Origin of the sequence: Streptomyces guryensis (genome assembly GCF_021261325.1) — a bacterium.
GTDB classification, from domain to species: Bacteria; Actinomycetota; Actinomycetes; order Streptomycetales; family Streptomycetaceae; genus Streptomyces; species Streptomyces guryensis.
In genome coordinates this window covers 1-113,749 of the sequence record NZ_JAJSBI010000004.1, presented here as the reverse complement: position 1 = coordinate 113,749, position 113,749 = coordinate 1, and the positions used below count along the sequence as shown (strand labels likewise).

The 113,749-nt window shown below is 70.3% G+C and carries 104 protein-coding genes and 2 pseudogenes (1 of these 106 cut by a window edge); 64 read left to right on the top strand and 42 right to left on the bottom strand.

The window, feature by feature from the left end; all coding sequences use genetic code 11:
* Positions 1-736, top strand: partial view of an FUSC family protein gene (locus tag LJ657_RS10030; protein WP_232648073.1) — the 3' portion only. 1,163 nt of this gene lie to the left of the window's left edge; 736 of the gene's 1,899 nt are visible here — the last part of the coding sequence; its start codon lies off the left edge, out of view; the stop codon is at positions 734-736.
* 118 nt (positions 737-854) lie between these two features.
* Positions 855-1,820, top strand: a complete 966-nt coding sequence (locus LJ657_RS10025; RefSeq protein ID WP_232648415.1) for an SMP-30/gluconolactonase/LRE family protein — start codon at positions 855-857, stop codon at positions 1,818-1,820.
* 48 nt (positions 1,821-1,868) lie between these two features.
* Here LJ657_RS10025 and LJ657_RS10020 read toward each other — a convergent pair whose 3' ends face one another.
* A complete protein-coding gene (locus LJ657_RS10020) occupies positions 1,869-2,822 on the bottom strand; it encodes an endonuclease/exonuclease/phosphatase family protein (protein ID WP_232648072.1) in 954 nt (317 codons plus the stop codon).
* A 137-nt stretch (positions 2,823-2,959) separates the two neighbouring features.
* Between LJ657_RS10020 and LJ657_RS10015 the strand changes: the two are divergent.
* The 3 genes and pseudogenes from LJ657_RS10015 (at position 2,960) to LJ657_RS10005 (ending at position 5,073) form a co-directional block, all read left to right on the top strand.
* A pseudogene (locus tag LJ657_RS10015) lies at positions 2,960-4,323 on the top strand (amidohydrolase).
* Between the two features lie 112 nt (positions 4,324-4,435).
* Positions 4,436-4,651 carry a hypothetical protein gene (locus LJ657_RS10010; protein WP_232648071.1) on the top strand — a complete coding sequence of 72 codons (216 nt, stop codon included), beginning with the start codon at positions 4,436-4,438 and terminating at the stop codon, positions 4,649-4,651.
* A gap of 236 nt (positions 4,652-4,887) precedes the next feature.
* Positions 4,888-5,073, top strand: coding sequence for a DUF8839 family protein (locus LJ657_RS10005; RefSeq protein WP_232648070.1), 186 nt, complete (start codon positions 4,888-4,890; stop codon positions 5,071-5,073).
* 21 nt (positions 5,074-5,094) lie between these two features.
* Here the strand turns inward: LJ657_RS10005 and LJ657_RS10000 are convergent, their stop codons facing one another.
* The 3 genes from LJ657_RS10000 to LJ657_RS09990 form a co-directional block, all read right to left on the bottom strand.
* Complete coding sequence (locus LJ657_RS10000; RefSeq protein ID WP_372487902.1) at positions 5,095-6,951, bottom strand: ABC transporter ATP-binding protein; 1,857 nt, start codon at positions 6,949-6,951, stop codon at positions 5,095-5,097.
* A 273-nt stretch (positions 6,952-7,224) separates the two neighbouring features.
* On the bottom strand, positions 7,225-7,665 hold the full coding sequence (locus tag LJ657_RS09995; protein ID WP_232648069.1) for a hypothetical protein: 441 nt from the start codon (positions 7,663-7,665) through the stop codon (positions 7,225-7,227).
* The gene (locus tag LJ657_RS09990; protein WP_232648068.1) at positions 7,656-8,294 is read right to left on the bottom strand and encodes an ATP-binding protein; all 639 of its coding nucleotides are present in this window, start codon (positions 8,292-8,294) and stop codon (positions 7,656-7,658) included. The genes LJ657_RS09995 and LJ657_RS09990 overlap by 10 nt, the downstream gene beginning before the upstream one ends.
* 227 nt (positions 8,295-8,521) lie before the next feature.
* On the opposite strand from LJ657_RS09990, the gene LJ657_RS09985 reads away from it, so the two are divergent.
* Positions 8,522-9,382, top strand: coding sequence for a Sco1979 family transcriptional regulator (locus LJ657_RS09985; RefSeq protein WP_232648067.1), 861 nt, complete (start codon positions 8,522-8,524; stop codon positions 9,380-9,382).
* Complete coding sequence (locus tag LJ657_RS09980; protein WP_030933216.1) at positions 9,383-9,637, top strand: DUF397 domain-containing protein; 255 nt, start codon at positions 9,383-9,385, stop codon at positions 9,635-9,637.
* A gap of 129 nt (positions 9,638-9,766) precedes the next feature.
* Here LJ657_RS09980 and pdxR read toward each other — a convergent pair whose 3' ends face one another.
* The gene (gene pdxR / locus LJ657_RS09975) at positions 9,767-11,188 is read right to left on the bottom strand and encodes a MocR-like pyridoxine biosynthesis transcription factor PdxR (protein ID WP_232648066.1); all 1,422 of its coding nucleotides are present in this window, start codon (positions 11,186-11,188) and stop codon (positions 9,767-9,769) included.
* A 47-nt stretch (positions 11,189-11,235) separates the two neighbouring features.
* On the opposite strand from pdxR, the gene LJ657_RS09970 reads away from it, so the two are divergent.
* Entirely contained in the window at positions 11,236-11,748 is a 513-nt protein-coding gene (locus LJ657_RS09970; protein ID WP_232648065.1) for a carboxymuconolactone decarboxylase family protein, read from the top strand.
* A gap of 15 nt (positions 11,749-11,763) precedes the next feature.
* Here the strand turns inward: LJ657_RS09970 and LJ657_RS09965 are convergent, their stop codons facing one another.
* The 3 genes from LJ657_RS09965 to LJ657_RS09955 all read right to left on the bottom strand — a co-directional run bounded on the left by LJ657_RS09965 (position 11,764) and on the right by LJ657_RS09955 (position 15,370).
* Positions 11,764-13,251: a glutamate synthase subunit beta gene (locus LJ657_RS09965; RefSeq protein WP_232648064.1), complete on the bottom strand. Its 1,488-nt coding sequence runs from the start codon at positions 13,249-13,251 to the stop codon at positions 11,764-11,766.
* Between the two features lie 203 nt (positions 13,252-13,454).
* A complete protein-coding gene (locus LJ657_RS09960) occupies positions 13,455-13,934 on the bottom strand; it encodes an anthrone oxygenase family protein (RefSeq protein WP_232648063.1) in 480 nt (159 codons plus the stop codon).
* A gap of 740 nt (positions 13,935-14,674) precedes the next feature.
* Positions 14,675-15,370: a DUF2293 domain-containing protein gene (locus LJ657_RS09955; RefSeq protein ID WP_232648062.1), complete on the bottom strand. Its 696-nt coding sequence runs from the start codon at positions 15,368-15,370 to the stop codon at positions 14,675-14,677.
* Between the two features lie 132 nt (positions 15,371-15,502).
* On the opposite strand from LJ657_RS09955, the gene LJ657_RS09950 reads away from it, so the two are divergent.
* The 3 genes from LJ657_RS09950 to LJ657_RS09940 all read left to right on the top strand — a co-directional run bounded on the left by LJ657_RS09950 (position 15,503) and on the right by LJ657_RS09940 (position 17,197).
* Positions 15,503-16,144 (top strand): nucleoside/nucleotide kinase family protein, encoded by a 642-nt coding sequence (locus LJ657_RS09950; RefSeq protein WP_232648061.1) that lies wholly within the window; start codon positions 15,503-15,505, stop codon positions 16,142-16,144.
* Positions 16,145-16,202: 58 nt separating this feature from the next.
* Positions 16,203-16,616, top strand: coding sequence for a PPOX class F420-dependent oxidoreductase (locus LJ657_RS09945; RefSeq protein ID WP_232648060.1), 414 nt, complete (start codon positions 16,203-16,205; stop codon positions 16,614-16,616).
* A gap of 152 nt (positions 16,617-16,768) precedes the next feature.
* Positions 16,769-17,197: a CBS domain-containing protein gene (locus LJ657_RS09940; protein WP_232648059.1), complete on the top strand. Its 429-nt coding sequence runs from the start codon at positions 16,769-16,771 to the stop codon at positions 17,195-17,197.
* Positions 17,198-17,215: 18 nt separating this feature from the next.
* Here LJ657_RS09940 and LJ657_RS09935 read toward each other — a convergent pair whose 3' ends face one another.
* Positions 17,216-18,343: a magnesium and cobalt transport protein CorA gene (locus LJ657_RS09935; protein ID WP_232648058.1), complete on the bottom strand. Its 1,128-nt coding sequence runs from the start codon at positions 18,341-18,343 to the stop codon at positions 17,216-17,218.
* A 253-nt stretch (positions 18,344-18,596) separates the two neighbouring features.
* Between LJ657_RS09935 and LJ657_RS09930 the strand changes: the two genes are divergently transcribed.
* A complete protein-coding gene (locus LJ657_RS09930) occupies positions 18,597-19,391 on the top strand; it encodes a methyltransferase (RefSeq protein WP_232648057.1) in 795 nt (264 codons plus the stop codon).
* A 66-nt stretch (positions 19,392-19,457) separates the two neighbouring features.
* The gene (locus LJ657_RS09925) at positions 19,458-19,883 is read left to right on the top strand and encodes a VOC family protein (protein WP_232648056.1); all 426 of its coding nucleotides are present in this window, start codon (positions 19,458-19,460) and stop codon (positions 19,881-19,883) included.
* Between the two features lie 150 nt (positions 19,884-20,033).
* Here the strand turns inward: LJ657_RS09925 and LJ657_RS09920 are convergent, their stop codons facing one another.
* Both LJ657_RS09920 and LJ657_RS09915 read right to left on the bottom strand, forming a co-directional pair.
* A complete protein-coding gene (locus tag LJ657_RS09920) occupies positions 20,034-20,588 on the bottom strand; it encodes a methylated-DNA--[protein]-cysteine S-methyltransferase (protein ID WP_232648055.1) in 555 nt (184 codons plus the stop codon).
* A gap of 45 nt (positions 20,589-20,633) precedes the next feature.
* The gene (locus LJ657_RS09915; RefSeq protein ID WP_232648054.1) at positions 20,634-21,509 is read right to left on the bottom strand and encodes a glycerophosphodiester phosphodiesterase; all 876 of its coding nucleotides are present in this window, start codon (positions 21,507-21,509) and stop codon (positions 20,634-20,636) included.
* A gap of 280 nt (positions 21,510-21,789) precedes the next feature.
* On the opposite strand from LJ657_RS09915, the gene LJ657_RS48075 reads away from it, so the two are divergent.
* The 7 genes from LJ657_RS48075 to LJ657_RS09875 all read left to right on the top strand — a co-directional run bounded on the left by LJ657_RS48075 (position 21,790) and on the right by LJ657_RS09875 (position 30,506).
* A complete protein-coding gene (locus LJ657_RS48075) occupies positions 21,790-22,656 on the top strand; it encodes an MHYT domain-containing protein (RefSeq protein ID WP_269786283.1) in 867 nt (288 codons plus the stop codon).
* A 40-nt stretch (positions 22,657-22,696) separates the two neighbouring features.
* Entirely contained in the window at positions 22,697-24,835 is a 2,139-nt protein-coding gene (gene uvrB / locus LJ657_RS09900; protein WP_269786282.1) for an excinuclease ABC subunit UvrB, read from the top strand.
* A gap of 158 nt (positions 24,836-24,993) precedes the next feature.
* On the top strand, positions 24,994-25,572 hold the full coding sequence (locus LJ657_RS09895) for a TerD family protein (RefSeq protein WP_232648053.1): 579 nt from the start codon (positions 24,994-24,996) through the stop codon (positions 25,570-25,572).
* Between the two features lie 99 nt (positions 25,573-25,671).
* Positions 25,672-27,672 carry a TerD family protein gene (locus tag LJ657_RS09890; RefSeq protein WP_232648052.1) on the top strand — a complete coding sequence of 667 codons (2,001 nt, stop codon included), beginning with the start codon at positions 25,672-25,674 and terminating at the stop codon, positions 27,670-27,672.
* A 226-nt stretch (positions 27,673-27,898) separates the two neighbouring features.
* Complete coding sequence (locus LJ657_RS09885; RefSeq protein ID WP_232648051.1) at positions 27,899-28,900, top strand: TerC/Alx family metal homeostasis membrane protein; 1,002 nt, start codon at positions 27,899-27,901, stop codon at positions 28,898-28,900.
* 131 nt (positions 28,901-29,031) lie between these two features.
* Positions 29,032-29,334, top strand: coding sequence for a hypothetical protein (locus tag LJ657_RS09880; protein ID WP_232648050.1), 303 nt, complete (start codon positions 29,032-29,034; stop codon positions 29,332-29,334).
* 71 nt (positions 29,335-29,405) lie between these two features.
* A complete protein-coding gene (locus LJ657_RS09875; protein WP_232648049.1) occupies positions 29,406-30,506 on the top strand; it encodes a calcium:cation antiporter in 1,101 nt (366 codons plus the stop codon).
* Here the strand turns inward: LJ657_RS09875 and LJ657_RS09870 are convergent.
* Positions 30,496-31,800 carry an MFS transporter gene (locus LJ657_RS09870; protein WP_232648048.1) on the bottom strand — a complete coding sequence of 435 codons (1,305 nt, stop codon included), beginning with the start codon at positions 31,798-31,800 and terminating at the stop codon, positions 30,496-30,498. The genes LJ657_RS09875 and LJ657_RS09870 overlap by 11 nt on opposite strands.
* A 194-nt stretch (positions 31,801-31,994) precedes the next feature.
* On the opposite strand from LJ657_RS09870, the gene aroQ reads away from it, so the two are divergent.
* A complete protein-coding gene (aroQ, locus tag LJ657_RS09865; RefSeq protein WP_232648047.1) occupies positions 31,995-32,468 on the top strand; it encodes a type II 3-dehydroquinate dehydratase in 474 nt (157 codons plus the stop codon).
* Positions 32,469-32,494: 26 nt separating this feature from the next.
* On the opposite strand, the gene LJ657_RS09860 is transcribed toward aroQ, so the two are convergent.
* The 5 genes from LJ657_RS09860 to LJ657_RS09840 all read right to left on the bottom strand — a co-directional run bounded on the left by LJ657_RS09860 (position 32,495) and on the right by LJ657_RS09840 (position 36,950).
* Entirely contained in the window at positions 32,495-33,247 is a 753-nt protein-coding gene (locus tag LJ657_RS09860) for an amino acid ABC transporter ATP-binding protein (RefSeq protein WP_232648046.1), read from the bottom strand.
* Positions 33,244-34,161, bottom strand: coding sequence for an amino acid ABC transporter permease (locus LJ657_RS09855; RefSeq protein WP_232648045.1), 918 nt, complete (start codon positions 34,159-34,161; stop codon positions 33,244-33,246). Before LJ657_RS09855 ends, LJ657_RS09860 begins: the two co-directional genes overlap by 4 nt.
* A complete protein-coding gene (locus LJ657_RS09850) occupies positions 34,158-35,042 on the bottom strand; it encodes an ABC transporter substrate-binding protein (RefSeq protein WP_232648044.1) in 885 nt (294 codons plus the stop codon). Before LJ657_RS09850 ends, LJ657_RS09855 begins: the two co-directional genes overlap by 4 nt.
* A gap of 508 nt (positions 35,043-35,550) precedes the next feature.
* Positions 35,551-36,207, bottom strand: a complete 657-nt coding sequence (locus LJ657_RS09845; protein ID WP_232648043.1) for an MBL fold metallo-hydrolase — start codon at positions 36,205-36,207, stop codon at positions 35,551-35,553.
* 56 nt (positions 36,208-36,263) lie between these two features.
* Positions 36,264-36,950: a maleylpyruvate isomerase family mycothiol-dependent enzyme gene (locus tag LJ657_RS09840; protein ID WP_232648042.1), complete on the bottom strand. Its 687-nt coding sequence runs from the start codon at positions 36,948-36,950 to the stop codon at positions 36,264-36,266.
* 229 nt (positions 36,951-37,179) lie between these two features.
* Here LJ657_RS09840 and uvrA point away from each other — a divergent pair, with 229 nt between their 5' ends.
* Positions 37,180-40,209, top strand: coding sequence for an excinuclease ABC subunit UvrA (gene uvrA / locus LJ657_RS09835; RefSeq protein ID WP_232648041.1), 3,030 nt, complete (start codon positions 37,180-37,182; stop codon positions 40,207-40,209).
* Between the two features lie 101 nt (positions 40,210-40,310).
* On the opposite strand, the gene LJ657_RS09830 is transcribed toward uvrA, so the two are convergent.
* The 3 genes from LJ657_RS09830 to LJ657_RS09820 all read right to left on the bottom strand — a co-directional run bounded on the left by LJ657_RS09830 (position 40,311) and on the right by LJ657_RS09820 (position 43,437).
* Complete coding sequence (locus LJ657_RS09830) at positions 40,311-41,222, bottom strand: carbohydrate kinase family protein (RefSeq protein WP_232648040.1); 912 nt, start codon at positions 41,220-41,222, stop codon at positions 40,311-40,313.
* On the bottom strand, positions 41,219-42,322 hold the full coding sequence (locus tag LJ657_RS09825) for a LacI family DNA-binding transcriptional regulator (protein WP_232648039.1): 1,104 nt from the start codon (positions 42,320-42,322) through the stop codon (positions 41,219-41,221). The genes LJ657_RS09830 and LJ657_RS09825 overlap by 4 nt, the downstream gene beginning before the upstream one ends.
* Positions 42,323-42,480: 158 nt before the next feature.
* Positions 42,481-43,437, bottom strand: coding sequence for a hypothetical protein (locus tag LJ657_RS09820; protein ID WP_232648038.1), 957 nt, complete (start codon positions 43,435-43,437; stop codon positions 42,481-42,483).
* A 732-nt stretch (positions 43,438-44,169) separates the two neighbouring features.
* Here LJ657_RS09820 and uvrC point away from each other — a divergent pair.
* From uvrC to pgi, 12 genes are all read left to right on the top strand, one after another.
* Positions 44,170-46,200: an excinuclease ABC subunit UvrC gene (gene uvrC / locus LJ657_RS09815; RefSeq protein WP_232648037.1), complete on the top strand. Its 2,031-nt coding sequence runs from the start codon at positions 44,170-44,172 to the stop codon at positions 46,198-46,200.
* Positions 46,197-47,153, top strand: coding sequence for an RNase adapter RapZ (rapZ, locus tag LJ657_RS09810; RefSeq protein WP_232648036.1), 957 nt, complete (start codon positions 46,197-46,199; stop codon positions 47,151-47,153). Before uvrC ends, rapZ begins: the two co-directional genes overlap by 4 nt.
* On the top strand, positions 47,150-48,217 hold the full coding sequence (locus LJ657_RS09805) for a gluconeogenesis factor YvcK family protein (RefSeq protein WP_232648035.1): 1,068 nt from the start codon (positions 47,150-47,152) through the stop codon (positions 48,215-48,217). The genes rapZ and LJ657_RS09805 overlap by 4 nt, the downstream gene beginning before the upstream one ends.
* The gene (gene whiA / locus LJ657_RS09800; protein ID WP_232648034.1) at positions 48,208-49,197 is read left to right on the top strand and encodes a DNA-binding protein WhiA; all 990 of its coding nucleotides are present in this window, start codon (positions 48,208-48,210) and stop codon (positions 49,195-49,197) included. Before LJ657_RS09805 ends, whiA begins: the two co-directional genes overlap by 10 nt.
* A gap of 149 nt (positions 49,198-49,346) precedes the next feature.
* A complete protein-coding gene (locus LJ657_RS09795) occupies positions 49,347-52,301 on the top strand; it encodes a M14 family metallopeptidase (protein WP_232648033.1) in 2,955 nt (984 codons plus the stop codon).
* 228 nt (positions 52,302-52,529) lie between these two features.
* Positions 52,530-53,540, top strand: a complete 1,011-nt coding sequence (gene gap / locus LJ657_RS09790) for a type I glyceraldehyde-3-phosphate dehydrogenase (protein WP_057618359.1) — start codon at positions 52,530-52,532, stop codon at positions 53,538-53,540.
* Between the two features lie 129 nt (positions 53,541-53,669).
* The gene (locus LJ657_RS09785; RefSeq protein WP_232648032.1) at positions 53,670-54,881 is read left to right on the top strand and encodes a phosphoglycerate kinase; all 1,212 of its coding nucleotides are present in this window, start codon (positions 53,670-53,672) and stop codon (positions 54,879-54,881) included.
* Positions 54,882-54,887: 6 nt separating this feature from the next.
* Positions 54,888-55,664: a triose-phosphate isomerase gene (gene tpiA / locus LJ657_RS09780; protein WP_232648031.1), complete on the top strand. Its 777-nt coding sequence runs from the start codon at positions 54,888-54,890 to the stop codon at positions 55,662-55,664.
* A 108-nt stretch (positions 55,665-55,772) separates the two neighbouring features.
* Positions 55,773-56,009, top strand: a complete 237-nt coding sequence (secG, locus tag LJ657_RS09775; RefSeq protein WP_232648030.1) for a preprotein translocase subunit SecG — start codon at positions 55,773-55,775, stop codon at positions 56,007-56,009.
* A gap of 211 nt (positions 56,010-56,220) precedes the next feature.
* On the top strand, positions 56,221-56,556 hold the full coding sequence (locus LJ657_RS09770) for an RNA polymerase-binding protein RbpA (RefSeq protein ID WP_003976875.1): 336 nt from the start codon (positions 56,221-56,223) through the stop codon (positions 56,554-56,556).
* 132 nt (positions 56,557-56,688) lie between these two features.
* Positions 56,689-57,957, top strand: a complete 1,269-nt coding sequence (locus tag LJ657_RS09765) for an MFS transporter (protein ID WP_232648029.1) — start codon at positions 56,689-56,691, stop codon at positions 57,955-57,957.
* A 56-nt stretch (positions 57,958-58,013) separates the two neighbouring features.
* A complete protein-coding gene (gene pgi, locus LJ657_RS09760; protein ID WP_232648028.1) occupies positions 58,014-59,693 on the top strand; it encodes a glucose-6-phosphate isomerase in 1,680 nt (559 codons plus the stop codon).
* A gap of 105 nt (positions 59,694-59,798) precedes the next feature.
* Here pgi and LJ657_RS09755 read toward each other — a convergent pair whose 3' ends face one another.
* From LJ657_RS09755 to LJ657_RS09745, 3 genes and pseudogenes are all read right to left on the bottom strand, one after another.
* Positions 59,799-62,441: an ABC transporter permease gene (locus tag LJ657_RS09755; protein ID WP_232648027.1), complete on the bottom strand. Its 2,643-nt coding sequence runs from the start codon at positions 62,439-62,441 to the stop codon at positions 59,799-59,801.
* 39 nt (positions 62,442-62,480) lie between these two features.
* Positions 62,481-63,137: pseudogene (locus LJ657_RS09750) on the bottom strand (ABC transporter ATP-binding protein); the annotation flags it as partial.
* A gap of 92 nt (positions 63,138-63,229) precedes the next feature.
* Positions 63,230-63,745, bottom strand: a complete 516-nt coding sequence (locus LJ657_RS09745; protein ID WP_232648025.1) for a PadR family transcriptional regulator — start codon at positions 63,743-63,745, stop codon at positions 63,230-63,232.
* Between the two features lie 121 nt (positions 63,746-63,866).
* Here LJ657_RS09745 and LJ657_RS09740 point away from each other — a divergent pair, with 121 nt between their 5' ends.
* The 5 genes from LJ657_RS09740 (at position 63,867) to LJ657_RS09720 (ending at position 70,505) form a co-directional block, all read left to right on the top strand.
* Positions 63,867-65,138, top strand: a complete 1,272-nt coding sequence (locus LJ657_RS09740) for an ABC transporter substrate-binding protein (RefSeq protein WP_232648024.1) — start codon at positions 63,867-63,869, stop codon at positions 65,136-65,138.
* Between the two features lie 135 nt (positions 65,139-65,273).
* Entirely contained in the window at positions 65,274-66,899 is a 1,626-nt protein-coding gene (locus tag LJ657_RS09735; RefSeq protein WP_232648023.1) for a glycoside hydrolase family 13 protein, read from the top strand.
* A gap of 61 nt (positions 66,900-66,960) precedes the next feature.
* The gene (locus tag LJ657_RS09730; protein WP_232648022.1) at positions 66,961-68,289 is read left to right on the top strand and encodes an ABC transporter substrate-binding protein; all 1,329 of its coding nucleotides are present in this window, start codon (positions 66,961-66,963) and stop codon (positions 68,287-68,289) included.
* Between the two features lie 6 nt (positions 68,290-68,295).
* Entirely contained in the window at positions 68,296-69,657 is a 1,362-nt protein-coding gene (locus LJ657_RS09725; protein ID WP_232648021.1) for a carbohydrate ABC transporter permease, read from the top strand.
* Between the two features lie 8 nt (positions 69,658-69,665).
* Positions 69,666-70,505: a carbohydrate ABC transporter permease gene (locus LJ657_RS09720; RefSeq protein WP_232648411.1), complete on the top strand. Its 840-nt coding sequence runs from the start codon at positions 69,666-69,668 to the stop codon at positions 70,503-70,505.
* A gap of 217 nt (positions 70,506-70,722) precedes the next feature.
* On the opposite strand, the gene pgl is transcribed toward LJ657_RS09720, so the two are convergent.
* The 5 genes from pgl to tkt are packed head-to-tail and all read right to left on the bottom strand — an operon-like array spanning position 70,723 to position 77,357.
* On the bottom strand, positions 70,723-71,505 hold the full coding sequence (gene pgl / locus LJ657_RS09715; protein ID WP_232648020.1) for a 6-phosphogluconolactonase: 783 nt from the start codon (positions 71,503-71,505) through the stop codon (positions 70,723-70,725).
* Positions 71,502-72,575 carry a glucose-6-phosphate dehydrogenase assembly protein OpcA gene (gene opcA / locus LJ657_RS09710; RefSeq protein WP_232648019.1) on the bottom strand — a complete coding sequence of 358 codons (1,074 nt, stop codon included), beginning with the start codon at positions 72,573-72,575 and terminating at the stop codon, positions 71,502-71,504. The genes pgl and opcA overlap by 4 nt, the downstream gene beginning before the upstream one ends.
* Positions 72,572-74,095, bottom strand: a complete 1,524-nt coding sequence (gene zwf, locus LJ657_RS09705; RefSeq protein WP_232648018.1) for a glucose-6-phosphate dehydrogenase — start codon at positions 74,093-74,095, stop codon at positions 72,572-72,574. Before zwf ends, opcA begins: the two co-directional genes overlap by 4 nt.
* A 4-nt stretch (positions 74,096-74,099) precedes the next feature.
* On the bottom strand, positions 74,100-75,218 hold the full coding sequence (gene tal, locus LJ657_RS09700) for a transaldolase (RefSeq protein WP_232648017.1): 1,119 nt from the start codon (positions 75,216-75,218) through the stop codon (positions 74,100-74,102).
* A gap of 33 nt (positions 75,219-75,251) precedes the next feature.
* A complete protein-coding gene (tkt, locus tag LJ657_RS09695; RefSeq protein WP_232648016.1) occupies positions 75,252-77,357 on the bottom strand; it encodes a transketolase in 2,106 nt (701 codons plus the stop codon).
* Between the two features lie 379 nt (positions 77,358-77,736).
* Between tkt and LJ657_RS09690 the strand changes: the two genes are divergently transcribed.
* From LJ657_RS09690 to LJ657_RS09680, 3 genes are all read left to right on the top strand, one after another.
* Entirely contained in the window at positions 77,737-78,690 is a 954-nt protein-coding gene (locus LJ657_RS09690) for a heme o synthase (protein WP_232648015.1), read from the top strand.
* Between the two features lie 84 nt (positions 78,691-78,774).
* Positions 78,775-79,107 (top strand): hypothetical protein, encoded by a 333-nt coding sequence (locus LJ657_RS09685; protein ID WP_181922503.1) that lies wholly within the window; start codon positions 78,775-78,777, stop codon positions 79,105-79,107.
* A gap of 60 nt (positions 79,108-79,167) precedes the next feature.
* Positions 79,168-80,274 (top strand): amidohydrolase family protein, encoded by a 1,107-nt coding sequence (locus tag LJ657_RS09680; protein ID WP_232648014.1) that lies wholly within the window; start codon positions 79,168-79,170, stop codon positions 80,272-80,274.
* Positions 80,275-80,460: 186 nt separating this feature from the next.
* Here LJ657_RS09680 and LJ657_RS09675 read toward each other — a convergent pair whose 3' ends face one another.
* From LJ657_RS09675 to LJ657_RS09660, 4 genes are all read right to left on the bottom strand, one after another.
* Positions 80,461-81,471 carry a COX15/CtaA family protein gene (locus tag LJ657_RS09675; RefSeq protein WP_232648013.1) on the bottom strand — a complete coding sequence of 337 codons (1,011 nt, stop codon included), beginning with the start codon at positions 81,469-81,471 and terminating at the stop codon, positions 80,461-80,463.
* A 68-nt stretch (positions 81,472-81,539) separates the two neighbouring features.
* Complete coding sequence (locus LJ657_RS09670; protein ID WP_232648410.1) at positions 81,540-82,256, bottom strand: ABC transporter permease; 717 nt, start codon at positions 82,254-82,256, stop codon at positions 81,540-81,542.
* A gap of 142 nt (positions 82,257-82,398) precedes the next feature.
* Entirely contained in the window at positions 82,399-83,322 is a 924-nt protein-coding gene (locus tag LJ657_RS09665) for an ABC transporter ATP-binding protein (RefSeq protein WP_232648012.1), read from the bottom strand.
* Positions 83,323-83,332: 10 nt separating this feature from the next.
* The gene (locus tag LJ657_RS09660) at positions 83,333-84,193 is read right to left on the bottom strand and encodes an AAC(3) family N-acetyltransferase (RefSeq protein WP_232648011.1); all 861 of its coding nucleotides are present in this window, start codon (positions 84,191-84,193) and stop codon (positions 83,333-83,335) included.
* Positions 84,194-84,365: 172 nt separating this feature from the next.
* Between LJ657_RS09660 and LJ657_RS09655 the strand changes: the two genes are divergently transcribed.
* From LJ657_RS09655 to LJ657_RS09620, 8 genes are read left to right on the top strand one after another with little or no spacing between them, the layout of a single operon-like run.
* Positions 84,366-85,118 carry a helix-turn-helix transcriptional regulator gene (locus LJ657_RS09655; RefSeq protein ID WP_232648010.1) on the top strand — a complete coding sequence of 251 codons (753 nt, stop codon included), beginning with the start codon at positions 84,366-84,368 and terminating at the stop codon, positions 85,116-85,118.
* Complete coding sequence (sufB, locus tag LJ657_RS09650; protein ID WP_125190079.1) at positions 85,115-86,536, top strand: Fe-S cluster assembly protein SufB; 1,422 nt, start codon at positions 85,115-85,117, stop codon at positions 86,534-86,536. Before LJ657_RS09655 ends, sufB begins: the two co-directional genes overlap by 4 nt.
* 54 nt (positions 86,537-86,590) lie before the next feature.
* Entirely contained in the window at positions 86,591-87,772 is a 1,182-nt protein-coding gene (gene sufD, locus LJ657_RS09645; protein ID WP_232648009.1) for a Fe-S cluster assembly protein SufD, read from the top strand.
* The gene (locus LJ657_RS09640; protein ID WP_232648008.1) at positions 87,772-88,089 is read left to right on the top strand and encodes a bifunctional 3-phenylpropionate/cinnamic acid dioxygenase ferredoxin subunit; all 318 of its coding nucleotides are present in this window, start codon (positions 87,772-87,774) and stop codon (positions 88,087-88,089) included. The genes sufD and LJ657_RS09640 overlap by 1 nt, the downstream gene beginning before the upstream one ends.
* 8 nt (positions 88,090-88,097) lie before the next feature.
* Entirely contained in the window at positions 88,098-88,862 is a 765-nt protein-coding gene (gene sufC, locus LJ657_RS09635; RefSeq protein WP_232648007.1) for a Fe-S cluster assembly ATPase SufC, read from the top strand.
* The gene (locus LJ657_RS09630; RefSeq protein WP_232648006.1) at positions 88,859-90,115 is read left to right on the top strand and encodes a cysteine desulfurase; all 1,257 of its coding nucleotides are present in this window, start codon (positions 88,859-88,861) and stop codon (positions 90,113-90,115) included. Before sufC ends, LJ657_RS09630 begins: the two co-directional genes overlap by 4 nt.
* 18 nt (positions 90,116-90,133) lie before the next feature.
* Complete coding sequence (sufU, locus tag LJ657_RS09625) at positions 90,134-90,601, top strand: Fe-S cluster assembly sulfur transfer protein SufU (protein ID WP_030933411.1); 468 nt, start codon at positions 90,134-90,136, stop codon at positions 90,599-90,601.
* Positions 90,598-90,930, top strand: coding sequence for a metal-sulfur cluster assembly factor (locus LJ657_RS09620; RefSeq protein WP_028809645.1), 333 nt, complete (start codon positions 90,598-90,600; stop codon positions 90,928-90,930). The genes sufU and LJ657_RS09620 overlap by 4 nt, the downstream gene beginning before the upstream one ends.
* Positions 90,931-90,990: 60 nt before the next feature.
* Here the strand turns inward: LJ657_RS09620 and LJ657_RS09615 are convergent, their stop codons facing one another.
* Positions 90,991-91,830 (bottom strand): AbfB domain-containing protein, encoded by an 840-nt coding sequence (locus tag LJ657_RS09615; protein WP_232648005.1) that lies wholly within the window; start codon positions 91,828-91,830, stop codon positions 90,991-90,993.
* 224 nt (positions 91,831-92,054) lie between these two features.
* Between LJ657_RS09615 and LJ657_RS09610 the strand changes: the two genes are divergently transcribed.
* Complete coding sequence (locus LJ657_RS09610) at positions 92,055-92,375, top strand: DMT family transporter (RefSeq protein WP_232648004.1); 321 nt, start codon at positions 92,055-92,057, stop codon at positions 92,373-92,375.
* The gene (locus LJ657_RS09605; protein ID WP_232648003.1) at positions 92,375-92,923 is read left to right on the top strand and encodes a TetR/AcrR family transcriptional regulator; all 549 of its coding nucleotides are present in this window, start codon (positions 92,375-92,377) and stop codon (positions 92,921-92,923) included. Before LJ657_RS09610 ends, LJ657_RS09605 begins: the two co-directional genes overlap by 1 nt.
* Positions 92,924-93,467: 544 nt before the next feature.
* Here LJ657_RS09605 and LJ657_RS09600 read toward each other — a convergent pair.
* The gene (locus LJ657_RS09600; RefSeq protein WP_232648002.1) at positions 93,468-94,355 is read right to left on the bottom strand and encodes a winged helix-turn-helix transcriptional regulator; all 888 of its coding nucleotides are present in this window, start codon (positions 94,353-94,355) and stop codon (positions 93,468-93,470) included.
* Between the two features lie 92 nt (positions 94,356-94,447).
* On the opposite strand from LJ657_RS09600, the gene LJ657_RS09595 reads away from it, so the two are divergent.
* Together LJ657_RS09595 and dapD are read left to right on the top strand one after the other, a co-directional pair.
* On the top strand, positions 94,448-95,740 hold the full coding sequence (locus LJ657_RS09595) for an MFS transporter (protein WP_232648001.1): 1,293 nt from the start codon (positions 94,448-94,450) through the stop codon (positions 95,738-95,740).
* A gap of 213 nt (positions 95,741-95,953) precedes the next feature.
* The gene (gene dapD / locus LJ657_RS09590; protein WP_232648000.1) at positions 95,954-96,943 is read left to right on the top strand and encodes a 2,3,4,5-tetrahydropyridine-2,6-dicarboxylate N-succinyltransferase; all 990 of its coding nucleotides are present in this window, start codon (positions 95,954-95,956) and stop codon (positions 96,941-96,943) included.
* A gap of 51 nt (positions 96,944-96,994) precedes the next feature.
* On the opposite strand, the gene LJ657_RS09585 is transcribed toward dapD, so the two are convergent.
* The gene (locus LJ657_RS09585) at positions 96,995-97,498 is read right to left on the bottom strand and encodes a hypothetical protein (RefSeq protein WP_232647999.1); all 504 of its coding nucleotides are present in this window, start codon (positions 97,496-97,498) and stop codon (positions 96,995-96,997) included.
* Between the two features lie 116 nt (positions 97,499-97,614).
* Between LJ657_RS09585 and LJ657_RS09580 the strand changes: the two genes are divergently transcribed.
* Positions 97,615-98,184, top strand: a complete 570-nt coding sequence (locus LJ657_RS09580; protein WP_232647998.1) for a SigE family RNA polymerase sigma factor — start codon at positions 97,615-97,617, stop codon at positions 98,182-98,184.
* Positions 98,181-99,401 carry an SMP-30/gluconolactonase/LRE family protein gene (locus LJ657_RS09575; RefSeq protein WP_232647997.1) on the top strand — a complete coding sequence of 407 codons (1,221 nt, stop codon included), beginning with the start codon at positions 98,181-98,183 and terminating at the stop codon, positions 99,399-99,401. Before LJ657_RS09580 ends, LJ657_RS09575 begins: the two co-directional genes overlap by 4 nt.
* 31 nt (positions 99,402-99,432) lie before the next feature.
* On the opposite strand, the gene dapA is transcribed toward LJ657_RS09575, so the two are convergent.
* Positions 99,433-100,323, bottom strand: coding sequence for a 4-hydroxy-tetrahydrodipicolinate synthase (gene dapA / locus LJ657_RS09570; protein ID WP_232647996.1), 891 nt, complete (start codon positions 100,321-100,323; stop codon positions 99,433-99,435).
* A gap of 160 nt (positions 100,324-100,483) precedes the next feature.
* Between dapA and LJ657_RS09565 the strand changes: the two genes are divergently transcribed.
* The 6 genes from LJ657_RS09565 (at position 100,484) to LJ657_RS09540 (ending at position 103,905) form a co-directional block, all read left to right on the top strand.
* A complete protein-coding gene (locus tag LJ657_RS09565; protein ID WP_232647995.1) occupies positions 100,484-100,630 on the top strand; it encodes a hypothetical protein in 147 nt (48 codons plus the stop codon).
* Positions 100,627-101,319 carry a hypothetical protein gene (locus LJ657_RS09560; protein ID WP_232647994.1) on the top strand — a complete coding sequence of 231 codons (693 nt, stop codon included), beginning with the start codon at positions 100,627-100,629 and terminating at the stop codon, positions 101,317-101,319. Before LJ657_RS09565 ends, LJ657_RS09560 begins: the two co-directional genes overlap by 4 nt.
* A 73-nt stretch (positions 101,320-101,392) precedes the next feature.
* On the top strand, positions 101,393-101,812 hold the full coding sequence (locus tag LJ657_RS09555) for a phage holin family protein (RefSeq protein ID WP_232647993.1): 420 nt from the start codon (positions 101,393-101,395) through the stop codon (positions 101,810-101,812).
* Positions 101,809-102,366, top strand: coding sequence for a DUF3618 domain-containing protein (locus LJ657_RS09550; protein WP_232647992.1), 558 nt, complete (start codon positions 101,809-101,811; stop codon positions 102,364-102,366). The genes LJ657_RS09555 and LJ657_RS09550 overlap by 4 nt, the downstream gene beginning before the upstream one ends.
* Before the next feature lie 194 nt (positions 102,367-102,560).
* Entirely contained in the window at positions 102,561-103,157 is a 597-nt protein-coding gene (locus LJ657_RS09545; RefSeq protein WP_232647991.1) for an ArsR/SmtB family transcription factor, read from the top strand.
* A 13-nt stretch (positions 103,158-103,170) separates the two neighbouring features.
* Positions 103,171-103,905, top strand: coding sequence for an SRPBCC family protein (locus LJ657_RS09540; protein WP_232647990.1), 735 nt, complete (start codon positions 103,171-103,173; stop codon positions 103,903-103,905).
* A 14-nt stretch (positions 103,906-103,919) separates the two neighbouring features.
* Here LJ657_RS09540 and LJ657_RS09535 read toward each other — a convergent pair whose 3' ends face one another.
* Positions 103,920-105,746, bottom strand: a complete 1,827-nt coding sequence (locus LJ657_RS09535; RefSeq protein ID WP_232647989.1) for a DUF8508 domain-containing protein — start codon at positions 105,744-105,746, stop codon at positions 103,920-103,922.
* Positions 105,747-106,024: 278 nt separating this feature from the next.
* Here LJ657_RS09535 and LJ657_RS09530 point away from each other — a divergent pair, with 278 nt between their 5' ends.
* On the top strand, positions 106,025-107,470 hold the full coding sequence (locus tag LJ657_RS09530; protein WP_232647988.1) for a hypothetical protein: 1,446 nt from the start codon (positions 106,025-106,027) through the stop codon (positions 107,468-107,470).
* Between the two features lie 105 nt (positions 107,471-107,575).
* On the opposite strand, the gene LJ657_RS09525 is transcribed toward LJ657_RS09530, so the two are convergent.
* The 3 genes from LJ657_RS09525 to LJ657_RS09515 are packed head-to-tail and all read right to left on the bottom strand — an operon-like array spanning position 107,576 to position 109,508.
* Positions 107,576-108,016, bottom strand: coding sequence for a hypothetical protein (locus tag LJ657_RS09525; protein ID WP_232647987.1), 441 nt, complete (start codon positions 108,014-108,016; stop codon positions 107,576-107,578).
* Positions 108,017-108,053: 37 nt separating this feature from the next.
* Entirely contained in the window at positions 108,054-109,220 is a 1,167-nt protein-coding gene (locus tag LJ657_RS09520) for a chymotrypsin family serine protease (protein ID WP_232647986.1), read from the bottom strand.
* Between the two features lie 57 nt (positions 109,221-109,277).
* A complete protein-coding gene (locus LJ657_RS09515; RefSeq protein ID WP_232647985.1) occupies positions 109,278-109,508 on the bottom strand; it encodes a hypothetical protein in 231 nt (76 codons plus the stop codon).
* A gap of 314 nt (positions 109,509-109,822) precedes the next feature.
* Here LJ657_RS09515 and LJ657_RS09510 point away from each other — a divergent pair, with 314 nt between their 5' ends.
* Positions 109,823-111,268 (top strand): alkaline phosphatase PhoX, encoded by a 1,446-nt coding sequence (locus LJ657_RS09510; RefSeq protein ID WP_232647984.1) that lies wholly within the window; start codon positions 109,823-109,825, stop codon positions 111,266-111,268.
* Between the two features lie 317 nt (positions 111,269-111,585).
* Here LJ657_RS09510 and LJ657_RS09505 read toward each other — a convergent pair whose 3' ends face one another.
* On the bottom strand, positions 111,586-113,142 hold the full coding sequence (locus LJ657_RS09505; protein WP_232647983.1) for an alpha-L-arabinofuranosidase B: 1,557 nt from the start codon (positions 113,140-113,142) through the stop codon (positions 111,586-111,588).
* A gap of 162 nt (positions 113,143-113,304) precedes the next feature.
* Positions 113,305-113,749: AbfB domain-containing protein (locus LJ657_RS09500; RefSeq protein WP_232647982.1), on the bottom strand; the 445-nt coding region annotated here is incomplete at its 5' end.

Here is a 113,749-nt window from a genome sequence, read left to right as displayed (position 1 = left end):
CGTCTTCCTCGTCAAGCCCGACCTCGGGCCGCTCGCGTCCAGGGTGCTGAACCGTGCGGCGGGCACCGTCCTGGGGGCCGTCGTCTTCGCCGGGTTCGCCGCCCTGTTGCCCCGGCCCGAGGGACTCATCGCACTCGTGGCCGTCAGCGGGGCCCTCATCCCCGTCGCCACCCGGCACTTCGCCGCGCAGACCGCCGTCGTCACCGTGCTCGTGCTCGCCCTGGTGATGGTCGGCGGAGAGCCGCAGGCCTCCGTCAGCCGGATCGGTGAGACCCTGCTGGCCTGCGCGATCGTCCTCCTCGTCGGGCATCTGCCGATGCCTGGGCAGCGGGGCGGGACGGTGCGGGCCCGGCTCGTCGCGGCAGGCGGCGCCGCGCACGCCTACCTCGCCCATGTCCTTGATGAGGCCCGCGACCCGATGGCCGGCCCAGACTCCCGCGCCACCCGCTGGACCCTCCGCCGCGAGGCCTACCGCACGCTCGCCGAAGCCCACACCGCCATCGCCCTCGCCGCCGCCGAACTCCCCGCGCTCGCCCGGCACTCGGAGGGTGCGGACGACGTCGTCGCCATCCTCGAACGGCTCGTCGACACGACCACCGCCTGCGCCGTTCAGCTCGACGACTCGGGACGTCTGTCCGCCCACCAGCGGAGGCAACTGGCCGAGCTGGTCGGGCAGTTCGAGAAGGGACGCGAGCGGACGGGGCTACGGCTGCCCGAGCTGCCCCTCGCCGTCTGACCGCGGGGTGAACTCCCGGGCGACGCAAGGAAATTCGTACGACAGTTCCCGTCCCGCGTCGCACACTGGTGCCTTCGCGCCCCATTCCCAGGAGAGGTTCATGTCCAAGCAGAGGTTCATGCCCAGACTCCCGCACCTGGTCGGTACCACCACGGCCGCCGTCGCGCTGGCGGTGCTCGCGACCGCTCCCGCGTCCGCGGACGAACTGACCGTGTCCCAGCCCCGCGTCGTCGCCCACTTCGACCTCGCCGCGGGGCAGACGCCGGAGAACATCGCCGTCGAGCCCGACGGCTCCGCCGATCTGACCTTCGCCTCCGCCCGGCAGGTCGCCCACGTCACCCGGGACGGGAACGCGTCGATCCGCGCGACCCTGCCCGAGGAGCCGAACCCGAACACCCCCGTACTGAAGGCCGCGACCGTCTTCGGCATCGCCCGCGCCCACGACGGCACGCTCTACGTCGACTACGCCACCGGCACCGACAAGACCGGCATCTGGCGCATCGCCCCCGACGGCAGCGCGCCCCGGCAGATCGCGCAACTGCCGACGACCGCACTGCCCAACGGACTCGCCCTCGACGAGCGCCACGGCGTGCTCTACGCGGCCGACTCGGCGCAGGGCATCGTGTGGCGGGTCCCGCGCGCCGGCGGCACGCCGACCGTGTGGGCCAAGGACACCGCCCTCGACCCGGTCCCGGTCACGGGCGCCGGTTTCGGTGCGAACGGTGTCAAGGTCCACGGCGGAGCCGTATGGGTGTCCAACAGCGACCGGGGCACGCTGCTGCGCATTCCCGTACGGCCGAACGGCTCCGCGGGTGCGGTCGAGACCCGGGCGACCGGGCTCACCAACGTCGACGACTTCACCTTCCCCGGACCGCACGACGACACCGTTCTCGCCGCCCTGATCGGCGTCAGCGAGCTCGTCGAGGTACGCCCGGACGGCACCCACTCCGTCGTCCTCACGCAGGCGGACGGGCTGTCCAACCCGACCTCCGTGGCCGTGCGCGGCTGCACGCTCTACGTCAACAGCGCCGCGTACTTCACCCAGCAGGACCCGAACCTGCTCGTCGCCCATCTGGACCGCTAGCAAGCCCAGTCGCGGGGCGTGCCACTCCGGCCCGCCCCGCCGAGCGGATCACTGCCCGACCCGCACCCACACCGGCGCATGGTCCGACCCCGGCTTCCCCCGCCGGTCCGCCGGATCCGGCCCCACCGACGGCAGCCGCAGCGTCCCGTCACCCGGCAGGCCCGTCCCCGCCGCCGTCACCCGCCGGACCAGGCGGTGGCTGACCAGGATGTGGTCGATCAGCTCGCGGCGCCCGGAGTTGACACGGGAGTAGCGCTGCTCGGCGGGGATCAGCGGGGCCACGTCCCACAGCCGTTCCGCGTCGCCCTGGTCGGGCTGGTCATAGCCAGGTGTGCCGATCTCGGAGCCGGGCGGGCCGAGCAGGACCTGCGTGGTCGCGGCCTGGACCTCGTCGTTCATGTCGCCCAGTACGGCGATGTCCCGTTCGCGTCCGTCTCCGGCCAGCAGGGTGTCGGCCAGCGCGCGCAGGGCCGTCGCCTCGGCGGCCCGCCGGTAGAGGGCGTAGGCGCCGTAGCGGGCCCGTTCGCCCTCGTCATGGGGGAAGAAACGGTTTCCCGGATAGGTCAGCAGCTTCGACTTGAGGTGGGCCACGGCCACCCGCAGCGGGCCGGTGTCCGTCGCGACCTCGACCGCCAGGAAGCCGCGCCCCGCCGCCGACACCTGCGCACCGGAGTCGTCCTCCTGCACGGGCCGCAGCTTCGCCGGGAACGCGTTCGTGTCGGCCACCACCTCCACCTCCGTACGGCTGAGGAAACCGACCCGGATGCCCCGGCCGTCCGGCTGCCCCGACAGCGCGACATGCCAGTCGCCGTCCAGCATGCCGACCAGGTCGTCCAGCGCCTCGGGCTCGCCGACCTCCTGCACGCCGAGCAGTGCCGGGTCGAGCTCCGTGATCACGGCGGCGAGGGAGGCGAGTTTCGTCTCGTAGGCGGCCTTGTCCTTGGGCCCGAAGGGGCTGCCGGGCCGGTACAGGTTCTCCAGGTTCCAGGTGCCGAGGAGCATGCCGGGCCCCTTCCAGAAGCCGTGCGGCGAGCTGTGGTGAGGACAGGGTCCCCGAGACCGGCCGTTTCCGCGACCGGGCGGGACAGCATGCGCGGTTCGGCTCACGCCACCCGACGACCACGCCGTACGTCGGCGGGATGACCGACTCTCCCGCCGACCTCGTCATCACCGGGTGCACCGTCCTCGTACACGACGAGCAGGAAGGGATCGGGTTCGAGGAGGACGCCGCCGTCGTCGTACGGGACGGGGGCGTCGAGTCGGTGACGGCGCCTCCGCGGTACGGCACCTCGCCGCGGCCGAGCGCATCGACGGACGCGGCCAGGTCGCGATGCCCGGCCTGATCAACTGCCACACGCACGCGCCGATGGTCGCGCTGCGCGGCGTCGCCGAGGACCTGCCCATCGAGGAGTGGTTCAACGACGTCGTCTGGCCCGTCGAGTCCAACCTCACCGGAAGAGATGTGGAGTTGGGGGCGCGGCTCGCCTGCGCCGAGATGATCCGCGGCGGCGTCACCTGCTTCGCCGACCACTACTTCGCCATGGACGCGGTCGCCGCCGTGGTCGAGGAGTGCGGGATCCGGGCCCACCTGGGGGAGGCGTACTTCTCCTCCCAGGGACCCCGAGGCCGGGAGAGGTCACTGGAGTTCGCGCTACGGCACCGGGGTGGCGCCGGGGGCCGCATCACCACCGCCCTCGCCCCGCACGCGCCGTACACCGTCGACGACGCCGACCTCACCGCCACCGCCGAACTCGCCCGCACCCACGGCCTGCCCGTCCACCTGCACGCCGCCGAGAACCGCGACCAGACCGACGTCAGCCTCGACCGCCACGGCGTCACCCCGATCGAGGTCCTTCGGCGCACCGGCCTCCTCGACACCGATGTGCTGATCGCCCACGGCACCGGCATCGTCGAGCGCGACCTGGCCGTTCTCGAAGGCGCCACCGGCCGGGTGGCCGTCGCCACCGCGCCCCGCGGCTACCTCAGGTTCGCCTGGCCCACCACCACTCCGATCCGCGCCCTCAACGACATCGGCGTCCCCGTCGGACTCGCCACGGACGGTGCGGCCTCCAACAACTCCCTCGACGTGTGGGAGTCGATGGCGCTCACCGCCCTGATCCAGAAGCAGACCACCGGCGACCCGCGCTGGCTGACGTCCCGTCAAGCCCTGCACCACGCAACCCTCCAGAGCGCCCGGGCCGTCGGCCTCGGCGGCACCCTCGGTGCCCTCGCCCCCGGCCGCCGCGCGGACCTCGTCCTCGTCGACCTCACCGGCCCGCACACCCAGCCCGTCCACGACCTCGCCGCCACCCTCGTGCACAGCGCCCGCTCCTGCGACGTAACGACGACGATCGTCGACGGACGGGTGCTGATGCGGGACCGGGAGCTTCTCACCCTCGATGTCCCGGCGGTGGTACGGGAGTTGGGGGAGCGGATGCCCGCACTGCTCGACCGCGGCCACGGCCGCCGGATCCAGGATTACAAGACCGGGAAACCGGCCTAGGAGAAGCGCTTTGCCGCCAACCGACGGTGACCGTGCGGTCGCGCCAAGTGGTTTCACGCTACACAGGAAGGCCGGAACGTACGGCGGCATTCGTCTGAGGGGAGACCGGCCGGTGGAGCTCACGATCGATGTGGGGGTGCTGCTCGCTGTCGTCATCTTCGTGCGAGCACGGCGCAAGCCTCTGGCCCGCAGCCGTTCCGACGCATGGCTGACCGTCTTTCTCGCCCTCGCCTTCGGCGTGCTGATCGCCCCGACCACCTTCGGCCAGGGCGTCTTCCATGTCGTCGGCCAACTCGCCCAGGGCATAACGCAGAGCACCGGTCGCTGAGCTCCGCCCCCTGCGCCGAACCCCATGGATCCCGCCGGCGGGGTGGGTGTCACCACGAGTACGAGGAATGAAGCAGAAAGTAGTCGATATGTGGCCGGGATCTTCACTAAGTGACCGGATCCTCACGCTCCGCGGTGAACGAGTGTCAACTACGTCTCAGTCCGGCAACTGAGCGAGGCGTTCGGCCCCTGGAAGGCGTTAACTCCTACAAGTACGACGCTTTCTGGAGGTGCAGGATGGTGAACGGGCGAACAGTGCTCGAACGCTTTCCCGCGGGCGGGCCGCGGGGATCGTGGCCGGCCGAGGAGTTCGCGCATGCGCGGCGCCTGGAAGGGCTGGCCGCAGAAGTCGTCATGGACCTTGCGACGGACACGTTTCTCGTGGTCGTGCGCAGCGAGGCGGCCGCAGACGCGGTCGCGTGACCGCTCCGCATCGGCGCCGGCTCAGCCGGCCTTCGGCACCGGCGCCGTGTACTGCTCGGCCTGGAGCGAGTACAGCTCGGCGTAGATACCGCCGCTGGCCAGCAACTCGTCCGGGGTGCCGGACTCCGCGAGGCGGCCCTGGTCGAGGACGTGCACCAGGTCCGCATGGCGCACCGACGCCAGCCGGTGGGTGATCAGGACTACGGTCTGCCCGGCCGAGGCCAGCGCGCGGATCTTCTCGAAGACCTCCAGCTCGGCCCGCGCGTCCAGGGCCGCCGTCGGCTCGTCCACGACCAGGATCCGGCCGCGCCGGTAGGCGGCCCGTGCGACGCCGAGCCGCTGCCACTGGCCGCCGGACAGCTCGTGGCCGCCGTTGAACTGGCGGGCCAGCAGGGTGTCCAGGCCGCGCGGCAGATCGGCCACCACGTCCTCCGCGCCGGCCTCGGCGAGCGACGTGGTCATGCGCTCCTCGGTCAGGGGCGCGGAGGAGCGGCCGATGGCCACGTTGACGCGGGCCGTGAACGGCCAGCGCTTGAAGTCCTGGGCCACCATCGCGACCCGTTCGGCGAGCTGGTGCCGGTCCGCGGTCGCCGTGTCGACGCCGTCCCACAGGATCCGGCCGCCGTCCGGCTTGTACAGGCCCGCGAGCAGCTTGATCAAGGTGGTCTTGCCGGAGCCGTTCTCACCGACCAGCGCCACGATCCGGCCCAGCGGGAGGGTGAGCGTGACGTCGTCGAGGGCGGGGCGGGCGGACTCGCCGGGGTAGCTGAACGTGACGTTCTCGAAGCGGATCTCCCGCGGATCCTCGGGCAGCGGGTCGCCGCCCACCGGGATCGCCCGCTCGGCCGCCTCGACGTACAGCTTCTGCAGATCGCCCACGAACAGGGCGTCCTCATGGAGCGAGTTGACCGCCACGACCAGGTTGTCCAGGCTCGACGAGCCCGTGCGGATCGCGATCACCGCCGTACCGGCCACGGACAAGGCCATCGCCCCGGCGAGCAGCAGTCCGCCGAGCGTCGCATACGTCGCCACGTTCGCCAGGCCCGTCCAGGCCGCGGCGATCAGCCCGGTGCGCGCCGCCAGGCGGGCCAGCCGCGCCTGCTCGGCCTCCGCCGTCTCCGACATGGCGTGATAGTGCCGCAGGAGGAAGGGACCGACCCCGTGCACCCGGATCTCGGGAGCCGCGGCCGGTTCGGTGAGCAGCCCGCTGAGCAGATAGCCGGCCCGGGCATGCTGCACCCAGGTGTGCCAGGACTCGTAGCGCCGGCGGGCGTTCGTCAGCGCGCTCCACGCGGTCGGCAGCGTCATCGTCGCAAGCAGCGGAAGCAGCACGGGGTGCAGCACGGTCAGCACGCCCGCCGCCGCGGTCAACGAGATCAGCGCGCTCACCACACGCGTGGAGTACGAGATCATCCGCCGCGCCGAGCCGGCGCCGTACTGCGCGGTGTCCAGCAGCTTGTGGAAGGCGTGGTCCTCGATCGCCGCCAGCTCCACGGCCGCCGCACGCTCCAGATACAGCTCGGTCGCGACCCGCTCCACCTTGGGTTCCAGGCGCCCGGTCGCATAGGTCGACGCACCCCGCAGCAGCGCTCCGAGCAGGGCCACGGCGGCCATCGCGGCCAGCACCGGCACGGCGTCGCGCAGCCGGTCCCCGATCGCGCCACCGCCGATCAGCCGCCCCAGCACGCTGTTCATGGCGAGCAGGCCCACCGCCTGTGCCGCGCCCCGGCCCGCCTCGGCCGCCAGCACGATCCGTGCCGCCCGCCGGTCGGCCTGCCAGGCGAGCCGGAAACTGGATCCCAGCAGGGCCGGCAGGCGCGTCACCATGGCCCGGAAGTTCAGTTCGAGGAACGCGTCACGGTGCTGGTTCCAGCCCAGGTCGTAGCGCAACGGCCCGCCGAAGAGCAGCTGCTCCGACTCGGAGACCTCGGGCGTGCCCCCGTCACGCCTGTTCTCCCGCCCGCCCGCGCCCCGTGTCTTTCCGCGCCCACCCGAGCCCTGTGATTCCGCCACCGTCGGCCTCCCCCGATCCACGTCGACGAACGGCCACTATCGCGGGACCGGGTCCTTCGGGGGAGAGCGTGTGTCGCAGCGGGACGAGCGCGCGGGCGTACGCCCTGCAAGGAAGCGATGTTTACGCAACCACGAGGGTCATGCGACCGCCGGCCGGGACCACGTCGGCGTCGTCCCCGTCACCCGGCACAGCGCCAGGTACAGCGGGATCGGCGGGGTGTAGGGGAGTGTGCCGCTCGGCCGGTGGATGAGGTCGGGGACCGCCGGGGCGTCCGGAACTAGCGCCCCGGCGGCGTACTGCGCGGGCGTCGGCCACTCCAGGGCGTAGTCGGAGTCGGACGGGACGAGCCACCACCAGTGCGCGGCGTCGGCGTAGACGCACCCCACGCGCGGCAGCCGGGACAGCACCAGCGGGCCGAAGCGGGCGGGCACCTCCACCGCGTCGCAGCCCATCGGGGCCGTCATGCCGTCCGGCACGGGCAGCCGCCGGGGCGTGCTCGGCGTGCGCACTCCGCGCCCGAGGCGGACCAGCGTGTCCAGGCTGAGCACCCGGCCGCCGGAGGCAGCGCTCACCGCCATGCGGCCCCCGTCCCGTGCTGCCCGTGGTGTGCGTCCCCACCGTGGGGTGCGGTCGCCTCGTCCTCGTCGCCCGAACCGCCGGCCGGGCCCGGTTTGGGGCGGGCTCCCCACCCCAGGTCGTTGCAGGGCCCGCAGTCGTGGCGGGGCGTGTCGGCCTTGCGCGGCAGCTCCGCCCAGACCAGCAGCCCCGGACCGTGCTCATGGGCGCCCCATGCGTCGCACAGCGCGTCGATGAGGAGCAGCCCCCTCCCGTGCTCCTCCTCGGGCCGCGCCCGCGACGCACGGGGCGCACCCGGGGAGCAGCCCTCGTCACCCACGGCTATGCGCACCAGCTCGTCGCCGTCGTGCAGCTCGCAGACGATGTGGCTGCTCGCCGTGTGCACCAGCGCGTTGGTGACCAGCTCGGAGATGACCAGAGCCGCGGTGTCGCAGGTGTCCTCGCACACCGACCAGACGTTCAGCCGGGCCCTCGTCAGGCGTCTGGCCTGCGCGGGAGAAGCCGGGTGCGCGGCCAGCTCGAAGCGGAACCGGCGCTCGGCGGCGGCCCCCTCGTGGCGTGCACCGAGGCTGTGGGGGTGGCCTTCGGCGGCGTCTGTTCCTAAGGGCGCGGACGGAATCACGCTTGCCACTATCGCCCCGGCGTGAACACTTGGCAAGTGTCACTCTGAAAATTGCAGAGTGCCTGTGACGGTGTGGAAGGCCGTGGCACACTGCTCGCAACAGCACCTCACGCGGCGCCAGTTGGGATCGACGGAGACCCGTACGAAACCGTACAGATCTTCGAATAGGTCTTCGAATGGCGCCGTATGGCTGTCAGCATGCTTTTTGGACTCTCAGCGGCCACGGGAGGTGGAGGGTGAGCGAACCGCGGTCCGCACCGACGGTCGGTCAAGTCGTCCTCGGTCGCCGTCTGTTGGACCTGCGGGAGCACGCCGGCCTCAAGCGTGAGGAGGCCGCCCGCATCCTCCGTGTCGCCCCCACCACCGTCCGCCGCATGGAGATGGCCGAGGTCGCCCTCAAAATCCCGTACCTCCAGCTGCTCCTGAAGTCCTACGGCGTCTGCGAGGAGGAGGCCGAGGTCTTCGTGCGGCTGGCCGAGGAGGCCAACAGACCCGGCTGGTGGCAGCGGTTCCACGACATCCTGCCCGGCTGGTTCTCCATGTACGTCAGCCTCGAGGGCGCCGCGAGCCTCATCCGCTCATACGACCCCCACTTCGTCCCCGGCCTGTTGCAGACCGAGGAGTACGTGCGCGGCGTCCTGCGGTCGGGCGCGATCGGCCAGACCAGCCCCGAGGACATCGAACGCCATGTCGCCCTGCGCATGAAACGCCAGGAGCTGCTCACCCGTCAGGACGCGCCGCGCTTCTGGGCCGTCATGGACGAGACCGCGCTGCGCCGCCCGGTCGGCGGCCCGGAGGTGATGCGTGCCCAGATCGACCGACTGCTCGAGGCCACGAAGCTGCCCAACGTGACCGTGCAGGTCGCGCCCTTCGCGGGCGGGCCGCACCCCGGTACGTACGGGCCTTTCGTGCTGTTCCGATTTGCCATGTCAGAACTGCCGGACATGGTCTACAGCGAGTACCTGACCGGCGCCGTCTATCTCGACGCGCGTGCCGAGGTGGCGACCCACCTCGAGGTCATGGACCGCATGGCGGCACAGGCCGCTACGGCACATCGCACGAAGGAGATCCTCGAGGATCTCCGCAAGGAGCTGTGAATGGATCGCATCAAGCCGCGCAAACACGTCTACAACGGCATGCCCGCGCGGGAGCTGGGCAGCGAGGGCTGGCTGAAGCCGTGGAGCGGCGGCAACGGCGGCAACTGCCTGGAGGCGATGAAGCTGGCCGACGGCCGGATCGCCGTCCGCCAGTCCACCGACCCGGACGGGCCGGCGCTGATCTACACCACCGACGAGATGACTGCGTTCATCGAGGGAGCCAAGGCGGGGGAGGCGGACTTCCTGCTGTCCTGACGTGATGGTCCGAGGCCTGCTCGGACACTTGCTCAGCCTTCCCTTCTGATCGAGAACTGCTTGACTGTGAACTGATGGATCATCAATTAATGGTGGGACCGACACCGTCGGCAAATGGGGGGTACTGGGTCAGGGGCGCGGCGGCAGCACCGTGCACAGTGCCTCCAACGCCGCCCCGTACGCATGCTCGGAAGGCGTCGCGTAGCCCACGACCAGGCCGTCCTGGGCCGTCATCTCCGTCGCCGGGTGACGGAATTCGGCCAGTCCGTCCAGGGCGACGCCCTGCCACCCGGCAGCCTTGACGGCGGACCGTTCAGTGCCGGGCGGCAGCCGCAGAACCGCGTGGAGGCCCGCCGCGACCCCGGTGACCTCGATGTGCGGTGCATGCTCGGCGAGCGCCGCGACGAGGCGGTCACGGCGGCTCCGGTACCGCTGCCGCATGCGCCGCACATGACGGTCGTACGAGCCGGAGACGATGAAGTCCGCAAGGCTCAGCTGGTCGAGGACGCTCGCCCACGCCTCGCGCTCACCCTTGGCCGCGAGCACACCGTCGACGTACCGGCCGGGCAGCACCATCCAGCCGAGCCGGACGGCCGGGGACAGGCTCTTGCTGACCGAGCCGAGGAGGATCAAGCGCTCGGGGTCGAGTCCCTGGACCGCCCCGACGGGCCTGCGGTCGTAACGGAACTCCCCGTCGTAGTCGTCCTCCAGGACCACCCCTCCACGCGCGCGTGCCCAGTCCACCACCGCGGCCCGACGCTCCGCATGCAGTGGCCCACCGGTCGGGAACTGGTGCGCGGGCGTGAGCAGAACGGCCCGCTCCCGCGTCAACCGGTCGACACGTGCGCCCTGTTCGTCCAAGAGGAGCGGTACGGTCCGCACGCCCACGGCGGCCAGCAGCTCCCGGTGGAACGGCAGCCCGTACGCCTCCACGGCCAGCGGTCCGGCCAGGACCGGGTCCCGGCCGCCGAAGAGCAGCCGCAGGCCGTGCGCGAAACCCGAGCAGATCACGATCCGGTCCGGCTCGGTGCGTACACCACGCGCGCGTGCCAGATACTCCGTGAGCGCCTCCCTGAGCTCGATCCGGCCGGCGGGATCGCCGGGGCCGAACACCTCGTTGGGCGCCTGCTGCAGGGCCCGCCGGTAGGACGCCAGCCAGGCCGCGCGCGGGAACGCGGAGGCGTCCGGGGTGCCCTGGCGCAGATCGTGGCGGGGGCCACGCGCGCGTGGAGACGTTTTTCGGGGCGCCCGCTCGGCATGGTGCAGAGGCTCGGCACGGTCCGCCACCCGGGTGCCCGAGCCCTGCCGGGCGGTCAGCCAGCCCTCCGCGACGAGCTCCGCGTACGCGTCGGCCACCGTGTTGCGGGCGACACCCAGGTCGGCCGCGAGCGAGCGATACGGCGGCAGCCGGGTGCCGGGAGCGAGCCGCCCCGCACGTACGGCCTCGCGCAACGCCCCGATGAGCGCGGCCCGCCGCCCACCCGCTTCGGCCAGCTCCAGATGCAGGTCGGCCCCGATCCGCTCAGCGGAATTGACCCATGCTTTCGCCATGGAAATGCACCATAGCGTGGGTCTTTCTGCCGCATAGGTTGAAGCACATGACGACGAACACGACGACGAACACGACGGGCATCCCGGTGGCGGCAGCGGTGGCCGAAAAGAACCGCCTGGACTTCGCGAAGTCCGCCCCGAAGGTCTTCCGCGCCCTCATCGGCTTCGACGCCGCCGCCCGTGAGGGCCTCGACCCGTCCCTCGTCGAACTGATCCAGATCCGCGCCTCGCACCTCAACCACTGCGCGTACTGCCTGCACATGCACACCAACGACGCCCGCAAGGCCGGCGAGAGCGAGGACCGGCTGCACATGGTGGCCGTCTGGCGCGAGGCCCGCCACTTCTTCACCGAGCGGGAACAGGCCGCTCTCGCCCTCACGGAGGCGGTGACGCTGGTGGCCGACGAGGGAGTCCCGGACGCGGCCTACGCGCAGGCCGAAGCCCAGTTCGACGAGCAGGAACTGGCCCATGTACTCGCCCTGATCCTCACGATCAACACCTGGAACCGGGTGGCGCTCTCGACGGGCAAGGTGGCGGGCACGGACGAGCGGCGCCGTTAGGCGGGCCGCCGGTCTCTACACCGTCATCGGGCGGTCGAACGGCCCGATGGGCGCCGGGAGCTGCGAACTCCCCGTCAGACGACGCTCGACGGCCGCCGCCACCGCCCGCCCCTCCGCGATCGCCCACACGATCAGCGACTGCCCCCGTGCGGCATCCCCGGCCGCGAAGACGCCGGGCACGTTCGTGGCGAACCCGGCGTCCCGGGTGATCGTTCCGCGAGGTTCCATCGCCAGCCCCAGCTGGTCGACGAGCCCGTCCTCCCGGTCGGGGCCCGAGAACCCGAGCGCGAGCAGCACGAGGTCGGCGGGGAGCGTCCGCCCGGTGCCCGGCCGCGGGCGCCGCCCGGCGTCCACCTCGACCAGGTGCAGCGACCGCACATGCCCGCTCTCGTCGCCGGTGAAGCGGAGCGTGGACGCCGCGAACAGCCGCGCGTCGGCGTCCGCCGCCGGCGCCGTCTCCAGATCCCGGGCCTCCTCGTGGGCGGCCGACAGCCGGTAGACCTTCGGGTACGTCGGCCAGGGCTCGGCGTCCTCGTCGCGATCGGCGCCGGGCTGGGCGTAGATGTCCAACTGAGTGACGGACGCTGCCCCTTCACGCACCGCGGTCCCCAGACAGTCCGCCCCAGTGTCTCCGCCGCCGACGATGACGACGTGCTTCCCCGCGGCGGACATGGGGGAGCTTTCCAGGTCCCCTTCCCGTACCCGGTTGGACAGCGGCAGATACTCCATCGCCTGCTGTATCCCGGCCAACTCCCGCCCTGGTACGGACAGTTCACGCCACGCGGTCGCCCCCGTCGCGATCACCACGGCGTCGTACCGCGCCCGCAGCTCCGCCGCCCCGACGTCCCGCCCGACCGCCGTCGACGTACGGAACTTGGTCCCCTCTGCCTGCATCTGCTCCAGCCGCCGGTCCAGATGGTGCTTCTCCATCTTGAACTCGGGGATGCCGTACCGCATCAGCCCGCCGAGCCGGTCGTCCTTCTCGTACACGGCGACCGTGTGCCCGGCCCGCGTCAGCTGCTGGGCCGCGGCCAGTCCTGTCGGCCCCGACCCGATCACCGCGACGGTCCGCCCGGACAACCGGTCCGGCGGCCGCGGTGGCGCGAACCCCAGCTCCCAGGCCCGGTCCGCGATGGCGGCCTCGACGTTCTTGATGGTGACCGCGGGCTGGTTGATGGCGAGCACGCATCCCGCCTCGCACGGCGCGGGGCACAACCGCCCGGTGAACTCGGGGAAGTTGTTCGTGGCGTGCAGCCGGTCGGCCGCCTGCCGCCAGTCGTCCCGGCTGACCAGGTCGTTCCACTCGGGTATCAGATTCCCCAGGGGGCAGGCGTCGTGGCAGAACGGTATGCCGCAGTCCATGCACCGGTCGGCCTGCTTGTTGATGATGGGCAGCAGCGCCCCGGGGACATAGACCTCGTCCCAGTCCTGGACCCGTTCCGCGACCGGGCGGCGGGGCCAGTCCTGGCGAGGCGTGGTCATGAAACCCTTGGGATCGGCCATGGCCGTCTTCCTTGCCTACGGGTACGACGAGCCGTGCGTCATCGGGCGGCACTCTTTCGGCCACGATACGACTCCCGGGCCCTGTGCGCAGAGGGGAGGGACAGCGCTTTCTGCCTCGCGGTTCTCAGGGTTCTGCCAGTGCCCGCCGGGAATCGCTCGGCACCCTCTCAGCCCACTCGGCCCTCTCGGCTCTCCCGGCCCGCTCAGGTAAGCGCGAGCACATACGCCACCGCCGAGCCGGCCGAGGCGACCATCCGCACGTGATTCCAGAACGTCCACTCGCGTATGTACGACGGCCAGTACGCGGCCGCTTCCGGGGTGCCCGGGTCCAGCTTGGCCAGCGCTTCGTTGCGCGGCACGTTCGCGACCATGGTCACCCCGAACGAGCCGAACAGATACAGCGCGCTGCCCAGCAGCATCTCCACCCGCCCGTCGTCCGGCCACAGCACGAACGTCACCACGGCGAGCACCGCGCACAGCACCGCCGAACCCAAGAACACGAGCATGAACGCCGGCATCACCGCGGTCACGTTGATCGCGTTCATCGCGGCCACGCCCTGGGCGGGCGGCAGCGCGGCGAGCCCCCTCATCACGAACGTCGAGAAGCCGCAGAAGACCCCGGCCACCAGACCGGTCCCGAGCACCCCCAACACCGTCAGCCAGAAATACGGTCCATCGATCATGTCGTCAACTCCCGCGTCAGGCCGAGATCTTCCCCGGCACCTCCCGTCACCACAAGTGAATTCCCGTACGAGCACAGTGACCATGGCCGAAGAACGCGGCCACATATGCGAGCGTCCGGCCGTGACCAGGCGACCGCCGGTTGTGAGTGCGGTGCCGACCGGCAGTCTGGCGGGCGATCGCCCCTCGGCAACGGGCCCGGCCCTGTCGCCGGCGGCTGCGTACCTCTCGCTGAGGGGGCCGGGTTCTCCGGCAGAGGGTCCGCGCATCCTGCTGAAGGGGTCGGGTCCTTGGCCGGCGGTTCCGTGCCTCCTGCTGCGGGGCTCGGGTCTTTCACCAGCGGTTCCGCCCCTGTTGCCGAGGAGCCCCAGCCTTTCGTCAATGGGCCGCGGCCCTTCGCCAACCTGTACCGGTCGTTCGCCAACAGACCCCCGCCCTGCGTCAACGGTCCCTGCCCTTCGGCACCTGATCCAGGCCGTTCGCCAACCAATCCCGGCCCTTCCCAACAGGCCCACCTCTGCGCCAACGGTCCCTGCCCTTCGGCACCTGATCCAGGCCACGCGCTGAGCGACCACGGTCTTTCAACGATCTCGTCCTCTCGCCGCCTGGCCCCGGTTTTTCGTCAGCGACCGCTCCATCGACGTGGGCGGCCCGCGCCTCCCGTGGACTGACCCCGTCCTCCGTCAGCGGCCCTCGGCCTTTCGCCGACGATTCCGCCCGCGCCCGCAGTCCCTCGCCCCGGTCATCCGACCCTGGCCTCCTCCGATCGCCATCCCCGCAGCACGGTCTCCACCGCCGGCCCGATACGCCGCCGCGCCTCGTGCCGCGGTACTCCGCTCATCAGCAGCTGGTCGTACGGCGTGTCCGTATGCCGTACGGAGGCCGCGACCGCCGAGACCACCGCCCCCTCGGACAGTGCCCGCCCCGCGGCGCTGCGGCCCACCCGCCCGCTGCCCCGCACCGACGCATGCGCCGCGATCGCCCGGGCCCGCTCCGCCGGACACGCGGGAAACAGGCGTCGTATCTCCGCCGCGAACGCCGCCGTGAACCGCAGATCCTCCGCGATCCGCCGCCGGGCGTCCCGCACCCGGCGCCGCCGTCGTGCCTCCGCGTCCGCCAGGCACCGCTGCTCGGCCCGGGCGAGCCCCGCCTCCTCGACCAGGACGCCCTGCCGCTCGTACCGCGATTTGCGCCGGTTGAAGCGCACCACCACCGCCGACAGCGCACTCTCCTCCCGCGACCGCCGTGTCAGCGCCGCGTCGCCGCGCGGCAGGAACACCAGATGCCCGAGGTCGGCGCAGTCGAGGCATCGCGGCGCCCCTTCCTCAAGCACGAGCAGCGGCAACGGCCCCGCATGGCACTCCCCGCAGTGCCTTCTCTTGAGCGGCTGGAAGACGACAAGCCCGGCGCGGGGCGGAGGAGTTGCAAGACGTGCCATAGGTGATTCCTTCCCCCCGACGACACCCCGGACTACCGTGAAATCCCGCCCACTGCGCCATCGCCCTCGGCCTGTCCTCGGCGCCGCCCTGCTGCCGGTGCGAGGCGCGTCCCGGCCGACGGCTGACGCATCATGGGCCATGTGCGACTCGAAGCGATCACCTGGGACCGGCTCGGCGACCTCCTGGCCGAGCGTCTGCTCGACCTCGAGCCGGCCGACGGCAGCCCCTGGCCCCGCATCGCTATCGACGGAGCCCCGGCGGCCCGCCCGGGGGACCTCGCCGAGCGCGTCGCCGAGTGCCTGCGCGTACGCGGCCGCCCGTCGCTGACCGTCGGCACGGAGGGCTTCCTGCGGCCGGCCTCCGTCCGCCTTGAATACGGCCACCAGGACGTCGACGCCTATTACGACGGCTGGCTGGACACCGGCGCCCTGTGGCGCGAGGTGTTCGGTCCCCTCGAACCCGGCGGCGACGGACGCGTCCTGCCCGACCTGTGGGATCCGGTCGCCGATCGCGCCACCCGCAGTCCCTACGCCCAACTCCCGCCCGGTGGTCTCCTGTTGATGCACGGCCCCTTCCTGATGCGCCACTGGTTCCCCTTCGACCTGACCGTCCACGTCCTCCTCTCGCCCGGCGCCCTCCGTCGCCGTACCCCCGAGGCCGACCACTGGACACTCCCCGCCTTCGAGCGCTACGCGGACGAGACCGACCCGGCGGGCACGGCCGACGTCCTGGTACGGGCCGACGACCCGCGCCATCCGGCATGGACAGGGTGAATCATCGGAGAGTCAGGAAAACGCTTTACATGCACGCGCATGTAGTTACTCTGGTCCCATGACGCCCTCCTCCAGTGATCCCGTCTCGTTCGCCGACTCCGTACGCACCCTCCTCGACGGCAAGAACTTCGCCAGCGTCGCCACCCTCGGTCCCGATGGCGCTCCGCAGAACTCGGTGGTCTGGATCAAGCGCGAGGGCGACACCGTGCTCTTCTCCTCCACCGACGGACGCCAGAAGGTGCGCAACCTCCGCCGTGACCCCCGCATCAGCCTCTCGGTCTTCGACCTCGCCGACCCCTACACCTCGGTCGAGATCCGCGGCACCGCCGAGATCCTCCCCGACGAGCGCAAGCGGCTCCCGTACGAGCTCTCGCACAAATACCTCGGCATCGACCCGCCCGGGGAGAAGGACGACGAGGTTCGCGTGATCATCCGCATCGTCCCTCGGCGGGTCGTGGGTTTCTCGGCCTGAGGCTCGGCAGGTTTCTGAGGTGGCTCTCCCCGGCCGCCCGTTACCGCGGAGTTCAGGGTGCAGGGGCCGGGGCGCGCGGCGACAATATAGGGCGCCGGGACTAGCGGTGCGTCCCCGCGCCGCGCCGGCCGTCCGGCACCGGGAGGTACTCCATGACCACCGCCGGAGACATCATGCACCGTGGCGCCCAGTGGATCCCCGCCCACGAGACACTGGACCGCGCGGCCCAGCTGATGCGCGAACTGAACGTCGGAGCCCTGCCCATCAGTGACGAGAACGAGCGGCTCTGCGGCATCCTCACCGACCGCGACATCGTCATCGGCTGCGTGGCCATGGGCCACGACCCGGCCAGGGTCACCGCCGGCGAGATGGCCCACGGCACCCCGCGCTGGATCGACGCGAACGCCGACGTCGGTGACGTGCTCCGGGAGATGCAGGACCACCAGATCCGCCGCCTCCCCGTCATCGAGAACAAGCGGCTGGTCGGCATGATCAGCGAGGCCGACCTGGCTCAGCACCTGACGGAGGAGCAGATCGCCGACTTCGCCCACAGCGTGTACGCGCGGGGCACGACGCGCTGACCCGTCCGACGGAGCGCCTCACAGCCAGCCGCTGCGCCGGAAACCGCGGTACAGCACCAGGCACGCCGCCGACATCACGCCTATGACCAGGGGGTACCCGAACCTCCAGTGCAGCTCCGGCATGTTGTCGAAGTTCATGCCGTACACACCGCAGACCATCGTCGGTACGGCGATCACCGCGGCCCAGGCCGTGATCTTCCGCATGTCTTCGTTCTGCGCGACCGTGACCTGCGCGAGGTGCGCCTGCAGGATCGAGTTGAGCAGTTCGTCGAAGGAGGCGATCTGCTCTTTCGCCCGCATGAGATGGTCGAGGACGTCCCTGAAGTAGGCCTGTATCTCGGGGTCGACCACCCGGATGGGCCGGGTCGCCAGGTCCTCGACGGGGCGGCCGAGGGGGACCACGGCCCGCTTCAGCTCAAGGAGCTCACGCTTGAGCTGGTAGATCCGGCCGGGGTCGGCCCGCGCGCCGTTCTCCGCGAACACGTCCATCTCCACCTGGTCGATGTCCGCCTGCACCGAGTCGGTGACGAGCAGATAGTCGTCGACCACGTGGTCCGCGATCGCGTGCAGCACCGCGGCCGGCCCCTTCGCGAGCTGCTGCGGGTCGGCCTCCAGCCCCTCGCGCAGGGGACCCAGCGAACCATGCATCCCGTGCCGGACCGTGATCACGAAGTCCTCGCCGACGAACACCATGATCTCGCCCGTGTTCACCACCTCGCTGGTCGCGGTCAGCTCCTCGTGCTCGACGTAGCAGACCGTCTTGAACACCGCGAACAGCGTCTCGCCGTACCGCTCCAGCTTCGGGCGCTGATGGGCCTCGACCGCGTCCTCGACCGCCAGCGGGTGCAGGTCGAAGAGTTCGGCGATGCCCGCGAACTCCTGGTCCGTCGGCTCGTGCAGCCCCAGCCACACAAACCCGTCACCCTTCTTTCGCACCCGCTCCACGGCGTCGACCAGGTCACTGCCTCCCGGCACCCGCACGCCGTCCCGGTACGTCACGCAGTTCACGACCGAGGAGCCCAGCGGGGACCGGGCGGGGTGACTCAGGTCGACGCGTGGCCGCCGCCTGGTCAGCCGTGCCACCCTGCGCAGGCCGCCGACCCTGCTGAGGTGGGTGACCTTCCGCAGATTCCCTGCCATGGACATTCTGGATCTCCTTGCGTGGATCTCCGGGCTCGATGCGCGGTTCGCGGTTCGCCCCCGTGGTGAGCCGCCTGTCTGTGCCTTGGCGCGCCAGTGTGCCAGGTCTGTGTAAGGGGCGGGTGAGCCTGTGGGAGCAGGGCATTCCGTTTGGTTCCCGCCTGTGGACGAACGGGTTGCCCACGGAACGTCTGCCCAGCTCGTCGTAGGTGACTCGTCGAGTGCTTCCGACACGCAGGGCAACTGGGATGATCGCGTCATGAAGCGATCCGACGGCTATCTCCTCGACAACCGGCAGGCCGAGGCGGGAGAGCGCTTCGACGCCTTCGCCACCCTCTTCGACCCCACCACCTTCCGGCACCTCGAAGGGCTCGGCGTCGACTCCGGCTGGCGCTGCTGGGAGGTCGGCGCGGGCGGCACCTCGGTGGTGTCCTGGCTGGCCGACAAGGTCGGCCCGACCGGACAGGTCCTCGCCACCGACATCGACACGTCGCTGCTCGCGTCCGTGGCCCGCCCGCCGGTGGAGGCGCGCATTCATGACGTGGGCGCCGAGGAACCGCCGGGCGAGGGTTTCGACCTGGTGCACGCCAGGCTGGTCCTCGTCCATGTGCCGGACCGCGAACGGGCGTTGCGGTCGATGATCAAGGCCCTCCGCCCCGGCGGGCGGCTCCTGATCGAGGACGCCGACCCCGCCCTGCAGCCTCTGGTCTGCCCCGACGAGCACGGCCCCGAGGAACGACTCGCCAACCGTCTGCGGCACGGCTTCCGCAGGCTGCTCGCCGACCGCGGCGCCGACCTCTCCTACGGCCGTCGCCTGCCACGCCTGCTCCGCGAGGCCGGCCTGCGCAGCGTCGAGGCCGATGCGTACTTCCCCCTCACCTCCCCGGCCTGCGCCGCCCTGGAGTCGGCCACCATCCGCCAGATCCGCGACACCCTCGTCACCGCGAACCTCGCCACCAACGAGGACATCGACCGCCACCTGGCGAACGTCGAGGCCGGCGGGATGGACTTGGCCACGGCCCCGATGATCTCGACGTGGGGGAGCAAGGCGTAGCCCCGCGGGCAGGAGCTTCCGGTCACACCCTTGCGGCCTGGGGAAGGCGGTATCAGCCTGAAGAACATGAAGGACACGACACGTCTCGACCATGTCGTCCTGTGGGTGCACGACCCGATCGCCGCGGCAGACTTCTATGAGAAGGCGGTCGGGCTGCGCCCCCTCAGGATCACCGAGTTCTCCGCGGGGAAGGTGTCGTTCCCCTCGGTACGGCTCAACGACGAGACCATCCTCGACCTCATGCCCCACTCCATGGCGGAGCGGATGAGGATGCTCCCCGGCGCGGCCGACAGTGCGGGCCACCCCGTCAACCACGTCTGCCTGGCCCTGCCCGGCGACGACTTCGACGCTCTGCACAGCCGCCTCGAGGAACGCGCCGTCCCCGTCTCCGAGTTCTCCCACGACTCCTACGGCGCCCGCGGAAAGGCCACGCGCAGCTTCTACTTCCGAGATCCGGACGGAAACGTCTTCGAGGCCCGGCACTACGACTAGCCCCTGATCGCGGTCCCTTCGGCCCCGAGCCTTCGGATGCCAGTGGCTGTGTGCATGGCGGAGTCTGCTACCGCCTCCGCCTCCGCCTCCGCCTCCGCCTCCCGACCACCCTTCGCGCGCGCCCAGAGCCCGTCGCTCAGAGCCCGTTGCTCAGAACAGCGGCTCGGGGAGCACCCCCTCCAGCGCCAGCAGCCTGCGCTTGGTCTCCAGTCCGCCCCCGAACCCGCCGATGCCCCCGTCGCTCTCCACGACCCGGTGACAGGGCACGACGACCGGCAGCGGATTGGACCCCATCGCCACCCCCACCGCCTGGGCCGCGCCCGGCTGCCCCACCCGCCCGGCCAGGTCGCCGTAGCCCACGACCTCGCCGTACGGCACCCCGGAGGCCAGCTCGCGCAGCACCTGCCGGTTGAAGCCCGAGATCAGCGACCAGTCCAGCGGCAGTTCGAAGTCGCGCCGCTCACCCGCGAAGTAGGCCTCGACCTGCCGTATCGCCTCGGCCAGCAGGGGCGAGCCGGGTGCCTCGACAGGCTCGCGGCCCAGCCGTGACGCCAGCCGCTCCAGCGCCTTGTCACGCACCGCGTCCGTGGCGTGGAACACGACGTTGACCAGGCCCTCGCGGGTCGCGGCGAGCAGCAGCGGGCCGATCCCGGTACCGACCACCGCCCACACGACCTGCTGTTCGTACTGCCCATCGCTGTCCATGCGCCCACCGTATGGCCCGCCACTGACAACCCCGGAGGACCGGACTCAGGGTGCCTGCAGCGCGGCCCGGACCACGTCGGGCTCGTTGGTGATGATGCCGTCCACGCCGTACCGGGTGACCTGCCGGGCGGTGTCCGCGTCGTTGACGGTCCATGTGAAGACGTTGAGCGGCTTACCATGCGGGCCGGTGAGGGCGTGTACGGCGGCGACGTAACCCGTCGAGATCGAGCCGAACGAGGGATTGATCCCGTCGGTGAAGCGCGCATAGGCGGGCAGTGCCGAGACGCGCGGCCTACCGAGGAAGCTCGTCCTGACCGCGGGCTTCAGGTCGTGGACGATCCGCAGGCTGTCCGCGCTGAAGCTCTGCACGACCAGCCGGTCGGTGAGGTGCTGCGGGTCGAGCCAGCCGTCGTTGCCGAGCACCTTCAGGGTCTGCTGTTCGATGCCCGGGTACAGCTCGGGATTCTTGATCTCCAGCAGCAGCTTCTGGTGGTTGTGCTCGACACGGCGCATGTACGCATCCAGCGTCGGCACGCGCGCGCCCGCGTACTGGCGGCCGAACCAGCTTCCCGCGTCGAGGCGCGCGATCTCGGCGGCGGTGTAGTCCTTCACCTCCCAGGACGTCCGGCAGGGGAAGACCTCCTCGACGTCGGTCGTGCGCTGCAGGCTGTCGTCGTGGATGACGACGAGTTCGCCGTCCTTGGTGCGCTGCACGTCGTTCTCCACCCAGGGGATGCCCAGGCGGGCCGCCTTGTCGATGGAGGCCAGCGTGTTCTCCGGCGCGTAGGCGGAGGCCCCGCGGTGGCCGATGACCAGGGGCCGTTCGTCGCCGTCGCCGGCCCGCGCGGCGGAGCCGGGCAGCAGGAGGCCGGCGGTCCCCAGGAGCGCGGTGGTGATGGCGGCGACTGCGCGCGCGTGCATGCGTACTCCTCGCGTCGTGTGAACACGGACAGCTCAACTGTGACAGCAGAGAGTCAACGACGGTGGGGTACAGAACGACCACACATTGAATGGAGTCGCCCAAGTCCGCTCACTGGGGCCGCACAACTGAGGCAAGGACGTGTTTCTTTGCCGGAAAATCGTTCGACCATTCTGGTGGGGGTCATACTCTCTGCCTCAACCCTGACCGCTCGGGCGGTCCTGGGAGGGGGCGTATTTCAGGGAATTCCGGGACGCAAGAGGGCGGGAAGGGCAGCCGCGCATGCAAGGCACGGTCGACGGATTCAGCTACGGACTCGTCACACCGCTGGTGGCCTATCTCATGGCCTCCCTCGGTGGCGCCCTGGGGCTGCGCTGCACGACCAGATCCATGCTCGTCGCCCACTCCTGGCGGCCCGGCTGGCTGGCCCTCGGGTCGGCGGCCATCGGCTCCGGCATATGGACCATGCACTTCGTCGCGATGATGGGGTTCACGGTCAGGCAGGCGCCGATCCACTACGACAAGCCGATCACGTTCGCCAGCCTCGGCGTCGCCATCGTCATGGTGGGCATCGGGATCTTCATCGTCGGCTACAAGGGCGCGAAGGGAACGGCCCTGTTCACCGGGGGCACGATCACCGGCCTGGGAATCGCCTCGATGCACTATCTGGGCATGGCCGGAATGCGGCTGAACGGAAAGCTGGAATACAACACACTGACCGTCACCGCCTCCGTCGTCATAGCGATGGGCGCCGCGACCGCCGCCCTGTGGGCGGCCGGACAGGTCAGAGGGTTCCTGTGGAGCGTCGGCGCGAGCCTCGTCATGGGACTCGCCGTCAGCGGCATGCACTACATGGGCATGGCGGCCCTCACCGTCCACCTCCACGGCACGGCGGCCCCGGCCTCGGGAGACTCGCCCGCCGAGCTGCTGTGGCCCATGCTGGTCGGCCCGCTCGCCTTCCTCCTGCTCGCCGCCGTGGTCGTGATGTTCGACCCGCTGATGGTCATGGGCAGGCCCGCCCTGACCCCCTTCGAGAACAAGCCGGGCGTCCCGGCCCACCCGGCCGTCCACCACCCGGCCCACCGCCCCCAGCTCCGCCCGGTCCGGCAGCCGGGCCGAGGCAGTTCCCGCACCCCGCAGAACCGCTGACCGGCCCGCGTTGTCAGTGCCGGGTCGTACGGTGGATTCCATGCGGCCCGTTTCCAACATCGAACGCACGGTGGCGCCCTTCGAGGTCGTCAGCCCCTACCAGCCCAGCGGCGACCAGCCGACGGCCATCGCCGAGCTCGCCCGGCGCGTCGAGGCAGGCGAGAAGGATGTCGTCCTGCTCGGCGCGACCGGCACCGGCAAGTCCGCCACCACCGCGTGGATGATCGAGAAGCTTCAGCGCCCCACCCTCGTGATGGCGCCGAACAAGACCCTGGCCGCCCAGCTGGCGAACGAGTTCCGCGAGCTGCTGCCGAACAACGCCGTCGAGTACTTCGTCTCGTACTACGACTACTACCAGCCCGAGGCGTACGTCCCGCAGTCGGACACCTACATCGAGAAGGACTCCTCGATCAACGAGGAGGTCGAGCGCCTGCGCCACTCCGCGACGAACTCGCTGCTCACCCGCCGTGACGTGATCGTGGTGGCCTCGGTCTCCTGCATCTACGGCCTCGGCACGCCGCAGGAGTACGTGGACCGCATGGTCCCCCTCAGGGTCGGCGACGAGATCGACCGCGACCAGCTGCTGCGCCGTTTCGTCGACATCCAGTACACGCGCAACGACCTGGCCTTCACCCGGGGCACCTTCCGCGTCCGCGGCGACACCATCGAGATCTTCCCGGTCTACGAGGAACTCGCCGTCCGCATCGAGATGTTCGGCGACGAGGTCGAGGCGCTGTCCACGCTGCACCCGCTCACCGGCGAGATCATCAGCGACGACCAGCAGCTGTACATCTTCCCGGCCACCCACTACGTGGCGGGACCGGAGCGCCTGGAGCGGGCCGCCAACGACATCGAGAAGGAGCTCGGCGAGCGCCTGGCCGAGCTGGAGAAACAGGGCAAGCTCCTAGAGGCCCAGCGCCTCAGGATGCGGACGACGTACGACCTCGAAATGCTCCGCCAGATCGGCTCCTGCTCCGGCGTCGAGAACTACTCGATGCATTTCGACGGCCGTTCGCCCGGCTCCCCGCCCAACACCCTGCTCGACTACTTCCCGGACGACTTCCTCCTCGTCATCGACGAGTCCCACGTCACCGTCCCGCAGATCGGCGCGATGTACGAGGGCGACGCCTCCCGCAAGCGCACCCTCGTCGACCACGGCTTCCGTCTGCCCTCCGCCCTCGACAACCGGCCCCTGAAGTGGGAGGAGTTCCAGGAGCGCATCGGGCAGACGGTCTATCTCTCGGCGACCCCGGGCAAGTACGAGCTCTCGCGCGCGGACGGCGCCGTGGAACAGATCATCCGCCCCACCGGACTGATCGACCCGGAGGTCGTGGTCAAGCCCACCGAGAGCCAGATCGACGACCTGGTGCACGAGATCCGCACGCGTACCGAGAAGGACGAGCGCGTCCTGGTCACCACCCTCACCAAGAAGATGGCCGAGGACCTCACGGACTACTTCCTGGAGCTCGGCATCCAGGTCCGCTATCTGCACAGCGATGTCGACACCCTGCGCCGCATCGAGCTGCTGCGTGAACTGCGCTCCGGCGAGTTCGACGTTCTGGTGGGCATCAACCTCCTCCGTGAGGGCCTCGACCTGCCCGAGGTGTCCCTGGTGGCCATCCTGGACGCCGACAAGGAGGGCTTCCTGCGCTCCGGTACCTCGCTGATCCAGACGATCGGCCGCGCCGCGCGCAATGTCTCCGGCCAGGTCCACATGTACGCCGACAAGATCACCCCGGCGATGGAGAAGGCCATCGAGGAGACCAACCGCCGCCGGGAGAAGCAGGTCGCGTACAACACGGCGAACGGCATCGACCCCCAGCCGCTCCGCAAGAAGATCAACGACATCGTCGCGCAGATCGCCCGCGAGGACGTCGACACGGAGCAGCTTCTCGGCTCGGGCTACCGAAAACTGAAGGAGGGCAAGGGCGCCAAGGCACCCGTGCCCGCCCTCGGCTCCAAGGCCGCCGGCGGTGCCAAGTCCGCCAAGGGCAAGGCCAAGGAGACGGTTCCGACCGACCGTCCCGCCGCCGAACTCGCCGACCAGATCGAGGAGATGACGGCGCGTATGCGCGCCGCCGCCGCCGACCTCCAGTTCGAGATCGCGGCCCGGCTGCGCGACGAGGTCTCCGAGATGAAGAAGGAACTGCGCCAGATGAGGGAGGCAGGCCTGGCCTGACCCCCCGCGGCCACCGCCGGACCTCGGCACCTGCGCTCTGTGTTGCAAGACCGACACAAAGTACGGGTCGGGGTGCGGCAGTCTCGGCGGCCCTGCGTAGGGTTTTGTCAACCGCGGACTTTGCGGCAACAGGGGACAGTTCGAGAGGGGATCAGCGCGTGACCGTCAACATGACCAAGGGTCAGGCCATCAGTCTGCAGAAGAACGACGGAGGCAGCCTGACCGCGGTCCGCATGGGTCTCGGCTGGCAGGCGGCTCCCCGGCGCGGCCTGTTCGGCTCGCGCACCCGGGAGATCGACCTGGACGCCTCCGCCGTCCTTTTCGCCGACAAGCAGCCGGTCGACGTCGTCTTCTTCCGTCATCTGGTGAGCGACGACGGCTCCGTGCGCCACACAGGTGACAACCTCGTCGGCGGTGTCGGCCAGGGCGGCGACGACGAGGCGATCCTCGTCGACCTGGCGCGCATCCCGGTCCACATCGACCAGATCGTCTTCACGGTGAACTCCTTCACGGGCCAGACGTTCCAGGAGGTGCAGAACGCGTTCTGCCGCCTGGTCGACGAGACCAACGGCCAGGAGCTCGCCCGCTACACGCTGGCGGGCGGCGGCGCCTACACGGCCCAGATCATGGCGAAGGTGCATCGCTCGGGCCCGGGCTGGACGATGACGGCCCTCGGCACCCCGGCCAACGGCCGCACCTTCCAGGACCTGATGCCGTCGATCCTGCCGCACCTGTAGGGCGACCAGGGCGACCGGGCCGGGGCCCGTCCCGAAGGCGGGCCCCGGCCCACCCGACACGACACGACAGCGACACAGCGACGCAGGGGGACGAGGGCGATGACGGCCGAGCTGGTGCGGGGGCAGAACCATCCGCTCTCCCAGTCCCGTCTCGAGATCCGGGTTGCGTCCGGCACACCGATCGTGGCCTCGGCCACACTGAGCGACGAGAACGGCAGGGCCCGCGGCGTCGAATGGGTGGCCCATCCCGGTGCGCCCACCCTGCCCGGGCTCGAGGTCTCCAAGCAGGCGGCCGCCGACCACCGTCTCGCGGTGGACCTGGACGCCATGCCGGAGGCCGTGCACCGGGTCAGTGTGCTGCTCGCCCTGCCCACGGGTGGCGGGGGAGGCCCCGCCCGCTTCGGCACCGTCGCCGCCCCCTTCGTGGCGGTCACCGGCCTCGACGGCACCGAGGTCGCCAGCTACCGGATCACCGGCCTGGACGCCGAGTGCGCCGTCGTCGCCCTGGAGCTCTACCGCCGGCAGGGCGCCTGGAAGGTGCGTGCCGTCGGCCAGGGGTATGCGGGTGGCCTCGCCGAGCTCTTCGCCGACCAGGGTCTGGCCGAGGCCCACCGCCTCGCGGGCACCATCAACGAGGCGGTGGCCCAGGGCCTGGCCCGCTCGGTGCCGGCGCCCCCGCCCCGCACCGCGGACGGGGACCGCACACGCCAGTCCGCCGCACCGGCGCACGGCCCCGACCAGGGCGGCCCCGCAGCACCCCAGGGCGCCCCCGGCCCCGTACCCCGGCAGCCCACATCGCGGTATGGACCACAGGCCACACAGCCCGGATGCCCCACGGATCCCTCCGCGGTCACGCAGCCGTCCTCGCCCACCGCCGGCGACCCCGTCAACTACAGCCACCCGGGTCGGCAGGCCGCCGCTCCGCCACCACCTCCGCCCACCGTGCCCCCGGCCCCGCCGGGACAGCCCGCGCCGCCGGTGGCCGGCGACGCGACCGGCTGGTCCATGGACGAGCGCTTGTACAACCAGGTCTGGGGCATGTTCGAGGACCTGGCCCGCACCGCGGCCGCGTACCGCAGCGCCGTCGACTTCGCCGACTCGCGCATGGAGAAGGAGATCGACCAGGCTCTGTCCGACCCACGCAGCAGAATCGGCGGACAGGGCGACGCCGCGCGCGAGGCGGCCCGCGCCAAGCACGCGCAGCTCGTCGACCAGGCCAGGGCGGCGCTCGACCGGGACCTCGCCCAGCTCACCGCCGAGTCCGAGGTCGTCGAGCCCGCGCTGCCGCCCGCGTACGCGCGCTGGGACAACCCCGTCTGGCACGGCTACCGGGTGCCGATGGAGATCCCCATGGCCCTGCGCCTGGGTGACCTCTCGCTGCCCGAGAGCGAGCTGCTGCGTATCCCGATGCTGGTCCGCCTGCCGCTCGAACGCGGCCTGTGGATCGACAGCGGACGTCCCGCATCGCTCGACGACTCGGTCGCGGACGCCCTTGAGCTGGGGCGCATCGCGATGGACACCGCGGTGGCGCTCGCGGCACGGCTGCTCGCGGTCTATCCGGCGGGCGACTTCACCGTGCATGTCGTCGACCCGGCCGGCTCCGCGGCGCAGGCGCTCGCACCGCTGGCGGACAGCGGGGTGCTCGCGGCCCCGCCCGCACTGGGCGCGGCGGGCGTGGCGGACGTCCTGACCCGACTCACCCAGCGCGTCGACCTGGTGCAGATGGCAGTGCGCGGCGGTGCGGCCGACTCGCTCCCGCCCGGCCTGGACCCCGGCGAGCAGCTCCTGATCGTCAACGACTTCCCGCACGGCTTCGACGACCGGGCCGTGACCCAGCTGCGCTACCTCGCGGACGAGGGCCCGGCCGTGGGAGTCCACCTGATGATGGTCGCGGACCGCGAGGAGGCCGCCGGCTACGGGCCTTTGCTGGACCCTCTGTGGCGTTCGCTGCTGCGCCTCACCCCGCTTCCCGACGACCACCTCGCCGACCCGTGGGTCGGCCATGCCTGGACCTATGAGCCGGCGCTCGTTCCGGCCGGCAGCCAGGTGCTCCAGCAGGTGCTCACCCAGGTGGCAGCGGCCCGCGCCAAGTACCGGTAAAGCCATCCTGACCAGCCATCTTGACCTTTCTTTTGCTATTTGCTTTACCTTTCCTTGGTGATTGGGTACTGTAGTCCTCACGGAGGGGAGTACTCCCTGTCGACTGCGGCGTACCCGTCAATACGGATCAGGACTGATCCCGGGGCGTCGGCCCACCCTGGGTGGAAGAGACCTCCGGCAGCGCGACGACGCTGGTCATCTGCCGTTACGTATTGCCGGAGGCGCAGTGGATGTTTCCCCGACCCTGTGGGTCCTGACCATCGTGGGCCTTGCCGCCCTGATCGCGGTCGACTTCTTCATCGGCCGCAAGCCGCACGACGTCTCGATCAAGGAAGCCGGGATCTGGACGGTCGTCTGGATCGCCCTCGCCGGGCTCTTCGGCCTCGGCCTGCTCATCTTCGGCGGCGGCCAGGCCGGCGGCGAGTTCTTCGCGGGCTTCATCACCGAGAAGTCCCTGAGTGTCGACAACCTCTTCGTCTTCGTCCTGATCATGGCGAAGTTCGCGGTGCCCTCGCAGTACCAGCAGCGGGTGCTGCTCGTCGGCGTCCTCATAGCCCTGGTCCTGCGGGCGATCTTCATCGCCGCCGGTGCCGCGATCCTCGCCAGCTTCGCCTGGGTCTTCTACCTCTTCGGCGCCTTCCTCATCTGGACCGCCTGGAAGCTCATCCAGGAGGCCCGGGCCGACGAGGAGGACGAGGAGTTCGAGGAGAACAAGCTGCTCAAGGCCGCCGAGCGCCGCTTCGGTGTCGCCGACCGCTACCACGGCACCAAACTGTGGATCGAGCAGAACGGCAAGCGGGTCATGACGCCGATGCTGGTCGTGATGCTCGCGATCGGCACCACCGACGTCCTGTTCGCGCTCGACTCGATCCCCGCGATCTTCGGCCTGACCCAGGACCCGTACATCGTCTTCACCGCCAACGCCTTCGCGCTGATGGGCCTCAGGCAGCTGTACTTCCTGATCGGTGGCCTGCTGAAGAAGCTGGTCCACCTCAGCTACGGCCTGTCGATCATCCTCGGCTTCATCGGCGTCAAGCTGGTGCTGCACGCGCTGCACGAGTCCGGCGTCCACGTCCCGGAGATCTCCATCCCGGTCTCCCTCGGCGTGATCTGCTCGGTCCTGATCGTCACCACCCTCACCAGCCTGAGGGCGACAAAGAAGCAGGCGGCGGCCGAGGCGGCGCAGGCGCAGAGCGAAGGCGCTGCGAAGGACAGCATCCAGGCCTGACTGCGACGGACGTAGAAACAACCACCACCGGGAGCGGCGCGCGGCGAATTGCCGACCACCGCTCCCGGTGCTTGCTTGTTTCCTGAGCGCGTCTCCCGGCCCGGGAGCGCCATGGCCGGGTGGAGGTTCCCGTGAAGTTCGTACAGATCGTCGACTTCCAGACCGAGCGTCTGGAGGAGATGGAGCAACTGGTCCAGGAGGCGAGGCAGCGCACCGCGGACCGGGCGGGCGGTCCAACGCACAGCATGCTCCTGAAGGACCGGGACAATCCCAACCGCTATCTGGCGCTGATCGAATTCGAGTCGTACGAGGACGCGATGCGGAACAGCAACGACCCGGAGACGACCAGGATGGCGGAGCAGATGAGCGCACTGAGCATCGGCGAGCGCACGTTCACCAACTGCGACCTGCTGGAGATGAGCGAGCTCAAATAGACCGCACACCCCCCGAAGGGGCCCCGCACCGCCGCAGTGCGGGGCAGGTATGCCTCTGCAACGATCGCTGCATGATCGCTCGGCTCAGGTCGCTCACAACACAGTGGACGTCCCTCGTGCCGGTGCTGGCGATCGTCCTGCTGGCCTTCACCTGGGGGCGCGATCTGCCCGCCGCGGTCGTCGCTGTGGTCACGCTCGTCCTCGCGGGCGCCGTCCTCGCTGCCGTGCACCACGCCGAGGTGGTCGCCCACCGGGTCGGCGAACCGTTCGGCTCGCTCGTGCTCGCCGTCGCCGTCACGGTCATCGAGGTCGCCCTGATCGTCACCCTGATGGCTGACGGCGGCGGCAAGAGCTCGACCCTGGCCAGGGACACGGTCTTCGCCGCGGTGATGATCACCTGCAACGGCATCGTCGGCGTCTGTCTGCTCGTCGCCTCCATGCGCCACGGCACGGCGGTCTTCAACCCCGAAGGCACCGGCGCCGCGCTCGCCACCGTCGCCACCCTGGCCACGCTCAGCCTGGTGCTGCCGACGTTCACCACCAGCAAGCCCGGCCCGGAGTTCTCGGGCGTACAGCTCACCTTCGCCGCGATCTCCTCGCTGATCCTCTACGGCCTCTTCGTCGCGACCCAGACCGTGCGGCACCGCGACTACTTCCTGCCCATCAGCCGCCAGGGCGGGGTGATCACCGCGGACGACCACGCGGACACCCCGACCGTCCGCACCGCGTGGATCAGCCTGGGCCTGCTCGGTCTCGCGCTGATCGGCGTGGTCGGGCTGGCCAAGGGCGTGTCGCCCACGATCGAGTCCGGAGTGGAGGCCGCCGGACTGCACCACGCAGTCGTCGGCGTGATCATCGCGCTGCTGGTGCTGCTCCCCGAGACCATCGCGGCCCTGCGCTCCGCCCGCCGCGACCGGGTACAGACCAGCCTCAACCTTGCCCTCGGTTCTGCAATGGCCAGCATCGGCCTGACCATCCCCGCGGTCGCCCTGGCATCCGTCTGGCTCTCCGGCCCGCTCGTCCTCGGCCTCGGCTCGACGCACATGGTGCTGCTCGCCCTGACCGTGGTGGTGAGCTCGCTGACGGTGGTGCCGGGCCGGGCCACGCCGCTGCAGGGCGGGGTCCATCTGGTGCTGTTCGCCGCGTACTTGGAACTCGCGATCAATCCATGACCGGTTCCGCAACGACCACCGGCACCGGCCGCGTCTCCGGCAGCAGCGCGAAGCACCCCAGGCTCAGCAACGCGATGCCCGTGAGATACGCGCCCACGCCCCACGGCACCCCGCCCTCGTGCCCGGCCAGCGCGGTCGCCGCGATCGGCGTGAGCGCGCCCCCGAGCACCCCACCGAGGTTGTAACCGACGGCCGCTCCCGTGCAGCGCACCCGCGGCTCGTACAGCTCGGGCAGATAAGCGGCGATCACCCCGAACATCGTGACGAACGCGAGCAGCGCCCCCAGGAAGCCGGCGAACATCAGCAGCGGCTCCCCGGTGGCGAGGAGGCAGACCGTCGGAAACATCCACAGAGCGGCGGCAGCACACCCGGCCAGACACATCGGCCGCCGCCCGTAACGGTCCCCGAGCAGCGCGGCCAGCGGCGTGAGCGCGCCCTTCACCACCACCGCGGCCATGATGCAGGTCAACATGACGGTACGGCTGACTCCGAGCCGTTCCGTCGCATACGCGAGGGACCAGGTCGTCACCGCGTAGAAGATCGCGTAGCCGACGGAGAGCGCCCCGGCCGTCAGCAGGACGAGCCGCCAGTGCTCGCGTACGACCTCCGCGAGCGGCACGCGCGCGTGGTCGTCGATTTCGAGGAAGCTGGGACTCTCGGTGAGCGACGACCGCAGCCACAGACCCGCCGCGGCCAGCACCCCTGCCGCCCAGAACGGCACCCGCCATCCCCACTGGGCGAACTGCGCCTCGGACAGTGTCGCCGACAGCGCCAGCACCACACCATTGGCGAGCAGGAACCCCAGGGCTGGCCCGACCTGCGGGAAGCTCGACCACAGCGCACGCCGTTCGGCGGGCGCGTGCTCGGCGGTGAGCAGCACGGCCCCGCCCCACTCCCCGCCGAGCCCCAGCCCCTGCAGAAAGCGCAGCACCAGGAGCAGCGCGGGGGCGGCCGCACCGATCGACCCGTACGTCGGCACACAGCCGACCGCGACGGTGGATGCGCCGGTCAGCAGGAGCGAACCGACCAGGACCGGCCGGCGTCCGCGCCGGTCCCCGATGTGCCCGAACAGCACCGAGCCCAGCGGCCGCGCCACGAACCCCACGCCGAACGTGACGAAAGCGGCGAGCGTCCCCGCCACCGGTGAGAACGCCGGGAAGAACAGCGGTCCCAGGACCAGCGCCGCGGCGGTCCCGTACACGAAGAAGTCGTAGAACTCGATGGCCGTCCCGGCAAGCGAGGCGGCCGCGAGCCGCAGCATGGAGGGTTTCATTACGGTGCGTACGTCGTGCATGCCGCGTCAACTACCCACGGTGACAGCGGGTTACGGGGGCGCACAGGCGTGACCCGGCCTCACCGGTACGTGACGGCGATGCGCCGGGCGGCCCGTCGGAGAGTGCGGGCCGCCCCGTCGCGCATGCACCGTGATAAACCGGTTCGAACAGCGGTCCTCGACGGATCGCCGCAACCCACCGGACCGGAGGAACCGTGCCCCGCACCCTGGCCAACGCCCCGATCATGATCCTCAACGGGCCCAACCTGAACCTGCTCGGCCAGCGCCAGCCGGAGATCTACGGCAAGGACACCCTCGCCGACGTCGAGGCCCTGTGCGCCAAGGCGGCGGCAGGGCGCGGCGGCACGGTGGACTTCCGGCAGTCCAACCACGAGGGCGAGTTGGTCGACTGGATCCACGAGGCACGGCTGAACCACTGCGGGATCGTCATCAACCCCGGGGCCTACTCCCACACGTCAGTCGCGATTCTGGACGCGCTCAACACCTGCGACGGACTGCCCGTGTTGGAGGTGCACGTCTCCAACATCCACCGGCGCGAGTCGTTCCGGCACCACTCGTACGTCTCCCTCCGCGCCGACGGCGTCATCGCCGGATGCGGAGTACAGGGGTACGTCTTCGGTGTGGAGCGCGTCGCGGCGCTGGTGGGGGCTGCTCAGGCCGACGCGTAAGCCCCGATCACCAGGCGGGGCGGCTCTTACAGCCGCCCCGCCTCCACGATCCGCCGCAGGAACCGTTGTGTGCGCTCCTGCTGCGGGTCGCCGAAGAGCTGTTCGGCGGTTCCGCGCTCCAGGACCACCCCCGAGTCCAGAAAACAAACCTGGTCGGCTACGTCCCGGGCGAAGCCCATCTCGTGCGTGGCCAGCACCATGGTCATGCCGTCGTCCTTCAGGCCCCGCACAACAGCGAGGACCTCGCCGACGAGTTCGGGGTCGAGGGCGGCGGTGATCTCGTCGAACAGCAGCAGCCGCGGCCGTACGGCCAGGGCGCGCACGATCGCCACCCGCTGCTGCTGACCCCCGCTCAGCCGGTCCGGGTACTCGCCCGCCTTGCCGCCGAGTCCGAGCCGCTCCAGCAGCTCCCGGGCACGCTCCTCGGCCTCCGCGCGGGAGGCGCCGTGCACCCGCCGCGGGGCGAGCGTGATGTTGTCCAGGACCGTCATGTGCGGGAACAGGTTGTACGCCTGGAAGACCACGCCGATACGGCGGCGTACCGCGTCCTGATCGGCACGTGGATCGGTGATCTCCTCGCCGTCCAGCCAGATCGCCCCGTCGTCGATCTCCTCCAGGAGGTTCGCGCACCGCAGCAGCGTCGACTTGCCCGAGCCGGAGGCGCCGATCAGCGCCGTCACCGTGTGCGGCGCGACCTCCAGGTCGACATCCCGCAGGACGACCGAGTCGCCGAAGGTCTTGCGCACGGACTCCATGCGCAGCACGGGCGCGTCGCTCATATCGATCCTCCCTGGGCTCGCCGGCGGTCCATCCGTGCCGTCACCCAGTCCGTGAAGCGGGTCATCGGGATGGTCAGCGCCACGAAGACCAGGCCCGCGACGATGTACGGCGTGTAGTTGAGGCTGCGTCCCACGATGATGTCCGCGGCCCGTACGGCGTCGATCGCGCCGCCGATCGACACGAGCCCGGTGTCCTTCTGCAGCGACACCAGGTCGTTCAGCAGGGGCGGCACCTGTCGGCGCACGGCCTGCGGCAGGACGACGTGCCGCAGGGCCTGCCGGTTGGTGAGGCCCAGCGAGCGGGCCGCGGCGCGCTGCGAGGGGTGCACGGACTCGATGCCGGCACGGAACACCTCGGCCACGTACGCCGAATACGTCAGCGTGAGCGCCGTACCGCCGAGGAGCACCGGGTCGACGGTCACGCCCTGCAGCCGCAGCGCGGGAACACCGAGGACCACGATCATCAGGTTGATGATCAGCGGCAGCCCGCGGAAGAAGTCGGTGTACGCGGCCGCCAGCGCCCTCAGCGGGAAGAACACCGGACCGCGCAAAGTGCGCGCGATGGCGATCAGCATGCCGAGGACCAGCACCGCCACGCCGCAGATCAGCAGCAGCCGGACGTTGAGCCAGAGCCCTTCGAGGACCTTGGGGAACGCCTCGCGCGCGTACTGCCCGTTGAAGAACGTCTCCTTGGTGCGCGGCCACCCGGGTGCGTTGACGACGACCAGGTAGAGGACCACGCCCGTGACGAGGGTCGACAGCGCGGCGATCGCCGTCGCGCGGCGGGTACGCGCGCGCTTGAAGGCCTCACGATCGATGCGCCGCTGGGAGGGGACGTATCCATCACCCCCGCCGGACATGTCGCCCTTGTTGTCCGCGTCCTCCCGGCCGGACTCCTCCTTGGCGACGGTCACTTGAGCACCGGGGCGTCGACGGCGTCCGAGAGCCACTGCTTCTCGAGCTTCGCCAGCGTGCCGTCCTTGCGCAGGGCGTCGACGGCGCCGGTCACGCACGAGGTGAGCGCGCTGCCCTTGTCGAGCACGAGCCCGAACTGCTCCGGCGTACCGCCCTGGTTCTCGAACTGCCCGACGATCTTGGCGTCGGTCACCTCGGCCGCGGTGATGTAGAAGGCGGTCGGCAGGTCGGTCACGATGGCGTCGACCTGGCCGTTCTTCAGTGCGGACTTGGCCTGGTCATTCTTGGCGTAGACCGCGGCTTCCTGCTTCGGCTTCACCACGTCGCTGATGTAGTCGAGGCTGGTGGTGCCGACCTGGGCGCCCAGCTTGAGGCCCTTCAGGTCCGCGATGCTCGTCGCCTTCGCGGCCTTCGAGCCCTTCAGCGCGATGACGGCCTGGCGCACGTCGTAGTAGCCGGAGGAGAAGTCCACGGCCTTCTTGCGCTCGTTGCTGATGGACACCTGGTTGATGTCGAAGTCGAAGGTCTTCACACCGGGCGCGAAGGCTTTGTTGAAGGGCACCTGCTGCCAGACGACGGCGCTCTTGTCGTAGCCGAGTTGCTGCGCCACCGCATAGGCGACGGCCGACTCGAAGCCCTTGCCGTTGGCGGGCTTGTCGTCCTTGAACCACGGCTCGTACGCGGGCTCGTCAGTGGCGATCGTCAGCTTGCCCGACGTCCGGGTCGCCAGATTGCCCTTGGCGCAGGTCTTCGAGGCCGAACCGGACGGCGTGGCCGCCGCCTTGTCCTCCGGCTGCGGAGCGCAGCCGACAGCGGTGGCGAGCAGGCCTATGGTTGCCGCGGCGACGGCGCGGCGCAGTGCGCGAGGGGCGAGGTGCATGGCGGGAGAGTGGCAGTCATGCGTCCCGTTTGTCGAGGTCACGACGGGAATTGTCCGCATAGTGGGAACGCGTGTTGCGGCCTTGTGAACACTATCTGAGAGAACGCCGGGGCCGCCGGTCGAGGGCGGGGATCGAAAGACCGGCGGCCCATACCGCGCAGGAGCCGTCATCCTGTGCGGGGCTGCTTCCAGTTGACTGCGCAACCAGGTGCGCGGGGAGCGCGCGCGGGACTTCGGCTCGTGTGAATGGTTCACACGGGGCGCGTGCGTCAAGTCGGCGCGGGCGTAGGGGGAGTTCACGCCGGAGCGAGCGCCGAGGATACGGAGCGCGGCCCTGCGCGCCATATCGTGTGCGCCGCCGGGATGTGACGCATTCGCCGCGCTGCGCGCTGTAGGGCATGACTCCCATGGGTCACGGGCCCGCCCTCTCGAGGCGGCAAGCGGGCCGAGGCGTACAGGGGCGGTCAGGTCGTGGAACCTGACCGCCCCTGTACGCCGTTCGGCCTTCTCACCACCCGCGCGCGTGCCACTCCGCGAGATGCGGCCGCTCCGCGCCCAGGGTGGTGTCGTCGCCGTGGCCCGGGTAGACCCAGGTCTCGTCCGGCAGCGCGTCGAAGATCTTCGTCTCGACGTCGTGGATCAGACTGGCGAACGCCTTCGGGTCCTTACGGGTGTTGCCGACACCCCCCGGGAAGAGGCAGTCCCCCGTGAAGACATGGGGGTGCCCGTGCGGGTCGTCGTAGACGAGGGCGATCGACCCCGGCGTGTGCCCGACCAGATGGCGCGCGGTGAGCTCCACGTGCCCCACCCGGACGGTGTCGCCGTCGTCGACGAGGACATCGGTCGGCACCGGGATGCCGACGGCGTCCTCACGGCCCGCATACGTGCGGGCGCCCGTGGCCGCGACGACCCGGGCGAGCGCCTGCCAGTGGTCGCCGTGCTGGTGTGTGGTGACGACCGAGGCGATGCCGTCGTCACCGATCATGCCGAGCAGTGTGTCCGCGTCGTTGGCCGCGTCGATCAGCAACTGCTCATCGGTGGCCCGGCAGCGCAGCAGATAGGCGTTGTTGTCCATCGGGCCGACCGCGATCTTGGTGATCATCAGGTCCTTCAGCTCGTGCACGTCCGCCGGGCCGCCGACCGTCACCTGTCCGCTGTACGTCATGGCCGTCAGCCTATAGCGGGGGAGCGCAGCCGGGCTCCTGGCCATGGGCCGCGCGGTCACAACGGGGGAAGCGCCGGGAGTGAGCCGCCCCGCACGGTCAGGCCGGAGCCGTCGCGTCGCCCGGAGAGCCAGCCGAGCAGCTCGGGCGCCGGGCCCGAGACGGTGACCTCCGGCTCCGTCGTCTCCTGGCCCGTCCGCCACGCGCGTGTACCCACCGTCAGTCGCGTGGGGGGAACATCGGAGTGCCCGGAGAAGCGCGTGGCGAGGAAGTCGATCTCCCGCTCGGAGAACTCCGTCGGCAGATCCTCCAGCTCGTACCCGATACCGAGGTCCACGTGGTGCAGCTCCACCTCGGCCCAGCGGCGGAACGGCACCCCGGACGCCGAGTCGGTGACCCCGTTGCGCAGCTCCACCGTGCGCGACCAGTCCGCCGGCACCGCTCCCGTCCGCTGGAAGCGGGCCGCGCTGTCGCGCAGGTCGGCGAGCTGGACGTCGAGGGGGCGCGGGGCGTCCCTTTCGATGTCGGCGTCGCGGGCCTCCCCGGACGGATACATGGGACGGCCTTCGAGGACGTTCACGAGGGCGTCCGCGTTGCGGGCGAGGTGGGCGAGGACGTGGCCGCGAGTCCAGCCGGGCAGCCGTGACGGCTCGGCCACCGAAGCGTTGTCCAGTTCGGCGGCTGCGGTGAGCAGCCGGTCCGTCGCGTCACGTACAGACGCCAGGTCATGACCGTGATCAATCATGGTAATGACCCTAGCTGCGCCACACCTTTGGGTGAAGGTGGTGAAGCCGTGCCGTAAATCGAATGCGCGTGCTATATGGTCGGGCGTGGCGTCGGGCATGCTGGAGAGCCGGGGATTGTTATGCAACCCGGGAATCCGACCGGCGTTGTCAGTGGCTCCCCCTAGTCTGAGAAAGCACGGGGGCCCCGCCCCTGTCACTCCTCTCAAGCCAAGAAAGGTGCGGACCGGCGTGGCCGACCGTCTCATCGTCCGTGGCGCGCGCGAGCACAACCTCAAGAATGTCTCGCTCGACCTGCCGCGCGACTCGCTCATCGTCTTCACGGGCCTGTCGGGGTCGGGCAAGTCCTCGCTGGCCTTCGACACCATCTTCGCCGAGGGGCAGCGGCGCTACGTGGAGTCGCTCTCCTCATACGCCCGCCAGTTCCTCGGCCAGATGGACAAGCCGGACGTCGACTTCATCGAGGGGCTGTCCCCGGCCGTCTCCATCGACCAGAAGTCGACCTCGCGCAACCCGCGCTCGACGGTCGGCACCATCACCGAGGTCTACGACTACCTGCGACTGCTCTTCGCGCGCATCGGCAAGCCGCACTGTCCCGAGTGCGGACGCCCGATCTCGCGCCAGTCGCCGCAGGCCATCGTCGACAAGGTCCTGGAGCTGCCGGAGGGGAGCCGCTTCCAGGTGCTGTCGCCGCTGGTGCGCGAGCGCAAGGGCGAGTTCGTCGATCTCTTCGCCGACCTCCAGACCAAGGGCTACTCACGCGCACGGGTGGACGGCGAGACCATCCAGCTCTCCAGCCCGCCCACGCTGAAGAAGCAGGAGAAGCACACCATCGAGGTGGTGGTCGACCGCCTCACGGTGAAGGACTCCGCCAAGCGCCGCCTCACCGACTCCGTCGAGACCGCCCTCGGCCTGTCCGGCGGCATGGTCGTGCTCGACTTCGTCGACCTCCCCGAGGACGACCCCGAGCGCGAGCGCATGTACTCGGAGCACCTGTACTGCGCGTACGACGACCTGTCCTTCGAGGAGCTGGAGCCGCGCTCCTTCTCCTTCAACTCGCCCTTCGGTGCCTGCCCCGACTGCACCGGCATCGGTACGCGCATGGAGGTCGACGCCGAGCTGATCGTCCCGGACGAGGACAAGTCCCTCGACGAGGGCGCCATCCACCCCTGGTCGCACGGCCACACCAAGGACTACTTCGGCCGCCTGATCGGCGCCCTCGCGGACGCGCTGGGATTCCGGACGGACATCCCCTTCGCGGGCCTGCCGCAGCGAGCCAGGAAGGCCCTGCTGTACGGCCACAAGACGCAGATCGAGGTCCGCTACCGCAACCGGTACGGGCGCGAGCGCGTCTACACCACGCCCTTCGAAGGTGCCGTCCCCTTCGTCAAGCGCCGCCACAGCGAGGCCGAGAGCGACGCCAGCCGCGAGCGCTTCGAGGGCTACATGCGCGAGGTGCCCTGCCCCACCTGTGAGGGCACCCGCCTGAAGCCCGTCGTCCTCGCGGTCACGATCATGGGGAAGTCGATCGCCGAGGTCTCCGGCATGTCCATCAGCGACTGCGCCGAATTCCTGGGCGAGCTGAAGCTCAACGCCCGCGACAAGAAGATCGCCGAGCGCGTGCTGAAGGAGGTCAACGAGCGGCTGCGGTTCCTGGTCGACGTCGGCCTGGACTACCTCTCGCTGAACCGAGCGGCCGGCACCCTCTCCGGCGGCGAGGCCCAGCGCATCCGCCTGGCCACCCAGATCGGCTCCGGCCTCGTCGGCGTCCTGTACGTCCTCGACGAGCCGTCCATCGGCCTCCACCAGCGCGACAACCACCGGCTGATCGAGACCCTGGTCAGACTGCGCGACATGGGCAACACGCTCATCGTCGTCGAGCACGACGAGGACACCATCAAGGTGGCCGACTGGGTCGTCGACATCGGCCCCGGCGCGGGCGAGCACGGCGGCAAGGTCGTGCACAGCGGCTCCCTGAAGGAACTGCTCACCAACGCCGAGTCCATGACCGGCCAGTACCTGGCCGGCAAGAAGTCGATCCCGCTGCCCGACATCCGCCGCCCGCAGGACCCGTCCCGCAGGCTCACGGTGCACGGCGCCCGCGAGAACAACCTCCAGGACATCGACGTCTCCTTCCCGCTGGGAGTGTTCACGGCCGTCACGGGCGTGTCCGGCTCCGGCAAGTCGACGCTGGTCAACGACATCCTGTACACGCATCTGGCCCGCGAACTGAACGGCGCGAGGAGCGTTCCCGGGCGGCACACGCGCGTGGACGGCGACGACCTCGTCGACAAGGTCGTGCACGTCGACCAGTCGCCCATCGGCCGCACTCCGCGCTCCAACCCGGCGACGTACACCGGCGTCTTCGACCACATCCGCAGGCTGTTCGCCGAGACCACCGAGGCGAAGGTCCGCGGCTACCAGCCCGGCCGCTTCTCCTTCAACGTCAAGGGCGGCCGCTGTGAGAACTGCGCGGGCGACGGCACGATCAAGATCGAGATGAACTTCCTCCCGGACGTCTACGTTCCGTGCGAGGTCTGCCACGGCGCCCGCTACAACCGGGAGACCCTGGAGGTCCACTACAAGGGCAAGTCCATCGCCGAGGTCCTGAACATGCCCATCGAAGAGGCCATGAACTTCTTCGAGGCGGTCCCGGCGATCAACCGCCACCTCAAGACGCTGAACGACGTCGGTCTCGGCTACGTCCGGCTCGGCCAGTCCGCCACCACCCTGTCAGGTGGCGAGGCGCAGCGCGTGAAGCTCGCCAGCGAGCTGCAGAAGCGCTCCACCGGCCGCACGGTCTACGTCCTGGACGAGCCGACCACCGGTCTGCACTTCGAGGACATCAGCAAGCTGCTGACGGTGCTTGCGGGCCTGGTCGACAAGGGCAACACGGTCATCGTCATCGAGCACAACCTCGACGTGATCAAGACCGCCGACTGGGTCGTCGACATGGGCCCCGAGGGCGGCGCCGGCGGCGGACTCGTCGTCGCCGAGGGCACGCCCGAGGAGGTCGCCGGGATCCCGGCCAGCCACACCGGAAAGTTCCTGCGGGAGATCCTCGGCGCCGACCGGATCAGCGACGCCAGCTCGGTACCGGCCCCGCGCAGGACGGTGGCGAAGAAGACGGTGGCGGCCAAGTCGCCGGCCAAGAAGACGGCGACGGCCAGGACCGCCAACAGCACGGCCACGAAGAAGGCGGCCGGCGCCACCAAGAAGGCGGCACCCGCGAAGAAGACGACGCGGGCGCGGAAGGCCTGATCAGGTCCACGACGGTGTGGCGCCCCGCGGGAGAACTCCCCGCGGGGCGCCGCCCGTTGCAAGCACGGCTGCCGCGCCCGCGCAGGACGGAAACAAGCCCCCTACAGCGCGTCCACTTCGGACGCGTACGGCGGCTCCGCGCCCGCCCGGGAGCAGGTGATCGCGGCTGCCCGCGCCGCGAAGCGCAGCAGCCTGGTCCAGCCGTCGGCGCCCAGGCCCAGGAGTGCCTCGCGGGACAGGGCGTCCTGGGCGGCCAGGCCGTGCAGAAGAGCCGCGTTCACCGTGTCGCCGGCGCCGATGGTGTCGACGACGTCGACCTTCTCGCCCGGCACGGGGTACACGGCCCCGTCCCGGGTGAAGGCGCTGAGCCCGTCGCCGCCGTGGGTGATCACGACAGCGGCGGGTCCGGCGGCCAGCCACTCCCGCGGCGAGCCGCCCAGCCACAGGGCATCCTCCTCGGACAGCTTGAGCAGCGACACCGAGGGCAGCCAGCCCCGGAAACGCGCCCGGTAGGCGTCCGCATCGGGAATCAGGCCCGCCCGGACGTTGGGGTCGAGCGCGGTGAAGACGCCCTGCGCGGCTGCGGTGTGCAGCAGGGTCTCGTAGGCCGTCGCGCCGGGCTCCAGGACGAGCGAGCACGTGCCGAAGGACACGGCGCGTACCTCGGCGGGGAGCACCTCGGGCACGGCGAACAGCCGGTCGGCGGTGCCCTCGACGTAGAAGGAGTAGGCGGCCGAGCCGTTCCCGTCGATCGTGGCGACCGCGAGCGTGGTCGGCTCCGCACCGCGCTGCACGGCCGAGACGTCGACGCCCGCTGCCCGTAGCCCGTCGAGCAACGCCTCTCCGAAGGCGTCGTGCGAGGTGCGGGAGCAGAACGCCGTGGGGGAGCCGAGACGGCCGAGGGCCACGGCCGTGTTGTACGGGCCGCCGCCGAGCGCGGGCTTCAGGCCCGCGAGGGCACCCGTACCCTGCGGTACCAGATCGATCAGAGCCTCACCGGCGACGACGATCACGACAGTGTTCCTTTCTCGGACTTCCCGAACCTCTCGGGCTTGTCATGCTTCTCGAACTTCTCGGGTTGTTCGGACCGCACCGTCTCCTCCGGGCAGCCGCACGAGGTCCGGTGGACGAAGGTGCAAGGGAGCCGCAGGGTGCGGGTGGGGCGGTCCGGGGAGGCGAGGCGTTCCAGGAGCACCCGGACCGCCTGGGTGCCGATCTCCCTGCTGGGCTGGGCGACGGCGGTCAGCCGCGGCGAGAACAGGTCCGCCCAGGCGAAGTCGTCGAAGCAGCACAGGGCCATGTCCTCGGGCACGGACAGGCCGCGGTCGCGCAGGGCGCGCAGAGCACCGATGGTCATCGCGTTGTTGGCCGCGACGAGGGCGGTGGGCGGGGCGGCGAGGGAGACCAGCGCCGTGGTGGCGCGCTCGGCGTCTGCGGACTCGGAGTTGCCGTGCACCAGCAGGCGTTCGTCGTCGGGGAGCCCCGAGACGGCGAGGCCGTGGCGGTATCCGGCGATGCGTTCGCGGGTGGTGCTGAGCCCGGGCCGCCCGGCGACCAGGGCGATCCGGCGGTGGCCGAGCTCGGCGAGGTGGGTGACCAGCCGGGCGGTCGGTTCGGCACTCTCGGCGCATACCTGGTCGTAGGCGGGTGTGCCCTCGGCCGGGGTGTCGAGGAGCCGGTCGAGGAAGACGGCCGGCACGCCGTGGCGGCCGAGGTACGCGACGAGCTCGCGCGGGTTCGCCGAGGGGGCGACGATCAGGCCGTCGACCCGGCGTTCGTGCAGCAGCTGGACGACCTTGCGCTCGTGCTCCGGGTCGTCGTGCGGATCGGCGATGATCAGGCTGTAGCCGTGTTCCAGGGCGCTGGCCTCGACGCCCTGGAGGATCTCCGTGAAGTACGGGTTGCTGATCGCCGACACCGCGAGTCCGATGGACCGGGTGCGCGAGGTCACCAGGGAACGGGCGAGGGTGTTCGGGGTGTAGCCGAGCCTGTCGACGGCGTCCAGGACTGCCTGGCGGGTGTGGGGGAGGACGGGGCGGGTGCCGTTCAGGACGTGCGAGACGGTCGCCACGGAGACTCCGGCGCTTCGAGCGACGTCGGCCATGGTCGCCATCGCGTCCCCCTTCCCGGGCCGGGCCCCTTTCGGCGGCACGGCGTGCCTTCCGGCCGGGACGGTATCCCATCCCGCGCCGGACGTAAACGCTTGCGCAAACGTTTACGTCCAGTGATGCGGGAGGCTGACACCGATCTGGTCGTCTCCGCCGGCGCGGTTCACTCCCAGTCCCAGCCGATGCCCACGATCCCCGTTCGCACCCGGGGCTCGACGAGGTGGACCGAGTGGTGGCGGCCGCTGAGGGGCAGTTCCTGGCGGCCGCTGCGCGGGGCCGCCGGGGAGTGCTGGGCGAAGCGGTGGCAGCGGGACGGCAGTGCCTGCTCGTCGAAGCGCACCTGGAGCGCGTACTGTCCGCCGGCCGGCCCGAAGCCGCGGACGTACTCGCGGGACATGCCGGCGGTGCCGTCCTGGATGCCGTAGCGGAAGAGGAAGGTGTCCCCGGCGCGCAGGCGGGTGTCGAAGAGGAGTTCGGCCACGAGTACGCCGGTGTCGTGGTGCACGCGCACGCGTCCCGTGCGGCAGTTCTCCAGTGCGTGCACCCGCATGCGTTCCGGCGCACATCCCGGGTCGCCGTGGTGGACGGCCACGAAGCGGTCGACGCCGTCCTTGTGCGCGCGCACTATGTGCTGGGATTCGCGCCCCGCCAGTTCGCGGCGCTCGCCGATGCGTACCCGCTCGTGGTGTCCCAGGGTGTGCAGGCCGCCGTCCAGGGGCGAACCCAGCTCGGCCAGCATCCGCTCCAGGACGCCCGACGCCTCCACCAGGGAGCGGTAGGAACGACCCGCGGGCCGTCCCGCGCACGAGGGTTCGTCGGTCTCGGCGAGCAGCCGGATCAGGGACTCCTCCGGCAGCTGGAGGATCTCCTCCAGCGCCCGTACGGCCCGCAGGGACTCGGGGCGCTGCGGACGTCGGGCGCCCTGCTGCCAGTAACTCAGGCTCGTGACGCCGACCTTGACCCCGTAGCGCGACAGATGGTGCTGCACGCGCTGCAGCGGCAGTCCGCGGGCGGCGATCGCGGCGCGCAGTGCGACGTGGAAGGGGCCGCCCCGCAGGGCCGAGTCCAGTTCCGCGGTCGCGACGACGGCAACGTCCGCGTGCTGTGTGGCGTGCGGCATGCAGGGGCCTTTCTGTGAATGCTCGCTACGGCTGGTCGGGCCGGGTTTTCGCGTGTTGTCGGGGCCACCCCGTCGGCGCCGGGGAGTCTTCACATCCGTACGCCGTCGTTCCCGGTCCCGAGTTCCCCCGCATTGAAGCGTGTTGACCTAGTCCCGACAACACCTGCTGCCCAACAGCGGTGTACTCCTGGCCGAGACGCGATCGGTGGCCTCGAGCGGGCACACCCGTCCGGCCGTTGCCGGGCGCCTCCAGGATCGCCCGTGCGGACAGGGCGGACTTGTGCAGGAATCCGTGGCCGGGGGACGGCCTACGAGTTCCGCGATGTCTCTCTCCACGCGTGCGTGCCGTCGCCGTACCTGGCGGACGCGGAGCGGCCGGCCTGCGCGGGCGGGTCGGGCGAGACGTGGTCGGTCAGGCGGGTGACGCCGCAGGACCGCCGGATCGGCTCGCCGCCCGCCGCCCGCCGTCGCGACGACCCGCTGTCCCGCCTCGGCGCCGGCGGCGCGAGGGCGGGGCTCGCCGGCGGAGTGCCGACCGAAGGAGGACGCAGGCCGCGGCCTCGGGGCCGCTGAGGACGCCGTCGAGAAAGCTGAGGACGCCGTCGAGAAAGCTGAGAACGCCGTCGAGAAAGCTGAGAACGCCGTCGGGAGAAACGTCGCCCGGGTAACCCTCCCGGCGGCGTTGTCCACAGGCCCGCCGCACTGTCAGCCCTCGCCAGTAGGGTGTGAGACATGGCCGATCCCTCCAGCTACCGCCCCAAGCCGGGACAGATCCCGGACTCACCAGGGGTGTACAGGTTCCGCGACGAGCACCGCCGGGTGATCTACGTCGGAAAGGCGAAGAGCCTGCGCCAGCGCCTGGCGAACTACTTCCAGGACCTGGCGAGCCTGCACCCCCGCACCCGGACGATGGTCACCACCGCCGCGTCCGTGGAGTGGACCGTGGTGTCCACGGAGGTCGAGGCGCTGCAGCTGGAGTACTCCTGGATCAAGGAGTTCGACCCCCGGTTCAACGTCAAGTACCGCGACGACAAGAGCTACCCGTACCTCGCGGTGACGATGAACGAGGAGTTCCCCCGCGTCCAGGTGATGCGCGGCCACAAGCGTAAGGGCGTGCGCTACTTCGGGCCGTACGGGCACGCGTGGGCGATCCGCGACACCGTGGACCTCCTGCTGCGCGTCTTCCCGGTGCGCACCTGCTCGGCGGGTGTCTTCAAGAACGCCGCCCGCACCGGCCGTCCCTGTCTGCTCGGCTACATCGGCAAGTGCTCCGCTCCCTGCGTCGAGCGTGTCTCCGCCGAGGAACACCGCGAACTGGCCGATGAGTTCTGCGACTTCATGGCCGGCCGTACGGGGACGTACCTCCGCCGCCTGGAGAAGCAGATGACCGAGGCGGCCGAGGAGATGGAGTACGAGCGGGCGGCCCGCCTGCGCGACGACATCGAGGCCCTGAAGAAGGCCATGGAGAAGAACGCGGTCGTGCTCGCCGACGCGACCGACGCCGACCTGATCGCGGTCGCCGAGGACGAGCTGGAGGCAGCCGTCCAGATCTTCCACGTCCGCGGCGGACGGGTGCGCGGCCAGCGCGGCTGGGTCACCGACAAGGTCGAGGAGATCACCACCGGCGCGCTCGTCGAGCACGCCCTGCAACAGCTGTACGGAGAGGAGAAGGGCGACTCCGTCCCCAAGGAGGTCCTCGTCCCCGCGCTGCCCGACCCGGTCGAACCCGTCCAGGAGTGGCTCGCCGAGCGCCGCGGCTCGGCCGTCTCCCTGCGCATCCCGCAGCGTGGTGACAAGAAGGCCCTGATGGAGACGGTGGAGCGCAACGCCCAGCAGGCGCTCGTGCTGCACAAGACCAAGCGCGCCTCCGACCTGACCACGCGCTCGCGTGCCCTGGAGGAGATCGCCGAGGCCCTCGACCTGGACAGTGCCCCCCTCCGCATCGAGTGCTACGACATCTCGCACCTCCAGGGCGACGACGTGGTGGCCTCCATGGTCGTCTTCGAGGACGGCCTGCAGCGCAAGAGCGAGTACCGCCGTTTCCAGATCAAGGGCTTCGAAGGGCAGGACGACGTCCGCTCCATGCACGAGGTGATCAACCGCCGCTTCCGGCGGTACCTCGCGGAGAAGGAGAAGACGGGGGAGTGGGCCGACGGTGAGAACTCGCTCACCGAGGAGGACGGCCGCCCCAAGAAGTTCGCCTACCCGCCCCAGCTCGTCGTCGTCGACGGCGGGCAGCCCCAGGTGGCGGCCGCCAAGAAGGCCCTGGACGAGCTCGGTATCGACGACGTCGCCGTGTGCGGCCTCGCCAAGCGCCTGGAGGAGGTGTGGCTGCCGGACGACGACGACCCGGTGGTCCTGCCCCGCACCAGCGAGGGCCTCTACCTGCTGCAACGCGTCCGTGACGAGGCCCACCGCTTCGCGATCACCTACCAGCGGACCAAACGGTCCAAGCGTTTCCGGTCGAGCCCCCTGGACGACGTGCCGGGACTGGGGGACACACGCAAGCAGGCACTGCTGAAACATTTCGGTTCGTTGAAGAAACTGAGATCCGCCACCATCGACCAGATCTGCGAGGTCCCCGGCATAGGCCGCAAGACGGCCGAGACGATCGCTGTGGCCCTCGCCCAGGCGGCCCCGGCCGCGCCCGCCGTGAACACGGCGACTGGAGAGATCATGGAGGAGGAACCCGGAACAATGGGTTCCAGCGGGCAGCCCGTAACCATGGGGGCCCCGGACGAGCGACGGGGGCAGGAGACATGAATGTGAACGAGCACGACGGACAACAGAACCAGGCCGGAGACGGAGCGCAGGTGAGTACGGGCAGCGACACGCCCGGGGCGGTGCCCGAGGCAGCCATCCCCGAGCTGGTGATCATCTCCGGTATGTCCGGTGCGGGCAGGTCGACGGCCGCCAAGTGTCTGGAGGACCTCGGCTGGTTCGTCGTCGACAACCTGCCACCCGCGCTGATCCCCACCATGGTGGAGCTCGGCGCCCGCTCGCAGGGCAACGTGGCCAGGATCGCGGTCGTCGTCGACGTCCGCGGCCGCCGCTTCTTCGACAACCTCCGCGAGTCCCTCGCCGACCTGGAGGCCAAGCACGTCACCCGGCGGATCGTCTTCCTGGAATCCTCCGACGACGCCCTGGTGCGCCGATTCGAGTCGGTGCGCCGCCCGCACCCCCTGCAGGGCGACGGCCGCATCGTCGACGGCATCGCCGCCGAGCGCGAGCTGCTGCGTGAGCTGCGCGGCGACGCCGACCTGGTGATCGACACCTCCAGCCTGAACGTACACGAGCTGCGCGCCAAGATGGACGCCCAGTTCGCCGGCGAGGAGGAGCCCGAACTGCGGGCCACCGTCATGTCCTTCGGCTTCAAGTACGGCCTCCCGGTCGACGCCGACCTGGTCGCGGACATGCGCTTCCTGCCCAATCCGCACTGGGTCCCGGAGCTGCGCCCCTTCACCGGTCTGAACGAAGAGGTCGCCGCGTACGTCTTCAACCAGCCCGGCGCCAAGGAGTTCCTCGACCGCTACGCCGAGCTGCTCAGGCTCATCGCGGCCGGCTACCGCCGCGAGGGCAAGCGGTACGTGACCATTGCCATCGGCTGCACGGGCGGCAAGCACCGCTCGGTGGCCACGTCGGAGAAGCTCGCCGCGCGCCTCGCGGCCGAGGGCGTGGAGACGGTGGTCGTGCACCGGGACATGGGACGCGAATGACGGAACGTTCTCCGCGGCTGAGCAGGCTGCGCCGGGTCGTGCCCGAGTCCCGCGCGGGCCGGCCCGTCGAGGCCCGCGGCGCCAGGCCGCGCCGCCGGGGCACCCAGCCCAAGGTGGTCGCCCTCGGCGGCGGCATGGGCCTGTCCGCCTCGCTCGCCGCGCTGCGCCGGATCACCGGCGACCTCACCGCCGTCGTCACCGTGGCCGACGACGGTGGCTCCAGCGGTCGCCTGCGCGACGAGCTGGGCGTGCTGCCGCCCGGCGACCTGCGCAAGGCGCTGGCCGCGCTGTGCGGCGACGACGACTGGGGCCAGACCTGGGCCCGCGTCATCCAGCACCGCTTCCAGTCCAAGGGCGACCTGCACGAACACGCGGTCGGCAACCTCCTGATCGTCGCCCTCTGGGAGCAGCTGGGCGACCATGTCCAGGCCCTCGACCTGGTCGGCAGGCTGCTCGGCGCGCACGGGCGCGTGCTGCCCATGTCCGCCGTACCGCTTGAGCTGCAGGCCCTGGTCAAGGGGCACGACCCGGACCGGCCTGAGGACGTCGACACCGTACGGGGACAGGCGACCGTGGCGCTCACGCCGGGCGAGGTGCAGTCCGTGCACGTCGTGCCGCATGACCCGCCCGCCGTCCCCGAGGCCGTCGAGGCGGTCCTGGACGCCGACTGGGTCGTCCTCGGCCCCGGCTCCTGGTTCTCCTCGGTCATCCCGCACCTGCTCGTTCCCGAACTCCTGGACGCGCTCACGGAGACGAAGGCACGCCGGGTGCTCTCGCTGAACCTCGCGCCGCAGCCCGGAGAAACAGATGGCTTCTCCCCGCAACGTCATTTGGAGGTTTTGGGACGACACGCCCCTAAACTCGCCCTGGACGTGGTGCTGGCCGACGAGGCCGCCGTGCCCGACCGCGACGTGCTGACCGAGGCCGCCAAGCGGTTCGGGGCCGCGGTCGAGCTGGCCCCGGTGGCCCGGAGAGACGGAACTCCGCGGCACGACCCGGAGCTGCTGGCCGCCGCGTACGACCGTATTTTTCGGATGCATGGAAGGATCGGCCCATGGCGATGACGGCAGCGGTGAAGGATGAGATCTCCCGGCTCCCCGTCACCCGGACCTGCTGCAGAAAGGCGGAGGTCTCCGCCCTTCTGCGGTTCGCCGGCGGCCTCCACCTGGTCAGCGGGCGCATCGTGATCGAGGCGGAGCTGGACACCGCGATGGCGGCCCGGCGCCTGAAGCGGGACATCCTTGAGATCTTCGGTCACAGTTCCGAACTGATCGTGATGGCGCCGGGCGGGCTGCGCCGTGGTTCGCGCTACGTCGTACGGGTCGTCGCCGGCGGAGACCAGCTGGCCCGGCAGACCGGTCTCGTCGACGGTCGCGGCCGCCCGATCCGCGGTCTGCCCCCGCAGGTGGTCTCGGGGGCCACCTGCGATGCGGAGGCCGCCTGGCGCGGCGCCTTCCTGGCGCACGGCTCGCTGACCGAGCCCGGCCGCTCCTCCTCCCTGGAGGTGACCTGCCCCGGACCGGAGGCGGCGCTCGCGCTGGTCGGCGCCGCCCGCCGGCTGTCGATCGCCGCGAAGGCGCGCGAGGTGCGCGGGGTGGACCGCGTGGTCGTCCGCGACGGCGACGCTATCGGCGCCCTGCTCACCCGACTCGGCGCACACGAGTCGGTGCTGGCCTGGGAGGAGCGCCGGATGCGCCGCGAGGTGCGGGCCACGGCGAACCGTCTCGCCAACTTCGACGACGCCAACCTGCGTCGCTCGGCCCGCGCCGCCGTCGCCGCCGGTGCCCGGGTCCAGCGTGCCCTGGAGATCCTCGCCGACGAGGTGCCCGAGCACCTCGCGGCCGCCGGGCGGCTGCGCATGGAGCACAAGCAGGCCTCGCTGGAGGAACTGGGTGCGCTCGCCGACCCGCCGCTGACCAAGGACGCCGTCGCCGGCCGTATCCGCCGACTCCTTGCGATGGCCGACAAGCGCGCTTCCGACCTGGGCATCCCGGGCACGGAGTCCAGCATCACCGAGGAGATGGCCGACAACCTGGTCGGCTGACCCCCGCAGTCCAACACGCCGGTGCCGACGCCCACTTGGGCCGTCGGCACCGGTTTTTCTGTGTCTTTGAGGCGCCCTTGACTCCGCTGTGAAGTGGCATGAGCCTGGCAACAATTCGTCGCCGTGACGAAGGACTGCTAGGGGGGTTCATGAGACACAGAGCGAGATCGATCCTCGCTGTCGGCGCGCTCCTGCTGGGCGGAGCGAGCCTCGCACCCATCGCCCAGGCGCAGAACGGAAGTTCGCAAGGATCCGACCCGGGCGAGGTCAAGGTCTACCGCGCCGACGTCACCGCCAAGCAGGTACCCCTGCTGCTGGCGGCCGGACAGGACGGCCGCGAACTCGGCGACCAGGTCCCGGAGAAGGGCACCGCCTCGGTCGAGGTCTACCTCACCGGCCAACAGGCCCACAAGCTCGAGAAGCAGGGCGTCGACCTCACCGAGCACACTCTTTCGGCCAAGGCCGTGAAGCGCGTGGACGCCGCCGACCAGGGGGTGTTCCGCCCGTACGGCGGAAGCGGCGGCCTCAAAGAGGAGATCGTCAGAACCGGGCAGGAGAACCCCGGCCTCACCAAGGTCGTCTCCATCGGCAAGACCGTCAACGGACAGGACATCCTCGCCCTCAAACTGACGAAGGACGCGAAGAAGTACAAGGACGGCTCGAAACCCTCCGTCCTCTACATGTCCAACCAGCACGCGCGCGAGTGGATCACGCCGGAGATGACCCGCCGGCTGATGCACTACTACCTGGACCACTACAAGACGGACCGACGCATCAAGAAGATCGTCGACTCCACCGAACTGTGGTTCGTGATCTCGGCCAACCCCGACGGCTACGACTACACCTTCAAGGACTCCAGCACCCGCCTGTGGCGCAAGAACCTGCGGGACGTCAACGGCGACGGTGTCATCTCCACCGGTGACGGCGTCGACCTCAACCGCAACTTCGCCTACAAGTGGGGCTACGACGACGAGGGTTCGTCCCCCAACCCCACCAGCGAGACCTATCGCGGCGCGAGCCCCGGCTCCGAACCCGAGACCAAGGCGCTGGACGCCTTCGAGAAGCGCATCGGCTTCACGTACGGCATCAACTACCACTCCGCCGCTGAACTCCTCCTGTACGGCGTCGGCTGGCAGGTGGCCACCCCGACGCCCGACGACGTGGTCTACAAGGCCCTCGCCGGTTCGCCGGACAACTCCGCGATCCCCGGCTACCGCCCGCAGGTCTCCTCCGAGCTGTACACCACCAACGGCGAGGCGGACGGACACGCGGCGAATGTCAACGGCATGTCGATGTTCACCCCGGAGATGTCGACCTGCCAGACCGCGTCGAACATCGACCCGAACGACCAGTGGAACGCGGCCGACTGCCAGTCCGTCTTCAACTTCCCGGACGACGAGAAGCTGATCCAGCAGGAGTTCGAGAAGAACATCCCGTTCGCGCTGTCGGTCGCCGAGACCGCCCCGCATCCCGACACGCCGTCGTCCTCGCTCGGCCTGACCGCCGCCGACTTCACCCCGGCCAAGTTCGCCACCTCGTACTCGCGCGGCGCCGACCAGGAGGTCTCCGTCGTCATACGCAAGGCCGTGCGCGACAAGGAGCTCAAGTACCGCGTGAACGGCGGCCGTACGGAGGACCTGGCGCTCAAGGCTTGGAAGGGCGGCGAGACCTACGGCGGCGACGACAACCTGCACTTCGACGAGTACCGGGCCAAGGTCAAGGACGGCGACCCGGGCGACAAGGTCGAGGTGTGGTTCACCGGTGCGACGAAGGGCGGCAGGAAGGTCTCCAGCGAGCACTTCACCTACACCGTCGCCCAGCGGCCCAAGGCGGACACACTCGTCGTCGCCGAGGAGGGCGCGGCCGCCACGCAGGCGCAGACCTACGTGGACGCGCTGAAGGCCAACGGCCGCAAGGCGATCGTCTGGGACGTCGCCACCCAGGGCGCGCCCGATGCGCTCGGTGTGCTGAAGCACTTCAGGACGGTCGTTCACTACACCGGCGCGAGTGTCCCCGGCAACGCCACGCAGCTCCAGCTGCGCGCCTACCTCAACGAGGGCGGCAAGCTGATCGAGGCGGGCGAGCAGGCCGGCGGCAACGTCGACCTCGGCGGCGGCACCCTGTCGAACGACTTCAGCCAGTACTACCTGGGCGCCTACTCCCGTACGTCGACCCCCGGCGCCACCGGCTTCACCGGCTCCGGCGAGCTCGACGGCTTCAGCGGGGCCCTCGGTGCCGCCACCGGCAACCCGCTCGACAAGGCGGGCACCTACGGCGTCACCTCGGACACGCTGCCCGCCGACAAGTACCCGCAGTTCGCCAGCGCGGGGGCGGGTCAGTTCGCCGGGACCGTCAACCCGTACGGGCCGTACGCCGGCTCCTACATGGCGGCCGCCGTCCACACCGACGACGCCTACAAGCGCCTCACCCGCACCATCGACCTCACCGGTGTCACCGCGTCCCAGCAGCCCACCTTGCGCAGCCAGTTGCTCTGGGACACCGAGCCCGGCTACGACCACGTGATCGTCGAGGCCCACACCACCGGCGCCGACGACTGGACGACCCTCCCGGAGAAGGGCGGAGCGACCAAACAGACCGTACCGAGCGAGTGCGGGGCGGGCTTCCTGGTGAACGAGCACCCGTGGCTCAAGCACTACCTCACCATCGCCGGCAACGACTGCACCCCGACCGGCACGAGCGGTTCCTGGAACAGCCTCACCGGCGCCTCCAACGGCTGGCAGCAGGTCAACTTCGACCTGAGCGCGTACGCCGGCAAGTCCGTCGAGGTCTCCCTCAGCTACGTCACCGACCCGGGCACCGGCGGCCACGGCGTCCTCGCCGACGACGCCTCGCTCGTCGTGGGCGGGACGCCGACGCAGACCGAGGGCTTCGAGACGTCACTCGGGGCCTGGAGCGTTCCCGGACCGCCCGCGGGCAGCCCGGCCGTCCTCAACGACTGGGCGCGCACCGGAACGCTGTTCAGGACATACGGAGCGATCACCACCGACCGGACCGTGCTGCTGGGCTTCGGCCTGGAGCACGTCACCGCGGCGGCAGACCGCAACGCCCTCGTCAAGAAGGCGCTTGCGGCCCTCGACGGGTGAACACCTCGGTCAATGATGACCAGCTCTCCGTAGTCAAAAGGAGTGAGTAGATCTTTCGACCCGGGCGGTCCGTACCCCTACTGGCGGGTACGGACCGCCTGCCCGTGTATGCGGCATCTCGATGTCACCACGGGGCTCTCAGGGAGGTAGGGTCGGGGTTGGTCGGGGACATCCCAAACAGAGCTCGCCGGCACCGCATGGCCGGCGTACCAACGAGGAGATCGGTTCGTGACGATCCGCGTAGGCATCAACGGCTTCGGTCGTATCGGTCGCAACTACTTCCGCGCACTGCTGGAGCAGGGTGCAGACATCGAGATCGTGGCTGTCAACGACCTGGGTGACACCGCGACCACCGCCCACCTGCTGAAATACGACACCATCCTGGGCCGCCTCAAGGCCGAGGTGTCGCACACCGCCGACACGATCACCGTCGACGGCCACACCATCAAGGTGCTGTCCGAGCGCAACCCCGCCGACATCCCGTGGGGCGAGCTGGGCGTCGACATCGTCGTCGAGTCGACGGGCATCTTCACGAAGAAGGCCGACGCCGAGAAGCACATCGCCGGCGGCGCCAAGAAGGTCCTCATCTCGGCTCCGGCCAAGGACGAGGACATCACCATCGTGATGGGCGTCAACCAGGACAAGTACGACGCGGCCAACCACCACGTCATCTCCAACGCCTCCTGCACCACCAACTGTGTGGCGCCGATGGCGAAGGTTCTCGACGAGAACTTCGGCATCGTCAAGGGCCTGATGACGACGGTCCACGCGTACACCAACGACCAGCGCATCCTGGACTTCCCGCACTCGGACCTGCGCCGCGCCCGCGCCGCCGCCGAGAACATCATCCCGACCACCACCGGTGCCGCGAAGGCCACCGCCCTGGTCCTCCCGCAGCTCAAGGGCAAGCTGGACGGCATCGCCATGCGCGTCCCGGTCCCGACCGGTTCGGCCACCGACCTGGTCGTGACGCTGCAGCGCGAGGTCACCAAGGACGAGGTCAACGCCGCGTTCAAGAAGGCCTCCGAGGACGGCGACCTCAAGGGCTACCTGTCGTACACCGAGGACCCGATCGTCTCCTCGGACATCGTCAGCGACCCGGCCTCCTGCACCTTCGACTCCTCCCTGACCATGGTCCAGGAGGGCAACTCGGTGAAGATCCTCGGCTGGTACGACAACGAGTGGGGCTACTCCAACCGCCTCGTCGACCTCACGGTCTTCGTCGGCAACCAGCTCTGATCTGATCCGCGGAGCCGGCAACTCGATGTGAACAGGGCTCGGGCAGCGCAGGGACGCGCCGCCCGGGCCCTGACTCGCGTACGGATCAGCTCTCGTACGATCAGAGCAGCCCTCACCAGGAGTCCTCACATGAAGACGATCGACGAACTTCTCGCCGACGGCGTGGACGGCAAGCGGGTCTTCGTCCGCGCCGACCTCAACGTGCCGCTCGCCGACGGCCTCATCACCGACGACGGCCGCATCCGCGCCGTCCTGCCCACCGTCAAGGCCCTCGCGGACGCGGGCGCCAAGGTGGTCGTGGCCTCGCACCTCGGCCGCCCCAAGGGCGCGCCGGACCCTGCCTTCTCCCTGCTTCCGGCCGCCGAGCGGCTCGCCGAACTCCTGGGTGCCCCCGTGGCCTTCGCCCAGGACACGGTCGGTCCGGCCGCCCACGCCGCCGTCGACGGCCTGGAGCCCGGCCAGGTCGCGGTCATCGAGAACCTGCGTTTCAACGCCGGCGAGACCTCCAAGGACGACGCCGAGCGCGGCGAGTTCGCGGACCGGCTGGCCGCCCTCGCAGACGTCTACGTCGGCGATGGCTTCGGCGCCGTGCACCGCAAACACGCCTCGGTCTTCGACCTCCCGGCGCGTCTGCCGCACGCCGCCGGCTACCTCATCGCGAACGAGGTCGCCGTCCTCAAGAAGCTGACCGAGGAGGTGCAGCGGCCGTACGTCGTCGCCCTCGGCGGCGCCAAGGTCTCCGACAAGCTCGCCGTCATCGACCAGCTGCTCGGCAAGGCCGACCGTCTGCTCATCGGCGGCGGCATGGCCTATACCTTCCTCAAGGCCAAGGGCCACGAGATCGGCAAGTCGCTCGTCCAGGAGGACCAGATCCCGGCGGTCCTCGAGTACATCGAGCGCGCCGAGAAGACCGGCGTCGAGCTGGTGCTGCTCGTCGACACCGTGGTCGCCCCCGCGTTCCCGGACCTGAAGACCAAGGCCCCGGCCGACGCCACCACCGTCGCCGCGGACGCGATCCCGGCCGACCGGATGGGCCTGGACATCGGTCCTGAGTCCAACAAGCTGTACGCCTCGAAGATCACCGACGCCGCCACCGTCTTCTGGAACGGCCCGATGGGCGTCTTCGAACACCCCGAATTCGCCGAGGGCACCAAAGCGGTCGCCCAGGCTCTCCTCGACTCCTCGGCCTTCACGGTCGTCGGCGGTGGCGACTCCGCCGCGGCCGTACGCCTGCTGGGCTTCGACGAGAACGCATTCGGCCACATCTCGACCGGCGGTGGCGCCTCCCTCGAATACCTCGAGGGCAAGACGCTCCCCGGCCTCGCCGCACTGGAGGACTGACCCTTTATGAGCACCCGCACGCCGATCATGGCGGGCAACTGGAAGATGAACCTCAACCACCTCGAGGCCATCGCACACGTCCAGAAACTCGCCTTCGCCCTCGCGGACAAGGACCACGAGGCCGTCGAGGTCGCCGTCCTGCCGCCCTTCACCGACCTGCGCTCCGTGCAGACCCTGGTCGACGGCGACAAGCTCAAGATCAAGTACGGCGCCCAGGACATCTCGGCGCACGACTCCGGTGCCTACACCGGCGAGATCTCCGGCTCGATGCTGGCCAAGCTGAAGTGCACCTACGTGGCGATCGGCCACTCCGAGCGCCGCCAGTACCACGCCGAGACCGACGAGCTGGTGAACGCCAAGGTCAAGGCCGCCTACAAGCACGGCCTGACCCCGATCCTGTGCGTCGGCGAGGAGCTGGAGGTGCGCGAGGCGGGCAACCACGTCACGCACACGCTCGCCCAGGTCGAGGGCGGTCTCAAGGACCTCCCGGCCGAGCAGGCCGAGACCGTCGTGATCGCCTATGAGCCCGTCTGGGCCATCGGCACCGGCAAGGTCTGCGGCGCCGAGGACGCCCAGGAGGTCTGCGCGGCCATCCGCGGCAAGATCGCCGAGCTGTACACCCAGGAGCTGGCCGACCAGGTCCGTATCCAGTACGGCGGCTCCGTCAAGTCCGGCAACGTCGCCGAGATCATGGCGCAGGCCGACATCGACGGCGCCCTGGTCGGCGGCGCCTCGCTGGACGCGGACGAGTTCGTCAAGATCGTGCGCTTCCGCGACCAGTGACACGAGCTGGGAGTATGCGGTAGCGGCGATACGTCGTACCCTTGCGGGGGCGCAGCTTGGTGGCTGTGCCCCCGTCGTCCATCCGAATCCGAGGAAGTTGGTCCAGCCGTGGTTTTGGGGTTCTCGATCGCCCTGATCGTCTTCAGCCTGCTGCTGATGCTGCTGGTGCTGATGCACAAGGGGAAGGGCGGCGGCCTCTCCGACATGTTCGGTGGCGGCATGCAGTCGTCCGTCGGCGGCTCCTCGGTCGCCGAGCGCAACCTCGACCGGATCACCGTGGTGATCGGTCTGCTCTGGTTCGCGTGCATTGTCGTACTCGGCATCATCACAAAGACGAACAGCTGAGCAGCGACGCACACAGCACGTACATTCCGCACGTAAGGCCCCATGTTCGGTACGCGCAGCTGAGCGCGGCCTATCATGGGGCTTGCGTCTAGGTGTGGGGGGTGTAACTCCAATCACTGGACGCGCGTTGGGCCTTACGTAGACTGAGGCGCTCGCAACGAAGCGAAACGCCGACTCGCTTCGCGGCACCATCACGCAGGGAGTTACGACCGTGGCAAGTGGCAACGCGATCCGAGGAAGCCGGGTCGGGGCGGGGCCGATGGGCGAGGCCGAGCGCGGCGAGTCCGCGCCGCGTCTGCGCATCTCCTTCTGGTGCTCGAACGGGCACGAGACGCAGCCCAGCTTCGCCAGCGACGCGCAGGTTCCCGAGACCTGGGACTGCCCGCGCTGCGGCTTCCCCGCCGGACAGGACCGGGACAACCCGCCGGACCCGCCGCGCACCGAGCCCTACAAGACGCACCTCGCGTACGTACGGGAACGGCGCAGTGACGCGGACGGCGAGGCGATCCTCGCCGAGGCGCTCGCCAAACTGCGGGGCGAGATCTAGGAGTTGAGAGCCGGCCGGGCACCGAGGGGTGTCTGGCCGGAGCTGTTTCGTACCCGGCCTCCGGCCGCCTCCGGGCCGATTGTCAGTGGTGCCCTCTACGGTTTGTGTATCGGCGAATCGTGAGGGGGACTTGTGGCGGCGGTCGAGGGGGTGCGCAGTCCTGCGCCCGCGTGGCGCGGGGGGTTCGGGCGGCTGTGGACGGCCGCGGTGGTGTCCCGGTTCGGAGACGCGCTGCGGGGTGCGGCGCTGCCCCTGCTCGCCGCTTCCCTGACCGACCGCCCCCTGCTCATCGCGTCCGTGACCGCCTGTGGCTATCTGCCCTGGATCGTCTTCGGACTGCTCGGCGGCGCGGTCGCGGACCGGGTGGACCAGCGGCGCGCCATGTGGACGGTGGATGCGGTACGAGGGCTGCTCGTCGCCGCCTTCGCCGTGGTCGTCGCGCTCGGCCACGCCTCGATCGCGCTGCTCATCGCGCTCGCCTTCGTGCTGACCACTCTCCAGACGCTCTTCGACAACGCTTCCACGGCCCTGCTGCCCGCCCTGGTGGACCGTGAGGCCCTCGGCAGTGCCAATGCCCGGCTGATGACGGGACAGCAGATCGCGGGCGGCCTGATAGGGGCACCGGTGGTGCCGCTGCTGCTCGCCGCGGGGGCCGCCGTTCCCTTCACGGCCGACGCCGGGACCTTCCTCGTGGCCGCTGCGCTGGTCGCCTCGCTGCGTACCGTGGCCCCCGAGCGCGGGCCGAAACCGGCGGGCAGCACCCTGCGCCGGGAGATCGCGGAGGGGCTGCGCACCCTGTGGCGCGACCGGGCCCTGCGCGGACTGTGCGCCGCGACCGCCCTGTGCAACATCGGCATGGGTGCTCTCATCGCCACCCTGGTCGTCCTGGTGACCGGCTGGCTGGACGCCGGCACCACCGGATACGCGGCGGCCACCACCGCCTACACCGTCGGCGGCCTGGCCGGGGGAGTCGTGAACCGGCAGGTCACCGCCCGACTCGGGCCCATGCGGGCCGTACTGCTCGCCGGCCTCGTGCAGATAGGCGCCCTCGTCGTCATGGGCGGCGTGCGCAGCCTGACCGCGATGGCGGCAGCACTCGCGGTGTTCGGCTTCATGGGAATGGTGTGGAACGTCAACACGACCACGCTGATGCAGCAGCGCACCCCCGCCGACCTGCTCGGCCGGGTCAGCTCCGCCTTCCGTACCCTGGCCGTCGCCGGGGCTCCGGTGGGCGCGCTGCTCGGCGGCGCGGTCGCCACCGCCTGGGGGCTGAACACGCCGGCCCTGCTCACCGCAGCCTTCTTCGTTCTGTCGGTCCTCGCCCTGATACCTGCTCGCAAGCCGGACGTACCTGTGGTTGCGCCGCACGGCGACACCACGACCGCTCATGTCACGCGCTGATCAACTAGGTTGGGACCGGCAGCGGGGCAAGGCAGGAGAGAAGGCTGAAGTCCGAAATGAACGCAGACGTCCGTAACAGGCTCAACCAGACGCCCGAGTGGACCGCGCTGGCCAAGCACCGTGAGGAGCTCGGCGAAGTGCGGCTGCGGGACCTGTTCGCCGCCGACCCGGGACGCGGCACCGGGTACACGCTGCAGGTCGGTGACCTGTACATCGACTACTCCAAGCACCTCGTCACCGACGAGACCCTGCGGCTGCTGCGCGAGCTGGCCGCCGCCACCGACGTGTTCGGCCTGCGGGACGCCATGTTCCGCGGCGAGAAGATCAACACCACCGAGGACCGTGCCGTACTGCACACGGCGCTGCGCGCCCCGCGGGACGCGGTCGTCGAGGTCGACGGCGAGAACGTGGTGCCCCAGGTCCACGCCGTCCTGGACAAGATGAGCGACTTCGCCGAGCGGGTCCGCTCCGGCGCCTGGACCGGCCACACCGGCAAGCGCATCAAGAACGTCGTCAACATCGGTATCGGCGGCTCCGACCTTGGCCCGGCGATGGCGTACGAGGTGCTGCGCAGCTTCACCGACCGCGACCTCACGGTCCGCTTCGTGTCGAACGTCGACGGCGCCGACCTGCACGAGGCCACCCGCGACCTGGACGCGGCGGAGACCCTGTTCGTCATCGCCTCCAAGACCTTCACCACCATCGAGACGATCACGAACGCGACCTCGGCGCGCGAGTGGCTGCTCGGTGAGCTGAAGGCCGGTCAGGAGGCCGTCGCCCAGCACTTCGTGGCGCTGTCGACGAACGCCGGCAAGGTCTCCGACTTCGGCATCGACACGGCCAACATGTTCGGGTTCTGGGACTGGGTCGGCGGACGGTACTCGTACGACTCGGCGATCGGGCTGGCGCTGATGATCGCCATCGGCCCGGACCGTTTCCGGGAGATGCTCGACGGGTTCCGGCTGGTGGACGAGCACTTCAGGTCGGCGCCCGCCGAGTCCAACGTGCCGTTGCTGCTGGGCCTGCTGGGTGTCTGGTACGGCAACTTCCATGACGCCCAGTCGCATGCGGTGCTGCCGTACAGCCACTACCTCTCCAAGTTCACCGCCTACCTGCAGCAGCTGGACATGGAGTCCAACGGCAAGTCCGTGGGCCGGGACGGACAGGAGGTGGACTGGCAGACCGGGCCCGTGGTGTGGGGCACGCCGGGCACCAACGGCCAGCACGCCTACTACCAGCTCATCCACCAGGGCACGAAGCTGATCCCGGCGGACTTCATCGGGTTCGCCGAGCCGGTGGCCGAGCTGGGCGACGGGCTCAGGGCACAGCACGACCTGCTGATGGCGAACTTCTTCGCGCAGACGCAGGCCCTCGCCTTCGGCAAGACACCGGACGAGGTGCGGGCCGAGGGCGTGCCGGAGGAGCTGGTGGCGCACAAGACGTTCAAGGGCGATCACCCGACGACGACGATCCTCGCGCGCGAGCTGACGCCGTCCGTGCTCGGCCAGTTGGTCGCGCTGTACGAGCACAAGGTGTTCGTGCAGGGCGCGGTGTGGAACATCGACTCCTTCGACCAGTGGGGCGTCGAACTCGGCAAGGTGCTGGCCAAGCGGGTGGAGCCCGCGCTGACCGAGACGTTTACATCAGCCGCTGCCGCGGCGGGGTCGGTGGCGGGTCTGGACGAGTCCAGCAAGGCGCTGGTCGCCAAGTACCGGGAGCTGCGGGGCCGGGTGTAGCACGGCCGCTACGGGTGCGGGAAGTAAGCGGTGCGCGGCCGTCCGCTTCTGTCGCCGTACAACCCGCAGGATCTTCAAGGCAGTTGGCGGGCGGCGCTGCCCCGGTCAGGCCACCGCGCTGAGTGTGTCCGCGAGCCGTCGTCCTGCCGCGCGTGCCGCCGGGAGGGCGGCGAGTGCGGCCGCGCCCAACACCGCTGCGGCGCCGAACAGCACGAGCAGTACCGGCGACGGGCTCTGGGCGATCCCCGCGCCGATGCCGCTCGATCTGCCCTGGGAGTTGATCAGCCAGTGCGCGAGGGGGGTGCCCAGGGCCGTACCGGCGAGGACGGCGGCCAGGGCGGTGCAACCGGTGGCCGTGACGGTGATGGCGGTGATCTGGCGCGGCGACAGACCGATGGCCTTGAGGGCGAGCAGGTCGCGTTCGCCCTCGCGGACGGTGCCGCCGATCGCGGTGAGCAGTTCGACGAGCCCGATGAGGGCCAGGACGGCGATCAGGCCGACGACGACCGAGCGCAGGGGCGAGAGCCCGTCGGCCGGGTTGGCCACGGCGTGCACGTCGAGCCGGCCGTGCCCGGCGGCGGCCAGCCGGCCGGCGACCGCGTGCGGGTCGGCGCCGGGGCGCAGGCGGAGCTGGTAGAGGGTCGGGGTGAGGCGCGGGTCGTTCTCGCGGAGGGTGTCGAGGGAGGTGGAGATGACCCGGCCGGCGTTCTCCGGTTCGATGCTGCGGCCCACGATGTGCAGGATCTGCGGCTGGTCGCCGACGGTCATCCGTACCCAGTCGCCGACGCGGACGTCCAGCAGGTCCAGGAGCCCCTGCCCGGCCACCGCCTCGTCGCTGCCGTGCGCGGGCCGGCCCTCGGCGAGGGTGTACGGGTAGGGGTTCCGGCTGGTGCCGAGCCCGCGCAGGGCGATCGTGGCCGTCTGGCCCGGGACCAGGGCGGCCACCTCGACACCCGGGTAGGCGGCGGCGACCCGCGGATCGCGCCGCAGCAGTGCGCGGGCGTCCCGGTCGCTCAGACCGGCGTCGGCGTGGACGGTGAGCGCGGCCGGGAGCCCGATCTGCTCGGGCCTGCTGTGGAAACGGTCGATGGTGGTCCAGGCACTCATCGCCACGACGATCAGCAGCAGCGGCAGGGCCAGCCGGGCCACGGTGGCCAGGGACCGCAGCCGACGGACGAAGGCCGTGTGCCAGCCCAGTACCAACGCGGGCGGCACACCGAGACCGAGCGCCCGCCGGGCCAGGGCGGAGAGGTGCCCGCCGGAGGGAGCGGTGCGGCGCAGGCTCGTGGTGCGGCGCGTGGGGCCGCCGGGTTGCCGGGCCACCGAAGCCGCGGGCCGAGGGCTCGACGCCCCTCGCGCCGAACCCGCCGAGGGGTGCTCCGCCGCAGCGGTGGGCCGGGGCCCCAGGACCCGCCGGGCCGTCTCCAGCAGCCCCGTGTCTCCAGCAGTCGCAGGCCGGGGGGCCGCCGAGTCCAGGGTTGGGGAAGGGGGAGTCGCATCGGCTGGAGCTTCGGAACGCGGGCCGGGTGATTGTCGCGCTTCCTCGGGCAGGCGGCGGCCGGGCGGTGGGGCTGCGGGTTCCAGTCCCAGCGCTCGCCGGGCCAGACCGAGTCCTCCGCCCCGCGCCCCCGCAGGCCGTGCCAGCGGAACCGGTGGTACGCGGCCCGCTCGCCAGGCTGCGAGGGCCGTTGTGGCGCCGATGAAGAGCACTGCGCCCGCCGGGACGGCGAACAGGGTCGGTGTGTGGCCGGGCAGGCCCTGCCACACACCGAGGGCGTCTCCGAGGCGGCCCGGGAAGTGGCTGCCCAGGGCCTGGGTGAGCGTTGCCGCGGCTGTGGCGCCGAGGACTGCGTAGGCGATGTGCTGGAACAGGAACACACGGACGACCTGGGCCGGGGTGAAACCGATCGCCTTGAGGACCGAGATGTCGCGGAGGTGGCCGCGGATGCGGGTGGCGATCGCGCCGTGGACGGCGAGACCCGCGGCCACCAGTGCGCCCAGGCCGAACAGCCCCAGTACCTGGCCCAGCAGCCGGTTGTCGCCCTGGGCCTCGGCGCGGGCCTGCTGCCAGGTGGAGACCTCACCGATGGCGCCGGCGCCGAGGACGGTGACGGCGCGCTGGACGGCGTAGTCCGTGTCCTCGGGGTCGGTGAGGCGCAGGCCGATGACCTGGCCGGTGGGGTGGGGCACGGCGGAGGGGAGGGCCCAGACCAGGCCCGGCTGTTCGTTCGCGCGGTAGCGGGGCTCCGCGCTGTCGGCCACGCCCAGCACGGTCACCGCCCGTGCCGTGCCCGGCAGTGTGAGTGTGTCGCCCGGTTCGGCGAGCAGGGCGCGGGCGAGGCGGCTCTCCAGGACCACGCCGTCGGGAGTGGCGGGGTCCAGCCAGTGCCCGGTGGTGAGCAGGGGGCGGCCGACGGTCGGCCGCTCGGGCGTCGCGCGCAGTTCGACCGAGGCGCGGGTGCCGCGTGAGGCGAGAGTGGCGATGGCGGTGGGGTAGGGGCCGGCGACGGACTCCACGCCGTCCAGGCCCGCCAGCTTCCCCACCTGGGCGGACCTGTCCGTGTGGATCCAGACGTGGGCGCCGCGCTCCTGGGTGAAGATCCGCTGCCAGGGGTTGGTGGCATACCCGAACAGGGCCGTGGCCAGCAGTAGCGACACGACGATCCCGGCGGTGGCGAGGACGAGGAACAGCGCCTCGCCCCGGTGCGTGCGCAGATCGGAGTGCGCCCAGCGCAGGGTTGCTCGCATACGGCTCAGGCCTTCCGGGGATCGTCGTACACCCGCATGTCAGTCCCTGAGCTCCAGAACCCCGGATATCCCGCCCTTGCGGGACGCCCCGGTGCCGTCCAGCTCCGCGTCGTCGGCGATCCGGCCGTCGAAGAAGCTGATCACACGATCCGCGGCGCTGGCCAGCCGGGCGTCATGGGTGACCAGCACGATGGTCTGGCCGCGCTGGTGGAAGCGGGACAGCAGCCGCATCACCTCACGGGTGCCCTTACTGTCCAGGCTGCCCGCGGGTTCGTCGGCCAGAAGGAGGGGCGGGTGGTTGACCAGGGCCCGGGCCAGTGCGACCCGCTGCTGCTCACCGCCGGACAGCTCGCCCGGCATGCTCCGCTCCTTGCCGCCCAGCCCCAGTTCACCGAGCAGCTGCTCCCGCTCGGTCCGCGCCTGCTTCGGGGTGCACCCCGCGAGGAGCGCCGGCAGCTCCACGTTGTCGGCGACCGACAGATTGGAGACCAGATTGAAGAACTGGAAGACGATCCCGATCCGCTTCCTGCGCTCCACCGCCCAGCGCGCCTCGCTCCACGCGTCGGTGCGCTCACCGTCCAGCCGGATGCTGCCGCCGTCCGGCCGCTGCAGGCCGCCCAGCAGATGCAGCAGCGTCGACTTGCCGGCACCGGACGGACCGGTGACGGCCACGAACTCGCCCTGCCGGACACAGAGATCGACCCCGCGCACGGCATGCGCCGGGGCGCCCTCGCCGTAATGCGTCTTGACCAGGCCTTCCGCGTGCAGCACGGGAGCGGGACTGTCGCTCACTCGAGCTCCTCCAGCTCTTCCTGGCACCGTTCCAGCCAGTCGAGGTCGGCCTGCAGGTGCAGCATCGCGCCCTCGATCAGCAGATGGGCGATGCGGTTGTCGCGGTCTTCGGCGGCGGCCAGCTTCGACAGGTCGCGCATGGTGTTGAGGTACTGGCGCCGCTGCTTGTTGATCAGGGCGATCTGCTCGGCGAGACCGGTCCGCGGAGCGAGCGCCAGCTTCATGAAGAACTCGTCCCGTACTCGCGGCTCGTCCTCGGGCTCCTCGAACCAGGCGCGCAGCGCCTCCCGCCCGGTGTCGGTGAGGTGGTAGACCTTTTTGTTGGGCCGGCTCGACTGCTCGACGTCCTCGCCCTCGATCAGCCCTTGCTTCTCGAGGCGGCCGAGGGTTACGTAGATCTGGCCGACGTTCGGCTGAGGGTACGCGGACCCCAGCAGTTGCTCAAGGTCCTGCTTGAGCTCGTAGCCGTGGGCCGGGCCGCGTGCCAGGAGAGCCAGGAGGGGCAGGCGCACTCGTGCTGTCCTCCTGTCCGGTCAATGTGCTCCGGGCCCTAGTATCGCGCATACCTAACAGGTATACATGGCCTCTGACTCCGGGCGAAGATGCCCGGCGCCGGTGTACAGGGAGGAACCTATGCGGTGGATCCATGCCGCGGGTAGGGGCCTCCTTGTTCTCGTCGTGGTCATGACCGGGTATGTCGCCTCCGGGGCCCACGCCGACGAGGGCGCGGCGGGCGGTCGAGGGCCGCTGACGCTCGCCACCGCCGGAGACCTCACCAACTACCTCGACCCCCTCCTCCAGGGCTGGAACCGTACCCACCCCGGCGAGAAGGTCACCCTCGTCGAACTCCCGGACTCCGCCGACGAGACCCATGCGCAGATGGTCACCGACCTGCGCGGCGGCGACCGCAGTCGCTTCGACGTCCTCAACATCGACGTCAGCTGGACCTCGGAGTTCGCGGCTGCGGGCTGGATCCGGCCGCTGCCCCGCGACCGCTTCCCGATGAAGGGCTTCCTCAAGCCGGTCGTCGACACGGCGACCTACGACGGACACCTGTACGCCGTCCCGTACGTCACCAACGCCGGCCTGCTCCTGTACCGCAAGGACATCCTCGCCAAGGAGGGCGTCCCGCCGCCGCGCACCTGGGCCGAGCTGGAGTACGACGCGAAGACCATCGCGCCGAAGTACGGACTCGACGGCTACGCGGGGCAGTTCCTCCCTTACGAGGGCCTCACCGTCAACGCCGCCGAGGCCGTCTACTCCGCGGGCGGCAGCATCCTCGGCGACGAGGGCGCACGCGTCACCGTGAACTCGGCCGCCGCCCGCGAGGGCATCGGCTTCCTCGCCCGGGGCGTGCGCGAGGGGTGGATCCCGAAGAAGGCGCTGATGTACAAGGAGGAGGAGTCCAAACAGGCCTTCCAGGACGGCCGTCTGCTCTTCCTCCGCAACTGGCCCTACGCCTACGTCGGTGCCTCGGCCAAGGGCTCCCCGGTGGCCGGCAGGATCGGCGCCGTACCGCTGCCCGGCCCGGACGGGCCCGGCAGGAGCGTCCTCGGCGGCTCCAACCTGGCCGTCAACACGCACACACAGCACCCCGACTCCGCCGCGCGCCTGCTCGCCTACCTCACCAGCGAGCCCGTCCAGCGCCAGGTCCTCACACGCGGCGCGCTGCCGCCCGTACGGGCCGCGCTGTACCAGGACCCCCAGCTGATACGGCGGTTCCCGTATCTGCCGACCCTGCGCACGAGCGTCCTGCATGCCGCGCCGCGCCCCAAGAGCCCGCGCTACGACCAGGTCAGCCTGGTGGTGCAGGCGGTCGTGCACGACGCGATGACCGGGCACGAGACGCCCGCTGCGGCGGTGCAGAGGCTGGCGCGGGAGCTGGCGGCCATCTCCAGCCGCTAGTTACTTGTTAAGTAACGCGGAAGTCTCATTTCAACTCAGGATGCCCCTTTAAGTCCATCTTTGCCATGCCAACCCAGCAGTAGCTTCAGTCTCTTTCATTGACACCCTCACGACACGCCTACATAACATGCATGCATGTTGAGTAAGTACCGCTGGTGGCGTGACGCGGTGATCTACCAGGTGTACGTCCGCAGCTTCCTGGACAGCACCGGCGACGGCATCGGCGATCTGGCCGGGGTCCGCGCCGGACTGCCGTACCTGAAGAAGCTGGGCGTCGACGGGATCTGGCTGAGCCCCTTCTATCCGTCCCCGCAGCACGATCACGGCTACGACGTGGCCGACTACTGCGACGTCGACCCGCTCTTCGGCGACCTCGCCGAGTTCGACCTGCTGATGGCGGCCGCCCGGCGGCTCGGCGTCAAGGTGCTGCTGGACGTCGTGCCCAACCACTGCTCCAGCGAGCACCCGTGGTTCCAGGAGGCGCTCGCCTCGGCGCCCGGCAGCGCCGCCCGCGCCCGCTTCCACTTCGCCGACGGCCGCGGCGCCGACGGCTCCGAACCGCCCAACAACTGGCACTCCATGTTCGGCGGCCCGGCCTGGACCCGGGTCACCGAGCCGGACGGCCGCCCCGGCCAGTGGTACCTGCACATGTTCGCGCCCGAGCAGCCCGACTGGAACTGGCGCAACCCCGAGACCGGCGCCGAGTTCGACCGGGTCCTGCGCTTCTGGCTCGACCGGGGCATCGACGGCTTCCGCATCGACGTCGCCGCCGGGCTCTACAAGCACCCCGGACTGCCCGACTCGGACGACCCCGAGGCCGACGCCCGCACCCGCGACTCCGTCAACCCGCTCGCCTGGAACCAGCCCGAGGTGCACGACGTGTGGCGGCACTGGCGTGCGGTGTGCGAGGAGTACACGGCACGCGACGGCCGCGAGCGGCTGCTGGTCGGCGAGGTGTCGGTGCCGACCGCCCGCGAACACGCGCAGTACGTCCGCCCCGACGAACTCCACCAGGCCTTCTTCTTCGACCTGCTCAGCGCCCCCTGGAACGCCGACGCCTTCCGCAAGGTCATCACCGAGGCCATGCAGGACATAGCCGGCACGGGTTCCACGGTCACCTGGGTGCTCAACAACCACGACCAGGTCCGCACCGTCACCCGCTACGGCGAACCCGCGCCGGAGGGCAGCGGCCTGGGTACGGCCCGCGCCCGCGCCGCCGCGCTGCTGATGCTGGCGCTGCCCGGAGCCGCGTACATCTACCAGGGCGAGGAACTGGGTCTGCCCGAGGTCGTCGACCTGCCCGACGACGTGCTCACCGACCCGATCTTCCGCCGCACCGGAAGCCGCGCCCGCATCCGCGACGGCTGCCGGGTGCCGCTGCCGTGGTCCGGACAGGCCTCGCCGTTCGGCTTCACGTCCGGCGCCGAAAGCGCCCGGCCCTGGCTGCCGCAGCCGTCCTACTTCGCCGAGTACGCCACCGACCGCGCACTCGCCGACACCCGCTCCTTCTGGCACCTGTACCGCGACGGCCTCCAACTGCGGTCCGCTCTGCCCCAGTTGGGTGAGGGAACGCTCGACTGGCTGGACACCCCGCCCGGTGTCCTCGCCTTCGTCCGCGGTGACGGCCTCGTCTGCGCCGTCAACTTCGGTACGGCACCCATGCCCGCGCCGGTCTCCGGCACCCCGCTGCTGTCCAGCGGCCCCTGCACGGCCGGGGTGCTGCCCGGTTCGACGGCGGCCTGGTGGATCGGCGACCGCTGATCACCACCGTCCACCCTCCTGATTGTTCGTCAGTTTTCCACCCTTCGAAGGGACATCAACGATGATGCGACGACGTACCACGCTGCTCACCAGCTGCACCGCCCTCGCCCTCGCGCTCGGCGCCACCGCCTGCGGAGGCGGCGGCCCGGTCTCCGCGGGTGGCGGCGACAAGGCGCTGGGCGGCCAGACCGTCACGGTGGCCGGCGTCTGGACCGGCAGCGAGCAGAAGAACTTCCAGAAGGTGCTGGACGCCTTCAGCGCGAAGACCGGCGCCAAGACGCAGTTCATCTCCACCGGGGACAACGTCTCCACCGTCGTCGGCAGCAAGATCGAAGGCGGCAACGCCCCCGACGTGGTGATGGTCCCGCAGGTCGGCGTGTTGCAGCAGTTCGCGAAGAAGGGCTGGCTCAAGCCGCTGTCGTCCACCACCCAGAAGGCCGTGGACGCGGGCTACGCCCCCGTGTGGAAGAAGTACGGCAGCGTCGACGGCACCCTGTACGGCCTCTACTTCAAGGCCGCCCACAAGTCGACGGTCTGGTACAGCCCCAGCGCCCTCACCCAGGCCGGAGTCAAGCCGCCGACCACGTACGACGCGATGCTGAAGGCCGGCCACACGGTCTCCGACTCCGGGCTCGCCGCCTTCTCCGTCGCCGGGGAGGACGGCTGGACCCTCACCGACTGGTTCGAGAACATCTACCTCTCCCAGGCGGGCCCCGAGAAGTACGACGCCCTGGCCACCCACAAGCTGAAGTGGACCGACGCCTCGGTGGTCAAGGCGCTCGGCACCCTCGGCAAGCTGTTCAAGGACAAGCAACTGATCGCGGGCGGCCAGAAGGAGGCCCTCAACACCGACTTCCCGGGCTCGGTGGAGAAGGTGTTCGGGCCCAAGCCCGAGGCCGGCATGGTCTACGAGGGCGACTTCGTCGCCGGAGTCGCGCACGACCAGTTCGGCAGGACCATCGGCACGGACGCGAACTTCTTCCCCTTCCCCGCGGTTGACGGGGGCAAGGCGCCGGTGGTCAGCGGCGGCGACGCGGCCGTAGTCCTCAAGGACGGCAAGAACGCCAAGGCCGGCATGAAGCTCCTGGAGTACCTGGCGACGCCCGAGGCCGCCGCGGTCTGGGCGAAGGCGGGCGGCTTCCTGTCCCCGAACAAGAAGCTGTCGCTCGACTCGTACGGCGACGACGTCACCCGTGCCACCGCCAAGTCCCTTGTGTCCGCGGGGGATTCGGTCCGCTTCGACATGTCCGACCAGGCGCCGGCGGCCTTCGGCGGTACCAAGGGCGCGGGTGAGTGGAAGCTGCTCCAGGACTTCCTGCGCGACCCGTCGGACCCGAAGGGCACCGCGACGCAACTGGAGGCCGCGGCGGCCAAGGCGTACAAGGGCTGACGGACCATGACCGCGACTCTTGTGAAAGAGACAATCCCGCCTGCGCTGGGGGCGGTTGAGCGAGCGCGCCGCTCGCGCCGACGGGCCCGCATCGTCGCCCTGCTCTTCGTCTTCCCGGCGCTGCTCCTGCTGGGCGCGCTCGTCGTGTACCCCGTGCTGTTCTCGGTCGGCCGCAGCTTCTTCGACGCGTCCGGGACACGCTTCGTGGGCGGCGAGAACTACACCGAGATGTTCCGCGATCCGGCGACCCTCAAAGCCGTACGGAACACGGCCATCTGGGTAGTGGTCGCCCCGGCCCTGCTGACCGGGCTCGGCCTGATCCTCGCCGTACTGGTGGAGAAGGTCCGCTGGGCGACGGCCTTCAAACTCCTGCTGTTCATGCCGATGGCGGTGTCCTTCCTGGCGGCGGGCATCATCTTCCGGCTCGCCTACGACGAGGACCCGAACAAGGGCGTGCTGAACGCGGCCGTGGTCTCGGTGCACGACGCCTTCAAGGGCACCTCTCAGTACCCGACCGCGCGGGCGCGCGTCGGTCAGGGCCTGAAGGCGGGGCCGGACGGCTCGTACCGGACGAGCGGGAGCGTGTCGCCGGGGCAGTCGGTGGCGCTCGGGCTGGTGGGCGTGGCGCCGAAGGACCTGCCGGGCGGTGCCCGGCCCGCGTACGGCGCCGCGCACCGCAAGGCGGCGGCGGACGAGCTGGCCGGGGTCGTCTACCTGGACTTCACCCCTGGCGGGGGCGGGAAGCAGGGCGAGGTGGACCGGCGGGAGAGCGGGCTGCCGGAGATGAAGGTCGAGGCGGTGCGGGGCGACGGGACGACGGCCGGGAGTACGACGACCGCGGCTGACGGATCCTTCCACTTCGCGGGGCTGAAGTCCGGCTCGTACACGGTGGAGTTGCCCGCCTCGAACTTCGCGCAGCCGTACCAGGGTGTCTCCTGGCTCGGGCCGATGCTCGTCACGCCGGCGATCATCGGGGCGTATCTGTGGATCTGGACCGGGTTCGCGATGGTGCTGATCGGCGCCGGGCTCGCGACGCTGCCGCGCGATGCGCTGGAGGCGGCGCGGATGGACGGCGCGAACGAGTGGCAGATCTTCCGGCGGATCACGGTGCCGTTGCTGGCGCCGGTGCTGACCGTGGTCTTCGTGACCCTCGTGATCAACGTGATGAAGGTCTTCGACCTCGTCTACATCATCGCGCCCGGCCCGGTGCAGGAGGACGCGACCGTGCTCGCCACGCAGATGTGGCTGGTGTCCTTCGGTGGCGGCAACAATCAGGGGCTCGGAAGTGCGCTGGGCGTGCTGCTCCTGCTGCTCGTGGTCCCCGCCATGGCCTTCAACGTCCGTCGTTTCCGGAGGAGTCAGCGATGAACTCAGCGATGAACGCGGTCAGGCGCGGCCTGGGCAGTGGTCTGGTGCAGGCCTTCCTGGTGGTGATCGGCCTGGTGTGGGTCACTCCGCTGGCGGGGCTGTTCCTGTCGTCGCTGCGGTCCAGTCAGGACTCGGCGAGCAGTGGCTGGTGGAAGGTGTTCACCAGTCCCGGCCAGCTGTCCTTCGACAACTACTCGGCGCTGCTGAAGAACGCCGGGATGACGCAGGCCTTCTGGAACACGGTGCTGATCTCCGTGCCGGCGACCGTGCTGGTCGTGGTGCTGGCGGCGCTGGCCGGATATGCGTTCGCCTGGCTGGACTTCCCCGGGCGGGAGGCCGTCTTCCTGGTCGTGGTGGCCCTGTTGGTGGTGCCGGTGCAGATCGGGTTGCTGCCGGTGGCCAAACTCTTCGGGCAGCTGGGGCTGTTCGGGACGATTCCGGGGGTCGTGCTGTTCCATGTGGCGTACGGGCTGCCGTTCGCGGTGTTCCTGCTGAGGAACTACTTCGCCGAGATGCCGAAGGAGATGCTGGAGGCCGCTCGTATGGACGGCGGCAGCGAGTGGCGGATCTTCACGCGGCTGGTGCTGCCGGTGGGGCGGCCCGCGATCGCCTCGCTGGCCATCTTCCAGTTTCTGTGGGTGTGGAACGACATGCTGGTGGCGCTGTTGTTCGCGGACAGCTCCTCGCAGCCGTTGACGGTGCAACTGCAGTCGCAGATACGGCAGTTCGGGAGCAACATCGATGTGCTGGCGCCGGGGGCGTTTGTGTCGCTGGTGGTGCCGGTGGTGGTGTTCTTCGCCTTCCAGAAGCACTTTGTGCAGGGGGTTATGGCGGGGTCCGTTAAGTGAGCGGGTCGGCGGGATTGTTTCGCCCCCGCCGCCCCTTCCCGTCCCGACCCGGGGGCCGGCCCCCGGACCCCCGCTCCTCGAACGCCGGAGGGGCTGATTTTGATCTTTTCAGTCCGTCCGGCGTTCGGGGACGAGGCCGTTCAGGCCGAAAGCGGGGGTCTGGGGGCGCAGCCCCCAGGGGACGGGAATGGGGAGGGGCGGCGGGGGCGAAAACGCCTCAGGGCGAAGCCGGGGGATAGAGCGAGCGGGGCAGCTGCGAGGCCGCTGCCCCGTCCAGCAGCCACAGCGTGCGGGAGCGTCCGCGGGCCCCCGCCGCAGGAGCCTGCACCTCACCCGCCCCCGACAGGGCGATCGCCGCCGCCTGTGCCTTGTCCTCGCCGGCTGCCAGCAGCCAGACCTCACGCGCCGCCCGGATGGCCGGGAGCGTCAGGGTCACCCGCGTCGGCGGGGGCTTCGGCGCACCGTGGACACCCACCACCGTACGGTCCGTCTCCCGCACCGCGGGAAGCTCCGGGAACAGCGACGCCACATGCGTGTCCGGACCCACGCCCAGCATCAGGACGTCGAACGTGGGCACGGCCCCGTGGTTCTCCGGACCGGCCGCCAGAGCCAGCTCCTGTGCGTAAGCCTCCGCGGCTGCCTCCACGTCGGCACCGTACGGCCCGTCCGACGCCGGCATGGCGTGCACCCGCTTCGGATCCAGCGGGACGGAGTCCAGCAGGGCCTCGCGGGCCTGCGTGACATTGCGGTCCGCGTCGCCCTCGGGCAGGAAGCGCTCGTCTCCCCACCACAGGTCGAGCCGGCCCCAGTCGATCGCGTCCCGGGCCGGTGCGGCGGCCAGCGCGGCCAGCAGGCCGTTGCCGTTGCGGCCGCCCGTCAGGACCACGGACGCGGAGCCCCGGGAGGCCTGCGCGTCCACGATCTTCGTGATGAGACGGGCCGCGGCGGACTGCGCCATCAGTTCCTTGTCGCGGTGCACGACCAGCTGCGGAGTGCTCACTTCGCCGCCGCCTTCTTCGCCGTGTTCTCCGCCGCGTCGTTCACCGGTGCCTCCGCCTGCGCCTCCGGTGCGGAAGCTTCCGCAGCGGCTTCGACGGCGGCCTCTTCTCCTTTGGGAGCCACTTCCGGTTCGGGCACGGGCAGCGAGGGGTTGAGCCGCTCCACCCCGAACCGCAGCGCCGACGCGTAGGTGTCGTCCGGGTCCAGCCGCCGCAGCTCCTCCGCGATCAGCTCGGCCGTCTCACGCCGCTTCAGCGCCACCGCGCGGTCCGGCTGGCCCTGGATGGAGAGAGTCGCCAGGGAGCCGTCCGCACGGTCCAGGACTATCTGGCCGGTGTTCGTGGCCATGCGCACCGCCGTCAGACCCGGTCCGCCCGACAGCGACCGCCTCACCGGCACGTCCAGCCGGTCCGCCAGCCACATCGCCAGCAGCTCGCAGCTCGGGTTGAACTCCTCGCCCTCCACCTCGACGGCCTTCACCTCACAGGTGACCTGGTCGAGCGCGGCGGCCAGCATCGAGCGCCAGGGCGTGATGCGGGTCCAGGACAGGTCGGTGTCGCCGGGGGTGTAGGTGTCGGCGCGCGCCGACAGCTCCCTTACCGGCTGCTCCGCGGCGTACGTGTCCGTCACTCGGCGCTGGGCCAGCGCGCCCAGGGGGTCGTTCGCCGGATCGAGGGGCGCGTTCACCGGCCACCAGACGACCACGGGGGCGTCGGGCAGCAGCAGGGGCAGGACGACGGACTGGGCGTGGTGCACGACCTCGCCGTGGAGACGGAGTACGACCGTCTCACCCGTCCCCGCGTCCGCGCCCACCCGCACCTCGGCGTCCAGGCGGGACTGCGTACGGTCGCGGGGCGAGCGCGAGACGCGCTTGATGACCACGAGGGTGCGCGAGGGGTGCTCGTGCGACGCGTCGTTCGCGGCCTTCAGGGCGTCGTACGCGTTCTCCTCGTCCGTCACGATGACCAGCGTGAGCACCATGCCGACGGCCGGCGTGCCGATGGCGCGGCGGCCCTGCACCAGCGCCTTGTTGATCTTGCTGGCCGTGGTGTCCGTGAGGTCTATCTTCATGGCCGGCGCCAGCTCCGTCCGTCTCGCTCGAGCATTTCGTCCGCCTCGACGGGACCCCAGGTGCCGGACGCGTACTGCGCCGGCCTGCCGTTCTTGTCCCAGTACTGCTCGATCGGGTCGAGGATCTGCCAGGACAGCTCGACCTCCTCGGTGCGCGGGAACAGGTTCGAGTCGCCGAGCAGGACGTCCAGGATGAGACGCTCGTACGCCTCCGGGGAGGACTCGGTGAAGGACTCGCCGTAGGCGAAGTCCATCGACACGTCCCGGATCTCCATCGAGGTGCCCGGCACCTTCGAGCCGAAGCGGACCGTCACGCCCTCGTCCGGCTGGACACGGATGACGATCGCGTTCTTGCCGAGCTCCTCCGTCGCCGTGTGGTCGAAGGGGGAGTGCGGGGCCCGCTGGAAGACGACCGCGATCTCGGTGACACGGCGGCCCAGGCGCTTGCCGGTCCGGAGGTAGAACGGCACGCCCGCCCAACGGCGGTTGTCCACCTCCAGCTTGATCGCCGCGTAGGTGTCCGTCTTGGACTTGGCGTCGATGCCGTCCTCTTCGAGGTAGCCGACCGCCTTCTCGCCGCCCTGCCAGCCCGCCGCGTACTGCCCGCGCACGGTGTCCCGGCCCAGGTCCCTCGGCAGCCGTACGGCCCCGAGCACCTTGGTCTTCTCGGCGGCCAGCGCGTCCGCGTCGAAGGAGGCGGGCTCCTCCATCGCCGTCAGCGCCATGAGCTGGAGGAGGTGGTTCTGGATGACGTCACGGGCGGCGCCGATGCCGTCGTAGTAGCCGGCCCGGCCGCCGATGCCGATGTCCTCCGCCATGGTGATCTGCACGTGGTCCACGAAGGACCGGTTCCAGATGGGCTCGAACATCGTGTTGGCGAAGCGCAGCGCCAGGATGTTCTGGACGGTCTCCTTGCCCAGGTAGTGGTCGATGCGGAAGACCTGGTCCGAGCCGAAGACCTCGTGGACGACCTTGTTGAGCTCCTCGGCCGACTTCAGGTCGTGGCCGAACGGCTTCTCGATGACCGCGCGGCGCCAGGAGCCGCCGGTCTGGTCGGCGAGGCCGTGCTTCTTCAGCTGCTGGATGACCACGGGGAACGAGCGCGGCGGCACCGACAGGTAGAAGGCGAAGTTGCCACCCGTGCCCTGTGCCTTGTCGAGCTCCTCGATGGTGCCGCGCAGCCGCTCGAAGGCGTCGTCGTCGTCGAAGGTGCCCTGCACGAAGCGCATCCCCTGGATGAGCTGCTGCCAGACCTCCTCACGGAACGGCGTACGGGCGTGCTCCTTGACGGCGTCGTGGACCTCGGCCGCGAAGTCCTCGTGCTGCCACTCGCGGCGCGCGAAGCCGACGAGGGAGAAGCCCGGCGGCAGCAGACCCCGGTTGGCGAGGTCGTACACGGCGGGCATGAGCTTCTTCCGTGACAGATCGCCCGTGACGCCGAAGATGACCAGGCCCGACGGCCCCGCGATACGCGGGAGCCGTCGGTCTGCAGGGTCACGCAGCGGGTTGCTGCTCGACAAGGTTTCAGCCCTCCGAGGGGGCGAGGCGCTCCAGCTCCGCCTCGGTCGACTTGAGCAGGTCGTTCCAGGACGCCTCGAACTTCTCGACGCCCTCGTCCTCCAGGACCTGGACCACGTCGTCGTACGAGATCCCGAGCTTCTCGACGGCGTCGAGGTCGGCGCGGGCCTGCTCGTACGTACCGGCGACCGCGTTGCCGGTGATCGAGCCGTGCTCCTCGGTGGCCTGCAGGGTGGCCTCCGGCATGGTGTTCACCGTGTTCGGCGCCACCAGGTCGTCGACGTAGAGGGTCGGCTTGTACGCCGGGTCCTTCACGCCGGTGGAGGCCCACAGCGGACGCTGCTTGCGGGCGCCCGCGTTCTCCAGCTTGCTCCAGCGGTCGGAGGAGAAGACCTCCTCGTACGCCTGGTAGGCGAGGCGCGCGTTGGCGACGGCGGCCTTGCCGCGCAGCGCCTTGGCGTCGTCGGTGCCGAGGGCGTCGAGCCGCTGGTCGATCTCGGTGTCCACGCGGGAGACGAAGAAGGACGCGACGGAGCGGATCAGCGAGAGGTCCAGGCCGCGCTCCTTGGCCTTCTCCAGGCCGGCGAGGTAGGCGTCCATGACCTCGCGGTAGCGCTCCAGCGAGAAGATCAGCGTGACGTTGACGCTGATGCCCAGGCCGATGACCTCGGTGATCGCCGGCAGGCCCGCCCTGGTCGCCGGGATCTTGATGAGCGTGTTGGGGCGGTCGACCAGCCAGGCGAGCTGCTTGGCCTCGGCGACCGTCGCCTTGGTGTTGTGGGCCAGGCGCGGGTCGACCTCGATGGACACACGGCCGTCCTGGCCGTCGGTGGCGTCGAAGACCGGGCGCAGGATGTCGGCGGCGTCGCGGACGTCCGCCGTGGTGATCATGCGGACGGCCTCTTCGACGGTGATCTTGCGGGCGGCGAGGTCGGTGAGCTGCTGCTCGTAACCGTCGCCGGACGAGATGGCCTTCTGGAAGATCGTCGGGTTGGTGGTGACGCCCACGACGTGCTGCTGGTCGATCAGCTCGGCGAGGTTGCCGGACGTGATCCGCTTGCGCGACAGGTCGTCCAGCCAGATCGCGACGCCTTCTTCGGAGAGGCGCTGGAGTGCGTCTGTCATGGAATTACATCTCCTACGTGTCGTATGTGAGCGTCAGCGCTGGGCGGGGGTGATGCCCGTAGTCGAATCGAGCACAGCCCGCGCCTCGGCGGCCACGTTCTCGGCAGTGAAGCCGAACTCGCGGAAGAGGACCTTGCCGTCGGCGGAAGCACCGAAGTGCTCCAGGGAAACGATGCGACCGGCGTCCCCGACGTACTTGTGCCAGGTGAGACCGATACCGGCCTCGACCGCGACCCGCGCCTTCACCTGCGGCGGCAGGACGCTGTCCCGGTACCCCTGGTCCTGCTCCTCGAACCACTCCACGCACGGCATGGACACGACCCGCGTCGGCACCCCGTCGGCCTGCAGCTGCTCGCGCGCCTCGACGGCGACGTGCACCTCGGAACCGGTGGCGATCAGGATGACCTGGGCGTCGCCGCCCTCCGCCTCGAACAGGACGTAACCGCCCTTCGCCGCGTCCTCGTCGGGCTCGTACGTCGGCACGCCCTGACGGGTCAGCGCCAGGCCGTGCGGGGCGCCCTTGCCGAACTCCTTGGTGTACCGCTTGAGGATCTCGCGCCAGGCGATCGCGGTCTCGTTGGCGTCGGCCGGGCGCACGACGTTCAGACCGGGGATGGCGCGCAGCGAGGCCAGGTGCTCGATCGGCTGGTGTGTCGGGCCGTCCTCGCCGAGACCGATGGAGTCGTGGGTCCAGACGTACGTCACCGGCAGGTGCATCAGCGCGGACAGACGCACGGCGTTGCGCATGTAGTCGGAGAACACCAGGAACGTGCCGCCGTAGATACGGGTGTGGCCGTGCAGCGCGATGCCGTTCATCTCCGCGGCCATGGAGTGCTCGCGGATGCCGTAGTGGATCGTGCGGCCGTACGGGTTCGCCTCCGGCAGCGGGTTGTCCGCCGGCAGGAACGAGGAGTTCTTGTCGATGGTGGTGTTGTTCGAGCCGGCCAGGTCGGCGGAGCCGCCCCACAGCTCGGGGATGACCGCGCCCAGCGCCTGCAGCACCTTGCCGGAGGCCGCACGCGTGGCGACGCCCTTGCCGGGCTCGAAGACCGGGACCTTCTCCTCCCAGCCGGCCGGCAGCTCACCCGCGTTGATGCGGTCGAAGTCGGCGGCGCGCTCCGGGTTGTTCTGCCGCCACAGCTGGAAGGACTTCTCCCACTCGGCCTTCGCCTCGCGGCCCCGCTCCAGCGCCTGGCGGGTGTGCTTGATGACGTCGTCCGAGACCTCGAAGGACCGCTCCGGGTCGAAGCCCAGCACGCGCTTGGTGGCCGCTACCTCGTCGTCACCGAGCGCCGAGCCGTGCGCGGCCTCGGTGTTCTGCGCGTTCGGGGCGGGCCAGGCGATGATCGAGCGCATCGCGATGAAGGACGGCTTGTCCGTCACCTGCTTCGCGGCCTCGATCGCGTTGTAGATCGCGTGCGGGTCGATGTCGCCGTCCGGCTTCGGGGCGACGCGCTGCACATGCCAGCCGTAGGCCTCGTAGCGCTTGACGGTGTCCTCGGAGACGGCCGTCTCGGTGTCGCCCTCGATCGAGATGTGGTTGTCGTCCCACAGCAGGATCAGGTTGCCGAGCTTCTGGTGGCCGGCCAGCGAGGACGCCTCGGCGGAGATGCCCTCCTGGAGACAGCCGTCACCGGCGATCGCGAAGATGTAGTGGTCGAAGGGGGACTCGCCCTGCGGAGCCTCGGGGTCGAACAGGCCGCGCTCGTAGCGGGCGGCCATCGCCATGCCCACGGCGTTGGCGACACCCTGGCCCAGCGGGCCGGTAGTCGTCTCGACGCCCTCGGTGTGGCCGTACTCGGGGTGACCCGGGGTCTTCGAACCCCAGGTGCGGAAGGCCTTCAGGTCGTCCAGCTCCAGGCCGAAACCGGCCAGGTAGAGCTGTGTGTAGAGGGTCAGGGACGAGTGACCGGCGGACAGCACGAAGCGGTCGCGGGCAACCCACTCCGGGTCGGCCGGGTCGTGCCGCATCACCTTCTGGAAGAGGGTGTAGGCGGCGGGCGCCAGGCTCATCGCCGTACCCGGATGGCCGTTACCGACCTTCTGTACGGCGTCGGCGGCCAGGACGCGGGCGGTGTCCACGGCCCGCTGGTCCAACTCGGTCCACTCGAGGTCTGTGGTGGTCGGCTTGGTGCTCACCCTGAGTCAGGGCTCCTCTCCACATGTCACGCATGTCGAATGCCGGCGCACTGGACGCCCACCGGCCGCTGTCGAGCCTACCCCCGTGAGAACGCGCATTTTTTCGAGTCATTCCAGACTGCCGGGCCGGACGGGGATCCGCCTCCCGACTGGCCTGTACGGCATTCGGCAACTGAATACGGAGCCGCTCATCTGACTGCTCAATCGAGCTTCCGTACGACCGATGAGCGCCCCCGCGGACCGCTGGTGGGCGCCCCCTCCCAACACGACCCCACCCCCGCGAAGGCCGGGGTATGGGCAACGTCTACAGTGGCGTGGTACGCGCGGGCCTTTACCGGTACTTCACACGGGTGAGGCTTGCTGGGATGTCTCTGTAGGGGTGTGCGTGACGGCCGTCGAATCCCGTCCAGCCGGGGTGCTGGGGGAGAGCAGGAGCTCGTCTCACCGGCCGTTCGGGGCCCGTGTCAAGGCGTTCGTGGCGCTGACGAAGCCGCGGATCATCGAGCTGCTGCTCATCACCACCGTTCCGGTGATGTTCCTCGCCCAGCGGGGCGTGCCGGACCTGACGCTGGTGCTGCTCACCTGCGTCGGCGGCTACCTCTCCGCGGGCGGCGCCAACGCGCTGAACATGTACATCGACCGTGACATCGACGCCCTGATGGACCGCACCTCGCAGCGGCCGCTGGTCACCGGCATGGTCAGCCCGCGCGAGTGCCTGGCTTTCGGCGTCACGCTCGCGGTGGTCTCCACACTCCTCTTCGGCTTCGCCGTCAACTGGCTGAGCGCCTGGCTCTCCCTGGGCGCCCTCCTCTTCTACGTCGTCGTCTACACGATGATCCTCAAGCGCCGTACCTCGCAGAACATCGTGTGGGGCGGCATCGCCGGCTGCCTCCCGGTCCTCATCGGCTGGTCGTCCGTCACCGACTCGATGTCGTGGGCTCCGATCATCCTCTTCCTCGTCATGTTCTTCTGGACGCCGCCGCACTACTGGCCGCTGTCCATGAAGGTCAAGGAGGACTACGCGCGCGTGGGCGTGCCGATGCTGCCCGTCGTCGCCTCCAACAAGGTGGTCGCCAAGCAGATCGTCATCTACAGCTGGGTGATGGTCGCGGTCTCGCTGCTGCTGACCCCGCTCGGCTACACGGGCTGGTTCTACACGCTCGTGGCACTGCTGGCGGGCGGCTTCTGGCTGTGGGAGGCGCACGGCCTGCAGAACCGGGCCAAGGCGGAGGTGACGGGCGTGAAGCTGAAGGAGATGCGCCTGTTCCACTGGTCCATCACCTATGTGTCGATCCTGTTCGTCGCCGTCGCGGTGGACCCCTTCCTGCGTTAGTCGCCGTAGGCGGGCGGGGTGCGTGGTCAAGGCCACGCACCCCGCCCGTCGCCGTTTGACCTACCCGTCGGTAGCATCCTGGCCATGGCAGAGACTCAGCAGGTTGACCCGAAGGCCGAGCGCAAGGTGGCGCGGCTCGCCAAGCAGATCAGCGCCTTCTCCAAGGCGCACGGCGGAGCCGAGGGCCAGGTGGCCTACATCGGCGAGCGCGGTGCGCGCATCGTCCTCGTCGGTGAGGACGGCGGCTGGGGCGACCTGGTGGCGCCCTCGTACGAGCTGGCCGAGAAGGCCGTGGAGAAGGCCGGCATCACCGTCCACGAGGACTTCGACGGCGAGTTCGCGGCCAAGGTCAAGACGGGCCGGTACGAGTGGACCCGCATGGCGGGGATCCAGGTGGGCGGTCCGAGCAACACCTAGTGCCCGGTTCACCCGTTAGGCCCTGCGACAGGAGCAGGGGCCAGCACACGGGGAGTCCGGATGATCGAAACGCCGTCCCTCGTGGACCAGTACTGCCATGGCGTACTGAGGACGGAGCTGGGCCTCGGCACCTTCGAGGCCCAGCTGGCCCGGACCGAGGGTCCGCCCGCCGCCGGCACGACCCTCTTCGACACCCAGACCGGTTTCGCCGTACGACGCTGGTGCCCTCCGCTGCTCGGCCTGGAACCGCACTGTGCGCCCGCCCGTTATCTCGCCCGCCGTCGTGAACTGGGCGTACTGGAAACGGGCCGCAGGCTGCTGCGGGGCAGCGGCATCACGACGTATCTGGTCGACACGGGCCTGCCCGGCGATCTGACCGGCCCCTCCGAGCTGGCCTCCGCCGCAGCCGCCGAGGCCCGCGAGATCGTCCGCCTGGAGTTACTGGCCGAACAGGTCGCCGACACCTCCGGCACGGTGGAGTCCCTGCTCGCCAACCTCGCCGAGTCGGTGCACGGCGCGGCCGCGAACGCCGTGGCGTTCACGTCGGTCGCGGGTGTACGGCACGGTCTGGCGCTCGCGCCCGAGCCGCCGGGGCCGGGAGAGGTGCGGGGCGCCGCCGGCCGGTGGCTGGCCGGTCGCAGGGTCGGCGGCGAGCTGACCGACCCGGTACTCCTGCGGCACCTGCTGTGGATCGCGGTCGCCTCCGGCCTGCCGCTCCAACTCCACGCGGGCCTCGGCGAACCGGGCCAGCGCATCGACCGCACCGACCCGGTGCTGCTCACCGACTTCGTGCGCGCGACGGCAGGCCTGGGGACCGACCTGGTCCTGCTGCACGGCTACCCCTACCACCGCCACGCCGCCCACCTGGCCGGTGTCTTCCCGCACGTCTACGCCGACTCGGGTGCCGCCCTGGTCCGCACCGGCGCCCGCGCCGCGACCGTCCTCGCCGAGATACTGGAACTGGCCCCCTTCGGCAAGATCCTCTTCTCCAGCGGTGCGCACGGCCTGCCCGAACTGCACGTCGTGGGGGCGCGACTGTTCCGGGAGGCCCTGACGCGGGTGCTGGGCGGCTGGGTCACCGAGGGGGCGTGGTCGCTGGCGGACGCGCAACGGGTGGCGGGGATGCTGGCCGCGGGGAATGCGCGCAGGGTGTACGGGCTGGGGTGAGCCGTACCGGATGGCGGCCCTGAGCGGGTCGGGGCGAAGCCCGCTGCGGTTCGGTGGCGCCCTGAAGGGGCGCGGGGCCGTGACGTCGGCGGCTCCGCCGCGGGGCGCGACCGGCCACGACGGTGCCGCAGACAATCCTTGGGCGGCCGCGCGGCGGAGCCGCACATCGGTACGGCCGGCGGAGCCCTACGCGCGGGTGCCCACCGTCACCTCGGCCGAAGGGCCGGGCAGGTCGGCAGTGACCTCGGGCCGCTCCCGGAGCGCCAGCAGCACCCGCAGCACCCAGATCCAGATCAGGCAGGAGCCGAACATGTGCAGCCCGACGAGCGCCTCGGGGAGGTGCGTGAAGTACTGGACGTAGCCGATGACGCCCTGCGCGAGCAGGACCAGGAACAGCTCACGGGTGCGGGCCAGCGGGTCCTTGGGCGCGTCGACCGCCTTCAGGACGAACCACAGGGCGAAGGTCAGCGTCACCACGATCCACGCGAGCACCGCGTGCAGCTTGGCGACCGTCTCCCAGTCGATCGGGATCCGTTCGACCTCCCTGGAGTCACCCGCGTGCGGTCCCGCACCGGTGACCACCGTGCCCACCGCGATCAGCAGCACGGTGGCGAGGACCAGGAACCACACCATCTGCTGCACCGGTTTGCCGACCAGCGGGCGGGGCTCCCCGTCGCCCTCGCGGGTGTGCTGCCACATCACGACGGCGACCGCGATCAGCGCGGTGGCGAGCAGGAAGTGGGCCGCGACCGTGTACGGGTTGAGGCCGACCAGGACCACGACGCCGCCGAGCACCGCGTTGCCCATGACCAGCCAGAACTGCGCCCAGCCCAGTCGGGTCAGGCTGCGCCGGTACGGCTTCTCGGAGCGCGCCGCGACGATCGCCCAGCCGATGGCGGCGCACAGCACGTACGTCAGCATCCGGTTGCCGAACTCGATGGCGCTGTGGAAGTTCATCTCGCCCGTCGGTGCGAGCGAGTTCGCGGTGCACTTGGGCCAGGTCGGGCAGCCGAGCCCGGAGCCGGTCAGCCGCACCGCACCGCCGGTGACCACGATGACCACCGACATGACGAGCGCGGAAAGAGCCGACCGCTGGACCGTCCGGGATTCCGGGGTCCAGCGTCCGGCGACGAAGGAGAGCGGGTTGCGCAGGGCCGCCACGGCGTCGGCGCGGGTCACGTTTGGCACGCGTTCCATCGTAGGGGGCTGCTTGTGCACGCTTTCACGAGGGTCCGTCACGCCGCCGTCTCCCGAACCGCTTGCCGCTACTCCCAGCGGAAGAACCTGCCGGCCACCGCCAGCCCCACGACCGCCCACACACCAAGAATCCCCAGGTCACCCCAGGGCATCCCGGCTCCGTGCTGCAGGACATCCCGCAGGCCGTCCGACAGCGCCGAGATCGGCAGCAGACCCAGGACGTCCTGCGCCGCCTGCGGGAACTTGTCCATCGGCACGATCACGCCGCCGCCCACGAGCAGCAGCAGGAAGACCAGGTTCGCGGCGGCCAGCGTCGCCTCCGCCTTCAGCGTGCCCGCCATGAGGAGCCCGAGGCCGGAGAAGGCCGCCGTACCGAGGGCGAGCAGCAGCAGGACGGCTGCGGGGTTGCCGTGCGGGGACCAGCCGAGCGCGAAGGCGATCACCGTCAGGAGGATCACCTGAAGGATCTCCGTGACCAGCACCGACGCCGTCTTCGCCGTCATCAGGCCCCAGCGGGGGAGCGGCGAGGAGGCCAGGCGCTTCAGGACGCCGTAACGGCGCTCGAAGCCCGTCGCGATCGCCTGGCCCGTGAACGCCGTCGACATCACGGCGAGCGCCAGGATGCCCGGGGTGAGGAAGTCGACGGCCTTGCCGGCGCCCGTGTCGACGATGTCCACCGAGCTGAACAGGACCAGCAGGAGGGTCGGGATCACGACCGTCAGGAGGAGCTGTTCGCCGTTGCGCAGCAGCATCCTCGTCTCGAGGGCGGCCTGGGCCGCGATCATGCGGGGGAGAGGGGCCGCGCCCGGCTTCGGGGTGTAGATGCCGGTGGTCGTCACGAACGCAGCTCCTTGCCGGTGAGCTCCAGGCTGTGTCTTCCCGGGGGATAACCCCCGGACCCCCGGCAGAACCTTGTGCAAGCCCGAGTCATGAGCGCAGCTCCTTGCCGGTGAGCTCGAGAAAGACGTCTTCGAGGGTGTGCCGTTCGACCGAGATCCTGTCCGGCATCACCCCGTGCTGCGCACACCAGGACGCCACCGTCGCCAGCAGTTGCGGGTCCACCTTGCCGACGACCCGGTACGAGCCCGGGGTCAGCTCCGCCGCCGAGCAGTCCGCGGGGAGCGCCTTCAGCAGGGAACCCACGTCCAGGCCGGGGCGGCCGGTGAAGCGCAGCGTGTTCTCGGCGCCGCCGCGGCACAGCTCCTCCGGGGAGCCCTGGGCGATGACCCGGCCGGCGTCGATGATCGCGACGTCGTCGGCGAGCTGCTCGGCCTCGTCCATGTAGTGCGTGGTGAGGATGACCGAGACGCCGTCTGCGCGCAGGTCGCGGACCAGGTCCCAGGTGGCGTGGCGGGCCTGTGGGTCGAGGCCGGCCGTCGGCTCGTCCAGGAACACCAGTTCCGGGCGGCCGACGACGGCCATCGCGAGCGCGAGCCGCTGCTGCTGGCCGCCGGAGAGGCGGCGATAGCTCGTGCGGCCGCAGGAGCCGAGGCCGAGCCGCTCCATCAGCGCGTCCACGTCCAGCGGGTCGGCGTGCAGTTTCGCCACGTGCCGCAGCATCTCGTCCGCCCGCGCGCCGGAGTAGACGCCGCCGGACTGCAGCATCACGCCGATGCGCGGATGCAGTTGGCGGGCCTGCCGCACCGGGTCGAGGCCCAGGACGCGCACGGTGCCCGAGTCCGGTCTGCGGTATCCCTCGCAGGTCTCCACGGTCGTGGTCTTGCCCGCGCCGTTCGGGCCGAGTACGGCGGTCACGCCCGCCTGGGCCACCAGGTCGAGGCCGTCCACGGCGGTCTTGGTGCCGTACCGCTTCACCAGGGCCTGAACCTGGACCACGGGCTCACTTCGCATGGGCCAGAGTCTAGGTACGGCTTCCGCGGCCCGGACCGGCGGGTGCAGGATCTCCACTCCCGGGGGCCGCGGGGATCTCGTCCTCCCGGGAACGGTGCAGTGCCAGCCACCGCTCCGCATACGCCACCGCGTCCCCCACGGGGAACAGCCGGGCGTCTGCGGCACCCACTTTTCCGCGTACGACGGCACGGTCCCGCTCGAAGTCGTGTCCCAGCTCGTCGAACCGCTCGGAGGTGATCGAGACCTCCGCCACCGTCTCCCAGCCGCCCTCGGGCGCGGGACGACCCACCGCGACGAGCGGCGACGGTATCCGGTACTCGGCAAGGTGGAAGCTCGTGCACGAGCCGTACCCGGCGCCGAGCAGCAGCACCCGGGCGCCCAGCGCCTCCAGCCGCGCCAGCGGGCTGCGCTCGCCGAGCCGGCAGTCGGGAGCATGGCCGTCGACGATCTCCGCCGCGCGGGGGCCGATTGCCGCGAAGGACGTCTGCGGATGCGCGCTGCGCCGGGCGCCCGGCCAGGTGCGTACGGTCTCCGGGATCACCCCGACCCCGCGCGAGGGCGTGACCAGTGGGTCGTAGGCGGGCATGGTGGCCCGGATCCGCTCCCACCACTCCTCGGGCACCGGCGGATTCGCCCACAGTGCCGGGTCCGAGAGCTCGCCGGTCTGGGTCGGGACGACCAGTGTGCCCTGCCGGCCGAGCGCGTCGAGCAGTCCTTGGACGACTGCGACGGCGCCTCCGCAGACCCAGCCCAGCGAGCTGAGCGACGAGTGCGCGAGGAGGGTCTCGCCGGGTTCGACGCCCAGTGCGCTCAGCTGTGCGGCGAGTGTGTCGCGGGTGACAAGAGGGCCGGTGGGAGGGGGTGTCGGCATGGTTGGGGAGTGTTCCGGAAGGGGGCGCGGGGCGCCACCGAATTGGCCCGGCTCTGATCGATCAAAGATCGTTTCCGCAGGTCAGGTTAGGTGTGCCTAAGTGACGCAGGGCACCGTCCGGCAGTCGGGACGCGGGTTGCCCGCCCCTGAGGAATTACGCAACAATGGCGTTGTGAAAAACGTCGGCGAGGCTCTGGGGACCCCCACGGGGGCGCACCAGGAAGAGCACGCGACCGGTGAGCGCTCCACGCGCAACCGGGTCGCGCGGTCGATCCTGGACCACGGGCCGTCGACCGTCACCGAGCTGGCCGGACGGCTGGGACTCACCCCCGCGGCCGTACGACGGCATCTGGACGCGCTGGTCGCGGACGACGTCGTCGAGGCACGGGAGCAGCGGGTGTACGGCGCGCGCACGCGCGGCCGTCCCGCCAAGGTGTTCGCGCTGACCGACTGCGGCCGCGACGCCTTCGACCAGTCCTACGACAAGCTCGCCGCGGACGCCCTGCGCTGGATCCAGGAGCGGTTCGGCGGGGACGAGGCGGTGGTGGCCTTCGCGCGCGCGAGGATCGCGGAGCAGGCCGCCGCCTACCGTGCGGCGATCGAGTCCGTCGCCCCCGAGGAGCGCACCGAAGCCCTGGCCAAGGCCCTGAGCGCGGACGGGTACGCTGCTACGGCGCGCAGCGCCCCCCTCCCGCAAAAAGGTGAGCAGCTCTGCCAGCACCACTGCCCGGTGGCCCATGTCGCGGAGAAGTTCCCGCAGCTGTGCGAGGCGGAGACCGAGATCTTCTCCCAGTTGCTCGGCACGCACGTCCAGCGGCTGGCGACCATCGCGCACGGCGACGGCGTCTGCACGACGTTCATCCCCAAGATTTCCAAGACCACTGACAACGCAACCGCAAGCACGGCCGGGAGGAACCCCGCATGACTCTCCCCACGGAGACTGCCCACCCTGAGCTCGAGGGTCTGGGCAAGTACGAATATGGCTGGGCCGACTCCGACACGGCCGGCGCTTCCGCGCGGCGCGGTATCAACGAGGACGTCGTCCGCGACATCTCCGCGAAGAAGAACGAGCCGGAGTGGATGACCAAGCTCCGCCTCAAGGGTCTGCGCCTCTTCGACAAGAAGCCCATGCCCAACTGGGGCTCGGACCTCTCCGGCATCGACTTCGACAACATCAAGTACTTCGTGCGCTCCACGGAGAAGCAGGCGGAGTCCTGGGAGGACCTGCCCGAGGACATCAAGAACACGTACGACAAGCTCGGCATCCCGGAGGCGGAGAAGCAGCGCCTCGTCGCCGGTGTCGCGGCCCAGTACGAGTCCGAGGTCGTCTACCACCAGATCCGCGAGGACCTGGAGGAGCAGGGCGTCATCTTCCTGGACACCGACACCGCGCTGAAGGAGCACCCGGAGCTCTTCAAGGAGTACTTCGGCACGGTCATCCCGGTCGGCGACAACAAGTTCGCGTCGCTGAACACCGCCGTGTGGTCGGGCGGCTCCTTCATCTACGTGCCGAAGGGCGTGCACGTGGAGATCCCGCTCCAGGCCTACTTCCGGATCAACACCGAGAACATGGGCCAGTTCGAGCGGACGCTGATCATCGTCGACGAGGACGCCTACGTCCACTACGTCGAGGGCTGTACGGCGCCGATCTACAAGTCGGACTCCCTGCACTCCGCGGTCGTCGAGATCATCGTGAAGAAGGGCGCCCGCTGCCGCTACACGACCATCCAGAACTGGTCGAACAACGTCTACAACCTGGTCACCAAGCGCGCCGTGGCGTACGAGGGCGCGACCATGGAGTGGATCGACGGCAACATCGGCTCCAAGGTGACGATGAAGTACCCGGCCGTCTACCTGATGGGCGAGCACGCCAAGGGCGAGACCCTGTCCATCGCCTTCGCGGGCGAGGGGCAGCACCAGGACGCCGGCTCCAAGATGGTCCACATGGCGCCGAACACCTCCTCCAACATCGTCTCGAAGTCCGTGGCGCGCGGTGGCGGTCGTACGTCCTACCGCGGTCTCGTCGAGATCGGCGAGGGCGCCCACGGCTCCAAGTCGAACGTGCTGTGCGACGCGCTGCTCGTCGACACCATCTCCCGCTCCGACACGTACCCGTACGTCGACGTCCGCGAGGACGACGTGTCCATGGGCCACGAGGCCACCGTCTCCAAGGTCTCCGAGGACCAGCTCTTCTACCTGATGAGCCGCGGCCTCAGCGAGTTCGAGGCGATGGCGATGATCGTGCGCGGCTTCGTCGAGCCCATCGCGAAGGAGCTGCCCATGGAGTACGCGCTGGAACTCAACCGGCTGATCGAGCTCCAGATGGAAGGTGCGGTCGGCTGAGCGACGGCCGCCTCCATCAAGTCACTTACGTAGGAAGAGAGCAGACCGACAGCCATGGCTGAGGCTCAGAACATCCCGGTGGGGTCCACCACCGCCGGCGCGGTGGCCGTTGCCGCCGAGTCGACCGTCGCCACGCGCATGAGCGCGCCCCCGTCCTTCGACGTCGCGGACTTCCCGGTCCCGCACGGCCGCGAGGAGGAGTGGCGGTTCACCCCGCTGGAGCGCCTGCGCGGGCTGCACGACGGCACCGCCGTCGCGACCGGTGAGGGCGTGAAGGTCGCCGTCGAGGCCCCCGAGGGCGTCACCGTCGAGCTCGTCGACCGTGACGACCCGCGCCTCGGCAGGGCGGGCACCCCCGTGGACCGCATCGCCGCCCAGGCGTACTCGGCGTTCGAGAAGGCCGGCGTGGTCACCGTCCCCAAGGAGACGGTGCTCACCGAGCCGATCCGCATCGCCGTGCACGGCGAGGGCGGGCTCCGCTACGGCCACCAGGTCGTGGAGCTGGGAGCCTTCGCCGAGGCCGTCGTCGTCATCGACCACACCGGTGACGCGGTGCTCGCCGCCAACGTCGACTACATCCTGGGTGACGGCGCCAAGCTGACCGTCGTCTCCGTCCAGGACTGGGACGACAAGGCCGTGCACGTGGCCCAGCACAACGCCCTCATCGGACGCGACGCCAGCTTCAAGTCGGTCGTGGTGACCTTCGGCGGCGACGTCGTACGGCTGCACCCGCGCGTCTCCTACGCCGGCACCGGCGGTGAGGCCGAGCTGTTCGGCCTGTACTTCACGGACGCCGGCCAGCACCAGGAGCACCGCCTCCTGGTCGACCACAACGTCCCGCACTGCAAGTCCAACGTCGTCTACAAGGGCGCGCTGCAGGGCGAGGCCGCCCACGCGGTGTGGATCGGCGACGTCCTCATCGAGGCCCAGGCCGAGGGCACGGACACGTACGAGATGAACCGCAACCTGGTTCTGACCGACGGCGCCCGCGTCGACTCCGTGCCGAACCTCGAGATCGAGACCGGCGAGATCGTCGGCGCCGGCCACGCCAGTGCCACCGGCCGCTTCGACGACGAGCAGCTCTTCTACCTGATGGCGCGCGGCATCCCGGCCGACGAGGCCCGTCGCCTGGTGGTCCGAGGCTTCTTCGCCGAGCTGGTCCAGCAGATCGCCGTCCCGGACATCGAGGAGCGCCTGCTCGCCAGGATCGAGACCGAGCTGGAGGCCACGGTCTGATGGCCTTCGTACGCGCCTGCGGGCTGAGCGAGCTGGAGGAGGGCACCCCGAAGCGGGTGGAACTCGACGGCACGCCCATCTCGGTCGTGCAGACCGAGGGCGAAGTTTTCGCGATCCACGACATCTGCTCGCACGCGAACGTCTCGCTCTCCGAGGGCGAGGTGGAGGACTGCCAGATCGAGTGCTGGCTGCACGGCTCCAGCTTCGACCTGCGCACCGGCAAGCCGTCCGGCCTGCCCGCGACGCGCCCCGTCCCCGTATACCCCGTAAAGATCGAAGGGGACGACGTGCTCGTCTCCCTCAACCAGGAGTCCTGAGGCAATCCATGGCAACGCTTGAAATCCGCGACCTGCACGTCACCGTCGAGGCCGACAACGCCACGAAGGAGATCCTCAAGGGCGTCGACCTGACCGTGAAGCAGGGCGAGACGCACGCCATCATGGGCCCCAACGGCTCCGGCAAGTCGACCCTCGCCTACTCCCTCGCGGGCCACCCGAAGTACACGATCACCGGCGGCACCGTCACCCTCGACGGCGAGGACGTCCTGGAGATGTCCGTCGACGAGCGCGCGCGTGCGGGCCTGTTCCTGGCGATGCAGTACCCGGTCGAGGTTCCCGGCGTCTCCGTGTCGAACTTCCTCCGTACCTCCGCCACCGCCATCCGCGGCGAGGCCCCCAAGCTGCGTCTTTGGGTGAAGGAGGTCAAGGAGACCATGGAGCGCCTCTCCATGGACCCGTCCTTCGCCGAGCGCAACGTCAACGAGGGCTTCTCCGGCGGTGAGAAGAAGCGCCACGAGATCCTCCAGCTCGAACTGCTCAAGCCGAAGATCGCGATCCTCGACGAGACGGACTCCGGCCTCGACGTCGACGCCCTTCGCGTCGTGTCCGAGGGCGTCAACCGCGTCCGTGAGACCGGCGAGGTCGGCACCCTGCTGATCACGCACTACACGCGCATCCTGCGCTACATCAAGCCCGACTACGTCCACGTCTTCTCCGGCGGTCGCATCGTCGAGTCCGGCGGCGCCGAGCTCGCCGACAAGCTGGAGAACGAGGGCTACGAGGCATACACGAAGGGTGGCGCATCCGCGTGACACTGCTGCCGGGCCTCCTCGACACCGAGGCGATCCGCAAGGACTTCCCCATCCTGGACCGCCAGGTCCACGACGGGCAGAAGCTCGTGTACCTGGACAACGCGGCGACCTCGCAGAAGCCGCGCCAGGTGCTGGACGCCCTGAACGAGTACTACGAGCGCTACAACGCCAACGTCCACCGCGGTGTGCATGTGCTCGCCGAGGAGGCCACGGCGCTGTACGAGGGCGCGCGGGACAAGGTCGCGTCGTTCATCAACGCGCCCAGCCGCGACGAGGTGATCTTCACCAAGAACGCCTCCGAGTCGCTCAACCTCGTGGCGAACATGCTGGGCTGGGCCGACGAGCCCTACCGCGTGGACCACGAGACCGAGATCGTCATCACGGAGATGGAGCACCACTCCAACATCGTGCCCTGGCAGCTGCTCTCGCAGCGCACGGGCGCGAAGCTGAAGTGGTTCGGCCTGACGGACGACGGCCGTCTCGACCTCTCCAACATCGACGAGATCATCACCGAGAACACGAAGATCGTCTCCTTCGTGCTGGTGTCGAACATCCTCGGCACGGTCAACCCCGTCGAGGCGATAGTCCGACGCGCCCAGGAGGTCGGTGCGCTGGTCTGCATCGACGCCTCGCAGGCCGCCCCGCACATGCCGCTGGACGTACAGTCGCTGCAGGCCGACTTCGTGGCCTTCACCGGCCACAAGATGTGCGGCCCGACCGGCATCGGCGTCCTCTGGGGCCGCCAGGAACTCCTGGAGGACCTGCCCCCGTTCCTGGGCGGCGGCGAGATGATCGAGACGGTGTCGATGCACTCGTCGACCTACGCTCCCGCCCCGCACAAGTTCGAGGCGGGCACCCCGCCGATCGCGCAGGCGGTCGGGCTGGGCGCGGCGATCGACTACCTCTCCTCGATCGGCATGGACAAGATCCTGGCCCACGAGCACGCGCTGACGGAGTACGCGGTCAAGCGCCTGTCGGACGTCCCGGACCTGCGGATCATCGGCCCCACCACGGCCGAGGACCGCGGCGCGGCGATCTCCTTCACGCTCGGCGACATCCACCCGCACGACGTGGGCCAGGTCCTCGACGAGCAGGGCATCGCGGTCCGGGTCGGCCACCACTGCGCGCGGCCCGTGTGCCTGCGCTACGGAATTCCTGCGACCACGCGAGCGTCGTTCTATCTGTACTCCACGCCGGCCGAGATCGACGCACTGGTCGAGGGGCTGGAGCACGTACGGAACTTCTTCGGCTGAGGGACGTGAGCTGAGACAGTGAAGCTGGACTCGATGTACCAGGAAGTCATCCTGGACCACTACAAGAACCCGCACGGGCGTGGTCTTCGGGATGGCGACGCCGAGGTGCACCACGTGAACCCGACGTGCGGCGACGAGATCACCCTGCGCGTGAAGTACGACGGCACGAAGATCGAGGACGTCAGTTACGAGGGCCAGGGCTGCTCGATCAGCCAGGCCTCGGCCTCCGTCCTGAACGAACTGCTGGTCGGCAAGGACCTGGCGGACGCCCAGAAGATCCAGGAGACCTTCCTGGAGCTGATGCAGTCCAAGGGCCGGATCGAGCCGGACGACGCGATGGAGGAGGTGCTGGAGGACGCGGTCGCGTTCGCCGGTGTCTCCAAGTACCCGGCCCGGGTCAAGTGCGCCCTCCTCAGCTGGATGGCGTGGAAGGACGCGACGGCCCAGGCCCTGGGCGGAGCCGACGCCGAAAGGAAGACGGCATGAGCGAGACCGTTGAGATGAAACCGGCCTCGGAGGAAGAGGTCCGTGAGGCGCTGTACGACGTCGTCGACCCCGAGTTGGGCATCGACGTCGTCAACCTCGGCCTGATCTACGGCATCCACATCGACGACGCGAACATCGCGACCCTCGACATGACCCTGACCTCGGCGGCCTGTCCGCTGACGGACGTCATCGAGGACCAGGCCAAGTCCGCCACGGACGGCCTCGTCAGCGAGCTGCGCATCAACTGGGTCTGGATGCCGCCGTGGGGCCCCGACAAGATCACGGACGACGGGCGGGAGCAGCTGCGGGCGCTCGGGTTCAACGTCTGAGCTCCACCCACCGGTTGAAGACGACGGCGACGCCCTGAGGGCGTCGCCTTTGTCGTGTCCTCAGGCCAGTCCGGCCACGAACCGGAACGCCGAATCCGCCAGATACAGCGAGCTGTTCTGGAACGGATCCAGCTTCAGCTGGAAGTTCTGATGCCGCAGGAAGCGGCCCGGGTAGTTCACCGACTCCAGCATCACCGCACCCGAGTACGCGGACGCCCGCGGGCAGAAGGTCGCGTCCTGTTTGAACAGGGAGGAACCGTCGTTGCGTTCGGAGCGCAGGAGGAAGTTGCGGTGGCGGAGGTAGGTGCCGTCGGACGTGGCGAAGGAGTAGCAGGACGAGTCCGCCAGGCCCTTGACCACCGTGAAGGTGGCGTCCTGCCGTGCAGCGGCCGAGGTGACCGGGTCGAGCTTCACGTAGTCGCCGCTGACGTGCCAGTAGCGGCCGGGGTAGTTCACCGACTGCATGGACACGTAGGTGGCAGACGGTTTCGAGTGGCTCGGCGAACTCGCATGGGACGTGGGCGACTGGGACGGCTCGGTCCCGCCGGCCGCGGAGTCGTGCGGGCCGGGTGCTGGAGAGGCGCTGGTCCGCGCGGACGACAGGCCGCTCTCTCCGGTCTTTCCCGCGGGTGCCGTGACGCCGTTCCGGGACGGGGTGGCAAAGGAGATCAGACCGGGGAAGGTCTCCGCGCCCGAGGGCGAGGGGGCCCCGGAGGCCCGTGAGGGACGGTCAGAGTCCTTGTCCATCACGGCTATCGCCATCGCACAGGCGACGATCGTCGCCAGGGCCAGCGCGCCGGCCAGCCAGAGTCTTCGGGTCCCGGGAGCCCGGGACGTGTCGGGGACCCAGCCGTTCTCCCATGGCTGGTTCCGGGGTGGCTCGGGGGTGGTTTCTGGCATGCGCTGTTCCTCCAGCGGCGCCCGAGGCGGCGGCCGGGGGTGAGGTGAGGGTGGGGTGAGTGAGCGGTGAAACCTTAGTGGAGCGGAGGGATCACGGGGAGTCGTTTCAGTGAGCGATTTCCATGAATGGTGAACCTCCTCATGCGGAATGCCGGACACCGCATCCTTCGGCGTCGGCGTGCCGTTGTGTACAGCCGTACGCATCATTGTGTACGCTCGTACACATGGCATTCCTGATGCTCCTCGCGGCCATCGCCGCAGAGGTGGGCGGTACCACCGCCATGAAGTTCAGCCACGGCTTCAGCCGGCTGTGGCCGTCCGTGCTGACACTCGCCGGATACGGCGTCTCCTTCTGGCTGCTCGCCCAGACCCTGAAGAGCATGTCGGTCGGCACGGCCTACGCGATCTGGGCCGGCCTCGGCACCGCGGCCATCGTGGCGATCGGCATCCTCTACCTCGGTGAGGGGATGACCGTCCCGAAGGCCGTGGGGATCGGGCTGATCATCGTCGGGGTCGTGGTGCTCAACCTGGGAGGCGCGCACTGATGCCCCGGCGCTACGACCCCGACCGGCGGCAGCGGATCATCGACGCGGCGATCCGGGTGGTGGGCGAGAAGGGCCTGACAGGGCTGAGCCACCGCTCGGCCGCCGCCGAGGCCGACGTGCCGCTCGGCTCGACGACGTACCACTTCAAGACCCTCGACGAGCTGATGGTCGCCGCGTTGCGGCAGGCGAGCGAGGGCTTCGCCGAGGTGGTCGCCTCGCGCGGCGGCCTGGAGGACCCGCGGCCCGACCTGGCGGCCGAACTCGCCGGCTGCCTGGGCGATTGGCTCGCGGGCGACCGCACCGGCGTGGAGCTGGAGTACGAGCTCTACCTCGCCGCCCTGCGCCGCCCCGCCCTGCGCCCGGTCGCCGCAGAATGGGCCGAGGGCGTCGCCGAACAGATCGCCCGGCACACCGACCCGGTGACGGCACGGGCTCTGGTCGCGCTGATGGATGGCATCTGCCTGCAGGTGCTGCTGACGGGGGTGCCCTACGACGAGGAGTACGCGCGCGGGGTGCTGGCACGGATGCTTCCCCGACCCGGTTCATGAGCCGGGGCCGACTGGCTTCGCCCACTGCCGTCCAGGTCGCGGACGGAGGGCGACGGAGAGCCGTCGCTCAGTCGCTGGAGGGGCCGGAGCTGTCCGCTCCGCTCCACCGCCGGTGTGCGCCTGGCATCGACCGCTATGCGGCCCGGAGTCCCGGCGGTCGCGGCTGACGGCTGCCCGTGCTCGGGGTGCCGCAGAGCGCCGTCCGGCTTCGTGCGCAGCACTCCTGGCAGTCCCGCACCGGGCCCGATCGGGTCGCCGCGGTTTGGGTCGAGTCCTGTGCCTGGGGCACCGGCAGCGGGATGGTCGCGCGCCCCGTGCTGGGTGCGGTCGGATGGGCCGTGGGCACGCCCGCGGAGGCCGCGAGTCCGCCGCCGCGTCAGCCGCCGACCGCGGCTCGGCTCGACTGGTTCGTCGGGGCGGACGACGCCATTGCCCACTACGGGAACGGTCTCGCTCGCCGCGCCGTCGGTCGGTGGCCGGGACGTCCTGCCGCTGGTGGATGAGGTCGGGGTCGCCTGCCCCACGGGGAGCGCGGGGCGCGGGGTCAGTCCGCCGAGCCGAGACGCCGGACCGTGGCCAAGGCGGCCGCCACGCTTCCGGCGATGTCCGTCACCGGATAGTGCACCTCCCTTACGACCCGCTGCCGGTCGACGACCAGCGTGAGCCGCTTCAGCCGGCTGGCCCCCGCCGCGCGGAACGTCGGCAGCCGCAGTGCGGCGATGAGCGACAGTCCGGCGTCCGACAGCAACGGGAACCGCAGCCCCTCCTTCTCCGCGAACGCCCGCTGCTCGTCCGGGCGTTGGGTGGAGACGCCGTGCACGGCCGCCCCCGCGGCCGTGAACTCGGCCAGCCGGTCGCGGTAGGTGCAGGACTCCAGGGTGCAGCCGGGTGTGCCGGGGATGTCCGTCCAGCCCGGCGGGTAGGCGTCGGCGCGGGCGTAGGCGCCGGGGAAGCAGTACAGGACGGTGTACGGGCTGTCGGCGGCGACCGGGTCCAGCAAGCCGCCCGTGTGGCCCGGGAGCCGGAGCTCCGGGATCCGGTCGCCGACCAGTTCGTGCACGCGCTGGGCCTCCGCGGAGGCCTCCGTCGTCGTGGCCGTCGTGCTCCCGTCGCCCAGGACCCAGGCGTCCCCCCAGTCCTGGAGGGCGATCAGGACGGGGAGCAGGGCCCGGCCGCGCGGGGTGAGGCGGTACTCGTGGCGGACGGGGCGCTCCTGGTACGGCACCCGGGAGAGCACGTCCGCTTCGACGAGAAGGCGCAACCGCTCGGTCAACACCTTTCGGGATACGCCGAGTTCGGCCTGCAGCGCGTCGAAGCGGTGCACCCCGCGGGCCGTGTCGCGGACGATCAGCAGTGTCCACCAGTCGCCGACCACGTCCAGGGCCTGTGCGATGGCGCAGGTGGCGTCCTCCAGGCTCGTCCTGCGGGCCATGGCTTCCCGTCCCTTCGTGCACAGGTCGTCGTTGACCTGAGGCTGTCATGCCCCCATAGTAAGTTCCTAAAGGGAACTCACCTGGGGGGAACGTGCGAGGTCTGCGAGAAGTGCCGCGGACGGTCTGGCTGCTGGCCTGCGGGACCTTCGTGAACATGGTCGTCAGCGTGAGCTTCGCCTACACGTTCCTGTATCTGACCGGGCCGCGGGGGCTCGGCACGGGGCACGCGGGCCTGCTCAGCGGTGTCGCGGGGGCCGGGCTGGTCGCCGGGAACTTCACCGGCGGCTGGTACGGCGACCGTTTCGGGCACCGGCGCGTCCTGCTCGCGGGCGCCGCGGTGTCAGGGCTCGTCCTGGCCGCCGTACCGCTGCTGCCGACCTCGCTGCTGTTCGCCGCGCTGCCGCTGTCCCAGTACGCGGCCGGGGTGCAGCGCGCGGCCAACTCCGCGCTCGTCGCGGTCATCGTGCCCGAGGGGGCGCGGCGGCAGGCGTTCGCCGTGGTCCGGGCCGCGGCGAACGGGGGGTTCACGCTGGGGCCCGTACTCGGAGCGCTGGTCGCCACGCGTTTCTCGTACGACTGGCTGTACGTCGCGGAGGGGCTCGGGAGTCTGGGGCTGGCGGGCTGGACGGCCCGGGTGGTGCCGGCGCGGGGGGCCGCCGGTCGGGGGCGGGCGGGGAGCGCGGGGCACGCGGGCCGGGGCGGGGTCTGGTCGGCACTTCGGGCTCGGCCCGGGGTGCTGGTGCTGCTGCCGGCGATCCTGGTCGTCGATGTCGTCTACCGGCAGCAGTACTCCACGTTCCCCGTCTTTCTCGCCGGCCACGGGATGGATGCGCGGGTGTACGGGGCGCTCCTCGCGATCAACGGGGGTGTGCTGCTGTGCCTGGAACTGCCGGTGGCGGTGGTGCTGCGGCGGCGGTCGCCGTTGCGGATCGTGGGGTGCGGGCTGTTGTTGGTCGGTGGGGGGTACGGGGTGCTGTTGGTCGGTGCCGGGGTCGGGGCCGCGGTGGTGATGATGGGGCTGCTGACCTTGGGGGAGGTGTTGTACAAGACGACCGCTACGGCTTATGTCGCCGATCAGGCGCCGGAGCATGTGCTGGGGCGGTTTCAGTCGTTGTATGCCGGGGTGTCGATCAGCGGGGTGGTGCTGGCCGCGCCGCTGGGTGGGGTGCTGTACGCGGTGGCGCCGGGGGTGCTGTGGCCGGTGTGCGCCTTGTTGGGGGTGGTGGCCGGGGGTGCGGTGCTGGTGGCCGGGGGGCGGGCTGCTGACCGCTTGCCTGCGGCCGCTGCGGGCTCTCGCCCCCGCCGCCCCTACCCGTCCCGTTCCAGGGGCGCTGCCCCTTCGGCCCCGCTGGGGGCTGCGCCCCCAGGCCCCCCATCGGCCTGAACGGCCTCGTCCTCGCACGCCGGACGGGCTGATTCCCGTTGGTTGAGAGGGGTGCCCGCTGGGGCTGCGCCCTCAGACCCCCCTCCGGCCTGAACGGCCTCGTCCTCGCACGCCGGACGGGCTGGGTGGGCTGGTGGGGGGCACCCGCCCGTTACCTGAGACGGGGGGACCATCGGTTGGCCTGGGTGGGGGCTGGGCGGTTAGGTTGCCCTCATGACCGACACGACTGCTCCTCGTACCACCGGCGCCGTGGGCGCCGGGCTCGCCACGATTGCCGCTGATGGCACTGTTCTCGACACCTGGTTCCCCGCGCCCGCGCTGAGCGAGGAGGCCGGGCCGGCCGGGACCGAGCGGCTGTCCGCCGAGAAGGCCGTGGAGCTGCTCGGTGAGGGCGCCGCGAAGGCGATCGGTCCGGACGCCCGGCGGGGCGTCGAGGTCGTCGCGGTGCGCACGGTCATCTCCTCGCTCGACGAGAAGCCGGTCGACACGCACGACGCCTACCTGCGGCTGCACCTGCTCTCGCACCGGCTCGTCCAGCCGCACGGCCAGAGCCTCGACGGCATCTTCGGCCTCCTCCCCAACGTCGCCTGGACCTCGCTCGGCCCGGTCGCCGTCGACCAGATCGAGAAGGTACGGCTCAACGCCCGCGCCGAGGGCCTGCACCTGCAGGTGACCTCCGTCGACAAGTTCCCGCGCATGACGGACTACGTCGCCCCCAAGGGCGTCCGTATCGCCGACGCCGACCGGGTGCGGCTGGGTGCGCACCTCGCCGAGGGCACCACCGTCATGCACGAGGGCTTCGTCAACTTCAACGCCGGCACGCTCGGCACGTCGATGGTCGAGGGCCGTATCTCCGCGGGTGTCGTGATCGGCGACGGCTCCGACATCGGCGGCGGCGCCTCCACCATGGGCACGCTGTCGGGCGGCGGCAACGTGCGCATCACCATCGGCGAGCGCTGCCTGATCGGCGCCGAGGCGGGCGTCGGTATCGCGCTCGGCGACGAGTGCGTCGTCGAGGCCGGTCTGTACGTCACCGCGGGCACCCGGGTGACCATGCCCGACGGGCAGATCGTCAAGGCCCGTGAACTCTCCGGCGCCTCCAACATCCTCTTCCGCCGCAACTCGGTCTCCGGCACGGTCGAGGCCCGCCCGAACAACGCGGTCTGGGGCGGTCTGAACGAGATCCTGCACAGCCACAACTGAGCGGTACGACAGCCCGGGCGCCCTCCTGCCGACAGGCGGGAGGGCGCTTCGTCATCTCCGCGCCTCCGCCGCGAAATCCGCAAGTGCCGCGAAGTCGTCCTCGCGCAGGCCGAGTCGTGGGCTGACCTGGTGCAGGAGCGCGGGGCCCGGGTGGTGGGCGGACACGTACTCCTCGTCCGCCGGGCTCTGTTCGTCGTCCACCCAGGCGAAGGGGCGGCCCTCGGCGTAGGCCACGATCGCCTCCGTCTTCCAGTGCACCCCGTCCGGGCGCAGGGCGAAGAGGCCCGCGCCGAAGTCGACGTACGGCAGCTCGGGCAGGCCGACGACCGGGGCGATCCAGCGGTTGGCGGCGTCCATCCAGGTCGTGGCCCAGCAGAGGTCGTAGTCGAGGGAGAGGAGTGCCGGGCCGTGGGACGGGTTCAGCCAGACCCGCAGGGGCCGGCCCGGGTGCAGGGCCACCCTGATCGTCGTATACCCCTCGGGGCGGCGTTCCGGTTGTGCGGCCCACGGGTTGAGCGGGCCGTCGACGTCGAGGAACAGCAGGGGGCGGCTCACAGGAACAACGTACGGAAAAATTCTTCGTCCGGCAGGCATAGCCGTGCGCGGCCGCACGCGTCACAAGGGGCACAGGGGCGGGCACAGAGGCAGCCGCCGGGGAAGAGAAGGTGACGATGAATGCCGAAGGGCTGGACAGCTTCCGCGAGTTCGTGGACAGCCGGTCGTCCGCTCTGCTGAAGACGGCCGTGCTGCTCTGCGGGGGAGATCAGCACGCCGGCGAGGACCTGCTGCAGAACGCGCTCGTCAAGGCGGCGGGGAAGTGGCAGCGGATCGACGAGCCCGAAGCGTACGTACGCCGGATCCTGTACCGCCAGCAGGTCAGCCGCTGGCGGCTGAAGTGGCGCAGACGGGAGGTCAGCGTCGCCGAACCACCCGAGGGGGGAGGGCGGTTCGCGCACTCCGGTGACACGGCCGCCGCGGCCGAGCTGCGCGTGGTGATGCGCGAGGCGCTCGCCAAGCTGACCGCCCGCCAGCGCAGCGTGCTGGTGCTGCGCTACTTCGAGGACCTGCCGGAGGCCGACGTGGCCCGTCTGCTGGGCTGTTCCGTCGGCACCGTGCGGTCCACCACCCACCGATCCCTGTCCCGTCTGCGCGTCCTGGCACCGGAGCTCGCCGCCCTCGGCCCGGCGGACGCCGAAGAGCAGCCGTCCCGTGACTACTCAACCGTGGAGGTGCGTCCGTGAACGTCGACGAACTCGTCCGCGACGCCCTGCGCGAGCAGGCCGCCGAGCAGCACCCGGCGGCAGCGGGGTTCGCCGACCGTGTCCTGGCCGTCCGCCGGCGCCGCCGTACGCGCAGGCTCGCGGCCGCCGCCCTCACCACTGCGGCCGCGGTCGCCGTCGGGATCGCGGTGCCGCTGCTCGACTCCGGCAAGAAGGACGTACGTCCCTCGGACGTCGTGGACCAGCAGAAGACCAAGACCCACCCCGACCAGTCGCCGCCGCGCGATCTGATCTCCGTCGGGGGAACGACCCTGGCCGCGTACTACAGTTCGCAGACGGTCAAGAAGACCGAGACCACCGCCGTCAGCCAGCGGACCTACTACCTGCTGAACCCGAGGACCGGCAGGTACGAGAGGTCCCCGAAGTGGTCCTGGGTCGCCGTCGCGCCCGGCTCGACGACCGCTGCCGTCCTGGAGCGTGATCTGCCCGCCTCGCGCATCGGCCTGCTCGACCTCGCCTCCGGCGAGGTGAAGCGGTGGGTCCAGGTCGACCACGGGGTCGGCGGACTCGCGTTCTCCCGCGACGGCCGGACTCTCGTCGCGACCACCTACAGCGAGAACCCGGACCTCCAGCCCATCCCGAAGAAGCTGAAGGGGGGCGGCGAAGTGACCGACGGGACGACTTCGCACCGAACCGGCTTCTACGTCGTCGACGTGGCGTCCGGGAAGGCGCGGTGGAGCCAGGTCGACGCGGGCGGCGGTCCCGGTTCCGTCGGCATGATCAACTCCCGCCAGGACTTCGCCCTCACCGACGACGGCGGGCATGTCTGGGCCGGTAACCCCAGCGGCGAGATCGGCAAGGAGTTCTGGGACCTCACGGGCCGGAAGGTCTCCGCGCCGGCGGGCGACAAGTACCTGGAGTGGTTCGTCGACGCCGGGAAGTCGCCGAACGGCAGGCTGGTCGCCGGGGACTTCGCCGGCGAGGGGTGGAAGACCGCCTCCTGGGTCGTCGACGCCTACACCGGCAAGAAGACCAAGGTGCGCGGGCAGCAGCTGCTCGCCTGGGTCGGCGACAACCGGCTCATCGCCTGGGACATCGACAAGGACGTCAAGAACGAGTTCCACAACCGGCTCGTGCTGGTCACCGTCGGCAGCAACAAGGAGGTGCCGCTCAGCGGCTTCCGCAAGGGCAACGACGGGGCCGCCGGGCGCTGGGAGCCGATCTTCGCCCAGCCCTGACGGGTCACCGCTGATCGGTCGGTCCGCCCGGTCAGCCGGCCGTGAGCTCCTCGTAGGCCGCCAGCAGCCCGTCGACCGTCTCTCGGCCGGCGGGCCGCAGCGGGGCGCGGACGGTTCCCGCGGGCAGGCCGAGTTCGTTGAGGAGCGCCTTGGTGGTGACGGTGCCGGGCAGACCGGCCGACATCATCAACTCGATGAGCGGCGTGGCGCGTTGCTGGAGGCGGGCGGACACGGGGGTGTCGCCCGCCTCGAACGCGTCCAGCACCGCACGGAGTTCGGACGGCACGACGTTCGCGACCGTGCTGATGTAGCCCGCGCCGCCCACCGCGTACAGCGCGAGGTTGTGTTCGTCGCAGCCCGCGTAGTACGCCAACTCCGTGCACGAGAGCACCTTTTGGGCGGCGAGTAGGTCGTAGGAGCAGTCCTTGACCGCCACGATCCGGGGGTGCTCGGCGAGCCGGATCATCGTGTCGGACTCGATACGGGTGCCGGTGCGGCCCGGGATGTCGTACAGCGCGACCGGGAGCCCGGAGGCGTCCGCGACCGTCCGGAAGTGCTCCTCCAGGGCGTCCTGCGGGGGCCTGCTGTAGTACGGGCTGACCACCAACACGCCGTCCGCACCCGCCTTTTCGGCCTGCCGGGCGAGCTCCACCGTGTGCCGGGTGTCGGCGGTCCCGACGCCGGTCACGACCGACGCCCGGTCGCCCACCGCCTCCCGCACCGCCTCGACCAGCGCCGCCTTCTCGGCGTCCGTGGTGGTCGGCGACTCGCCCGTCGTACCGGAGAGCACCAGACCGTCGCACCCGTGGGAGACCAGGTGGTCGGCGAGGCGCTGCGCCCCGTCGAGATCGAGCGCACCCTCCTCGGTGAAGGGCGTGATCATCGCGCAGAGGGCACGGCCGAAGGGAGCGGTAGTCGTCATGCTCTCAGTCTCGGCAGACCGACAGTGAAGCTCCACTTAATTCTTCTACGAGATATTGATAAGCATTGCTATGGGACGACTGGCCGGGCCCTATGTCCATTTCGCCCGCCATGGGTCAGCATGGTCGTGACGGTCATCGGCATCGGCCCATGGAGGCGTCATGAAGCTCGGCAAGGCACTGGCCACCGGAGTCGCGGAGGAGCAGCCGCGGATCCATGAGGAAGAGCTCGAACTGCCCGAGGAGCCCCAGGACGTCGAGGCGTCCGTGCGCGAAGAGGTTCCGGGAGAGGTTCCGGCGGTCCGATGAGACTGCGGCTTCCGGAGGAACGCCCTACGGAGCCGCCGACCGGATACAAGATCGCCCACCCGGTGCTGTCCCAGGACGGCACCCGGGCCGGGTTCACCGGCGTGTCGCTGGGCGGCCCGCTGCCGTACGGAGTCCTGGCCGACGCGTCCTGTGTCTACGGGCTGCGCCACAAGGCACCACACCGTCGCTGCGGCTGCGGCTTCCACTGCGTGCACGACCGTGCGGCGGCAGAGGGGCTGCTGTGCACGGCCGAGCACCGGGCGGCCGTCCTGCTGGAGGTCCTGGTCCTCGGCCGCTACATCCGCTTCGAGCGCGGCTTCCGCTACGCCCGCCAGTGGGTACGGACCGTCACGGTCGGCCCCTGTGCGTGCGGCACGGTAGCCGCCGCCCTGGCCGACGCGGGCTGGGGCCGGCCCGGCTGGCGCGCGCTGGCGCCCTCCTGTGCGGGCTGCGTCCGCGGCCGTACGTCCGTCTCGCTCGCCGCGTTCGCGCGGCTGGCCGGGGAGGGGCTGCGGGTGGTGGCGGGCAGCAGCGCGGCGCTGCCGTCGGCGGACCGCGCGGTGCCCGAGGGGCTCGGGGTGCCCGAACTCGTCGCCGAGGCAGCCCTGTTGCAGGCCCGCCTCGACTGGTTCCAGACCCAGCTCGGCCGGCTCGGCGAGCGCGGTCCGGGCGGTGGCCGGCAGGGGTAGCGGGGATCGGCGGGGGTACCCGGAGTGTTCCGAACGAGAGGAAGCCGAGAGGAACGCGTAAGGAGGCGACCCCGTGACCGGGACCATGCACCCCCAGCCGGTGCGCGACGGGCACCGCTCGGTGGGCGAGCTCGTCGGGCAGGCAACCGAACAGCTTTCCCTGCTCGTGCGGCAGGAAGTGGCCCTCGCCAAGGAGGAGCTGTCCGCCAAGGGCCGGCGCGCCGGACGCGGCGGCGGACTTCTCGGCGCGGCGGGCGCGTTCGCCTACGCCGGCCTGCTCGCCCTGGCCGGAACGGCCGTTGCCGCCCTCTCGCTGACGCTGCCGGTCTGGGCCGCGGCGCTCATCGTGACGGCTGTGCTGTTCGTGATCGCGGCCGTGCTGGCTGCGACCGGCCGCGCCCAGCTGCGCCGCGCCGCGCCGCCCACGCCCGAGGAGACCCTGGGCAGCGTCCGGGCCGATGTCGAGGAGATCAGGGAAAGGGCGCACCGATGACCGACAGGGCAGGGCCGACCGGCGCCAAGGGGCCCGATGAGCTGAGGCGGCAGATCGAGCAGACGCGCGGCCAACTCGGCCGAACAGTGGAGGAGTTGGCGGAAAAGATGGATGTGAAGGGACGCGCACGGGCCCGGGCGGCCGACCTCAAGGACAAGGCGGGCGCCATGACCGTGCAACTGCGCAGCACGGCCGCGCACGCCGGCCACGTGGTCCAGGACAGGGCCACGCAGGCAGGTCACCAGGTGCACGACAGGGCCACGGAAACGGGCCACATGGTGCACGACAGGGCCACGGAAACGGGCCACAAGGTGCACGACAGGGCGACGAAGACCGGTCACCAGGTGCACGACCGAGCGCTGACCGCGGGCCACGCCGCCCAGGACAGGGCCACCCGGACGGGACACACGCTGCAGCACAGGGCGGAACACGACGTCCCGTGGCCCGCCGGCCCCGTCGTCAGGGCGGCGGTTCGGCATCCGCGGCCCGCGCTGGCCATCGGAGCGGCGCTGGCCTTCGTCGTGGTGGTGGGCTGGAGGTACCCCAAGCGGTGACGGAATGAGGCTCCTGCTCAGCCTTCACCTCCGGATCGGGCACACCCGCTCCGCCGTCCTGTGCTGACCCTTCCACCGTCCTGCGCTGGCCTTCCCACCGTCCTGCGCTGGCCTTCCCACCGTCCTGCGCTGACCCTCTCACCGAAAACTCAAGTCTTCTGGACAAAAAAAGTTTTCGGTGGGAGGGTGGACGCATGCTGGACGTCACCGTGATCGAGGACCCCGAGGCCGCCGCAGTCTCCCTGGACCCCGTAAGGGCCAGGCTGCTCGCCGAGCTGGCGGCCGGACCCGCGTCGGCGGCGATGCTGGCCGGTCAGGTCGGCCTGCCGCGGCAGAAGGTGAACTACCACCTGAAGGCCCTGGAGCGGCACGGTCTGGTCGAGCTGGCCGGCGAGCGCCGCAAGGGCAATGTCACCGAGCGGTTGATGCGGGCGACCGCGGCGTCGTACGTCATCTCGCCGCTCGCGCTCGCCGCCGTGCAGCCGGACCCGGACCGTTTCCGGGATCAGCTGTCCGCGCGCTGGCTGCTCGCCCTCGGTGCCCGTCTGGTGCGGGACGTCGGCTCGCTGATCACGGGTGCCGCGAAGGCCCGCAAGCGCCTGGCGACGTATGCGCTGGACGGTGAGGTGTGCTTCGCCTCCGCCGCCGAACGGGCCGCGTTCGTCCAGGAGTTGACGGCGGGCGTCACCGCGCTGATCCGCAAGTACGACGCCCCCGACGCCGGGGGCGGGCGCGACCACCGGATCGTCGTGGCCGTCCATCCCACCCTCAAGGCAACCGAGCAGGACTAGTCAGGAGCCCACCATGCCCAAGGAATTCGAGATCGCCAGAGAGTTCGAGGTCGACGCCACTCCGGAGGAGGTGTGGAAGGCGATCACCACCGGGACCGGCGGGTATCTGTGGCCGATGGAGCCGCCGGAGCCCCGGGTCGGCGGCAAGGGGCCCTTCGGGTCCAAGGTCACGGCCTGGGACCCGCCGCACCGCTACACCAACCGCGTCGAGGACGTCGAGGGCATCTCCGTACAGACCCTCAACCAGCTCGACTACACCGTCGAGCCCCGCGACGACGGCCGGCGGGCCTGGGTGCGGTACGTGCACAGCGGCATCTTCGTCGACGACTGGGACAACCAGTACGACGGCGCCGCCAAGCACACCGACTTCTATCTGCACACCCTGCGCGAGTACCTGGTCCACTTCGCGCCGCGGCCGGCCGCCTTCGCCAGCTTCGACGGGCCCGAGGCGTCGAAGGCCACCGACGCCCTCGCCGTCGTGGGGCGGGCGCTCGGTGTCGGCGAGGACGTGGCCGCCGGCACCCGGGTGACGGTCCGGGGGCCCGACGAGTTCGAGGCCGTGGTGGACTTCCGCAACCCGTACTTCATCGGGCTGCGCACGGACCGCGGCCTCACCCGCGTCTTCGGGCGCAACCACTGGGGCCACCCGGTCGGCATCTCCCTGCACGACTTCACCCCGGACGCCGACATCAAGGAGTGCGAAGCCGCCTGGCAGGACTGGCTGAACGGCGTGTTCAGCCAGTCCTGAGCAGGGCCGCCCCGTTACGGGCGGAAGCGCAGCACCTGCGGGTCGTGGTCGCTGATCTGGTCGTTGAACTCCGAGTTGACGTGCACGCTGTCGTACTCGAATTTGCAGGACCGCCGGATCGACGGGCTGATCAGGATCTGGTCCAGAACCTGCTGGTTGCCCTGGTAGTCGTAGGTGTAACGCTCGCTCTTCGGCAGCGACTTGATCGCCGACCAGAGCTCGCCGTGACCCTCCAGGATCTTGGCGGTGTCGGAGAACTCGAAGTCGTTCATGTCGCCGAGCGCGATGACGTCCGCGTTCTTCTGGACGTCCAGGATGCTCTTGACGAACGCGTTGACCAGCGTCGCCTGGGCGTGGCGCTGGGTCTCCGAGCTGCGCACCGGCGGCTGGTACTGCGCGGTCAGCCCCTGGTCGCCGCCCTTGGAGTTCAGGTGGTTGGCGATCACGAAGACCGTGCGGCCGCGGAAGACGAACTCGCCGGCCAGCGGCTTGCGGCTGGACTTCCAGGCGTCGTCCGCCGGGTCGATGCGGCCGGGGGAGGCCGTGAGCTGCGCCTTGCCGTGCACCTTGGTGACGCCCACCGCGGTGGTGGAGTCGCCGCCCGCGCGGTCCACGAAGGACACCCGCTCCGGGTTGAAGAGGAACACCTGGCGGATGTTGCCGCCGGGCTCGCCGCCGTCCTGGTCGTTGACCGGGTTGATCGAGCGCCAGTCGTACTTCGGGCCGCCCGCCGCGACGATCGCGTCGATCAGCTTGTTCACCGTCACGTCGGCGGCGACCGTGCCGTCGTCCGTCGCTCCGTTGTTGTCCTGGATCTCCTCCAGGGACACGATGTCGGGCGACTGCAGGTTGTTCACGATCGCGGCGGCGTGCGCGTCGAAGGTCTTGTCGGACGGGTCGAGGTTCTCGACGTTGTAGGTGGCGACCGCCAGCTCGCCGCGCGACTGCTTCTTCGTCGTCTCGCGCTGCAGACCGCCGCTCTTCAACGTGCCAAGCTGGTTCGCGACCAGGGTGTAGCCGCCGAACTGGTTGAAGTCCAGCGGGCCGGCCGTGGTACCGGTCAGCATGTCGCCGACGTTCGCCTTCGGGAAGTCGGCCGTCGCACCCAGCGACTGGATCTGCAGCCGGCCGGTGTTCTGCGAGTCGTAGGAGCCGTAGAGCGTGCCGCCGCTGGGGGTGCGGTGCTCGTGTGCCTTCACGGTGACCCACAGCTCGGAGTACGGGTCGGTGGCCGTCACCACGCGGGCGTCGGCGACCTGGACGTTCATGCCCTCCAGGGACTCGTAGTAGTCCAGGGCGTACGTCGACGGCTGCAGCGTCAGGCCGTTGATGGAGCCGCTCGCCGCGGTGTCGCCCGCCGGGGCGTAGCGCGCGGGTACCGACTTCGCGTCGATCACCGTCGGGGCCGGTACCGCGTTGCCGGTGGAGACGGTGGTGACCGTCGGCTTGGTGATCTCGGTGACCGACTGGTTGCCGGACGAGGCACCGCCCGGCACGTACTCGGAGACCGTGCCGGTGACCGTCACGGAGTCACCGACGGCGACCTTCGGGGTGGAGCTGGTGAAGACGAATATGCCCTCACTGGTGGCCGGGTTGTCGTCCGGGTTCGGATCCTGGATCCAGAAACCTCTGGAGGAGCCGTAGGTGCGCACGCCGGTGACAATTCCGGCCACGTCCGTGACCTTCTGGCCGGCGTACGAAGAAATGCGCGTACTGCCCTGGATGTCATGGATGCGCACGGAGTCGGCGTGCGCGGGCGAGGTCAGCGCTACGGCGGACGCCGCGGAACAGACGGCGGCGACAGTGAGCGCGGCGAGACGCGCGGAAGACTTGCTGGGCAACGGGATCCCTCCGGGGACGTGCGTGGGCGCCGGGACGAGGGTGGTGCGTGGGACGGTCGGAGGCCGCTACCTGTGGGGCGGTGGCGACGCGCGTAGAAAATACAGTGAACATGTGTCCGCTTCGTTTCTACGCGCGTCAATCTCCTGCGTACTCACGCCAGTTGTCAAGGTTTCGGCCATGTACGGACGGGGGCCGGGAGATGAACCGGGCGGCATGGGTGGAAATCCGTCTAGGCTGAGCGTTTGAGTGGTACGACACGCCCGAGGAGAACCAGCCGATGTCAGACAGCTCCCCCCTGCCGCCGGTGCGGCTGCATCCCGAAGCGGAGCTGGCGCGGGACGCGTTGGCCACGCCGCTGCTCTCCCGGGCCGCGCGGCTCGCCCGCTGGGCCGGGCCGGACACGCGCATCGACGCCGGGGGCGGCCTCGTCGAGGAGCAGCTGCCGGCCGCGGCCGAGCTGCTCGGGCTGAGCGGGGACGACGCCGCGGCCTTCGCGAGCGAGGCCTGGCGGGTCGCCGTGGACACCGGGCTCGTCGAGATCGTCGACTCCGAGGACGAGGACGAGGGCACCGTCGCCGCCGGGCCGGACCTGGCGCTGCTCACCCAGGGCTCTCCGCACGAGGTGCTGGCCGTGTGGCAGGAGGCCCTGGAGACGGTGCTAGCCGACGCGAGCGTCCCCGACCTGGACGACCTCGAAGGCGCCCTCGACGAGACCGGTGAGATCGACTTCTCCCGGCTGGAGTGGGACCCGGAGGCGGAGGCCGACTTCCTCGACGGCGTCCTCGGCAACCTGTACCTGCTCACCGTCAGCGAGGACGGACCCGGCGACGGACCCGTCCCACTTCCCGCCCTCGCCGCGTCGATGATCGTGCCCAGCGACATGGGGGAGCCCACCAACGACGTCCTGGAGCAGGTCTCCGACGCGATGATGCGGCTCGACGACCAGTTCCGGCTGCTGGAGCCGGTGGGGCTCGTCGAGTACCAGCCGGTCGACGAGGCGCTGATGGCGGAGCCCGATGACGCTGTCGCGGAACCCGCCGCACGGGCCGACGACACCGACGTCTCGCGCTACGGCATGGTGCGGCTGACTCCCCTCGGGCTGTACGGGCTGCGGGCACGCCTGCTGGAGGCCGGCCTCACCGCGCCCGCGGTCGGTGACCTCGTGGACAAGGGCGCCGACGTGCTGCTCGACGGGACGGCGACGTTCCCGCCGACCGCGGCCCAGGCCGAGACCGAACAGTGGCTGGCCCGCCGCGAACCCCTTGCCGCCGCACGGGAGTTGCTGGCCGCGGCGCGTGGCGCGGACGCCGGTGCGCCCCTGCGCCGGCTGCGCTGCCAGCAGGCGCTGTCCCTCGTCGGCACCGAGGCCGAACCCGCACTGCGCGAAGTCCTCGACGACCCGGAGCTGGGCGGGCTCGCCCGGGTCTGGCTGAGCGAGCACGGAGCCCCGGACGTGCCCGCCCCCTCCGAGGCGATGATCTTCTGGCTGACCATCGACACGATTGCCGCGCAGCTGGCCGCGGAGGGCAACTCCGAGGAGTTGCGGGCGCTGGTGCAAGGGTTGGCCGCCCAGCACGGCGGCTTCTTCGCGGCGGCCTGGCGGGTGGATCACCCTGCCACGGCGGACGTGCTGGAGGCGATGGGGCGGTTGCATCCGGACAAGCGGATCGCCAAGGAAGCACGGAAGGCGGCCTTCAAGGCGCGGTCCCAGCAAGGTGGTTGAGCGGCCTCGTTGAAGTCCGCTGGGATCTGCGCGATCAGCCGTCGGTCGCCTGCGGCATCGTCGTGGCTGATCGCGCAGTTCCCCGGCGCCCCTTCAGGGCGCGGCCTAGCAGTGATAGACCGTCGTGTGCTTGAACGAAGACGTCGCCCCGTTGAAGCCGTACGTCCCCCGGTACGCCGGCGGGTTCTGGTACTCGCCCACGATGGTCACCGTCGCGGTGCCGTCGTGCCGCTTGGCGTCCAGGCGGAGCGTGTCGCCGATGAAGCCGCCCGTGATGTTCCACGGAGGACCGGCGATGGTGCCCGTGATCTGGCCGCCGAGAACGACGTACGGGTGGGTGTTCGGGTTGTACTGCACCTCCAGCTCCCAGGTCACCGTCGCCCCGTTGTGCAGCTCCAGCTTCGCCGTGGTGGACACCGCCTCCGGCGACACCTCCTGCTGCCCCGCGAACGCCTCGTCGCGTGTCTTGACCTCGGCGCCCTGAGCGTTGTGGAACCGGTGCTCCGCCGACGCCGCGGTCCTCTGCCTGCGTGCCTGTGTGGTCATGGGATTGGCCTCCCCTCGTACGGAAATCGATCGACCGTCAGGCCAGCTGCTCGGCGACCTCGATGCGCAGCAGCGCGCGGACGTTCTCGACGTGGTTGGCGATCGTGACGGTGGACGAACCCGCGAAGAGCAGGCCCAGCGCGACGTTGTCCAGCGAGGTGACCAGGGAGCCCGAGTCGCCGCCCGCCGAGATGTTCGTCGTGAGGATCTGGTCCTTGAAGCGGGCCGTGCCGGCCGTCCCGTAGTTGACGTCGATCGTCGCGTCGACCGCCATGATCCGGCCGAAGCTGATGTTGGTCGTCCGGCCGGTCTTCTTCACCAGGTCGCCGACCGCGACATTGGCCTTCCGCCGCCAGGCGCGCGGGGCCCCGCTGAAGTACTGCTCACGGGTGGCGTCCTGGAACTCCACCGCGCCGAGCGCACAGTCCACCACGTTGTTCTGCCGGTCCAGGGGGATCTGCGGCGCGAACTGGATCGTGATGAAGCGGTCCAGCGTCGCGATCCGGTCCGCCGGGTCCGTACCGCCGTCGAAGACGCCCGGCTGCACGATCGGGCTGCCCAGCTGTGCCCGGTTGGAGTCCGCCAGCACATGGTTGTTGGACAGGACGTAGAACTTCGCGGGCGTGCCGAGGCCGGGCCCCGGCGGGTTGACCGTCGCGCCCGGCAGGAAGTCGTACACCACGCTGCCCAGCGTGCCCGCCGTCACCCGGACGTTGCCCACCGAGAAGCCCGAAGGGCACGGCCGCATACGGCGCTTGAGGATCTGCGGCTCGAACGCGGCCGGAGCACCGCTGAACTCCTCCAGCAACGGCTGGGTCAGCCGCGCCAGTTGCTCCTCCACGCCGCCGTCCGGGCCGTACGCGGCACCGCGCCGCTCGTCACGGCGCGAGCCCGCCTGCCGCTGCTGGCGCTGCGCGGCCACATGGCCGACCGCCACCACGTCCGTGGGCGTCCCGTCGTCCATCCGGTACGGCACCACGTCCCGCTCCGGCAGCATCGACTCCGGAACCTTCTGCGTCACGAACACCAGCACGGCCTCCTGGCCGGTCGGTTCGCCCCCGCTCCACTTCACGCCGTGGCCGAAGCCCACGACGTTCGCCAGCGGCTGCTCGCGGCGCAGGAAGTCCGACAGCGCCTGCTGCCGTGAACTGTCCCTGAGCTGTCCGCCGGTGGGTCCTCGCATCAGTTCGGACTGGCTCGTCACGGCCAGACCACCTACTTCCCCGGTGTCGTCGCGGTTCCGGGGCCCGACAGGGCGGTGCTACTCCTGCGCGGAGACCTCGCCGATCGCGAGCACGCGCACGGGTACGCCCTCGAGTTCCTCCGGAACCACGTCCTCGTCCCTGAGCCGGTCCCGGGGCACCTCGCGGGTCACGAAGACGATGATGACGTCCCGGCCCGTGGCCTCGTCCTTCCCGGTCCCGACCCCCGTCACATTGGGCAGGCGCATCAGCCGGCCCTCATGGAGGCTGCGTGCACGACCTGCGTCCACTTCGGCTCGCCTCCCCCGGGTTCTCCAGGCAACTGGGTGTCTATTGCCGTGGACACCGCCGGTCACGGTGTCCTGCCCTAGATCATGAGATTGGCGAGGATAAGCGTCATTCGACCTTCTTTACGAAGATTCGTCCGACCAATTACCTGGGCGCAAGGGTTTTTTGAGTTCCGTGGTCTTGGGCGTACGGATTCATGGAAGTGTGTCCGTCGGTGTCGCCCGGTGTTCAACTCCCGTTCAGGCGTGGGCGGGACGGTGTCGCCGACCCGAGGTCCGCCACCCTCCACGGCACACCCACCGTCACAGGAGACACCATGTCGCTCACCCGCAGGGACTTCGCCAGAACATCCGCGATCACCGGTGCCGGTGTCGCGCTGGCGGGCAGCGTCGGCGCCCTCGCCACCGCCCCGAACGCCCTTGCGTCCACGGACACCGACGAGGCAGGCGGGGAGTCGGCGGCCGAACACGGCGGCGTCGGCTACGGCCCGCTGCTCCCCGACCCGGACGGCATCCTCGCCCTCCCCGCCGGCTTCAAGTACCGGATCATCACCTACAGCGGCCGGACCAAGCTGGAGTCGGGCGAGTTCACCCCCTCCAACCACGACGGCACCTCCACCTTCGCCGGTCCCCGCGGCGCCACGCTCCTCGTCAACAACCACGAGCTGAAGGGCCCCCGCGCCGACTGGCCGCACCCGGTCCCGCTCACCGAGGGCCTCGTCTACGACCCGGCTGCTTCGGGCGGCTGCACGGTCGTCGAGGTCCGCCGCGACCACGTCGCCGAGTGGGTCGGCATCGCCGGCACCTCCACCAACTGCGCGGGCGGCAACACCCCTTGGGGTACCTGGCTCACCTGCGAGGAGACCGAGGACAAGGCCGGCCAGAACGGCATGACCAAGGACCACGGCTACGTCTTCGAGGTCGACCCGTCCGACCGCCGTGCCAACCGCGATCCCAAGCCCATCAAGGCGCTGGGCCGTTACGCCCACGAGGCGGTCGTGGTCGACCCCAGGCGCGGCCACCTCTACCTGACGGAGGACGCGGCGACCCCCAACGGCCTGCTCTACCGGTGGACCCCGCCGGAGGGCTTCTGCCACGGCCGCGGCAAGCTCCGCACCCTCGCCGACGACGCCGGCGTCCTCCAGGCATTCAAGTGCTTCGACTCCGGCGGCAAGTTCGTCGACGACCTCTCCCGCGCCACGAAGACCGGCACCGTGTACGGCGTCGACTGGGTCGACGTGCCGGACCGCGACGCGCGGACGACCTCCGTCCGCAAGCAGTTCACCACCGGCCAGGTCACCCGCGCCCGCAAGCTCGAAGGCATGTGGTGGGGCGACGGCGGCGCCTACATCGTCTCCTCCTACGCCCGTGACGAGAGCCCCGTCCGGCACGACGGCGCCGTCTGGTTCTACGACCCCAAGCGCCGCACCCTGACCCTGAAGGTCCTGCTCGGCGTCAACCCCGACCCCTCCGCCGAGGGCCACTTCGACGGCCCGGACAACATCACGGTCTCCCCGTACGGCGGCCTCGTCATCGCCGAGGACGGCGAGGGCCTCCAGCACCTGTTCGGCGCGACGGACAGCGGCCGCACGTACCCGATCGCCCGCAACGAACTGAACATCGGCACCGAAGACGAGCCGGAGTACAGCGAGTTCACGGGAGTCACCTTCTCGCCCGACGGAAGCACGCTGTTCGCCAACATCCAGGAGCCGGGGATCATGCTGGCGATCACCGGGCCCTGGAAGCGCCAGAAGCGCGGGTAATCAATTCGGTCGCTCCTCCCGCGGCACGCCTCTCGCATTGACGAACGTCAAGGTGCGAAGGCTGGACCTATTTCCACCTGCCGCTTCGACGATCTCGGGCGGCGTGTGCTCGGCCGCGATGGCGAGCGTCCACTCGGCGACGAGCCGCTCGTACTCAGCTCGATCCTCGCCGTACGGCCGACCGCCTCGCAGACCGCCCGCGCGGGCTGCTCGGACGATTGCCTGGCAGACGATGAGAAGGAAGCGAGCACAGCCTCCCCGCGATTGCGGGGCTGCCGTGCTCGCTGCCGGGGGCGCTCAGAGAGGCCCGTTGCCTGTCAGTTCCAGGGGGAGGCGGTGAGCCAACTGGTGTCCTGGGCCCACGACGACGTGGAGTCCCAGGTGTTGGAGCCGCCGTTGCTGGCGATGTAGGCCGTGAAGTTGTAGTGGCGGATGTACTTCGTCGGGAAGTTGACGGACTGGAAGGAGTGGCCGGTCCCGCTGTTGCCCGTGGTGGGGCAGAAGGTGGCGTCCTGGGCGAAGGAGCTGCCGCCGTTGTCGGTGTTCAGGTAGAGCTCGTAGTTGGAGTGGCGCAGGTACTGGCCGGGGTTGTTGGCGGACTCGAAGGACAGGCAGGAGCTGTTGGCGAGGCCGGCGCGGACGATCCAGGTGGCGTCGGCCTTGGTGGTGGCCGAGCTGGAGGAGGTGATGTTGGAGATGACGACCTTGGTGTCGGCGTCGTCGTGGCGGAGGTAGTCGTTGGTGCAGCAGGGGGCGGTGGTGGCCTGCAGGGAGATCCGGGAGCCGGGGGTCAGCGAGCCGGTGCTGGTCGAGCCGCTGTTGTAGCCGGCGGCGGTGATGTTGGCCTGTACGGCGTTCTCGGTGGCGTCCGAGGGGTAGCCGGAGGTCATGACGCCTTCGTAGAAGGTGCCTTGGGCGCCCTTGCTGTTGTCGCCGCCGATGCCCAGGATGATCGAGCCTTCCTTGTGCATCGGGTTGTAGCCGGAGACGTTGGGGCGCACGCCGTTGTAGAAGGTGGACAGACTGCCCGACTGGGCGTCGCCGCCGCGGATGGCCCACTGGTTCGGGCCGCCCTTGACCATGGCGGTCAGGAACCGGTTGGTGACAGTGGGGTCGCCCGTGTTGAGGTGCTGGTTCACACCGGAGAACAGGCCGTTCTCCAGGTCGGCCATGATCCAGGGGCCGTTGCCGCTGCCGGAGCCCCAGACCTTGTTGTTGCCGAAGTAGATGGCCTCCATGTGGCCGTTGCCGGTGTCGTGGTCGTTGGTCTCGGCGTTGCCGTAGTCGAAGCAGCAGCCGCCGTTGAAGTGGGTGCCGTCGAAGATCGCGTACTCGCCCTCGGGCTGGTCGCCGGTGGCGATGCCGTTGGTGTGGTCGTTGCGGTAGCCGGTGCCGGGGGCGACGTAGAGGCCGTACGCCTCGTGCCCGCCGACGGTGACCGGCGCCTCGAAGGCGTTGGCGAGGTTGTCCGGGCCGCTGGCGGCTCCGCCCGCGGGTGCCTGGGTGAGGTTGTTGCCCTTGCCGGACTGGTCGTAGATGTCGGTGATGACGCAGCTGGTGTTCGCGCAGAAGGAGTCCTGCGCGGCGGCGTTGGCGAAGCCGCCGGCGCTCAGCAGGCCGATGTCCTTCGTCGCGTTGTCGGAGGCACGCTTTACCTGGTACAGCGGGCCGTTGTACGACGCGTACAGGGCGCGGGTGGTGCTGTGTGCGGCGACGCAGGGGGTGCCGCCTGCGGCGTAGATGTCACACGGCTGCTGGGTGGCGGCCTGCGAGGTGGTCGCCGTGGCGGTGAGCAGGCCGGCGGCGAGCGCGGCGGTGGCACCGGCCGCGAGGAGCGCGCGTCTGGCGGTGCGGATCCATGGTGGCTTGATCATGCAGAGAACTCCTTCACAGGGTGGGTGATGTGCGCGTCGACGAACCCCGGTGTCCGGTTGTACGGACGGTGTCCGACTGTGCGAACAGCGGGTTGTGTTGACGCCTGCGGGTCCGGTGCGGATTCGGCTCTCGTCGGCACCGGACCCGGCGCGGGTTGCTCGTCAGCTCCAGGGGGAGGCGGCGAGCCAGCTGGTGTCCTGGGCCCACGAGGACGTGGTGTCCCAGGTGTTGGTACCGCCGTTGCTTGCGATGTAGCCGGTGAAGCTGTAGTGGCGGATGTACTTGGCCGGGTAGTTGAAGGACTGCAGGGAGTAGCCCGTCCCGCTGTTGCCCGGCTTGGGGCAGAAGGTGGCATCGGCGGCGAACTGGCTGGAGCCGTCGTTGGGCTGGAGGTGAAGCTGGAAGGCGTAGTGCCTGAGGTACTTGCCGGGTGTGTTGGCCGACTCGAAGGAGACGCAGTTGCCGTTGGCCAGTCCGGCGCGGACGGTCCAGGTGGCGTCACCCTTGACGGTGGCCGAACTGCCGGAGGTCACCGGCGCGATCACGGCCTTGTCGTCGCCGGCGTCGTGCTGCAGGTAGTCGCCGGTGCAGCAGGAGGTGGTGGCC

What these genes read in the sequence shown, in the direction of transcription:
- dapD (WP_232648000.1), top strand. Translation starts at nt 95,954, where the DNA reads ATGACCGACACGACTGCTCCTCGTACCACCGGCGCCGTGGGCGCCGGG.
- LJ657_RS09930 (WP_232648057.1), top strand. Translation starts at nt 18,597, where the DNA reads ATGAAGCGATCCGACGGCTATCTCCTCGACAACCGGCAGGCCGAGGCG.
- LJ657_RS09805 (WP_232648035.1), top strand. Translation starts at nt 47,150, where the DNA reads ATGACGGAACGTTCTCCGCGGCTGAGCAGGCTGCGCCGGGTCGTGCCC.
- LJ657_RS09845 (WP_232648043.1), bottom strand. Translation starts at nt 36,207, where the DNA reads ATGACGTACAGCGGACAGGTGACGGTCGGCGGCCCGGCGGACGTGCAC.
- LJ657_RS09755 (WP_232648027.1), bottom strand. Translation starts at nt 62,441, where the DNA reads ATGCGAGCAACCCTGCGCTGGGCGCACTCCGATCTGCGCACGCACCGG.
- pdxR (WP_232648066.1), bottom strand. Translation starts at nt 11,188, where the DNA reads ATGGCGAAAGCATGGGTCAATTCCGCTGAGCGGATCGGGGCCGACCTG.
- pgi (WP_232648028.1), top strand. Translation starts at nt 58,014, where the DNA reads ATGAACGCAGACGTCCGTAACAGGCTCAACCAGACGCCCGAGTGGACC.
- sufD (WP_232648009.1), top strand. Translation starts at nt 86,591, where the DNA reads ATGGCTGAGGCTCAGAACATCCCGGTGGGGTCCACCACCGCCGGCGCG.
- LJ657_RS09740 (WP_232648024.1), top strand. Translation starts at nt 63,867, where the DNA reads ATGCGGTGGATCCATGCCGCGGGTAGGGGCCTCCTTGTTCTCGTCGTG.
- uvrB (WP_269786282.1), top strand. Translation starts at nt 22,697, where the DNA reads ATGCGGCCCGTTTCCAACATCGAACGCACGGTGGCGCCCTTCGAGGTC.
- LJ657_RS10020 (WP_232648072.1), bottom strand. Translation starts at nt 2,822, where the DNA reads ATGCTCCTCGGCACCTGGAACCTGGAGAACCTGTACCGGCCCGGCAGC.
- LJ657_RS09840 (WP_232648042.1), bottom strand. Translation starts at nt 36,950, where the DNA reads ATGATTGATCACGGTCATGACCTGGCGTCTGTACGTGACGCGACGGAC.
- LJ657_RS09730 (WP_232648022.1), top strand. Translation starts at nt 66,961, where the DNA reads ATGATGCGACGACGTACCACGCTGCTCACCAGCTGCACCGCCCTCGCC.
- LJ657_RS09725 (WP_232648021.1), top strand. Translation starts at nt 68,296, where the DNA reads ATGACCGCGACTCTTGTGAAAGAGACAATCCCGCCTGCGCTGGGGGCG.
- LJ657_RS09615 (WP_232648005.1), bottom strand. Translation starts at nt 91,830, where the DNA reads ATGCCAGAAACCACCCCCGAGCCACCCCGGAACCAGCCATGGGAGAAC.
- uvrC (WP_232648037.1), top strand. Translation starts at nt 44,170, where the DNA reads ATGGCCGATCCCTCCAGCTACCGCCCCAAGCCGGGACAGATCCCGGAC.
- LJ657_RS09620 (WP_028809645.1), top strand. Translation starts at nt 90,598, where the DNA reads ATGAGCGAGACCGTTGAGATGAAACCGGCCTCGGAGGAAGAGGTCCGT.
- LJ657_RS09825 (WP_232648039.1), bottom strand. Translation starts at nt 42,322, where the DNA reads ATGGCGACCATGGCCGACGTCGCTCGAAGCGCCGGAGTCTCCGTGGCG.
- LJ657_RS09530 (WP_232647988.1), top strand. Translation starts at nt 106,025, where the DNA reads ATGTCAGACAGCTCCCCCCTGCCGCCGGTGCGGCTGCATCCCGAAGCG.
- LJ657_RS09940 (WP_232648059.1), top strand. Translation starts at nt 16,769, where the DNA reads ATGACCACCGCCGGAGACATCATGCACCGTGGCGCCCAGTGGATCCCC.
- sufB (WP_125190079.1), top strand. Translation starts at nt 85,115, where the DNA reads ATGACTCTCCCCACGGAGACTGCCCACCCTGAGCTCGAGGGTCTGGGC.
- LJ657_RS09640 (WP_232648008.1), top strand. Translation starts at nt 87,772, where the DNA reads ATGGCCTTCGTACGCGCCTGCGGGCTGAGCGAGCTGGAGGAGGGCACC.
- LJ657_RS09875 (WP_232648049.1), top strand. Translation starts at nt 29,406, where the DNA reads ATGATCGCTCGGCTCAGGTCGCTCACAACACAGTGGACGTCCCTCGTG.
- LJ657_RS09925 (WP_232648056.1), top strand. Translation starts at nt 19,458, where the DNA reads ATGAAGGACACGACACGTCTCGACCATGTCGTCCTGTGGGTGCACGAC.
- LJ657_RS09560 (WP_232647994.1), top strand. Translation starts at nt 100,627, where the DNA reads ATGAGACTGCGGCTTCCGGAGGAACGCCCTACGGAGCCGCCGACCGGA.
- LJ657_RS09675 (WP_232648013.1), bottom strand. Translation starts at nt 81,471, where the DNA reads ATGGAACGCGTGCCAAACGTGACCCGCGCCGACGCCGTGGCGGCCCTG.
- LJ657_RS09860 (WP_232648046.1), bottom strand. Translation starts at nt 33,247, where the DNA reads ATGAGCGACGCGCCCGTGCTGCGCATGGAGTCCGTGCGCAAGACCTTC.
- LJ657_RS09610 (WP_232648004.1), top strand. Translation starts at nt 92,055, where the DNA reads ATGGCATTCCTGATGCTCCTCGCGGCCATCGCCGCAGAGGTGGGCGGT.
- LJ657_RS09540 (WP_232647990.1), top strand. Translation starts at nt 103,171, where the DNA reads ATGCCCAAGGAATTCGAGATCGCCAGAGAGTTCGAGGTCGACGCCACT.
- LJ657_RS09945 (WP_232648060.1), top strand. Translation starts at nt 16,203, where the DNA reads ATGACGCCCTCCTCCAGTGATCCCGTCTCGTTCGCCGACTCCGTACGC.
- rapZ (WP_232648036.1), top strand. Translation starts at nt 46,197, where the DNA reads ATGAATGTGAACGAGCACGACGGACAACAGAACCAGGCCGGAGACGGA.
- LJ657_RS10005 (WP_232648070.1), top strand. Translation starts at nt 4,888, where the DNA reads ATGGTGAACGGGCGAACAGTGCTCGAACGCTTTCCCGCGGGCGGGCCG.
- LJ657_RS09915 (WP_232648054.1), bottom strand. Translation starts at nt 21,509, where the DNA reads ATGCACGCGCGCGCAGTCGCCGCCATCACCACCGCGCTCCTGGGGACC.
- LJ657_RS09935 (WP_232648058.1), bottom strand. Translation starts at nt 18,343, where the DNA reads ATGTCCATGGCAGGGAATCTGCGGAAGGTCACCCACCTCAGCAGGGTC.
- LJ657_RS10025 (WP_232648415.1), top strand. Translation starts at nt 855, where the DNA reads ATGCCCAGACTCCCGCACCTGGTCGGTACCACCACGGCCGCCGTCGCG.
- LJ657_RS09680 (WP_232648014.1), top strand. Translation starts at nt 79,168, where the DNA reads ATGATCGAAACGCCGTCCCTCGTGGACCAGTACTGCCATGGCGTACTG.
- LJ657_RS09545 (WP_232647991.1), top strand. Translation starts at nt 102,561, where the DNA reads ATGCTGGACGTCACCGTGATCGAGGACCCCGAGGCCGCCGCAGTCTCC.
- LJ657_RS09965 (WP_232648064.1), bottom strand. Translation starts at nt 13,251, where the DNA reads ATGGCCGATCCCAAGGGTTTCATGACCACGCCTCGCCAGGACTGGCCC.
- tpiA (WP_232648031.1), top strand. Translation starts at nt 54,888, where the DNA reads ATGAGCACCCGCACGCCGATCATGGCGGGCAACTGGAAGATGAACCTC.
- LJ657_RS09795 (WP_232648033.1), top strand. Translation starts at nt 49,347, where the DNA reads ATGAGACACAGAGCGAGATCGATCCTCGCTGTCGGCGCGCTCCTGCTG.
- LJ657_RS09995 (WP_232648069.1), bottom strand. Translation starts at nt 7,665, where the DNA reads ATGGCGGTGAGCGCTGCCTCCGGCGGCCGGGTGCTCAGCCTGGACACG.
- LJ657_RS09660 (WP_232648011.1), bottom strand. Translation starts at nt 84,193, where the DNA reads ATGCCGACACCCCCTCCCACCGGCCCTCTTGTCACCCGCGACACACTC.
- LJ657_RS09580 (WP_232647998.1), top strand. Translation starts at nt 97,615, where the DNA reads ATGAATGCCGAAGGGCTGGACAGCTTCCGCGAGTTCGTGGACAGCCGG.
- LJ657_RS09670 (WP_232648410.1), bottom strand. Translation starts at nt 82,256, where the DNA reads ATGATCGCGGCCCAGGCCGCCCTCGAGACGAGGATGCTGCTGCGCAAC.
- LJ657_RS09955 (WP_232648062.1), bottom strand. Translation starts at nt 15,370, where the DNA reads ATGGCACGTCTTGCAACTCCTCCGCCCCGCGCCGGGCTTGTCGTCTTC.
- LJ657_RS09720 (WP_232648411.1), top strand. Translation starts at nt 69,666, where the DNA reads ATGAACGCGGTCAGGCGCGGCCTGGGCAGTGGTCTGGTGCAGGCCTTC.
- whiA (WP_232648034.1), top strand. Translation starts at nt 48,208, where the DNA reads ATGGCGATGACGGCAGCGGTGAAGGATGAGATCTCCCGGCTCCCCGTC.
- LJ657_RS09785 (WP_232648032.1), top strand. Translation starts at nt 53,670, where the DNA reads ATGAAGACGATCGACGAACTTCTCGCCGACGGCGTGGACGGCAAGCGG.
- LJ657_RS09505 (WP_232647983.1), bottom strand. Translation starts at nt 113,142, where the DNA reads ATGATCAAGCCACCATGGATCCGCACCGCCAGACGCGCGCTCCTCGCG.
- LJ657_RS09950 (WP_232648061.1), top strand. Translation starts at nt 15,503, where the DNA reads ATGGGCCATGTGCGACTCGAAGCGATCACCTGGGACCGGCTCGGCGAC.
- LJ657_RS09980 (WP_030933216.1), top strand. Translation starts at nt 9,383, where the DNA reads ATGGATCGCATCAAGCCGCGCAAACACGTCTACAACGGCATGCCCGCG.
- LJ657_RS09735 (WP_232648023.1), top strand. Translation starts at nt 65,274, where the DNA reads ATGTTGAGTAAGTACCGCTGGTGGCGTGACGCGGTGATCTACCAGGTG.
- LJ657_RS48075 (WP_269786283.1), top strand. Translation starts at nt 21,790, where the DNA reads ATGCAAGGCACGGTCGACGGATTCAGCTACGGACTCGTCACACCGCTG.
- LJ657_RS09510 (WP_232647984.1), top strand. Translation starts at nt 109,823, where the DNA reads ATGTCGCTCACCCGCAGGGACTTCGCCAGAACATCCGCGATCACCGGT.
- LJ657_RS09890 (WP_232648052.1), top strand. Translation starts at nt 25,672, where the DNA reads ATGACGGCCGAGCTGGTGCGGGGGCAGAACCATCCGCTCTCCCAGTCC.
- LJ657_RS09960 (WP_232648063.1), bottom strand. Translation starts at nt 13,934, where the DNA reads ATGATCGATGGACCGTATTTCTGGCTGACGGTGTTGGGGGTGCTCGGG.
- LJ657_RS09550 (WP_232647992.1), top strand. Translation starts at nt 101,809, where the DNA reads ATGACCGACAGGGCAGGGCCGACCGGCGCCAAGGGGCCCGATGAGCTG.
- LJ657_RS09600 (WP_232648002.1), bottom strand. Translation starts at nt 94,355, where the DNA reads ATGGCCCGCAGGACGAGCCTGGAGGACGCCACCTGCGCCATCGCACAG.
- LJ657_RS09820 (WP_232648038.1), bottom strand. Translation starts at nt 43,437, where the DNA reads ATGCCGCACGCCACACAGCACGCGGACGTTGCCGTCGTCGCGACCGCG.
- dapA (WP_232647996.1), bottom strand. Translation starts at nt 100,323, where the DNA reads ATGACGACTACCGCTCCCTTCGGCCGTGCCCTCTGCGCGATGATCACG.
- LJ657_RS09665 (WP_232648012.1), bottom strand. Translation starts at nt 83,322, where the DNA reads ATGCGAAGTGAGCCCGTGGTCCAGGTTCAGGCCCTGGTGAAGCGGTAC.
- LJ657_RS09850 (WP_232648044.1), bottom strand. Translation starts at nt 35,042, where the DNA reads ATGCACCTCGCCCCTCGCGCACTGCGCCGCGCCGTCGCCGCGGCAACC.
- LJ657_RS09685 (WP_181922503.1), top strand. Translation starts at nt 78,775, where the DNA reads ATGGCAGAGACTCAGCAGGTTGACCCGAAGGCCGAGCGCAAGGTGGCG.
- LJ657_RS09525 (WP_232647987.1), bottom strand. Translation starts at nt 108,016, where the DNA reads ATGACCACACAGGCACGCAGGCAGAGGACCGCGGCGTCGGCGGAGCAC.
- LJ657_RS09970 (WP_232648065.1), top strand. Translation starts at nt 11,236, where the DNA reads ATGACGACGAACACGACGACGAACACGACGGGCATCCCGGTGGCGGCA.
- sufC (WP_232648007.1), top strand. Translation starts at nt 88,098, where the DNA reads ATGGCAACGCTTGAAATCCGCGACCTGCACGTCACCGTCGAGGCCGAC.
- LJ657_RS09565 (WP_232647995.1), top strand. Translation starts at nt 100,484, where the DNA reads ATGAAGCTCGGCAAGGCACTGGCCACCGGAGTCGCGGAGGAGCAGCCG.
- LJ657_RS09870 (WP_232648048.1), bottom strand. Translation starts at nt 31,800, where the DNA reads ATGCACGACGTACGCACCGTAATGAAACCCTCCATGCTGCGGCTCGCG.
- tal (WP_232648017.1), bottom strand. Translation starts at nt 75,218, where the DNA reads ATGACAGACGCACTCCAGCGCCTCTCCGAAGAAGGCGTCGCGATCTGG.
- LJ657_RS09605 (WP_232648003.1), top strand. Translation starts at nt 92,375, where the DNA reads ATGCCCCGGCGCTACGACCCCGACCGGCGGCAGCGGATCATCGACGCG.
- LJ657_RS09920 (WP_232648055.1), bottom strand. Translation starts at nt 20,588, where the DNA reads ATGGACAGCGATGGGCAGTACGAACAGCAGGTCGTGTGGGCGGTGGTC.
- opcA (WP_232648019.1), bottom strand. Translation starts at nt 72,575, where the DNA reads ATGAAGATAGACCTCACGGACACCACGGCCAGCAAGATCAACAAGGCG.